The 115,343-nt window shown below is 35.5% G+C and carries 123 protein-coding genes, 1 tRNA gene, 4 pseudogenes and 2 riboswitches (1 of these 130 running past the window's edge); of the genes and pseudogenes, 93 read left to right on the top strand and 35 right to left on the bottom strand.

The genetic code is table 11. The features are described 5' to 3' along the window. The 11 genes from B5P42_RS02905 to B5P42_RS02850 all read left to right on the top strand — a co-directional run. Positions 1-125: the end of an ABC transporter permease gene (locus tag B5P42_RS02905; protein WP_113733615.1), read on the top strand. 1,117 nt of this gene lie to the left of the window's left edge; 125 of the gene's 1,242 nt are visible here — the last part of the coding sequence; its start codon lies beyond the left edge, outside the window; its stop codon occupies positions 123-125. A 1,087-nt stretch (positions 126-1,212) separates the two neighbouring features. Beyond that, positions 1,213-1,467, top strand: a complete 255-nt coding sequence (locus B5P42_RS02900) for a polyprotein (RefSeq protein WP_113733614.1) — start codon at positions 1,213-1,215, stop codon at positions 1,465-1,467. A gap of 1,863 nt (positions 1,468-3,330) precedes the next feature. Beyond that, a complete protein-coding gene (locus B5P42_RS02895) occupies positions 3,331-4,179 on the top strand; it encodes a hypothetical protein (protein WP_113733613.1) in 849 nt (282 codons plus the stop codon). A gap of 59 nt (positions 4,180-4,238) precedes the next feature. Continuing rightward, positions 4,239-4,466 (top strand): hypothetical protein, encoded by a 228-nt coding sequence (locus tag B5P42_RS02890; protein ID WP_113733612.1) that lies wholly within the window; start codon positions 4,239-4,241, stop codon positions 4,464-4,466. 47 nt (positions 4,467-4,513) lie between these two features. After that, positions 4,514-4,807 carry a BRO-N domain-containing protein gene (locus B5P42_RS02885; RefSeq protein WP_113733611.1) on the top strand — a complete coding sequence of 98 codons (294 nt, stop codon included), beginning with the start codon at positions 4,514-4,516 and terminating at the stop codon, positions 4,805-4,807. 381 nt (positions 4,808-5,188) lie between these two features. Further along, positions 5,189-5,434: a hypothetical protein gene (locus B5P42_RS02880; protein ID WP_113733610.1), complete on the top strand. Its 246-nt coding sequence runs from the start codon at positions 5,189-5,191 to the stop codon at positions 5,432-5,434. A gap of 247 nt (positions 5,435-5,681) precedes the next feature. Beyond that, positions 5,682-6,584, top strand: a complete 903-nt coding sequence (locus tag B5P42_RS02875) for a phage major capsid protein (RefSeq protein ID WP_113733609.1) — start codon at positions 5,682-5,684, stop codon at positions 6,582-6,584. Positions 6,585-6,654: 70 nt separating this feature from the next. Next, positions 6,655-7,215 (top strand): hypothetical protein, encoded by a 561-nt coding sequence (locus B5P42_RS02870; RefSeq protein ID WP_113733608.1) that lies wholly within the window; start codon positions 6,655-6,657, stop codon positions 7,213-7,215. Positions 7,216-7,229: 14 nt separating this feature from the next. Then, positions 7,230-7,427 (top strand): hypothetical protein, encoded by a 198-nt coding sequence (locus B5P42_RS02865; protein ID WP_113733607.1) that lies wholly within the window; start codon positions 7,230-7,232, stop codon positions 7,425-7,427. A gap of 1 nt (position 7,428) precedes the next feature. Further along, positions 7,429-7,860 (top strand): hypothetical protein, encoded by a 432-nt coding sequence (locus tag B5P42_RS02860; protein WP_113733606.1) that lies wholly within the window; start codon positions 7,429-7,431, stop codon positions 7,858-7,860. A gap of 306 nt (positions 7,861-8,166) precedes the next feature. Beyond that, positions 8,167-8,502 carry a hypothetical protein gene (locus B5P42_RS02850; protein ID WP_113733604.1) on the top strand — a complete coding sequence of 112 codons (336 nt, stop codon included), beginning with the start codon at positions 8,167-8,169 and terminating at the stop codon, positions 8,500-8,502. A gap of 86 nt (positions 8,503-8,588) precedes the next feature. Here B5P42_RS02850 and B5P42_RS33065 read toward each other — a convergent pair whose 3' ends face one another. The 7 genes from B5P42_RS33065 to B5P42_RS02815 form a co-directional block, all read right to left on the bottom strand. Beyond that, entirely contained in the window at positions 8,589-8,810 is a 222-nt protein-coding gene (locus B5P42_RS33065) for a hypothetical protein (RefSeq protein WP_113733603.1), read from the bottom strand. 301 nt (positions 8,811-9,111) lie between these two features. Next, a complete protein-coding gene (locus B5P42_RS02840; protein WP_232308403.1) occupies positions 9,112-9,309 on the bottom strand; it encodes a hypothetical protein in 198 nt (65 codons plus the stop codon). 86 nt (positions 9,310-9,395) lie between these two features. Further along, positions 9,396-9,890, bottom strand: coding sequence for a hypothetical protein (locus B5P42_RS02835; protein ID WP_113733602.1), 495 nt, complete (start codon positions 9,888-9,890; stop codon positions 9,396-9,398). A 263-nt stretch (positions 9,891-10,153) separates the two neighbouring features. Further along, positions 10,154-10,909 (bottom strand): helix-turn-helix domain-containing protein, encoded by a 756-nt coding sequence (locus tag B5P42_RS02830; protein ID WP_113733601.1) that lies wholly within the window; start codon positions 10,907-10,909, stop codon positions 10,154-10,156. Between the two features lie 151 nt (positions 10,910-11,060). Beyond that, on the bottom strand, positions 11,061-11,981 hold the full coding sequence (locus tag B5P42_RS02825; protein WP_113733600.1) for a tyrosine-type recombinase/integrase: 921 nt from the start codon (positions 11,979-11,981) through the stop codon (positions 11,061-11,063). Positions 11,982-12,153: 172 nt separating this feature from the next. Beyond that, positions 12,154-12,226 (bottom strand) — tRNA-Val (locus B5P42_RS02820). A gap of 188 nt (positions 12,227-12,414) precedes the next feature. Beyond that, the gene (locus B5P42_RS02815) at positions 12,415-12,639 is read right to left on the bottom strand and encodes a hypothetical protein (RefSeq protein WP_113733599.1); all 225 of its coding nucleotides are present in this window, start codon (positions 12,637-12,639) and stop codon (positions 12,415-12,417) included. A 283-nt stretch (positions 12,640-12,922) separates the two neighbouring features. Here B5P42_RS02815 and B5P42_RS02810 point away from each other — a divergent pair, with 283 nt between their 5' ends. From B5P42_RS02810 to calY, 6 genes are all read left to right on the top strand, one after another. Further along, entirely contained in the window at positions 12,923-13,150 is a 228-nt protein-coding gene (locus B5P42_RS02810) for a hypothetical protein (protein WP_113733598.1), read from the top strand. Positions 13,151-13,304: 154 nt separating this feature from the next. Then, entirely contained in the window at positions 13,305-14,591 is a 1,287-nt protein-coding gene (locus tag B5P42_RS02805) for a D-alanyl-D-alanine carboxypeptidase family protein (RefSeq protein WP_113733597.1), read from the top strand. A 197-nt stretch (positions 14,592-14,788) separates the two neighbouring features. Then, positions 14,789-15,358, top strand: coding sequence for a signal peptidase I SipW (gene sipW, locus B5P42_RS02800; RefSeq protein WP_002064334.1), 570 nt, complete (start codon positions 14,789-14,791; stop codon positions 15,356-15,358). Between the two features lie 72 nt (positions 15,359-15,430). Continuing rightward, complete coding sequence (locus B5P42_RS02795; protein ID WP_044437854.1) at positions 15,431-16,018, top strand: CalY family protein; 588 nt, start codon at positions 15,431-15,433, stop codon at positions 16,016-16,018. 161 nt (positions 16,019-16,179) lie between these two features. Continuing rightward, positions 16,180-16,869 (top strand): DUF4047 domain-containing protein, encoded by a 690-nt coding sequence (locus tag B5P42_RS02790; protein ID WP_002186374.1) that lies wholly within the window; start codon positions 16,180-16,182, stop codon positions 16,867-16,869. Positions 16,870-17,312: 443 nt separating this feature from the next. Next, positions 17,313-17,906: a biofilm matrix protein CalY gene (calY, locus tag B5P42_RS02785; RefSeq protein ID WP_002030430.1), complete on the top strand. Its 594-nt coding sequence runs from the start codon at positions 17,313-17,315 to the stop codon at positions 17,904-17,906. An 82-nt stretch (positions 17,907-17,988) separates the two neighbouring features. Here the strand turns inward: calY and B5P42_RS02780 are convergent, their stop codons facing one another. Both B5P42_RS02780 and B5P42_RS02775 read right to left on the bottom strand, forming a co-directional pair. After that, positions 17,989-18,312, bottom strand: coding sequence for a helix-turn-helix domain-containing protein (locus B5P42_RS02780; protein ID WP_002030429.1), 324 nt, complete (start codon positions 18,310-18,312; stop codon positions 17,989-17,991). Positions 18,313-18,391: 79 nt separating this feature from the next. Continuing rightward, positions 18,392-18,526, bottom strand: a complete 135-nt coding sequence (locus tag B5P42_RS02775; protein ID WP_002011474.1) for an anti-repressor SinI family protein — start codon at positions 18,524-18,526, stop codon at positions 18,392-18,394. A gap of 342 nt (positions 18,527-18,868) precedes the next feature. Between B5P42_RS02775 and inhA1 the strand changes: the two genes are divergently transcribed. The 11 genes from inhA1 (at position 18,869) to B5P42_RS02720 (ending at position 31,988) form a co-directional block, all read left to right on the top strand. After that, on the top strand, positions 18,869-21,256 hold the full coding sequence (inhA1, locus tag B5P42_RS02770) for a M6 family metalloprotease immune inhibitor InhA1 (RefSeq protein WP_098167303.1): 2,388 nt from the start codon (positions 18,869-18,871) through the stop codon (positions 21,254-21,256). A gap of 157 nt (positions 21,257-21,413) precedes the next feature. Next, positions 21,414-22,781 carry an aldehyde dehydrogenase gene (locus tag B5P42_RS02765; RefSeq protein ID WP_107886983.1) on the top strand — a complete coding sequence of 456 codons (1,368 nt, stop codon included), beginning with the start codon at positions 21,414-21,416 and terminating at the stop codon, positions 22,779-22,781. A gap of 237 nt (positions 22,782-23,018) precedes the next feature. Then, positions 23,019-24,002: a spermidine/putrescine ABC transporter ATP-binding protein PotA gene (gene potA / locus B5P42_RS02760; protein ID WP_002030425.1), complete on the top strand. Its 984-nt coding sequence runs from the start codon at positions 23,019-23,021 to the stop codon at positions 24,000-24,002. Next, positions 23,999-24,847 (top strand): spermidine/putrescine ABC transporter permease PotB, encoded by an 849-nt coding sequence (gene potB, locus B5P42_RS02755; RefSeq protein WP_113733596.1) that lies wholly within the window; start codon positions 23,999-24,001, stop codon positions 24,845-24,847. Before potA ends, potB begins: the two co-directional genes overlap by 4 nt. 6 nt (positions 24,848-24,853) lie before the next feature. Next, on the top strand, positions 24,854-25,654 hold the full coding sequence (gene potC / locus B5P42_RS02750) for a spermidine/putrescine ABC transporter permease PotC (RefSeq protein WP_002011483.1): 801 nt from the start codon (positions 24,854-24,856) through the stop codon (positions 25,652-25,654). A gap of 38 nt (positions 25,655-25,692) precedes the next feature. After that, the gene (gene potD, locus B5P42_RS02745) at positions 25,693-26,742 is read left to right on the top strand and encodes a spermidine/putrescine ABC transporter substrate-binding protein PotD (RefSeq protein ID WP_113733595.1); all 1,050 of its coding nucleotides are present in this window, start codon (positions 25,693-25,695) and stop codon (positions 26,740-26,742) included. A 59-nt stretch (positions 26,743-26,801) separates the two neighbouring features. Continuing rightward, positions 26,802-27,449 carry a phosphatase PAP2 family protein gene (locus B5P42_RS02740; protein ID WP_113733594.1) on the top strand — a complete coding sequence of 216 codons (648 nt, stop codon included), beginning with the start codon at positions 26,802-26,804 and terminating at the stop codon, positions 27,447-27,449. Between the two features lie 110 nt (positions 27,450-27,559). After that, on the top strand, positions 27,560-29,752 hold the full coding sequence (locus B5P42_RS02735) for an MMPL family transporter (protein WP_113733593.1): 2,193 nt from the start codon (positions 27,560-27,562) through the stop codon (positions 29,750-29,752). Between the two features lie 98 nt (positions 29,753-29,850). After that, complete coding sequence (locus tag B5P42_RS02730) at positions 29,851-30,267, top strand: histidinol dehydrogenase (RefSeq protein ID WP_113733592.1); 417 nt, start codon at positions 29,851-29,853, stop codon at positions 30,265-30,267. 100 nt (positions 30,268-30,367) lie between these two features. After that, a complete protein-coding gene (locus B5P42_RS02725) occupies positions 30,368-31,291 on the top strand; it encodes an RluA family pseudouridine synthase (protein WP_113733591.1) in 924 nt (307 codons plus the stop codon). Positions 31,292-31,382: 91 nt separating this feature from the next. Beyond that, entirely contained in the window at positions 31,383-31,988 is a 606-nt protein-coding gene (locus B5P42_RS02720; RefSeq protein ID WP_002126129.1) for a DUF1648 domain-containing protein, read from the top strand. Positions 31,989-32,023: 35 nt separating this feature from the next. On the opposite strand, the gene B5P42_RS02715 is transcribed toward B5P42_RS02720, so the two are convergent. The 4 genes from B5P42_RS02715 to B5P42_RS02700 form a co-directional block, all read right to left on the bottom strand. Further along, positions 32,024-32,854 (bottom strand): CAP domain-containing protein, encoded by an 831-nt coding sequence (locus tag B5P42_RS02715; protein WP_002030537.1) that lies wholly within the window; start codon positions 32,852-32,854, stop codon positions 32,024-32,026. Positions 32,855-33,319: 465 nt separating this feature from the next. Next, on the bottom strand, positions 33,320-34,648 hold the full coding sequence (locus tag B5P42_RS02710; RefSeq protein WP_002166117.1) for a (Fe-S)-binding protein: 1,329 nt from the start codon (positions 34,646-34,648) through the stop codon (positions 33,320-33,322). Next, a complete protein-coding gene (gene glcD, locus B5P42_RS02705; protein ID WP_113733590.1) occupies positions 34,645-36,057 on the bottom strand; it encodes a glycolate oxidase subunit GlcD in 1,413 nt (470 codons plus the stop codon). Before glcD ends, B5P42_RS02710 begins: the two co-directional genes overlap by 4 nt. 117 nt (positions 36,058-36,174) lie before the next feature. After that, positions 36,175-37,290 (bottom strand): CdaR family transcriptional regulator, encoded by a 1,116-nt coding sequence (locus B5P42_RS02700; protein ID WP_002140915.1) that lies wholly within the window; start codon positions 37,288-37,290, stop codon positions 36,175-36,177. A 136-nt stretch (positions 37,291-37,426) separates the two neighbouring features. On the opposite strand from B5P42_RS02700, the gene B5P42_RS02695 reads away from it, so the two are divergent. The 9 genes from B5P42_RS02695 (at position 37,427) to B5P42_RS02655 (ending at position 45,586) form a co-directional block, all read left to right on the top strand. Beyond that, positions 37,427-38,398, top strand: coding sequence for a YncE family protein (locus B5P42_RS02695; RefSeq protein ID WP_044437867.1), 972 nt, complete (start codon positions 37,427-37,429; stop codon positions 38,396-38,398). Continuing rightward, positions 38,395-39,066: a response regulator transcription factor gene (locus B5P42_RS02690; protein ID WP_002126137.1), complete on the top strand. Its 672-nt coding sequence runs from the start codon at positions 38,395-38,397 to the stop codon at positions 39,064-39,066. Before B5P42_RS02695 ends, B5P42_RS02690 begins: the two co-directional genes overlap by 4 nt. A gap of 3 nt (positions 39,067-39,069) precedes the next feature. Continuing rightward, entirely contained in the window at positions 39,070-40,470 is a 1,401-nt protein-coding gene (locus B5P42_RS02685; RefSeq protein WP_002011591.1) for a sensor histidine kinase, read from the top strand. Positions 40,471-40,699: 229 nt separating this feature from the next. Next, positions 40,700-41,389, top strand: a complete 690-nt coding sequence (locus B5P42_RS02680; RefSeq protein WP_201053587.1) for a FadR/GntR family transcriptional regulator — start codon at positions 40,700-40,702, stop codon at positions 41,387-41,389. A 168-nt stretch (positions 41,390-41,557) separates the two neighbouring features. Beyond that, positions 41,558-42,277 (top strand): (Fe-S)-binding protein, encoded by a 720-nt coding sequence (locus B5P42_RS02675; protein ID WP_002011587.1) that lies wholly within the window; start codon positions 41,558-41,560, stop codon positions 42,275-42,277. 16 nt (positions 42,278-42,293) lie between these two features. Continuing rightward, the gene (locus B5P42_RS02670) at positions 42,294-43,715 is read left to right on the top strand and encodes a LutB/LldF family L-lactate oxidation iron-sulfur protein (RefSeq protein ID WP_113733589.1); all 1,422 of its coding nucleotides are present in this window, start codon (positions 42,294-42,296) and stop codon (positions 43,713-43,715) included. After that, a complete protein-coding gene (locus B5P42_RS02665; RefSeq protein WP_002126142.1) occupies positions 43,715-44,425 on the top strand; it encodes a LutC/YkgG family protein in 711 nt (236 codons plus the stop codon). Before B5P42_RS02670 ends, B5P42_RS02665 begins: the two co-directional genes overlap by 1 nt. Before the next feature lie 112 nt (positions 44,426-44,537). After that, complete coding sequence (locus B5P42_RS02660; protein ID WP_113733588.1) at positions 44,538-45,260, top strand: prepilin peptidase; 723 nt, start codon at positions 44,538-44,540, stop codon at positions 45,258-45,260. Positions 45,261-45,274: 14 nt separating this feature from the next. Then, positions 45,275-45,586, top strand: a complete 312-nt coding sequence (locus tag B5P42_RS02655) for a cyclic-phosphate processing receiver domain-containing protein (RefSeq protein WP_002064363.1) — start codon at positions 45,275-45,277, stop codon at positions 45,584-45,586. Positions 45,587-45,613: 27 nt separating this feature from the next. On the opposite strand, the gene B5P42_RS02650 is transcribed toward B5P42_RS02655, so the two are convergent. From B5P42_RS02650 to phaQ, 7 genes are all read right to left on the bottom strand, one after another. Further along, positions 45,614-46,465: a formate/nitrite transporter family protein gene (locus B5P42_RS02650; protein ID WP_002011581.1), complete on the bottom strand. Its 852-nt coding sequence runs from the start codon at positions 46,463-46,465 to the stop codon at positions 45,614-45,616. Positions 46,466-46,674: 209 nt separating this feature from the next. Continuing rightward, positions 46,675-47,469 (bottom strand): TerC family protein, encoded by a 795-nt coding sequence (locus B5P42_RS02645; RefSeq protein WP_002011580.1) that lies wholly within the window; start codon positions 47,467-47,469, stop codon positions 46,675-46,677. 79 nt (positions 47,470-47,548) lie between these two features. Continuing rightward, positions 47,549-47,721, bottom strand: a riboswitch (yybP-ykoY riboswitch). 38 nt (positions 47,722-47,759) lie between these two features. Then, positions 47,760-49,079, bottom strand: coding sequence for a TrkH family potassium uptake protein (locus B5P42_RS02640; RefSeq protein WP_113733587.1), 1,320 nt, complete (start codon positions 49,077-49,079; stop codon positions 47,760-47,762). Between the two features lie 113 nt (positions 49,080-49,192). Further along, positions 49,193-49,378: an alpha/beta-type small acid-soluble spore protein gene (locus B5P42_RS02635; RefSeq protein ID WP_000241212.1), complete on the bottom strand. Its 186-nt coding sequence runs from the start codon at positions 49,376-49,378 to the stop codon at positions 49,193-49,195. A gap of 142 nt (positions 49,379-49,520) precedes the next feature. Further along, complete coding sequence (locus B5P42_RS02630) at positions 49,521-49,964, bottom strand: MaoC family dehydratase (protein WP_001067911.1); 444 nt, start codon at positions 49,962-49,964, stop codon at positions 49,521-49,523. 101 nt (positions 49,965-50,065) lie between these two features. Then, complete coding sequence (gene phaP / locus B5P42_RS02625; protein ID WP_113733586.1) at positions 50,066-50,590, bottom strand: polyhydroxyalkanoic acid inclusion protein PhaP; 525 nt, start codon at positions 50,588-50,590, stop codon at positions 50,066-50,068. Between the two features lie 42 nt (positions 50,591-50,632). Further along, positions 50,633-51,085 carry a poly-beta-hydroxybutyrate-responsive repressor gene (gene phaQ, locus B5P42_RS02620; RefSeq protein ID WP_000903018.1) on the bottom strand — a complete coding sequence of 151 codons (453 nt, stop codon included), beginning with the start codon at positions 51,083-51,085 and terminating at the stop codon, positions 50,633-50,635. A 198-nt stretch (positions 51,086-51,283) separates the two neighbouring features. Between phaQ and phaR the strand changes: the two genes are divergently transcribed. From phaR to B5P42_RS02595, 5 genes are all read left to right on the top strand, one after another. Continuing rightward, positions 51,284-51,766, top strand: a complete 483-nt coding sequence (gene phaR / locus B5P42_RS02615) for a polyhydroxyalkanoic acid synthase subunit PhaR (RefSeq protein ID WP_000566956.1) — start codon at positions 51,284-51,286, stop codon at positions 51,764-51,766. 152 nt (positions 51,767-51,918) lie between these two features. Further along, positions 51,919-52,662: an acetoacetyl-CoA reductase gene (locus B5P42_RS02610; RefSeq protein WP_002086832.1), complete on the top strand. Its 744-nt coding sequence runs from the start codon at positions 51,919-51,921 to the stop codon at positions 52,660-52,662. Positions 52,663-52,745: 83 nt separating this feature from the next. After that, on the top strand, positions 52,746-53,831 hold the full coding sequence (phaC, locus tag B5P42_RS02605) for a class III poly(R)-hydroxyalkanoic acid synthase subunit PhaC (RefSeq protein WP_000206840.1): 1,086 nt from the start codon (positions 52,746-52,748) through the stop codon (positions 53,829-53,831). Positions 53,832-53,925: 94 nt separating this feature from the next. After that, positions 53,926-55,119, top strand: a complete 1,194-nt coding sequence (locus B5P42_RS02600) for an NAD(P)/FAD-dependent oxidoreductase (RefSeq protein WP_113733585.1) — start codon at positions 53,926-53,928, stop codon at positions 55,117-55,119. 23 nt (positions 55,120-55,142) lie between these two features. Continuing rightward, a complete protein-coding gene (locus B5P42_RS02595; protein ID WP_060751328.1) occupies positions 55,143-56,492 on the top strand; it encodes a TrkH family potassium uptake protein in 1,350 nt (449 codons plus the stop codon). Positions 56,493-56,530: 38 nt separating this feature from the next. Here B5P42_RS02595 and B5P42_RS02590 read toward each other — a convergent pair whose 3' ends face one another. Next, positions 56,531-56,914: a DUF3905 domain-containing protein gene (locus B5P42_RS02590; protein WP_113733584.1), complete on the bottom strand. Its 384-nt coding sequence runs from the start codon at positions 56,912-56,914 to the stop codon at positions 56,531-56,533. 97 nt (positions 56,915-57,011) lie between these two features. Between B5P42_RS02590 and B5P42_RS31875 the strand changes: the two genes are divergently transcribed. The 11 genes and pseudogenes from B5P42_RS31875 (at position 57,012) to cbpA (ending at position 69,544) form a co-directional block, all read left to right on the top strand. Beyond that, entirely contained in the window at positions 57,012-57,167 is a 156-nt protein-coding gene (locus tag B5P42_RS31875; protein WP_002011566.1) for a hypothetical protein, read from the top strand. A gap of 221 nt (positions 57,168-57,388) precedes the next feature. Beyond that, positions 57,389-58,465: a putative 2-aminoethylphosphonate ABC transporter substrate-binding protein gene (locus B5P42_RS02585; RefSeq protein ID WP_002030507.1), complete on the top strand. Its 1,077-nt coding sequence runs from the start codon at positions 57,389-57,391 to the stop codon at positions 58,463-58,465. Positions 58,466-58,484: 19 nt separating this feature from the next. Next, on the top strand, positions 58,485-59,486 hold the full coding sequence (locus B5P42_RS02580; protein ID WP_002086828.1) for a putative 2-aminoethylphosphonate ABC transporter ATP-binding protein: 1,002 nt from the start codon (positions 58,485-58,487) through the stop codon (positions 59,484-59,486). After that, a pseudogene (locus tag B5P42_RS02575) lies at positions 59,487-61,244 on the top strand (putative 2-aminoethylphosphonate ABC transporter permease subunit). It abuts the gene before it with no gap. A gap of 21 nt (positions 61,245-61,265) precedes the next feature. Further along, entirely contained in the window at positions 61,266-62,060 is a 795-nt protein-coding gene (gene phnX / locus B5P42_RS02570; protein WP_113733583.1) for a phosphonoacetaldehyde hydrolase, read from the top strand. A gap of 16 nt (positions 62,061-62,076) precedes the next feature. Further along, positions 62,077-63,174, top strand: a complete 1,098-nt coding sequence (gene phnW, locus B5P42_RS02565) for a 2-aminoethylphosphonate--pyruvate transaminase (protein WP_113733582.1) — start codon at positions 62,077-62,079, stop codon at positions 63,172-63,174. Further along, a complete protein-coding gene (locus B5P42_RS02560) occupies positions 63,171-64,355 on the top strand; it encodes a saccharopine dehydrogenase family protein (protein WP_002126167.1) in 1,185 nt (394 codons plus the stop codon). The genes phnW and B5P42_RS02560 overlap by 4 nt, the downstream gene beginning before the upstream one ends. A 40-nt stretch (positions 64,356-64,395) precedes the next feature. Continuing rightward, positions 64,396-65,178 (top strand): DeoR/GlpR family DNA-binding transcription regulator, encoded by a 783-nt coding sequence (locus tag B5P42_RS02555; protein WP_002030497.1) that lies wholly within the window; start codon positions 64,396-64,398, stop codon positions 65,176-65,178. Positions 65,179-65,616: 438 nt separating this feature from the next. Beyond that, positions 65,617-67,916 (top strand): annotated as a pseudogene (locus B5P42_RS02550) (NEAT domain-containing leucine-rich repeat protein). 249 nt (positions 67,917-68,165) lie between these two features. Then, a complete protein-coding gene (locus B5P42_RS02545; protein WP_002011549.1) occupies positions 68,166-68,795 on the top strand; it encodes a class II aldolase/adducin family protein in 630 nt (209 codons plus the stop codon). A 125-nt stretch (positions 68,796-68,920) separates the two neighbouring features. Beyond that, entirely contained in the window at positions 68,921-69,544 is a 624-nt protein-coding gene (gene cbpA / locus B5P42_RS02540) for a cyclic di-AMP binding protein CbpA (protein ID WP_002086818.1), read from the top strand. Between the two features lie 67 nt (positions 69,545-69,611). Here the strand turns inward: cbpA and B5P42_RS02535 are convergent, their stop codons facing one another. After that, a complete protein-coding gene (locus tag B5P42_RS02535; protein WP_002011545.1) occupies positions 69,612-70,382 on the bottom strand; it encodes a divergent polysaccharide deacetylase family protein in 771 nt (256 codons plus the stop codon). A 488-nt stretch (positions 70,383-70,870) separates the two neighbouring features. Between B5P42_RS02535 and B5P42_RS02530 the strand changes: the two genes are divergently transcribed. Continuing rightward, positions 70,871-71,152, top strand: coding sequence for an aspartyl-phosphate phosphatase Spo0E family protein (locus B5P42_RS02530; RefSeq protein ID WP_002011543.1), 282 nt, complete (start codon positions 70,871-70,873; stop codon positions 71,150-71,152). A gap of 29 nt (positions 71,153-71,181) precedes the next feature. Here the strand turns inward: B5P42_RS02530 and B5P42_RS02525 are convergent, their stop codons facing one another. Next, the gene (locus B5P42_RS02525) at positions 71,182-72,678 is read right to left on the bottom strand and encodes a DUF3149 domain-containing protein (protein WP_061675919.1); all 1,497 of its coding nucleotides are present in this window, start codon (positions 72,676-72,678) and stop codon (positions 71,182-71,184) included. A gap of 194 nt (positions 72,679-72,872) precedes the next feature. Here B5P42_RS02525 and B5P42_RS02520 point away from each other — a divergent pair, with 194 nt between their 5' ends. The 4 genes from B5P42_RS02520 to B5P42_RS32245 all read left to right on the top strand — a co-directional run bounded on the left by B5P42_RS02520 (position 72,873) and on the right by B5P42_RS32245 (position 76,069). Then, on the top strand, positions 72,873-73,319 hold the full coding sequence (locus tag B5P42_RS02520; RefSeq protein ID WP_002011538.1) for a MarR family winged helix-turn-helix transcriptional regulator: 447 nt from the start codon (positions 72,873-72,875) through the stop codon (positions 73,317-73,319). 160 nt (positions 73,320-73,479) lie between these two features. Next, positions 73,480-75,174: a M3 family oligoendopeptidase gene (locus B5P42_RS02515; RefSeq protein WP_113733581.1), complete on the top strand. Its 1,695-nt coding sequence runs from the start codon at positions 73,480-73,482 to the stop codon at positions 75,172-75,174. Positions 75,175-75,313: 139 nt separating this feature from the next. Further along, positions 75,314-75,847 (top strand): DinB family protein, encoded by a 534-nt coding sequence (locus B5P42_RS02510; protein ID WP_002030551.1) that lies wholly within the window; start codon positions 75,314-75,316, stop codon positions 75,845-75,847. 105 nt (positions 75,848-75,952) lie between these two features. Then, positions 75,953-76,069, top strand: a complete 117-nt coding sequence (locus B5P42_RS32245) for a DUF6254 family protein (RefSeq protein ID WP_000038354.1) — start codon at positions 75,953-75,955, stop codon at positions 76,067-76,069. 9 nt (positions 76,070-76,078) lie between these two features. Here B5P42_RS32245 and B5P42_RS02505 read toward each other — a convergent pair whose 3' ends face one another. After that, on the bottom strand, positions 76,079-77,287 hold the full coding sequence (locus B5P42_RS02505; protein WP_113733580.1) for an ATP-binding protein: 1,209 nt from the start codon (positions 77,285-77,287) through the stop codon (positions 76,079-76,081). A 208-nt stretch (positions 77,288-77,495) separates the two neighbouring features. Next, a riboswitch (PreQ1 riboswitch) is annotated at positions 77,496-77,539 on the top strand. A gap of 93 nt (positions 77,540-77,632) precedes the next feature. Here B5P42_RS02505 and queC point away from each other — a divergent pair. From queC to queF, 4 genes are read left to right on the top strand one after another with little or no spacing between them, the layout of a single operon-like run. Then, positions 77,633-78,295 (top strand): 7-cyano-7-deazaguanine synthase QueC, encoded by a 663-nt coding sequence (queC, locus tag B5P42_RS02500; protein WP_002086813.1) that lies wholly within the window; start codon positions 77,633-77,635, stop codon positions 78,293-78,295. Further along, positions 78,295-78,786, top strand: a complete 492-nt coding sequence (gene queD / locus B5P42_RS02495; RefSeq protein WP_113733579.1) for a 6-carboxytetrahydropterin synthase QueD — start codon at positions 78,295-78,297, stop codon at positions 78,784-78,786. Before queC ends, queD begins: the two co-directional genes overlap by 1 nt. Then, on the top strand, positions 78,779-79,495 hold the full coding sequence (queE, locus tag B5P42_RS02490) for a 7-carboxy-7-deazaguanine synthase QueE (protein ID WP_002086811.1): 717 nt from the start codon (positions 78,779-78,781) through the stop codon (positions 79,493-79,495). Before queD ends, queE begins: the two co-directional genes overlap by 8 nt. 18 nt (positions 79,496-79,513) lie before the next feature. Next, entirely contained in the window at positions 79,514-80,011 is a 498-nt protein-coding gene (queF, locus tag B5P42_RS02485) for a preQ(1) synthase (RefSeq protein ID WP_002086808.1), read from the top strand. A gap of 50 nt (positions 80,012-80,061) precedes the next feature. Here the strand turns inward: queF and B5P42_RS02480 are convergent, their stop codons facing one another. After that, the gene (locus B5P42_RS02480) at positions 80,062-80,247 is read right to left on the bottom strand and encodes a YkvS family protein (protein WP_002064385.1); all 186 of its coding nucleotides are present in this window, start codon (positions 80,245-80,247) and stop codon (positions 80,062-80,064) included. Between the two features lie 253 nt (positions 80,248-80,500). Here B5P42_RS02480 and B5P42_RS31870 point away from each other — a divergent pair, with 253 nt between their 5' ends. Beyond that, positions 80,501-80,659 (top strand): hypothetical protein, encoded by a 159-nt coding sequence (locus tag B5P42_RS31870; RefSeq protein ID WP_002086806.1) that lies wholly within the window; start codon positions 80,501-80,503, stop codon positions 80,657-80,659. Between the two features lie 81 nt (positions 80,660-80,740). Beyond that, entirely contained in the window at positions 80,741-81,343 is a 603-nt protein-coding gene (locus B5P42_RS02475) for a histidine phosphatase family protein (protein WP_002188882.1), read from the top strand. A 60-nt stretch (positions 81,344-81,403) separates the two neighbouring features. Here B5P42_RS02475 and B5P42_RS02470 read toward each other — a convergent pair whose 3' ends face one another. Continuing rightward, positions 81,404-81,982, bottom strand: coding sequence for a GNAT family N-acetyltransferase (locus tag B5P42_RS02470; RefSeq protein ID WP_002011516.1), 579 nt, complete (start codon positions 81,980-81,982; stop codon positions 81,404-81,406). 261 nt (positions 81,983-82,243) lie between these two features. Between B5P42_RS02470 and B5P42_RS02465 the strand changes: the two genes are divergently transcribed. The 19 genes and pseudogenes from B5P42_RS02465 to B5P42_RS02370 all read left to right on the top strand — a co-directional run bounded on the left by B5P42_RS02465 (position 82,244) and on the right by B5P42_RS02370 (position 101,463). After that, positions 82,244-82,438, top strand: coding sequence for a hypothetical protein (locus tag B5P42_RS02465; RefSeq protein WP_060750619.1), 195 nt, complete (start codon positions 82,244-82,246; stop codon positions 82,436-82,438). A gap of 25 nt (positions 82,439-82,463) precedes the next feature. Continuing rightward, a complete protein-coding gene (locus B5P42_RS02460) occupies positions 82,464-82,781 on the top strand; it encodes a hypothetical protein (RefSeq protein ID WP_060750618.1) in 318 nt (105 codons plus the stop codon). 478 nt (positions 82,782-83,259) lie between these two features. Further along, positions 83,260-83,619 carry a class Ib ribonucleoside-diphosphate reductase assembly flavoprotein NrdI gene (gene nrdI, locus B5P42_RS02450; RefSeq protein ID WP_000959445.1) on the top strand — a complete coding sequence of 120 codons (360 nt, stop codon included), beginning with the start codon at positions 83,260-83,262 and terminating at the stop codon, positions 83,617-83,619. Continuing rightward, positions 83,606-84,304: pseudogene (locus B5P42_RS02445) on the top strand (ribonucleotide reductase N-terminal alpha domain-containing protein); the annotation flags it as partial. The gene nrdI and the pseudogene B5P42_RS02445, both read left to right, overlap by 14 nt. Before the next feature lie 401 nt (positions 84,305-84,705). Then, positions 84,706-86,091 (top strand): annotated as a pseudogene (locus B5P42_RS02440) (ribonucleoside-diphosphate reductase subunit alpha); the annotation flags it as partial. Positions 86,092-86,185: 94 nt separating this feature from the next. Next, positions 86,186-87,154, top strand: a complete 969-nt coding sequence (gene nrdF / locus B5P42_RS02435) for a class 1b ribonucleoside-diphosphate reductase subunit beta (RefSeq protein WP_002011508.1) — start codon at positions 86,186-86,188, stop codon at positions 87,152-87,154. A 424-nt stretch (positions 87,155-87,578) separates the two neighbouring features. Continuing rightward, positions 87,579-88,928 carry an APC family permease gene (locus B5P42_RS02430; protein ID WP_113733578.1) on the top strand — a complete coding sequence of 450 codons (1,350 nt, stop codon included), beginning with the start codon at positions 87,579-87,581 and terminating at the stop codon, positions 88,926-88,928. Positions 88,929-89,110: 182 nt separating this feature from the next. Beyond that, positions 89,111-90,391 carry a Glu/Leu/Phe/Val family dehydrogenase gene (locus B5P42_RS02425; protein ID WP_113733577.1) on the top strand — a complete coding sequence of 427 codons (1,281 nt, stop codon included), beginning with the start codon at positions 89,111-89,113 and terminating at the stop codon, positions 90,389-90,391. A gap of 18 nt (positions 90,392-90,409) precedes the next feature. Further along, a complete protein-coding gene (locus tag B5P42_RS02420) occupies positions 90,410-90,700 on the top strand; it encodes an SAV0927 family protein (RefSeq protein ID WP_113733576.1) in 291 nt (96 codons plus the stop codon). Between the two features lie 27 nt (positions 90,701-90,727). After that, complete coding sequence (locus tag B5P42_RS02415) at positions 90,728-90,976, top strand: biotin/lipoyl attachment domain-containing protein (protein ID WP_060750615.1); 249 nt, start codon at positions 90,728-90,730, stop codon at positions 90,974-90,976. A 144-nt stretch (positions 90,977-91,120) separates the two neighbouring features. Further along, complete coding sequence (locus B5P42_RS02410) at positions 91,121-93,250, top strand: sigma 54-interacting transcriptional regulator (RefSeq protein WP_113733575.1); 2,130 nt, start codon at positions 91,121-91,123, stop codon at positions 93,248-93,250. A gap of 269 nt (positions 93,251-93,519) precedes the next feature. Next, positions 93,520-95,013, top strand: coding sequence for an aldehyde dehydrogenase family protein (locus tag B5P42_RS02405; protein WP_113733574.1), 1,494 nt, complete (start codon positions 93,520-93,522; stop codon positions 95,011-95,013). Further along, positions 95,014-96,387 (top strand): putrescine aminotransferase, encoded by a 1,374-nt coding sequence (locus tag B5P42_RS02400; RefSeq protein WP_002030584.1) that lies wholly within the window; start codon positions 95,014-95,016, stop codon positions 96,385-96,387. A gap of 193 nt (positions 96,388-96,580) precedes the next feature. Continuing rightward, entirely contained in the window at positions 96,581-96,961 is a 381-nt protein-coding gene (locus B5P42_RS02395) for a GntR family transcriptional regulator (RefSeq protein WP_060750611.1), read from the top strand. Beyond that, the gene (locus tag B5P42_RS02390) at positions 96,958-97,656 is read left to right on the top strand and encodes an ABC transporter ATP-binding protein (RefSeq protein WP_113733573.1); all 699 of its coding nucleotides are present in this window, start codon (positions 96,958-96,960) and stop codon (positions 97,654-97,656) included. The genes B5P42_RS02395 and B5P42_RS02390 overlap by 4 nt, the downstream gene beginning before the upstream one ends. Beyond that, entirely contained in the window at positions 97,653-98,444 is a 792-nt protein-coding gene (locus B5P42_RS02385; protein ID WP_060750609.1) for a hypothetical protein, read from the top strand. The genes B5P42_RS02390 and B5P42_RS02385 overlap by 4 nt, the downstream gene beginning before the upstream one ends. Positions 98,445-98,458: 14 nt before the next feature. After that, entirely contained in the window at positions 98,459-99,361 is a 903-nt protein-coding gene (locus B5P42_RS02380; protein ID WP_002030591.1) for an ABC transporter ATP-binding protein, read from the top strand. After that, positions 99,361-100,137, top strand: a complete 777-nt coding sequence (locus tag B5P42_RS02375) for an ABC transporter permease (RefSeq protein ID WP_002030593.1) — start codon at positions 99,361-99,363, stop codon at positions 100,135-100,137. The genes B5P42_RS02380 and B5P42_RS02375 overlap by 1 nt, the downstream gene beginning before the upstream one ends. Positions 100,138-100,449: 312 nt before the next feature. Further along, positions 100,450-101,463 carry a CPBP family intramembrane glutamic endopeptidase gene (locus B5P42_RS02370; protein ID WP_113733572.1) on the top strand — a complete coding sequence of 338 codons (1,014 nt, stop codon included), beginning with the start codon at positions 100,450-100,452 and terminating at the stop codon, positions 101,461-101,463. 29 nt (positions 101,464-101,492) lie between these two features. On the opposite strand, the gene B5P42_RS02365 is transcribed toward B5P42_RS02370, so the two are convergent. Together B5P42_RS02365 and B5P42_RS02360 are read right to left on the bottom strand one after the other, a co-directional pair. Next, positions 101,493-101,675, bottom strand: coding sequence for a DUF3913 family protein (locus B5P42_RS02365; protein WP_000707108.1), 183 nt, complete (start codon positions 101,673-101,675; stop codon positions 101,493-101,495). Between the two features lie 100 nt (positions 101,676-101,775). After that, positions 101,776-102,228: an Lrp/AsnC family transcriptional regulator gene (locus tag B5P42_RS02360; protein ID WP_002030598.1), complete on the bottom strand. Its 453-nt coding sequence runs from the start codon at positions 102,226-102,228 to the stop codon at positions 101,776-101,778. 123 nt (positions 102,229-102,351) lie between these two features. Here B5P42_RS02360 and B5P42_RS02355 point away from each other — a divergent pair, with 123 nt between their 5' ends. The 3 genes from B5P42_RS02355 to B5P42_RS02345 all read left to right on the top strand — a co-directional run bounded on the left by B5P42_RS02355 (position 102,352) and on the right by B5P42_RS02345 (position 103,819). Next, entirely contained in the window at positions 102,352-102,765 is a 414-nt protein-coding gene (locus B5P42_RS02355) for a carboxymuconolactone decarboxylase family protein (protein ID WP_170935223.1), read from the top strand. A gap of 13 nt (positions 102,766-102,778) precedes the next feature. Further along, positions 102,779-103,333 carry a cysteine hydrolase family protein gene (locus B5P42_RS02350; protein WP_113733571.1) on the top strand — a complete coding sequence of 185 codons (555 nt, stop codon included), beginning with the start codon at positions 102,779-102,781 and terminating at the stop codon, positions 103,331-103,333. Between the two features lie 87 nt (positions 103,334-103,420). Then, complete coding sequence (locus B5P42_RS02345) at positions 103,421-103,819, top strand: SseB family protein (protein WP_002011614.1); 399 nt, start codon at positions 103,421-103,423, stop codon at positions 103,817-103,819. Positions 103,820-103,846: 27 nt separating this feature from the next. Here B5P42_RS02345 and B5P42_RS02340 read toward each other — a convergent pair whose 3' ends face one another. Beyond that, entirely contained in the window at positions 103,847-104,767 is a 921-nt protein-coding gene (locus tag B5P42_RS02340; RefSeq protein ID WP_113733570.1) for a S66 peptidase family protein, read from the bottom strand. A 73-nt stretch (positions 104,768-104,840) separates the two neighbouring features. Here B5P42_RS02340 and B5P42_RS02335 point away from each other — a divergent pair, with 73 nt between their 5' ends. Next, complete coding sequence (locus B5P42_RS02335; RefSeq protein WP_002140949.1) at positions 104,841-105,977, top strand: NAD(P)H-dependent flavin oxidoreductase; 1,137 nt, start codon at positions 104,841-104,843, stop codon at positions 105,975-105,977. Positions 105,978-105,994: 17 nt separating this feature from the next. Here the strand turns inward: B5P42_RS02335 and dltD are convergent, their stop codons facing one another. From dltD to B5P42_RS02310, 5 genes are all read right to left on the bottom strand, one after another. Then, on the bottom strand, positions 105,995-107,170 hold the full coding sequence (dltD, locus tag B5P42_RS02330; RefSeq protein ID WP_002126231.1) for a D-alanyl-lipoteichoic acid biosynthesis protein DltD: 1,176 nt from the start codon (positions 107,168-107,170) through the stop codon (positions 105,995-105,997). After that, on the bottom strand, positions 107,167-107,406 hold the full coding sequence (dltC, locus tag B5P42_RS02325; RefSeq protein ID WP_002011622.1) for a D-alanine--poly(phosphoribitol) ligase subunit DltC: 240 nt from the start codon (positions 107,404-107,406) through the stop codon (positions 107,167-107,169). Before dltC ends, dltD begins: the two co-directional genes overlap by 4 nt. Before the next feature lie 68 nt (positions 107,407-107,474). Then, complete coding sequence (gene dltB / locus B5P42_RS02320; protein ID WP_033708921.1) at positions 107,475-108,641, bottom strand: D-alanyl-lipoteichoic acid biosynthesis protein DltB; 1,167 nt, start codon at positions 108,639-108,641, stop codon at positions 107,475-107,477. Next, a complete protein-coding gene (gene dltA, locus B5P42_RS02315; RefSeq protein ID WP_002064418.1) occupies positions 108,638-110,152 on the bottom strand; it encodes a D-alanine--poly(phosphoribitol) ligase subunit DltA in 1,515 nt (504 codons plus the stop codon). The genes dltB and dltA overlap by 4 nt, the downstream gene beginning before the upstream one ends. Positions 110,153-110,164: 12 nt before the next feature. After that, on the bottom strand, positions 110,165-110,311 hold the full coding sequence (locus B5P42_RS02310) for a teichoic acid D-Ala incorporation-associated protein DltX (protein WP_002011626.1): 147 nt from the start codon (positions 110,309-110,311) through the stop codon (positions 110,165-110,167). A 336-nt stretch (positions 110,312-110,647) separates the two neighbouring features. Between B5P42_RS02310 and B5P42_RS02305 the strand changes: the two genes are divergently transcribed. The 5 genes from B5P42_RS02305 to B5P42_RS31860 all read left to right on the top strand — a co-directional run bounded on the left by B5P42_RS02305 (position 110,648) and on the right by B5P42_RS31860 (position 113,712). After that, positions 110,648-111,826 carry an amidohydrolase gene (locus B5P42_RS02305; RefSeq protein WP_113733569.1) on the top strand — a complete coding sequence of 393 codons (1,179 nt, stop codon included), beginning with the start codon at positions 110,648-110,650 and terminating at the stop codon, positions 111,824-111,826. A 224-nt stretch (positions 111,827-112,050) separates the two neighbouring features. Further along, the gene (locus B5P42_RS31865) at positions 112,051-112,215 is read left to right on the top strand and encodes a hypothetical protein (RefSeq protein WP_002011628.1); all 165 of its coding nucleotides are present in this window, start codon (positions 112,051-112,053) and stop codon (positions 112,213-112,215) included. Continuing rightward, positions 112,208-112,654, top strand: a complete 447-nt coding sequence (locus tag B5P42_RS02300; protein WP_002086759.1) for a flavodoxin — start codon at positions 112,208-112,210, stop codon at positions 112,652-112,654. The genes B5P42_RS31865 and B5P42_RS02300 overlap by 8 nt, the downstream gene beginning before the upstream one ends. Positions 112,655-112,678: 24 nt before the next feature. Continuing rightward, the gene (locus tag B5P42_RS02295; RefSeq protein ID WP_113733568.1) at positions 112,679-113,452 is read left to right on the top strand and encodes a hypothetical protein; all 774 of its coding nucleotides are present in this window, start codon (positions 112,679-112,681) and stop codon (positions 113,450-113,452) included. 98 nt (positions 113,453-113,550) lie between these two features. Further along, positions 113,551-113,712: a hypothetical protein gene (locus tag B5P42_RS31860; RefSeq protein ID WP_002126244.1), complete on the top strand. Its 162-nt coding sequence runs from the start codon at positions 113,551-113,553 to the stop codon at positions 113,710-113,712. Here B5P42_RS31860 and B5P42_RS02290 read toward each other — a convergent pair. After that, complete coding sequence (locus B5P42_RS02290; protein ID WP_113733567.1) at positions 113,709-114,617, bottom strand: aminoglycoside phosphotransferase family protein; 909 nt, start codon at positions 114,615-114,617, stop codon at positions 113,709-113,711. The genes B5P42_RS31860 and B5P42_RS02290 overlap by 4 nt on opposite strands. A 99-nt stretch (positions 114,618-114,716) precedes the next feature. Between B5P42_RS02290 and B5P42_RS02285 the strand changes: the two genes are divergently transcribed. After that, a complete protein-coding gene (locus B5P42_RS02285) occupies positions 114,717-115,226 on the top strand; it encodes a biotin transporter BioY (protein ID WP_113733566.1) in 510 nt (169 codons plus the stop codon). Positions 115,227-115,343: the final 117 nt, after the last annotated feature.

The raw sequence follows: 115,343 nt of genomic DNA, 5'->3' as shown, positions 1-115,343 counted from the left end.
TTCTATTAGCAACAATATGTATGATGATTGGTTTAACGAGTCGTGTTTACCGCGGTGGCGTATTATTATATGGTAAAGGTGCATTCAGTAATATAAAAAAGGCAATCAAGTTAGGGAAAAAATAAGATTGGCCTATTCATATTTAAAAAGACTACATAGTTAATCTATGTAGTTCTTTGGTGTTACAAAATATATATAAATAAATATAAAAATTATTGTATTAGGCTATTTTTCAAAGAAAACTTTAAAAAGCTCCCAAGAAGAGAGTGAAGAATTGAGTTCTGGCGAACAACGCAGAGTGATGATTGATATAATTTATGTCTTTCTCAAGAATTGAGGAAAATAAGTAGGGGAAAATGGTAGAAATATAATATTAGCGATTGATGAACCGGAAGTCTCACAGAATCTTACGCAATGTTTCAATCGAGATGAATATAAGTTGAAAGAAAAGGATATATTTACTGGTTTTTTAAGATATGTATAATATTACAAGTTTAGAATCGCACTTTGCTATATCACGGTGAACGATATTACAAATAGCAGTAAATCAAATAAAATAAAGCTAGCTTAGATTGAATTTTTTTGTCTAAAATATTGACTCAAATCTAATAAGAGATTTAAAATCATAAGTTTATTTTCATATGAAAAATTAATCGTTAACCAAAAGAGAGCTATTGATCAAATCTTGAACAGTATATAAAAAATTTATTCTTAAAAAAGTATATTGATTTGCTACATAAAGAAAGCCCCTTGACTATCAAGGGGTTTCTCATATGATCCCGACTGGCCTCGAACCAGCGACCTCCACCCTGTCAAGGGAACTTCCCAGTGAACTGTAGAGGTTTGGGATCAGTAAAACTTATATGTATCAAGGCTCTCGAGTTATTATTCTCATTGAGAACCACTTCAGTTAGAGTTTCTTATTGAAAATACTAAAGTAGTTTCAATATTTAGTCAACCCTCTTTTGCTACGACCTCCACAGTTTTAGCTTTTGAGTTAACGTTCTCAAGGGAGATATTGTAAATGATTATTAACTAATAGATTCACTGAGACAGCAAACTAACAAGGTGTACTATTCAGATAAAACTTGTGAGCTAGTATTCGACAAAAGTAGGAGACTAAAATAGGTGCCGTCTCAGGTGGTATTGATAGGGAAAAATTTGGGAATAAATAGAATAACTATTTATGAAAACTAAGAGGAGGAATATAAAATGTTTAAGTGGTTTAAGAAGTGGGTTAACTGGCACGATAATCTAGATCAGGCACAGGCAGCTATTGAGTTTTATATCGGTGACGATAGAGTCGTTCTCATAGGTGCTGATGCAATGAACTTTGTAGCTAACTTTAATAAGAAATACAAAACTCTATATGTTGAAAATAAATTAACTGGAATGAATATACGGTTCAAGGTGTACCACGTGGGTACCTACAAGAGAACAACTTATAAAGTAGCAACTGGGAGGTAGGAAACTAATGGATATTATGAAGGTAGCCTCCAAGTGTTAAAGACACGAGAGCGATACTAACGCATCCAGCTATAATACTTCACACTAAATAGTTTCACGCACCCCTCTCTGTGGTCGTTTCTCCCAAGTTACAATATCGAACAGTTATGAAAGTAACCCACCTAGTACCCCTCCAGAGTATGCCACCTCACCACTACCCACAGAGTACGCCTACAGAGGTGAAGTCACAGTGAACTGCATAACCCACAGAGACAGCAACCTTACAGCCATGCTACTTGGCGCTGCCTCTCAGTGAATACGACTGAGTAGATATACACACAGAGATACACCTACAGAGTTGCTACCTCATACAGTGATTTATTCAAGGACTTATGTGAGATGGGACTAACGTAGACGTACCAAGGGAGCAGATACCCTAGAGGTAGCCTACTGAGAATCATTATTTGTTTACATAATAAATGTTATTACCACTATAGTATCACTTAGTAGTGGCTGCGAGTATGGCTAATAGTTGACTGTACGGGAGACTCTATAAGCGTCTCTACTGAGGAAGTAACCCATTTGTACCTACTCGACAGGTAAAGACTCACACGGAGTAATCTCGTAAGCCTCAGCGGTGTTCTAGGAGGTGGCTATCTCGTTGGTGACTGATAAGATCGTCTTCCTCGTTAAATCACAAAGGGTAGGGGGTGCTCAACTGACGATACTTAACATACAGAGGAGAAATCATATAGGAAAATCGGCCCACTGGAGTTGGCACCTCGTGTACTACCCATGAGCATACCTATATAGATCGTCTTCCTCAGGTAATTCTCATTTAGACCTTTTAATAATTTTATAAAATCCTAAAGTGGCAACATCGAGGCTGTACTCATTTGAGGGTGAGCCCCTGTTAGCCACCACCTTTGAGAGATCGGCTATCTCGTATCATCTAACTTGGCATTTCATTTCACTCCTAGTTAACTTGTGAGATTGAGACAAACCCGTCTAGTGTAGAAAATAACTCCTAAGTTACAAGTTAGGCGGCCTCTAGTGTTGATGCTGAGGAGTGAAATACATGAGATTCACCTAAAATAGTCACGCTTTTGCTACTAACTACATAGTTGTTACTTTTGAGATACATCTGATAGTTAACCAATTAGATTCCCAGCTCGTAAAAAAGAAATAAAAATAACTTACGAGGAAGTTACTCTAGAGATATAACTACCTGGTAGTACTAGTCGAGAATCGACAGAGAAAGCTGGGTAGTAAAGCTCTAGAGATGCCAGCTCATATAGATATTAAGGTATTTAAAGATTTAAGAAATAAAGAACTATAGGAGATGGCAACTACAGAGATTATCTTCAAGGATCTACTTTCTCGTAAACGAGTAGGACAAGCCTTGAAATATTCTTCTGTAGATTCTCCGTCTCAGGTTTTTGTATTTATGTATTGAGAAAGTAGAATCTAATTAGGGATATCCCAGGAGGCAGCCAATCAGGTTACCTCCTTTTTGTTGTGCCTAACGAGGACGGACAAAGGAGTTTGACTCAGGAGAAGTCCTTGCTGAGATAGCCTAGTTGGTACACAGATACAGAGAAACGAACAACCAAAATAGGCTCAATCCCTTGTGGGAGTAAGGCTGATGGTAAATTAATAGAGCCAGTCTCATACACCAAAAAGGGCTAATAGAGCCAGTCTCATACACCAAAATGAGGACAACCGCTACAGTGCATAACACTATATGTGTAAAAAAAGAAAGAATTTATACATATATCTTGTGTCTTATTTTGAAACGTAATACAATATAAATAGAAAAAGGAAACTAATAATCATATCATATAGTTAACTGTCTCGTCAAATAAAAATAATGGAGGTAGACAAATGAGCAATCAACTAACGATCAATGAACTAAGAGGAATGACAGTTGAGGAGGCAATGAGTAATGGGGCTGATGTTACTAGTCCAGCTCAGAAAGAAGCAAGAAAAGGAAAACCTAAGGAGAGTTACAAAGAAGGTAATACCCAGTTTACTATGGTGAAAGATGAAATAAGAGAGGTAAATGATTACCTATCATTAGAGAACTCAGGAGTAATGATGTTCCTGCTAGGGTTTGCCAAGTTAGGTAAAAATGGAGTCTTGTATTACCGTGAGGAAGGAAAAGAATCAGAGTTACTTTCCACTAGCAAACTAGCAGATCTACTCGGAAAGAAGCCAACTCAAGTAAAGAATATCTTAGCCGAGCTGGAGAAGTTAAGCCTTATCGTTAGAACTAAACAGGGACGAAACACAGTTATCTCTCTAGGAGAGCAGTTCTTCAATGTAGGCAACTACGATGGTAAAGACTTGTTCACAAAGGTATACAAAGGGAAATTACTCGAGGTAGCCAAAAAGATTTCCTTCTCAGAGTTAGGACTATTCTTTAAACTACTTGGTCACTTCCATTATGGGTTGCATTTATTGGTGGACAACCCCCACGAGGTGAATGTATCAGAGTTAGAAATATGGAGTAGAAAACACATTGCTCCCTCGGTTGGTTGCTCGGCTGATTTCACAAAGAGAGCTATTCCTAAGTTAATACGAGCAGGATTACTAATGGAGATTAGCTCTGTTAAGAAGGTAATCATCTTGAATCCACAACTAGTTAGTAAAAAGCTCAGAACTCCAAATATAAGAGAGCTGGCTGATGCTATCGAGCTGGCTTCCTTCTCTAAAGATAACTTCAAAAAGTAATCCCCTACCAATGATCCACAAGGTACACCCCACCCCATTACCCCTAAGGAGGAAACCAAATGAGCATATATACGAATGAGTTAATCCTAGAGACACTTGCAGAGATGAAGTACTACGGTAAACAAATTAACGAGGGAGCATTCTCCAGAGAACGTCCTCAGTTGTTAGCAGCTATCAAAGATAACTTCGGTACACTGGAGAGCGCACTCTCACAGGTTACACCAATAAAAATACAACCAAGGAAAATGACTAAAAAGGATAATATTTATACTTGGCTGGCTCACTGAGAGCTGGCTTTTTTTTATCTTAACGAGATAACCAAGGGGGAATACTAATGAGTAACTTAACAGTAATTCACCAACAAGAAGTTTTAGGGCAAGGCTTTAAAGTTTATGGAACTGTGGAGGAGCCGTTGTTTCTAGCTAAAGATGTAGCTGAGTGGATTGAATACCCAAACGGAAACATTACTAATATGCTGAGAACGGTTGATAAAGATGAAAAGCTGAAATTAAAATTTTTAATCTCAGGTCAAAATAGGGATACAATGTTTCTTACTGAGGATGGTATTTATGAAGTTATTATGCAATCTCGCAAGCCAATCGCCAAACAGTGGAAAAAGGAAGCGTGATCTACTGAGTTACCTGAGGAGGATAGCTCTTTTGGTCGTCCTAGAGGGGTATATCGATACTTAATTAGTATAAGGAGTAAAACAATAGCACAGTCCAGCTACTACGTATATGAAGGCAACAAAAGAGTTGTCACACCCTTTTAGCTTTGTGTAGTACTACCGAGTCTCCTCTAGAGAGAAAAATCACTTCCTCGGTAGTACTACGGAGAATTAATCTCCATGTCCTAGATTAAATCAGCCATTTATAACAACCTCCTGTGGTTTGGTGATGGGGATCACCTCTATGGCTAACTCCACTAGTACGAGCTGGTGGAGTCTTCTTTTAAATTACAGATGAATAGACATATAGATGAATAGAAAACTAGATAGGAGAGATGAAATATGCCATTAAAGTTAACTGAAGAGGAATTAGATATCAAGATTGCAATGAATGAAGCCACACGAGAGCGCTACCTAAAGTATAAAGAAATCACAGGCTGCTCTAACTCGGTTTTTGCTGTGAAGGTGGGCTTTGGTAGATGTACGATTCAGAATTGGCTTGCTGGAAAGTTCGATTTTTCTCAGCAGAGTCTAGAACATATGCAGTTCATTATTGGTAGCACTCAAGAGCAACTGAGAAGCATTTAACTCCTAGATAGCTCCAAAGTAAAACGAAAGTAGCATACATGAGTTGGGATGAACGCTGAACCTATCAGACTAATAGGGGAGTTCTTCTGGCTCGTGGCTATTCTAGAGGACATAAGCAAAGTTTTACCTCCTGAGGGTTTTCTTTGCTTGTTTCTTCTAGAATAGTTTAGTTACTGAGTAGCACTTACTACACTATTACCATAACTAATAGATTCTGTCTCATAGAGACGGAACGAGGAGGAAACACATGAGTGATATTATTTTAGGACAACACCCCAATTTAAAGAAACAATTTGTAGATCGTCGTATTAAGGACTTAGCAGAAAGAAAAATGATCGCTGACTTACTTATGACTAAAACCTCAGTTGATGCTCTATCAGTTAAATTCTTCAAAGATGCAGATGCAGATGCTAACGGTCGTTATGCTTACGAAGAAGTACCTGAGGTAGGTGAAGGCTCAGGATTCAAACGTATTGGTATCAGCGAGAAGGCGCAACTTGCTTTAATCCGTAAGTATGGCTTAGAGGCTGCTATCTCATATGAGCAACAACGTTTTGGTGCTAGCAGTTACTTTGAGCGAGTGTTCAATAAGCTTGCTAACTCGGTTAGTAACATGGTTAACGCAATGACTTACGATCGAATCCTTAATGATGCAAATATTAACAAGCGTACGAAAACAGGTACTGGTACGGATTTATACTGGAGTGATTTAACTGCTAGTCAATCAGCTAAAGGACAGACGACAAAGGGTGCTATTGCTATTCGTAGTGATTTAACGACCGCACAAGTTGAAGCTGCAAAGTTTGGCTATGTGTTAGACACGATGGTTGTCTCTCCAGCTACTTTTGGAATCATCTCTAACAATAGTGATGCTTCTCCAGAGTACATCAATCAGGACTTAAAACAATTAGCTGGTTACCGCGGTAACTTCTTAGGCTTAGACCTATTCGTAGATGAAACGTTCGCTGATAAGGATGTATTACTTGTACAACGTGGAGCTATCGGTGACATCGCTGATGCAGTTCCATTATCTACGAGCCAGTATAACCAAGATGAGGACATGACTACAGTTGTTCGTGCTCTACGATTCACTGAGAGTTATGTAACTGATCCAAAAGGGATTTACCTGTTAAAGAATATCATTGCTTAGTACAACCTACAGAGGGAGTAGCCGAAAAGGGTTGCTCCCTATTTTTATTTAAATTAAAGAGGTGAAATATATGCAACTTATGAAGTTTAACAATACGGGTCATTTAACGGAGTCGTTTTCCGAGGAAGGACAAGACCTATTGAAGGACGCAGAGTTATTCTCCACAGGTAAACACAGAGGACGAAACTACACGAGTAAGGACTTGCATGCTTTGGTTAGCTCGTTTAACAAAGAGGAAAATGTACCTATCCAGTTAGACCACAGTGAGAGTGCAAAAGATACTGTAGGATTCCTTGAGAGCGTGAAGGTAGTAGGTGAAAAGCTGATGGGAACCGTTCGTATTATCGAGGACTCCATTAAACAGCGTGTTCAAAAGGGATTAGCCAAAAAGGTTTCCATCTCTTTTTATACAGACTCTAAAGGCAACCCTACACGGATTCGAGAAGTAAGCCTCGTAGCATTCCCACAACTAAAAGGTGCTCAACTGTTCTCCGAGCAGGAACAACCCCTAAAGTACAGCCCTCAAGAAGTATACAAGGCTTTCTCGTTAGCCATGGATGCAAAGTCTCAAGAGGAGAAATCCTTTGAGGAAGAATACAAACAGTATGTTGCTAGTCTAGGAATCAAATAGGAGGTAGATGACTAATGAACAACGTAAAGATTGTAACCCCAACAGGTGGCGCTCTAGAAGTAACTATAGATGATGGTAAGCTAGCTGAATTCATGAGCTGGATCGAACGAGAGGAGTCTGACTTGTTTCCTATCTCAGTTGATACTAACAAGGCAGTATACCTGACTGGTACATCTGTACTACTATTCTCAGTAACTAAGGAGGGGAATTAATATGGCTAGACCACATAATCCGACTGGAGGGCCACGCACCCCTGAGGGGAAAGCGAAAGCGTTAAAGAATCTAACTCCAGGTAACTACATTCATGGGTTGTATCTGAAGGACTTCAAAGCAGATCTAACAGAGGAGGAGAACCAATGGTATAAAGAAACGTTCGAACACTACCAAGAAAAATACGAGTTGGACAAGCTGGATTTAGAAACACTTGACCTAGCTCTGATTAACCTCATTAAGGCTAGACGTAAGAATGTAACTATGGAGTATGCAGTCAATGAGAAGGTAAGTATGGCAGACTTTGAGAGTCGCTATATTAGATTAATAGATGAGTTAGGGTTATCTCGAAAGTATCGTTTGTCTAAGGGTAACGTGGAGAACAAAACAGAGGCTAACTGGAATATTCTTTTCGATGGTGGTACTGAGCAGTAATAACACTAGAGGGGGAATGCTATATGTGTAAGTATAGATGTTATGTTAGATGGACTAGTGGAGGTAAAGAATACCTAAGTAACTTTACCACTGAGACAAACAATGGGGTTAGCTGGCTCTATAGTGATATCACTAAGAGTTATAACAACCAATTGAGATACACCATAGATGGAAAACTAATAAATGTGGAAGTAGAGGAGATAGATAGTTGAAACACCGGGTATTACCACAGTAAACCAACTTTACAAAAGGTATTTCCTTTGCAAGTTGACAACTCTATAATCATTTATGAGAGGTGGTGATAAGATGATACCTATGCTGGAATACAAAGATATTTTAAATCAAACTCTAGAAGTAGAGCTTATCTTAGGTTCAATGTATTTTACAATTAAGGATGAATACAGACGTTATGTCCATTGTGTATTCTCAAGAAACAGAGCTCGTGAGTTTATGAGAATCTTAAGTAATAGAGAGATGGCTGAGTTGTTAGATCAAGGAGGAGATTTATTGAGAATTCGCCCTCTGAACGATGGTTATTTCGGTATTGAAATTGAATCGAAGGGGATGGATAAGGGGTTTGCGATAGATAAACAGCAAGCTCAAGAGTTATCTAATTGGTTTCAACGAGTGCACAAACTATAATTTCAATTACCACATTGGTAACCCTGAGGAGGAAAGCAAAAGAACCGACTCATGTAGAGTCAGCTCGTGGGGTATTACTTCTTGAGTTAAATATTCTCCTCGGTTACTTCATTTAAATTAAAACTAAGAGTTTTAGAGATTTTGCCAGCTCGTAAGATAACCACATACGTAAGGCCTAGTTGGAATGTATCTACTTTGCAAACTTTATTAGTGATACGAGATAGTGAGTCCTGGAAGTTGGATACTAGAGTGTCGATCTCCTCCATAATGATATCTAAATTAGTTGGTTGAATAGTAATTGTTGTCATAAAAAATCTCTCCCTTTAGTTTTATTTGTTTACACGAGATAGGTAATACTACAGGTGTACAATCATGAGTGAAACAATGTAACCAGCTGCGTAAAGAAAGCTTATACTACCGCCAGCTACCAAGGTTGATTTAACCCAATTTTTAAGCTTCAACTTATTCGCCTCCTGTGAGGTCGAACCTTTACAGCTATTCCTGCTCGTGATACCATAGGGAGGAAAGAGCCTTATAGGTTCGACTGAATTGCTTAGCCTTATCCAGTGAACTCGCCAAAGTTTACTACTGGGTAGGGCTATTTGTGTTTCACTTATCTACTATAGATTTTCCTTCGTTGATACGCTCAAAAGCGATCTCCACTAGTTCTTTTCGCTTACTCTGTGGTAATAACTTGAGAGCGCTAAACAGCTTGTAAAACCTTTGCGCTTCCTCAATGGAATCTAGCGAGTAGGCATCCATAATACGTGTGAAGTACCTAAGTTGTTTCTCTTGCAAGTTTGTCACCTCCCTTGCCGATGAGTTAATCTTAACATAGCATAAACGGGTTGCGCAACCCTTTAGTTAAACTTTTTAGGTTTATTCTCTAAGGTTCATTTTGACCCTATAGAGACAGCCGAACGAATGTAAACTTGTCTCTCGGTAGCTGTGTGCTCCTCGATGTTTAACAACTGAGTGCGTACTTCCTTGGCTACTTCCGAGTCACGTAGTAGCATTCCTACTCGGAGGATCGCTCTCTTAGGAAATAAACCTACTTCGTTATATGGTATTTTTATTTCATTATTTATTAAAATGTGACCTCTTTTATTTTCTATTTTAGCACTCTTCATTTTGAGTATGGCTAAATCTTTTCCGTTAACTTGTTCGTATCCATCTAGTAGTAATTCATCTCTGTTTCTTAGTAATATGTTGTTTACGCTTTTAATCGGCACACCATAAAAATCAGCAACCTGTTTAGAAGTAGCGTATTCTAAATTAGGAAGTAACAGTAGGCTTTTCACTCTCTCCAGAACTTCTACTCGTTCTACCAAGTTGTCACGCTCTGCCTTGTTGTCGATTACCTCAATAATTACTTTTACGTTACTCATTAGTATTCCCCCTTAGTTATCTTGCCGTTGAGGAGGCATGCTATCGAGCAACTACGTTGTCATTATCATTCCATATGCCTGATTAGTTGCCAGCTCTAGGGGTATGTATAATGTACAGACCCTTGTACCTACAGAGAACGGACAACAACCCGATAGAATGCCAACAGGTGTAACCCATCGAGCATAGCTGGACAGATGCTACCTCTGGGGTTAACCGAGATAGGACAGCAACCAGATAGCAGGGATTATTACCTTACTGGTAATCAATCAAGGAAGTTAAACAGACGACACTTGAGAGACCGCTGAGCAGTCGATAACTTTTGAGACAGCACTCCATAGAAATATCCTGTGAAGTCATTCACTCGTTTAACCTTAGATGCAAGCACACTAGCACGTACAGCTGAGACGGCGATCTCTACAGTTTCAACTACATCTGGTGCATGCTTACGAGTAGCCAATTGTACACGACTCCATAGCTTGTACACTTGTTGTACATCTAGATAAGGCAATACTGAGACAGAGAACTCAGTAGGAACACCAATAGCATCTAAATGAGTTAATCCTAACTCGTGTGCTACGTATGTATTATCTTTAGAGCTTTTAGTTTTATAAGTAATTGTATCTGTATGAGAAGGAAGCTCCTCAATTCGCTCAGGAGTAGGCTCTACAGCTTTCTCACAAGGTGACTTAGCAAGGTGACTCTCATAGGGATTAATAACTGTTATTGAAGCGCTATAGCCACCTTTAACAGGCTTAAATTGGTTAATACGAGTAATGATTCCTAACTCAGATAACCCCTTGAGAGCACGCTGTATAGTGCGTTTAGAGTAACCTGTGAGATCAGCTAAAGAGTCTACTTTGAGATAGCTGACTCCTATGAATTTGCATGAGTAACAAGCAAGCTTCCATAGCACTGTGTATTCTGACTCTTTGAGTTTATACACTGACAGGTATTCACTAATAGAATTGTCCATCTCGGGTACAGAATTAAATGATTGATATTTTCGTAGTTCCTTCATATTCTTTTCCTCCTATATGAGAAGGAACACCCCTTGAGCTAGTACCAATAAGCATGATACAATAGCAAACAAGGAAGCTCCTTCGAGTTTCTGTAGCTGTAAGAGAGCCCTTTCCTGTCGCCAAACTAGAAGGGCTCTCTTTTTATTTGTTTTAAATCTCAAGTGAATTAAGTGGATTAAACTTATCGTTTTGTTCTTTCAAGGCTGTTCCCCAAAGAGCGAGATACCTCTCAGTCATTCTCAAATTGCTGTGCCTTAGCATTCTTTGGAGGGTAAAAACGTCCATACCAGCCATTAAGCAACGATGCGCAAAAGTATGACGGAAAGTATGAGCTGATAAGCGAACATCTTTAAAGTTCATTACTTGTTTGAGTCGCTTGAATATGAGTTTGATGCTATTAGGACTCATTTGTTTCCCTTCTCGTGTGGTAAATACGTACTCTGGGAGTTTTCCAATCTCACGTTCAATGAACACTTTGTACTCACAAAGCTCTTTTATAAGCTTGTCTGTGAGAGGGACAGTCTGTTGCTTACGAGCTTTACCGAATAGGGTTACTGTTTGGTTTACCAAGTCCAATTCACTCCAGCGTATATTGATAAGCTCTCCTAACCTTGAGCCAGTTCCTAAAAGGAAAACAATAATAGTGTGATCTCGATAAGCGTAGAGGCTTTTATCTCTTGTTTTAAGTCTCCTATAGTAACTCAGCATTTGCTTGATATGGTAATCTTGAAAGACCTCAATTTTTATATCCTCTTTAGCCAGTTTCATTTTACGAATAGGGTTTTCTTTCTCAGTGATAATGTCCTCGTGTTGTAAGTAGTTAAAGAAAATCTTTAGGTGATGGAGCTTTGTGTTTCTTGTTACTACATTGTTTTTTCTTGTTCGTTGGCAATACATGAGGTAGCTCTTAACAGTTGCTTCTCTAATATCTCGTGTATCTATCAGTTCTCTCTCAGAGCAGAACGTTTGGAACTCATGCATGGTAGCCATATAAGATTGAATTGTACGAGGAGACAGATTAGCGAACTCTTTTTCCTCTTTGAAATCCTTCATAGCAAACTTAAGTAGCATTTTCTTTTCAGTCCTTTCTCAGTTTTATGGAAACAAAAAAAGAGGACTACCTCTGAGCCAGCTGGTTTGCTGACTAGAAGTAGTCCTCTGTTAACTTGTGGTGTCTGATGGAGACCTCCACAGTTTTAGCTTTTGAGAATATCCTCTCAAGCCTTGATACTCTTTAGTTTTATGATCCCGACTGGCCTCGAACCAGCGACCTCCACCCTGTCAAGGTGGCGCTCTCCCTGCTGAGCTACGGGATCTTCAAAAATGCGTATGTAACAGCATCTTTAATCTTTATGCTAAAGTAATTATATATAATTAACTGAAATTTTACAATATTTTATATTAATGTTTTGATGGGAAAATAGTTGGAATCACGCTAGTAGTGTATTAAGGAATATATAAGTAGAGAATTTAATGAAAAGTGAGTTCGAATAAAGCGGTTCTATTATTTTTTCCGATACCAATCCAAAGGACCTTCATCGCTTAAGTCAACAAGAAAAGGGAATAAGAAGTGTAAAGGTAAGCTTATAAGTTCTGGCATAGCGTTCAATGTTTTCTTTGATAGATATTGTCTTCCGAAGCAATATGGACAATCTTTTTCAAATGTCACGAGTATCGACCATACATCTTTTATTTTCCACTTCGTTTTACAATATGTACAACGCGCCATGGAGTTCCTCCTCATTTTAAGGTGTTTTCTAATATATTCTATTTGATCGTACTAAAGTCAAGTGTAGTTGGTGTGATAGAATATAAGTTGGTTTGTTTTTTTATATGGATGTATTCCGTAATTTATGACTAAATGAATGTAGTGTGAGGGTTATATAATAAGAGATTTTCATTTTTAATATGCAAATTGGCCAATATATCCTTTTTACAATTTTCAAGAAATCATGTATAAAAGAAGTACAAGATATTTATAAATATTCAGAAGTAGAGGGAGAATTATTGTAATGGTAAGAAAAACGTTCAAGATGCGCGTATCTAGAAATAGAACGATTTCGATTAATGGCTCAATTCTTGATGTGGATGTTACACATGATGAGTTTTTACAAGAGTTCGTTGAGTGGGTCGATTCTAAAGGTTGGTCGTTTATGGGGATGACAGATGAGATTACGCCCGAAGAAGCTGGGCAAAAGTTAATAGATTCGTTGATTGATGAGAAGGATAAGAAAGAGTAATTCCTTCTTATTTTTTGTTGTATATTTATGTTCCTAATCGTAAAAGTGTGATATAGTAAAAAAAGTGAATATTCTTCCAAATTAATACAAATTACATATAGGTTGGTAGAGGTATTTTATAGAATGTGAAAGTAAAGGGAAAAGGGAGAGTCATATGGTAAATTTTAAGAAAATTTCGGTTTTTGTTATGGTTATTTGTTTATTTTTTTTGACACCTATGACGTTATATGCTGAGACGAATATTGGAGTAAATCCGGAGCAAGTGGCACCTCCACCTGCGGAAGGGCCGAATGTTTTTAGTCAGTTTGCGACTACGATTGATGCGAAAACAGGAGATATGTTGTACGACAAAAATGCACATCATCGTGCGTTCCCTGCTAGTATGACGAAAGTGTTAACGGCGATTTTACTGATGGAGCATACGAAGCCAGAGGATCAATTTACGTTTTCACAATTAGCATTAGATCAAGAGAAGAGTAATTATCAAATTGAGTTTCACCCTGGTGAGACTATTAATAGAAATACTGCACTTATGATTTTAATGGTGCTGAGTGCGAATGATGTGTCGTATGCGATTGCGGAGCGTATTGGAGGAAGTGTTGAAAACTTCGCCAATATGATGAATGAAAGGGCGAAGCAATTAGGGGCTAAAGATAGTCATTTTGTAACGCCAAATGGATTGCATGATCCAAATCATTATACGACGCCATATGATATGGCAATGATTACGAGAGGTGTGCAAAAGTATCCTGAAATTTTACAAGCGATGAATACGAAAAGAACGACGGTTACGACATCTACGCAAACAGTTTCTATTTTTAATAAGTCTACTTATTTTGAAAATCCATATAGCATGGGTGGTAAGACAGGATTTACGAATGAAGCACGCAATACGCTCGTTTTATTAAATGAGAAGGATGGTAATCGTATTATAAATGTAGTAATGGCTTCTCAAAGACCTGAAATTTATGAAGATTTGAAGCAGATGGCGGAATATTCTTTTGGGCAATTTACGAAGCAAACTGTACTAGATAAACATAGTTGGCACCAAAAGGCAAAGTATTTAAATAAAGATGTTGATTCTGAGCTGGAAAAAAGTGCAGAGCTTATGCTAAAGAAAGATGAAGGGAAAAATATAAAAACGGCTTTTCGGGTTACTTCAGTGGATAAAGAATCTTTGTATCAAAAAGGAATTCATCGCGGTGAAGTAGTTGGTGCGGTAGATATTATAAAGAATAATCAAACGATTGCGACTATAAATGTTCTTTCAAAAGAAGATGTTACTTTTGCGATGCCTAAAAAAGATACAGTTGCACCTGAAGTAAAGGAATCGAATGTGAAAGTGATAAGTGTTGGAATAGGTGCGATTTTATTATTTGGAGCGATTTTATATGTAGTGCTGCGCCGAAATAACCAAGGGATGAAATCAGAAGAAAAATAAATTGCTAGTAGACCGTGATGAGATTTTGTCACGGTCTTTTTTGTATGCATTTCAAAAATGATTTAACTAATAATTGTAAATTTTCTTATTGCATTTCCAAATCGTTCGTTATATTATTTACTTGTGTTCTTGTTAGAGAACTAAAGTGGATATTGTATACTTCAAATAACATAAAACAACGGAGAGGGAGAGAGACGATGAAATTAATTTGGAAGGTGATTAGCAACGTTATCTCATTTGTTTTATTTGCGGTAATGGTTTGTTTAGCTTTTGTAGTTATTTCTTCAAAAGCGAGTGGCGGGGATCCAACAGTGATGGGATATCAATTTAAGAGCGTTCTTTCAGGATCGATGGAACCAACATTTTTAACAGGATCAATCATTGCGATAGAGCCAACGAAAGATGGTTCTAAATATAAAAAAGGTGATGTTATTACGTTTAAAGAGAAAGATGACAAAATTATCACTCACCGTATTATCGGTGTGAAAGATACAAATGGAAAAGTAATGTATGAAACAAAAGGGGATAACAACAACGGACCAGATTTAGCACCAGTACTTGCAGAGAATGTAATTGGAAAGTATGCAGATATTACAGTTCCATACGTTGGTTATGGACTGAATTATGCGAGTTCAAAAGCGGGAGCAGCATTACTTCTCATTATTCCTGGAGTCTTTTTACTTGGCTATTCCGCAATTTCTATTTTTGGCGCTATTCGTAGCATTGACGGAGAAAAGAAAGATAAAAAAGTAGAACAATCCGTCTAGTTCGTTTGGTTATACTTTCCGTTTAGGAAGTTAACAAATATATATATATATATATATTAAGGGGATATGGACATGACTTTAAAGAAAAAATTAGGAATGGGTATCGCATCAGCAGTATTAGGAGCAGCATTAGTTGGTGGAGGAACATTTGCATTCTTTAGCGATAAAGAAGTGTCAAATAATACATTTGCGGCTGGTACGCTTGATTTATCATTAAGTCCATCAACAGTTGTTAATGTATCGAATTTAAAACCTGGTGATACAATTGAAAAAGAATTTAAACTAGAAAATAAAGGCTCTTTAGATATTAAAAAGGTTCTATTAAAAACAGACTATAATGTAGAAGATACGAAGAAAGATAATAAAGATGATTTTGGTAAACATATTAAAGTAACATTCTTAAAAAATGTAGATAAGCATGAGACGATTGTGAAAGAAACTACATTAGATAAATTGAAGGGTGATACACTTACAGCAGTAAATAATGATTTAGCTGCTTGGTTCTGGGATGAAAAAGGTATTTCTGCAGGTAAATCTGATAAATTCAAAGTGAAATTTGAATTCGTTGATAATAAAAAAGACCAAAATGAATTCCAAGGCGATAAGTTACAATTAACTTGGACGTTTGATGCACAGCAAGGCGATGGTGAAACGAAATAATAATGACAACAAAAAGAGACTATCAAAAGTGGTAGTCTCTTTTTGTGTTAAAAGAGAAATGTAAAAAGAAACATAATTTTTATATCATTTTGTAATTCACTTTATTATAATAAAGGTATAGTTCTTGATAAAGAACAAGTTGTTCGATAGGAGAGATTAAAATGCTGAAGGCACCTCGCAAATTCAAAAAGATGCTTATATTGCCATGTTTGTGCTCTATTACTTTTTATTTAGGTTCTCAAATGATGACTTATACAGAGGCAGCTTTCATTCATGAGACGAAAGTGCAGGCTACTATTTCTACAGCAAGTATTTTTCCAAAAACAGTTGATCAGTTGACAGAACAAGCTAAGCAACATAAGGAAGTAATTTTGCATGAGTATGAAGAGATGAAATCGAAAGTAACTTTCACTTCCACTCAAGAATTAGAACAGGCGCTTGTTACGTGGAAGCAAGGACGTGAGAAAATTGTTACTGAGAGGGAACTGTTACAAAAGGTATATGCATCAATAGAAAATCCTTATAACAAAGTGAAAGAAGAGTTAAAGGGAAATAAAAGTGAATCTAATAAGCAAGTATTCTCGTATGTGAATGCTGGTTTTCATATAGTTAAAGAGCACTGTGAGTATGTTGATAAAGAGGTTAATTTACAGGTGATTGATAAACAAATTCAAGCTTTTGAAAAATTATTAGTAGATGAAACAGCAAAGCAAGTGAGTGAGGCTGAGAAGCAAAAGAAATTAGAAGAGAGTAAGAAGCAAGAAGAAGCGAAAAAGCTAGAAGAGAGCAAGAAACAAGAAGAGGCGAAAAAACTAGAAGAGAGTAAGAAGCAAGAAGAAAAGAAGGAATAGTAAGTAAAATACAGCAGCATTTCGGAAGGAATAAATACAATGATAAGACAAATAGGTGAGAGAGCCCTACGACTCACCTATTTGCTTTGTTTTTCTTATTTCACTATTCGTGGGTATAAGGTCTTCACCTAAAAATTTAACGAATGCGAGGAAGTTAGTTGGCAGCCCACCGCTAGGTGAAGGTTAATGATCAGTGGGGATGGACAGAAAAACTCTGATTAAAGTTTCACTTTATTTCTCAATACTTTTCTGAAAAAAAGGAAAAAATGTTGAGAAATAAAAATAATCAAAATATATATTGTATTTATATAGTCTTGTTCGTTATAATGAACTTAAGGTTTTAAAAAAAGAACAAATATTAGCTAAGCTAATATAGTTTTAGTTACACCTCTTATTTTGAAATAAGAGATAAAAATACAAAAAACAGCTAGGGGGAATTGATTGTGAGTCTGAAAAAGAAATTAGGTATGGGAGTTGCATCAGCAGCATTGGGGTTATCTTTAATTGGTGGAGGAACATTCGCTTACTTTAGCGATAAAGAAGTATCAAACAATACATTTGCAGCTGGGACGTTAGATCTTACATTAAACCCTAAAACGCTTGTAGATATTAAAGATTTAAAACCAGGGGATTCTGTTAAGAAAGAGTTCTTATTAAAGAACGACGGTACTTTAGCAATTAAAGATGTTAAATTAGCGACAAAGTATACTGTGAAAGATGCAAAAGGTGATAATGCTGGTGAAGACTTCGGTAAGCATATTAAAGTGAAATTCCTTTGGAACTGGGATAAACAAAGCGAGCCTGTATATGAAACAACTTTAGCTGATTTACAAAATGCTGATCCAGATCTTTTAGCTAAAGACATCTTTGCTCCTGAGTGGGGAGAAAAAGGTGGCTTAGAAGCTGGTACAGAGGACTATCTATGGGTACAATTTGTATTCGAAGAGAATGGTCAAGATCAAAACAAATTCCAAGGCGATTCATTGAACTTAGAATGGACATTCAATGCTAACCAAACAGATGGAGAAGAAAAATAATAAATAAAAAAAGCGGGGGATTCCCCGCTTTTTTTTATAAAGAAAAAAAGAAGTGCCCGTTTTAAGCACTCTTTTATATGTATTATTGTTGATTTTTCTTCCATTGTGTAAATTCGAGAAATTCACGAAACTGTTCTTTTGAGACACCAGAGCTCATCGCATCTTTAACGAGCTGTGTCCATTCGGAGTCTAGGTGACCCTCCGTTGTTGTTTCATCGTGAAGTAAAGTATCAACTGGAATTTGTAGAACAGCTGCAATTTTTTCAAGAAACTGAATAGAAGGGTTTTTTTGTAAATTCCGTTCTATAGAACTAATGTAAGATTTAGCGACACCAGCTTTTTCGGCGAGTTCTGTTAATGAAATGCCTTTTTGTAAACGAAGGCGTTTTATACGTTCTCCTATCATATTTGCGCACCTTTCTATCAATATGTAGTCGTCTTATGATGTGATTATTATAACATAAACTTCGTTAAAAAGAACGAGGCTATTGAGCCTGGCTCGTATGCTTCATACGTTGAAAAAAGTGTTCAATATCTTGCAGGGCAATGCCAGCATCTAGAGCTTCAAGTATTAAATCAATCCATTCTTGATCTAGTGAGTCAGCCTTATCTTTGTACAAATGTAATTCCTCCCTAATTAGTGGTCATAATTGCTGCTACAGAATATATGATAACGCAATCGGATTTTGTATTTTATATAGTGAATTATCAAATATTTTGTAGATGAAACAAAGATAAAATCCCCATTAAATTCCCTCTATGGCGATTATAAAGTTTCTGACAAATATTTTCAATATTTTCTGAAAACATTGTTGAATTGTGATATATTCGTATACTAACTATGAAATTTTTACAAATATATTAAAAAAATTACATAATATAACTAAATATTGAAAATATATTGAATTTTTAATAATATAAAGTATGTAATACATATTTTATATTAGGGGAGGCAATAAGGGATGAAAAAGAAACCATTTAAAGTGTTATCATCAATTGCTTTGACAGCTGTTCTAGGCTTGTCGTTTGGTGCTGGAAGCCAGTCTGTATATGCTGAAACGCCGGAGAACAAGACAGCTACAAGCCCAGTTGATGATCACTTAATCCCAGAAGAGAGATTAGCAAATGCGCTAAAAAAACGTGGGGTAATTGATTCATCTGCTTCAGGGACAGAAACAAAGAAAGCTGTCGAAAAGTATGTAGAGAAAAAGAAGGGTGAAAATCCTGGGAAAGAAGCGGCAAGTGGGGACCAACTTACGAAAGATGCATCTGACTTTTTAAAGAAAGTGAAAGATGCAAAGGCAGATACGAAAGAAAAATCAGAGCAGCCAGCAAACGGGACTACAGCAGGAACAGGTCCAGTTAGAGGAGGCTTAAATGGGAAAGTACCAACTTCACCTGCTAAGCAAAAAGAGTATAACGGTGAAGTTCGTAAAGATAAAGTACTTGTTTTACTTGTAGAGTACGCTGATTTCAAGCATAACAATATTGATAAAGAGCCTGGCTACATGTATTCTAACGATTTTAACAAAGAACATTATGAAAAAATGTTATTCGGTAATGAGCCATTCGCGTTAGAGGATGGAAGCAAAATCGAAACGTTTAAACAATATTACGAAGAGCAATCAGGTGGTAGTTACACAGTGGACGGAACAGTCACAAAATGGTTAACAGTTCCAGGTAAAGCTGCTGATTACGGTGCAGATGCTGGTACAGGTCATGATAATAAAGGACCAAAAGGACCACGTGATCTAGTAAAAGATGCATTAAAAGCGGCTGTAGATAGCGGACTTGATTTATCACAGTTTGATCAGTTCGATCAATATGATGTAAATGGTGATGGGAATCAAAATCAACCGGACGGTTTAATCGATCACTTAATGATTATTCATGCGGGTGTTGGACAAGAAGCTGGCGGTGGTAAATTAGGTGATGATGCAATTTGGTCACATCGCTGGACAGTTGGACCAAAACCATTCGCAATTGAAGGTACACAAGCGAAAGTTCCATATTGGGGCGGAAATATGGCAGCTTTCGACTACACAATTGAACCAGAAGATGGCGCGGTTGGTGTATTCGCACATGAATATGGCCATGATTTAGGTCTTCCAGATGAGTATGATACACAGTATAGCGGTGATGGTGAACCGGTTGAAGCTTGGTCTATTATGAGTGGCGGAAGCTGGGCTGGTAAAATCGCAGGAACAACGCCAACGAGTTTATCACCACAAAATAAAGAGTTTTTCCAAAAAACAATCGGTGGTAACTGGGCGAATATCGTAGAAGTAGATTACGAGAAATTAAATAAAGGTATCGGTCTTGCAACATACTTAGACCAAAGTGTTACGAAGTCAGATCGTCCAGGTCTGATTCGTGTTAACTTACCAGATAAAGATGTAAAAGGAATTCAGCCTGCATTTGGTAAACAGTATTACTACAGCACAAAAGGTGATGACCTTCATACAACGATGGAAACGCCACTATTCGATTTAACGAAAGCAACGACTGCAAAATTCGATTATAAGTCATTGTATGAAATCGAAGCAGAGTACGATTTCCTTGAAGTACACGCTGTAACAGAAGATGGACAAAAAACGTTGATTGAAAGAATTGGTGAGAAAGCAAATAGTGGAAATGCAGCTACGACAAATGGAAAATGGATTGATAAATCATATGATTTAAGTCAGTTCAAAGGTAAGAAAGTGAAATTAACATTTGAGTACATTACGGATGGTGGTTTAGCGTTAAACGGATTTGCTCTTGATAATGCGTCATTAACAGTAGATGGTAAAGTTGCATTCTCTGATGATGCAGAAGGTACACCACAATTCAAATTGGACGGTTTCGTTGCATCTAACGGAATGGATAAGAAAAAGCATAACTACTATGTAGAGTGGAGAAACTATGCGGGTTCAGATAACGCATTGAAATTTGCTCGCGGTCCAGTATATAACACTGGTATGGTTGTATGGTATGCGGATTCAGCTTACACAGATAACTGGGTTGGCATACATCCAGGACATGGTTTCCTTGGTGTAGTTGACTCTCATCCAGAAGCAATTGCAGGAACTTTAAATGGCAAACCAACATTTACAAGCAGTACGCGATTCCAAATTGCTGATGCGGCGTTCTCATTCGACAAAACGCCAGCTTGGAAAGTTGTATCTCCAACGCGTGGAACATTCGTATACGATGGATTACCAGGGGTACCGAAGTTCGATGACTCTAAAAAGTATATTAATGAGCAGATTCCAGATGCAGGACGTATTTTACCGAAGCTTGGTCTGAAGTTTGAAGTAGTAGGACAAGCTGATGATAATTCTGCAGGTGCTGTTCGTTTATACCGTTAATACAGTAAAACTACCGGGAGATTTTCTTTCGGTAGTTTTTTGTGAGCAATGAATTTTATATAAAAGAAAAAATTATATATAATGTAATTTTACGAGTAAAAAAGTTCTATATAAATAATGAAAGAATTGGATAAAAATAGTGGGAGAAGGTGAATAGATGAGCATTTCTTCTATTGTAAATAAACAAAAGCAATATTTTTATAATGGATATACGAGAAGTATAGAAACAAGAAAAAATAATTTAAAAAAGCTTTATGATGGAATTCAGCGTTTTGAAGGTGAGATTTTTCAAGCGTTGAAATTAGATTTGAATAAATCAGTTCACGAATCATTTACAACAGAAATTGGATATGTACTAAAAGAGATTTCTTTTCAAATGAAGCATATTTCATCTTGGAGTAAACCAAAGCGTGTTCGCACAGCTCTTACTCATTTTGGATCGAAGGGGAAAGTGGTGCCAGAACCATATGGTGTGACGCTTATTATCGCACCGTGGAACTATCCGTTTCAATTAGCAATTGCACCACTCGTAGGAGCATTGGCAGCTGGCAATACAGTCGTTTTAAAGCCGTCAGAGTTAACGCCAAACGTTTCAAAAGTGCTTACGAGAATGTTAGGTGAATTATTCCCAGAAGAGCTTGTATCGGTAGTAGAAGGCGGTGCTCAGGAAAGCACTGCACTTTTAAAGGAATCGTTTGACTATATTTTCTTTACAGGTAGTGTTGGTGTCGGAAAAGTTGTTATGGAAGCAGCGGCGAAAAAATTAACGCCTCTTACGTTAGAGCTTGGCGGGAAAAGCCCATGTATTGTACATAAAGATGCAAAGCTAGATGTAACCGCAAGACGTATCGTTTGGGGCAAGTTTTTGAATGCTGGGCAGACGTGTGTAGCGCCTGATTATATGTACGTTCATTCTTCAGTGAAAGAGCAGTTAATCGAGGCATTAAGACATGAAATCGCAGAGCAATATGGAAAAGATGCTTTGCAAAATGACAATTATGTACGAATTGTGAGTGAGCGTCATTTTGAACGCTTATGTACATTTTTGCAAGATGGTAAACCTGTGATTGGCGGGAATTATACGAAAGAAACATTACACATCGAGCCGACAGTGTTAACGAATGTTACATGGCAAAGTGCTGTTATGGAAGATGAAATTTTTGGGCCGATTTTACCAATTATAGAATATGACAAAATAGAAGAGGTAATTGAAACAATTCAGCACCATCCAAAGCCGTTAGCACTATATGTATTTTCTGAAGATAGAAAAGTGCAAGAGAAAGTGACGAGTAATATTTCATATGGCGGAGGATGTATAAATGATGTCGTATATCATCTTGCAACGCCATATTTACCTTTTGGGGGCGTTGGAAGTAGTGGATTAGGCAGCTATCATGGTGAACAAAGTTTTCGGACTTTTTCCCATTATAAAAGCATTTTGTCCCAATCTACAGCATTCGACATGAAAATTCGTTACTCTTCTACAAAAAGTGCTTTAAAATTCATACGAAAGTTGTTAAAATGATGATGGTGTTTATCAGTAGGCGTAGCCGTATGATAAAAACCCCTTCGCAACTGAAGGGGTTTTTCTGTTCGACATATGTATCATGCGAAAATGAATCAAACATACTACATAAAGAATAGAAGAGAACGCTGCTAAACAACCATTTTTGTTTGGATCGAAACAAAAAAATAGTCTATAGAACATAAATATTTATTCATGAATATAAAAATTAAAATTTAAGGTAGATAGGACGGGAAAATGAAAAAGATTATTAAAGTTGAAGCAGTAGAAAAACATTTTGGAAATCAAGTGATTATCCCCCCTCTTTCTTTAGATATTAAAGAAGGAGAATTTTTAACAATTTTAGGACCGAGTGGTTGCGGGAAAACGACTTTACTTCGTATGATCGCAGGATTTGAAACCCCAACTAAAGGGAATCTTTTATTAGATGATGAAAAGATTAACGATTTGCCGCCATACAAGCGTCATATGAATTTAGTGTTCCAACATTACGCACTATTCCCACATATGAATGTTGAAAAAAATATTTGTTTCGGTATGAAAATGCAAAAAGTATCAGCAGCAGAACAGAAAGAACGTGCGGAAGAGGCAATGCGTTTAACGCAGTTACTTGAGTTCCGTAATCGTAAACCTTCGAAGCTTTCTGGTGGACAGCAGCAGCGTGTAGCAATTGCAAGAGCAATTGTAAACAACCCACGTGTATTACTATTAGATGAGCCACTTGGAGCGCTTGACTTTAAGTTAAGAAAAGATTTGCAACGTGAATTGAAAAACTTACAACGTAATTTAGGAATTACGTTCATATATGTAACGCACGATCAAGAAGAAGCGATGAGTATGAGTGATCGTATTGTCGTTATGAATAAAGGGCATATCGAACAAGTCGGCACGCCTAAGGAAATTTACAATAAGCCGAAAACATTGTTTGTTGCGACGTTCATCGGTGAAAATAATATCGTGAAAAATGGGGAAAACTACGTAGCAGTTCGCCCTGAAAATGTAAAAGTTCGCTCGGTTGAAGAGCCAATTTTAAAAGAATACCATCTTGGACATATTGAAGATATTGAATTTGTTGGAAATATGGAAAAGCTATATGTACGTGAGGAGAAAACAGCGGAATTACTAATGGCATACCAAACTGCTGAAGAAGCAACGCAGTGGAGCATTGGAGATAATGTATATGTAGGCTGGGAGCAAGAGGACGAGGTGACCTTAAATTGAAGAAAGGGAAATTACTCGCATTACCTACAGTCGTATGGCTGTTACTCTTCTTCCTAATTCCACTTCTGTTCGTATTAGCATTTGCCTTCATGCAGCGCGGAGCATACGGGACAGTGGAAATGAAATTTACATTAGATAACATAGTACGTGTGTTTGATCCATTATATATGGGGACGTTATGGGAAACAGTGAAGATAGCTGTTATTACGACAGTACTATGTTTATTAATCGGTTATCCATTCGCCTATACAATTACAATTGTTGATCGTAAATATCGTTCTATCCTTCTATTATTGGCAACGATTCCGTTCTGGATTAACTTTCTTGTTCGTTCATACGCATGGATTGTTATTTTACGTTCACAAGGTCTTGTAAACACATTGCTATTGAAACTAGGTATTATTAGTGAACCTTTAAATCTGCTATATAATACGCCTTCTGTAATACTCGGAATGGTATATTCTTTATTACCATTTATGATTTTACCAGTGTATGCAGCAATTGAGCAGCTTGATAAGCGTAAGCTAGAGGCGGCTTATGATTTAGGAGCAACACCAGTAAAGGCATTTTGGAATGTAACAGTACCGATGACGATGTCAGGGATTACAACTGGTTCTATTTTAGTATTCGTTTCTTCTATCGGAATGTTTGTTGTATCAGACGTTATGGGTGGATCGAAAGTAGCATTAATCGGAAACGTAATTCAAAACCAATTCTTAGGTTCACGTGACTGGCCATTTGGTTCCGCGTTATCTATGATTGTTGTTCTATTCTCTGTTCTGTTAATTTACTTATATTATCGTGCAACGAAAGTATATAAATATGATGGAAACGGAGGGGAATAGGCAAAAATGAAGAAGTTTTTAGTTTCTTATTCTTGGTTAATCTTATTGTTTTTGTATTTTCCAATGATGGTTTTAATGGTATATTCCTTCAACGATTCTCGCATTAATGCGGAATGGGAGGGCTTTACACTCCATTGGTATACAGATTTATTTCAAAAACAAGATGTTATTGATGCGTTTGTAAATAGTATGACGATTGCTGTTATAACGACAATTGTGACGACAGTTCTTGGTGTGATTTTTGCTATTGCATTACACCGTTACAAATATCGTTTTGAAGGGGCCATTAACGGTCTTGTATATTTACCAATTTTAATTCCTGATATTTTAATGGGATTATCTTTACTTATCCTATTTAGTCAATTAGGTATGGAACTTGGAAAAACAACAATTATTATTGCACACATTACATTCAGTATTTCATTTGTTGTTGTTATTTTAGCGGCACGTCTTTCTGGTATGGGACGTGATTTAGAAGAGGCTGCAAACGATTTAGGAGCAACGCCGTGGCAAACGTTTCGTTATGTAACGTTTCCAGCAATTGCACCAGGAGTTATTTCAGCCGCATTATTAACATTCACATTATCGATTGATGATTTTGTAATTAGTTTCTTCGTATCAGGACCAGGATCAACAACATTGCCATTATACATTTATAGTATGGTTAAGCGTGGAGTATCGCCTGAAATTAATGCTCTTTCTACAATATTAATTGTTGTAATTGTAGGATTAATGGTGCTATCGGAAATCTTCCGTAATAAAGGTGCAGACGGTGAAGAGAACTCTGGAGGACACCTTCCTTTATAATACGAATGATATAGAAAGAACGAGGAGGTAATAAACCGATGAAATTAGTGAAGAGATTAGCTGGTATAGCAATTAGCTTCAGTCTTGCTGCAGGTGTACTTGCTGGTTGTGGTGAGAAAAAAGAAGAATTAAACATTTATAGCTGGGCTGACAATTTTGATGAGCAAGTTTTAAAAGATTTTGAAAAGAAATATAACGTGAAAATTAACTACGATAAATATGCAAGTAATGAAGAAATGCTTGCGAAATTACAAGCTGGTGGCGCGACATATGATTTAATTCAGCCATCTGATTACATGGTGAAAACGATGGCGAAGATGGACTTATTAGCGCCTTTAGATAAGAAGAATATCCCGAACATCGAGAACCTTGTTTCTAACTTTAAAACACCTGCGTTTGATCCAGAGAATAAGTATTCTCTAGTATATACTTGGGGTGTAACAGGAATTGCATACAATAAAAAGTATGTGAAAGAAGCACCTACAAGCTGGAATGATTTATGGAACGAGAAATATAAAGGACATGTTACTTTATTAAACGATTCTCGTGAAGTATTAGGAATGGGACTTAAGAAAAATGGTTTCTCTAATAGCACGAAAGAGGATGCACAGTTAAAGACAGCGTCTGCTGATTTGCAGAAGCTACTTCCAAACTTATTAGCATTCGATACAGATAACATTAAACAAAAATTCATTACAGAAGATGCTTGGATCGGGACTGTATGGTCTGGAGACGCAGCATTCATCGCGAAAGACAATAAAGATGTAGGATACGTTGTACCAAAAGAAGGCGGCACAATTTGGGCTGACACGTTAGCAATTCCAAAAGGTGCAAAAAACAAAGAGCTTGCAGAGAAGTTTATGAACTACTTATTAGATGAAAAAGTAAGTGTGAAAAATTACGAGTCAATTGGTTACAGTAATCCAAATGAAAAAGCTCATCCTCTTCATAGTAAAGAATATCGTGATAATCACATGATCTTCTTAACAAAAGAAGAATTAGATCGTACAGAATGGCTTGTTGATGTAGACGATAAGTTAAAAGACTACGATCGCTACTGGACAGAGCTGAAAACAAAAGGTAAATAAGTAAGAAAATGCGGTTTCTAAAGTAGAAATCGCATTTTTTCATAGTAGGAGGAAATCGATTGAAGAAAAAGTTACATCAGTATGAGTTAATGTGTATCATTTTATTGTTTGTTCTATTTAGCATCATCGCTTGGAGGGTACATGTAGGTGGTGTTACAATGATGGATACATACGTACGTGATATGGTAAAAGGATTACAAACGGAAAGCTCACTTACATTCTTCTCCTACTTTACAAAGCTAGGATCTGCAATTGGAGTTATAACGACACTAATTATAAGTTTGCTCGTTTTTTGGAAAAAGCGTTATTATGCTGCTATGATTGTGTACCCAATGGCTATATTAATGACACACCTTGTTAATAAGGGAATAAAAGAAATTGCAAAAAGAGACCGCCCATCATTAAATGAGGCACTTGACGCACTTGGGTATAGCTTCCCAAGTGGACATGCAATGCTATCTATTATAACATTTGGTTTTCTTGCCTATATCATTGCTGCGAATTTGAAGAGTGTAGCTGGAAAATGTGGTATTACGATTTCAATGGGCATATTAATTATATTGATTGGATTAAGTAGAGTCATTTTAAATGTTCATTATCCAACCGATATTTTAGCAGGTTACTGTGTAGGTGGCATTTTGTTAATCATCGCAATTTATTGTCATCGTTTACTTACCGAGAGATTGGGACTTAATAACGAGAGATAGAAAAACGTCTAGAAAAACTAGTATTATAGTTTTTCTAGACGTTTTTTGTTTACGGGGAGATGTGATACAGTATAAATGACAAGTGAATTATATAAAGTAGGTGAAAATGTGTGAAGACAAATGTACATAAAATTGATAAGTGGGGGAAGTTAGGAACTTTTTTGTATCAATTTCGTTATACAGTAATTGTAGCATTACTACTACTTGCGATAGTGCTCGGTATTTTTGCTCCAAAACTTCCAGGAGTATTGGGCGGTGATGGTTTCCAAACAGAAGGGGATTATCAAAAGACGAAAGAAATTTTAGATAGGGATTTTAAGCAGTCTCAAGATACACTTTTACTCGTTTTTGAGAAGGAAAAGGATACTTCGCATGAGGAGTTCCAAAAGCGTATAGAGGGGATAATAAATCAAATTGAAGAGAAAGAAAAATACGAATCTTTCCATCATCCAATGCAAAATAAAGAGATGTTACAAGATGATATCGGTTATGCGACGATTTTATTTTCCGGGAAAACAAATAAAGAACGAATGGAAAAGACATTACAATTTGCCGGAAAAATCGAGAAGGAAAGTAATAGCGTATTAAAAGTAACACCGACAGGATATCCGAAAATTAATCAAGAGATTAATGAAAGAACGCAAAATGATTTAAAAGTAGCAGAGATGATTGGATTACCTATTGCTTTTCTCGTACTATTATTCTCATTTGGTAGTCTGATTGCGTCTATTTTACCGATTGTAAATGGCGCGCTTAGTGTCATTAGTACGATGGGGATTTTATATTTTATAGGTAGTGATAAAGAGCTATCTATTTTCGTGTTAAATGTTGCGCCGATGATTGGGCTAGCATTATCAATTGATTTCGCACTGTTATTTGTAAATCGTTTCCGAGAGGAAGTTGCGAAGAGAACAGTGAAAGAAGCGATAGCGATTACGTATCAAACGGCAGGGCGTGCTATCGTATTTTCAGGGTTATGTGTATTCGTCGGTTTATCAGGCTTATTTTTCTTTAAGATAGATTATATTCAGTCTGTTGCTATTAGCGGGATGATTGTCGTTATTATGAGCATTTTGTTTTCGCTAACACTTCTTCCGGCGCTATTATCTTTAATTGGTAAAAGGATATTAAAAAAGAATCAGGCGGCGCCTACGCCATCAAATGTATGGCGTAAATTTGCACATTTTGTAATGAAACATCCAATCGTCATGATTATTGTTGTTACAACATTTATTGTTATTTGTTTATTACCGCTACGTACAGCTAACTTGCAGTTTCCTGGTGTTGAAGCGTTACCTGAAAAGAGTGATACGAGAGTTGCATTTGAGAAGTATGAAGAAGCCTTTAATAAAACTGTCCAAACACACGCTGATGTTACATTAGTAGTAGAGACGAAGAAAAATATAACAGAAAAAGAAAGTTTACAAAAGATAGAAGCTGTTGTTCAAAAGTTAAAAGACGATAAGCAAGTATATAAGGTGAAAAGTGTATATGACGGGCTAAATGGAATGAAAGCAGATCAAGTTGCTGGAATGTTACAGTCGCCAGAAGCTGCGAAAATAGCTCCTGTATTTGAAGCGTATACGAAAGGGAATAAAACAACAATGGAAGTCTTTTTGGATACGAAGCCAAGTACAGAAACCGCAAAACAATGGGTTCGTGATTTCAAAAAGAATTATAAAGAAAATGATGTTACTTATTATTTGGGCGGTATGACGACGTTCCAGCAAGAGTTAGAAGATGAAATTAAAGATAAAGTTGCAATTGGTATGTCTGTTATATTTGGATCAACCTTTGTCATTTTATTATTCGCATTCCGCTCTATACTCATTCCAATTAAAGCTATTATTATGAACGTACTTAGTTTAAGTGCAACAATTGGAATTGTAATTTGGTTATTTGAAGGTGGTCATTTCGGATTAGAAGAGAGTTCAGTTTTATTTGTATTACCAATCTTTATTTTCGGCCTCGTATTTGGGCTTAGCATGGATTATGAAGTATTTCTTATTTCACGTATTCATGAGCTTTATGAAGAAACAGGAGATAACGATCAAGCAACGTTAGAAGGACTTGTTTCGACAAGTAGAATTATTACGTCCGCCGCTTTAATTATGATTGTTGTTACCGGTGCGTTCGCCTTTACTGATATTTTACCAGTAAAGCAGATGGGGCTTGGGGTTGCATTAGCAATATTTCTTGATGCAACAATTATCCGTCTTATGCTCGTACCAAGTTTAATGAAATTGTTTGGGGATTGGAACTGGTGGCTACCATTTCGAAAGAAAAGAGAAAAATCATCGTAAAAAAACTCATCTATAAGATGAGTTTTTTTATGAATAGCAGGGCCTATATTTTGCGCATAGTATGTGATAAGAAGATTACATACAAGTAGGTGAAGGCAATGTTTCGTTATTTTAAGTTTAAGCTAAATGATACAGTACAGTTTACTGAAAACGATGGGCATATGTATCGCATTGTCGGTTATCGGTTAGAAAAAGGGTTTTACCCAAAAGATGAATGGACTCATATTATTTATGAACTACTTAGAGAATTTGACGGGTATACGATGGATGCGGAAGAAGAGGAAATTGTAAAAGTTATTCAAGTAGAGGATGAGTATTACAAAATACAAGAAGTATCGGGGTATCGTTATCCAGTAAAAATGAAGCAAAAGCAGCAAGTTATGAAAGGAGAGAAAATAGACGACTTATTAGATACGTACAACGACTATAAACGATTGGCGGATTTCTTTAAAGATTTGTTGTATGAACAAAAAGCTGAAGAAGTGTTGCAGGAAATGAAAAGGCTTAGAGCGTGAGGGGACAGTCGATTATAAGACTGTCCTCTATTTTTGACGGTGCATCAAAGTATGTTTTCCGTTACAATGAGAGAATCAATAGAAATAAGGTGATTATAGTATGGAAACAAAGAAAAAGGGCGAATGGTGCGAAATTACGGTTCCAGCGACGTGGAATGGTATAAGTATTGAGTCGTTGTTAAAAATGGAATGGGAAGTACCAAAAAAGTTATTACATCAGCTTCGTATGGAAAAAGGTGTTACGGTTAACGGAGAACAAAGGAGATGGAATGAATTTTTAAAAGAAGGGGATAAGTTACAAGTTCATATGTTTATGGAGGAGGAGTACGGCGTAGAGCCGGAATATGGTGAATTAAATGTAGTGTTTGAAGACGATCACGTACTCATTGTAAATAAGCAGGGGCAAATGGATACACATCCTTCTGAAAAAAATGTGACGGGAACACTTGCCAATCTTGTTGCTTTTCATTTTCAAATGCAAGGTTTAGAGACGAAGGTTCGGCATATCCATAGATTAGATAAAGATACGACAGGTGGTGTTGTATTCGCAAAACATAGAATTGCGGGTGCAATTATGGATCGTTTATTAATGGAACGGAAAATTAAAAGAACGTATGCGGCACTTGTTGAAGGAAAAGTAAAAAAGAAGCAAGGGACAATTGACGCGGCCATCGGAAGAGATCGACATCATGCTACAAGGCGCCGTGTTTCTCCAAAGGGAGACAAAGCTATAACGTACTATAAAGTAGAGAAATATTTTAAAAAACAAAATGCGACGCTCGTAACGTTACAGTTAGAAACCGGTAGAACACATCAAATTCGCGTTCATATGAGCTATAATGGAAATCCATTAGTTGGGGATGTATTATATGGTGGGCAAACAACATATATGTCCGGGCAAGCGTTACATGCGATGAAGATTAATTTTTTGCATCCGATTACGAAAGAAGAGATCGTTGTTGACGTACCTTTCCCTACAAATTTAAACGATACAATGAAAAAACTTGAAAGAGAAAATAGGTAAAGTGTAAGTTTAAAGTTGAAAAAGGTAGATTTTTGCAGGGATTTCTCTGAAAGAGGCGAAGCCGTTAAGAGAAAAGAGAGGTGAGAATTACTTGATCAAATATAAATATATGCTAGGGATATTTTTCGCTTGTCTCTTACTTACTCTATGTATTTATCCATATTTACCAACTCGTATGGCAGTGCATTGGAACGAGAATGGTGGAGCGAACGAGTTTATGAGTAAACAAGTTGTCGTATTATTTATCCCTGTCCTTATTATTATTTTACATGGATTAGTATATGTTATTTTACATAATATATATAAGTTTAATGAAGGGGAGTATTTCATTATAAATGGATTTATAAAGAGTATTACTTTATTTATGATGTTTGTCCATATACTAATTCTCTTTATTAATTTGGGAAGTATTATATCCTTTCAGACAGGACTAACGATTGGAATTAGTATGTTTCTTTTTATGTTTAGTAAAGTGTTTAAAAAGGTGAAGGATAGAGAGAAAGAACCGATCAAATTACAAAAAATCCGTTTAGTTAGTAGGCGAATCTTTCAAGTGATGGCATGTAGCATATTATTTTCGTTGCTTTTGAGCCTGAAGTGGGGATTTTACTTGTTAATTAGTGTAATAAGCTGCGGGTCTATTTTGTTTATGTTCTACATTTTATACGCATACATATTAGAAAGCTATGAAACATAAAAAAAGAGTCTTCTTCTAGAAGACTCTTTTTTTATTTATTTCGTAATAAATTGTTGTGTCCAGTAGTTGCCGCTTTCTACATAGCCAACACCGATATGAGTGAAGCCACTATTTAAGATGTTTGCACGGTGTCCAGCACTGTTCATCCAAGCTTGTACAACTTCTTCTGGAGTACGTTGTCCTTGGGCGATGTTTTCACCTGCAGATTTATAAGAAATACCAAATTTCTTCATCATGTCAAACGGAGACCCGTATGTAGGGCTGTTATGATCAAAGTAGTTGTTTTTTTGCATATCTTCAGACTTAATGCGTGCTACTTTGCTTAATTCAGTATCGATTTGTAATGCTGATAAGCCTTGTTTTGTACGCTCTGCGTTTGTTAATTCAACAACGCGTTGTTCGAATTCGCTTAAAGATTTTGCTTCTTCAGCAGGCTTTTGCTCAGCTGGTTTTTGTGTTTCGTTTTGAGTATTGTTGTTTTCAGCTGGTTTTTGAGCTTCTGGTTTAGCAACTTCTTCAGCAGGCTTTTGTTCAGCTGGTTTTTGAGTTTCCTCAGCAGGCTTTTGAGCTTCTGGCTTAGCTGTTGGTTGTTCAGTAACAACATTTTCAGTAGGCTGTTGACCAGGAATGAAGCAATCTTGTTGGAATTGTCCTTGGTTCCATTGTGCTAATGATTCAACTCCCATAGATTGTAAGAATGCTTGTAATTCTTGTTGGCTCATTTGCTTCATCATCATTTTTGAATGCTGAATATTTTGAACCTTTATGTTAGATGGTTGTACTGTTGCAGCTTGTGCATCTAAAGAAGATACTCCTAAAGTAAGAGCTGTTGCAGCAGCTACAGATAATAAAACACGCTTTTTCATGATGTGTGTCCCCCTATATAAAGTTTTAATTTGTTTTCACACGATTTGTTTTTGACAGCCTGTCTGACTGACCAATTCATCGTAGCATACAATTTGCGAGAAAAAAGATGGAAAAAAATTCATAGACTTAAAATTTTCCTAATTTATCCTAAGAGGAGGAAAGGGATGAAATAAGAGAAACATAGAGTATAAAAGGAATTTTTAGCATTTTTATACTTGGTTTTAAGAGGGGGTTTTTGGATAAATGTACCTATATTAAAAATGAAGAATCCTATTGTATCAATGATTTTAGCATTTTTTTGAGGAATATAATGGATGTATTTTTACAAAACTGTAATGTTCCTGTTGTTCTTTTTTATAATAAAGTAACATATTTTTAATGTTGTAGCGGACAAAAAAGCGGCTATCTCTTTACATAGACGAAGGAGATAGCCGTTTTCCTATTATTACGTATGTTACGAGTTATTACGAGTTGGTTTCAATTGCTTCTAATAATAAGTCTACAATATGAATTCCACGCATTTTATGAGAGATTTTTTCACGTTCAATACCTAGTTTCATTTGTAATAGACACCCAGGATTTGCAGTAACAATTGTCGCTGCAGCTGTTTCATGCACACGATCCATTTTGTAATTTAGAAATTCCATTGATAACTCCGAATGGACAATATTATAAATACCAGCAGAACCACAGCAACGGTCCGCATCTTTCATTTCGCGGTATGTTGCGCCTTGAATGGCCTCTAGTAACATACGAGGTTCCGAAGATGTTCGCATAACATTGCGTAAATGACAAGAGTCTTGATACGTAATGATTTGCGGCGTGAGTCGTAAGTCATTACGTTTATGGAAATCTAGTTCTACTAGTATAGCAGTAATATCTTTAATTTTAGAAACAAATTGCTTTGCGCGTTCAGCCCATTTGGGATCATCTTTTAACAGATAATCATAGTCTACGAGGTAAGCTCCGCAACCACCTGCATTCGTAATAATATAGTCGATGTTTAAATCTTCGAATGCTTCTATATTTCGTTTTGCTAATTCTTTTGCTCCACTCTTTTCACCAGCATGCCCATGTAATGCCCCGCAGCAACTTTGTGTTTTCGGAATAACGATATCACAACCAGCTAACTGAAGAAGTTTCATCGTTGCGTTATTTGTTTCTAAAAACATCGTATCCATTAAACAGCCTGTGAAGAATGCAACTTGTTTCTTCTTTGCCACCTCAGCAGGTAAAAATTCAGGACGATCTTTCATTGCTTTCATTTTAGGGACTTTTGGCAAAACGAGGTCCATCGTTGCAAGTGTTTCAGGGAATAACTTCATAATACCTGTTTTATGTGTTAGCGTTTGTAAACCAGAACGCTGGTAAAATCCGATTAGTCCTGTTAATGTTCGCATTCGGTTTTGATGCGGGAATAGTCCTTCAAAAACAACTTTACGAACAGCTCTCACGGGCATGGAGAACTTTTTATTTTGATTAATAATATCACGAGCTTCTTCTAATAAATGTCCATAATTCACACCAGATGGACAAACAGGTTCACAAGCGCGGCAGCCAAGGCAAACATTTAATGTATCTTCAACATCTTCATCCGGCTCAATTAAACCATCAACGACGGCTTTCATTAAGGCGATACGTCCGCGTGGGGAATGTGATTCTTTATACCCAGATTGAATGTAAGTAGGGCAAGTTGGTAAACAAAAGCCGCATCGCATACAGTTTAGTAGTTCATCTTCACTTAATCGTTCTTTAAATTCCTTTTGAATGTTTTCTTTATTTAATGTGGTCATCGCTCAACCACCACTCTTTTACGAGAGTCTTTCGCGAACATCTTTCCAGGATTCATAATGTTGTTTGGGTCGAAGGCTTGTTTAATCCCTTGCATAGCAGCGATACCTTCTTTACCTAATTTCATTTCTAAATACGGAGCTTTCATCGCGCCAACACCATGTTCGCCGGTAATCGTACCACCAAGCTCAATCGCTTTCGCAAATATTTCAGCAAAAGCCTGTTCAGCACGGTGCATTTCGTCTTCATTACGGGCATCTGTCATACAAGTCGGATGCAAATTACCATCACCAGCATGCCCAAAAGTACAAATAGGAATATTATATTTCTTTGCAATTGCATTAATTGCTTCAACCATTGGAGCGATTTGTGAACGTGGTACAGTTGCATCTTCTAATATTGTTGTCGGTTTTAGTCTTGCAAGTGCTGATAGTGCACTCCGGCGTGCTGTACGAAGCGCATCTGCTTCGGCTTCATCTTTTGCAACGCGAACATCGACCGCATTCATAGCACGGCAAACGTTAGCCATTTTTTCGATATCTCGATTGACAACCTCGGGCGGGCCATCTTGTTCAATTAATAAAATTGCTTTAACGTCAGTTGGTAAACCGATTTGTGCAAACTCTTCTACAACTTCAATTGTTGGTTGGTCTAAAAACTCAAGTGTCGCCGGAATAATTTTATTTGCAATAATAGCAGAAACAGCTCGAGCAGCTTCGTTAATATCTTCATATAGCGCAAGCATCGTTTTCTTCGTTTCAGGCATAGGGACAAGTTTTAATATAGCTTCCGTAACAACACCAAGTGTTCCTTCAGAACCAATAAATAAACGAGTTAAATCATAACCAGCTACATCTTTTGCTAATTTACCACCAGTGCGAATGATATCGCCGTTCGGTAAGACAAGTTCAAGCCCCATTACATAATCACGTGTTACGCCATATTTTAAACCACGTAATCCGCCGGAGTTTTCATTAATGTTACCGCCGATTGTAGAAATTTTCATAGAGCTTGGATCTGGTGGATAAAATAAACCTTTTTCTTCTACTGCTTTAATAATATCAAGTGTAATAACACCAGCTTGTACAGTAATTGTTAAATTCTCTTCGTTAATTTCTAAAATATTGTTCATATGGCGGAAAATAAGGACGATACCACCTTCAAGTGGACACGTTCCAGCGCAAAGATTTGTTCCAGACCCGCGAACGTATACTGGGATTTTATGAGTGTTACACACTTTTAACACGTCTGCTATTTCATTTGTATTACGAGGAGCGATGACTGCATCAGGCATCGCTTGGAAGTTTGGAGTGGCATCATAACTATAAGTTAAACGCCCCATATTGGATGTATCTACATTATCTTCGCCAACAATAGATACGAATGAATCAATAATTTGCTTTTTTAACATTGGAAATCCCCCTCAAACTGTTAACGTATTTCGTCATAATAAAAAACGTTGTAACAGTGCTTTCATTATAATGATAAAAAAGTTGGAGGATTCTTTCTATGTACAATCATCTAAAGATTAATCAATTTTATCGTTATTTTTTGTATGATTATCTAATAAGAGGAGTGCGAAGTATAAAACATTTAAATCTTTGAATTGTTTCGGGTCAAGTCCTGTATGTTCTTCAATCTTTTTTAGCCTGTAATGCAATGTGTTAATGTGTATATGTAATTGCTCAGCTGTCTGCTTATAAGATTGGTTATAATCGATAAATAAACGTAAAGTGTGCATAAGCTCAGGAGATGATACTAAGTTTTCAATGGTACGCTCTAGAAACTGTTCTCGAGTTTCAGTAGAAATATCTTGTAAGCACATTTCTAAACGTAAATCTTCATTAAATACAATTTTTTTCGTTTCAAGTGATACTGAAAGGGCGCGTAATGCTTGTTCGTACGATAAGTTCATATTGCTTGGCGTAACTGTTTGTCCAATCCCGATATATAAAGTAATAGAAAATAAAGTTTCACAGTCTTGTTTTAACCGTTTTAAAAATTGAAAGGTTTGCTCTTTGGATTGGATTGTTGTAAACAAAATAAACCGATCATTTCCCCAGCGAACAAATAAATTTTCTTTTGCTAAAATGTTGCGCATATGTTGCCAAATTTTACGCTGGAGCATCGTATTATCTTGGGCGATTGATAATAAAATAAGTTGTTTCTTCTTATATAAATCAATGCCAAGCGTTTTTGCACGATCGAGAAAACTTGGAGACCAGTCTGTATTTTGAAGCCAATCAAAGACAAATGCTTCATAAGAACGGTGCTCAAGTTCTAGTTGTTCTAAAAAGTAGTTTTCATGAATTAATAATTCGGTCATCTTACGTAATATTTCTCCGTATTGTGAAATATTTTCAGGTTCTCCTGTAATTCCAATCACGCCGATTACTTCGTCATGGAATAGTAAAGGAAGGTTCATCCCAGCTTTTACACCTTGCAGTCGTCGTTCATCGTCTTTTGTAATAATGACAGTTTTCTTTTGTTTCGCACAGCGGAGTGCACCTTCATGAAATTGACCGATTCTTTCCGCATCTGTACTTGCGATAATAACGCCTTGTATATTAATAATAATAATGTTTTCAGTAATTAATCTGCGTACTTCACGTACAATTTTATTCGCTAAATCAGGAAAAAGCATAATTTACACACCTCAAATTCTATTTGTTGTACATTATATATGTAAGTTTATTAATAAAGGAAGATTTCACATTTTCCACACATTTATTTGTTATTTTACAATTATAACGAAATCATCCGAAGATGGAGGGAATCTTTTGAGAAAGTATGTTTTTCTTCTCTGTTTTTTATTTCTATTAGTAGGGTGTCAAGGAAGTTCGTATACACCGATTGCTAAAGATAAAAGTGTTATTATAACAACGAATATAAAGGAAGGTAGTATTAGTTTTATTGATAAAAAAACAAAGAAGCTATTAACAACATGGGAATTAAATGAGCCGATTGCGGGGGTTACGCTACTTCCAAATGGCGAGGAAATACTTGTTTATGGTAAGCAATTAGAATATATGTATGTATATTCACTAGCAGAAGGAAGACAAGTGGACAAATATAAGATTGGAAAAGGAATTGCTAATGTTATCGCATCAGATGATGGAACACAATTATTTGCTGCCGATCAAAATGAACAAAAGGTAAGGTTCTTTACGATAAAAGGAAAAGAGACAGGGAGTGTTTCAGCAGGAAAAGGGCCGATAACGATGGTAGAGCATCATAACCAGTTATCTGTACTCAACTTTTATGATACGAAATTAACGACCATTGATACAAAGAAAAAAGAAGTGATACAGTCCTTTATGATTCCACCAGCATCAACAGGAGCAACGGTTAGCGCTGATGGGAAAGAAATATGGATTGGTGGACATGGTGATGGAAGTCAAGTGAATGAGAAAGTATTAGTGTATTCTTTACAGAGCGGAGAGATGATGCGTTCTTTACATGCTCCGTTTATGCCTGTGAATATAACAAAGGATGATAAGTATGTATATGCGCTAAGTCACGGTTCAAATACGCTTAGAAAGTTTGATGCAAGTACGTATCAAGAGGTAGGATTTGCAGAAGTAGGATCTAATCCATTTGCATTTTTGAAAAGCGGTGCAGAAGGATATGTAGCTAGTTATGATAGCGATGAAGTATGCGTAATGGATATGAAGAATATGAAAATAAAACAAACAATTAAAGTCGGAAAAGGACCGTTTCAACTCATAGAGAGAGAAGGGGAAGGACAATGAGTAAATATAACGTGCTAGTCGTAGATGACGAAAGTGATATGAGGCAACTTGTCGGAATGTACTTAGATAACTTCGGATACGAGTGGGGAGAAGCTGAAAATGGAAAAGAGGCACTTCGAAAATTAGAGACGGATCATTATGATTTCGTTGTACTAGATATTATGATGCCTGAGATGGATGGGCTTTCAGTTTGTAAAGAGATTCGAAAAACGTCGGATGTACCTATTATATTTTTAACAGCAAAAGGTGAAGAGTGGAATAGGGTGAACGGCTTACGTATGGGAGCAGATGATTATATTGTAAAGCCATTTAGTCCTGGGGAACTAATTGCTCGTATGGAAGCTGTTTTAAGACGATATACAAAGCAAGAACAGCAAGAAGAGATTCAATTTGGACCGATTCTTATTAATGAAAAAAGTAGGAGGGTCGAGACGAATGGTGAGACGATTCCTCTTACGGTAAAAGAGTTCGATTTACTATATTTTCTTTGCCAACATAATGGACAAGTATTTAGCCGGGAACAATTGCTTGAAAAGGTGTGGGGATATGATTATGCAGGAAGTACAAGAACGGTAGATACGCATGTGAAAACGATGCGTCTAAAGCTAGGAGAAAGTGGAAACTACATTCAAACCGTTTGGGGTGTAGGTTATAAATTTGAGGTGTAACGTATGTTTACGATGGTACAAAAGCTTTGGCTTACAGTAGTATGTGCAGTATGTGTAACAGTTTCCTTTCTTTATTTTGTATCTTTATACTCATATGAAAAGTTATACGTTGATAATTTAAAAGATTCATTAGTAATGGAAGGGAAACGTCTTGCCACGCAATATGATAAACGTGAAGGAGTATCCACTTTTGAAGAGAAAGTAAGGGCATATGATCAAATATCTAGTTCAGATGTCCTTTTCGTATACAATCCGCGTGATTTAAGTGCATGTTTGCCTTTTGATGTTCACCATCATTCTCTTATAAGTGAAGGGGATAGACAGGCGCTATTAGATGGGAAAACTGTGACAAAGATAGGGTATGAAGAACATTTTGATCGTAATATTATGGGTGTTGTCATCCCTGTTTTAGATAATAAAAAATTAGTTGGTATTGTATACTCTTATATTCCTTTAAAAAGTATAAAAGACTTAATATTTGATATGGGTCTTATTTTAGCGCCGTTAGCACTTGCAATGATTTTAATTACAATATGGATTGGTAGAAAAATTATTATCGCCATCACGAGACCGCTTTCGCAAATGGAACGAGTTGCAAATCATTTGGCTACTGGAGATTTCTCAGAGCGGATTACAATTTCTTCAGAAGATGAAATTGGACGATTGGGAAAAGCCTTTAATAAAATGGCAAACTCCTTAGAAACAGAAGATGTAAAGCGTAAGGAATTTTTAGCTAATGTTTCGCATGAACTTAGAACACCGCTTAGTTATATTAAAGGATATAGTGAAGCTATTTTAGACGGTGTAGCGAAGGGGCCGCAGCAGGAAAAAGTAACGCAACTTATTCATAAAGAAGCAGGTCGCATGCAGCGCCTCGTTCATGATTTATTAGATCTAGCGCAGCTAGAAGGTGAACACTTTCCCTTAAAGAAACAACCTATCGTTTTTTCACAGCTTATTGAAGATGTACTAAATACGTACGAGTTACAGTTTGTAGAAAAAAACCTTCGTATTTCAACGAATTTAAATCCTGAAATTATCGTAATGATTGATGAGGATCGTATGCAACAAGTACTTCATAATGTATTAGATAATGCGATACGTTATACAAATCAAAACGGGGATATCATAATAACATTAAAGCAAATCGATGATTATTGTGAATTGCACATAAAAGATACAGGAATAGGTATTGATAGAGAGCATTTAGAAAATCTGGGGGAACGCTTTTACCGAGTAGATAAAGCGAGAAGTCGTCAACATGGTGGAACAGGTTTAGGTCTTGCAATTGTAAGGCAAATTGTTCATATACATGACGGTGAGTGGAGAATAGAAAGTGAAAAAGGTAAGGGCACGACAGTTAGTATTAAATTAAAAGCACAAGATGAGGAGAGCATATTCTAACTTTTGGAATATGCTCTTCATATTGAAGGTAAATAGTTACGCGTAAATGTATTAATTAATATCAAACAAATATCAAAAATTTGACTATTTTATGAACAAAACATTTGTACTTCTTACTAATTCATTCTAAAATAGTTATGGATGCTAAGTTCTTATAAAACGTTACAATTGTTGTTTGGAAGATACTGAGGTGATTTAACTGGAGTACAAATCTATTAAACCGAAAAAAATTTACGAAGAAGTATCTGAAGCTATTTTAACAATGATTAAAAATGGTACGTTAAAACCTGGTGACAAACTACTTCCTGTTCATCAATTAGCTGAGCAGTTTCAAGTTGGCAGATCTGCTGTTCGTGAAGCGCTAAGTGCGCTAAGAGCAATGGGCTTAATTGAAATGAAACAAGGAGAAGGTACATATGTAAGGAATTTCGATCCTTCTTCATTAACAAAATCACTAAATAACAAGTTATTAATGAAGAAAGAGGATATTTTGAATTTATTAGAAGTACGGAAGGTGCTCGAAGTGGGGGCAGTTCGAGCGGCAGCGGCAAAACGTACGGAAGCTAATTTGCAAAATATGAAGCAGTGGTTAGATGAAATGGCAAAGAGCATTGGAGATGAGAAGGCTGGCGAAAAAGCAGACTTTCATTTTCATATGGGAATTGCAGAATCTTCGCATAATAACATCTTGCTTGAGCTCATGAATCATGTTTCAGAGATGATTGCTGAAACGATTGGTGAATCAAGACGCATTATTTTATATGGTGAACAAACAACATCAGAACGACTTTTAGAAGAGCATCAATCTATATATGATGCGGTGTTAAAGCAAGATGTGGAATTAGCGCAGCAAGCGATGCTAGATCATTTAACAAATGTAGAACATATTGTCACAGGTAAAAGCGATATAAATTCGTAATTTAATCTTTTAAAAATCTAATTTTCTGATAAAATAGAGAGAGATTAAGTAAGCGTTTTCTTTAGAAGAGGGAGAGGATAGGCCATGGTTGAGCCTACTTCTTCTAATCTTAGTCATCTGATGACCATATGATTTTTGGCGGAGTTGTAATGAGGGGGAATTATAGTTATGAAAGTTACTTTATTTGTTACTTGTTTAGTCGATATGTTTGAAACAAACGTCGGTAAAGCAACAGTTGAAGTATTGGAGCGTTTAGGTTGTGAAATTGAATTTCCAGAAGCACAAGTTTGTTGTGGTCAGCCTGCTTATAATAGCGGCCATGTAGAAGCAGCAAAAGAAGCGATGAAACATATGATTGAAACTTTCGAAGATGCAGAATATATCGTTACGCCATCTGGATCTTGTGCGACAATGTTTCATGAGTATCCGCATGTTTTTAAAGATGATCCGAAGTGGGCTAAACGTGCACAAAAGGTTGCTGATAAAACATATGAATTTACACAATTTATTGTAGATGTTTTAAAAGTTACAGATGTTGGTGCAAGTTTACCAGGGATAGCTACTATTCATAAATCTTGTCATATGACACGCCTGCTTGGAGTAAAAGAGGCACCAGGAATTTTATTATCAAGCGTAAAAGGATTAATTGTGAGAGAACTGCCGAACGTGCAAAATTGTTGTGGGTTTGGGGGAACGTTTTCAGTTAAGATGACTCCAATTTCTGAGCAAATGGTAGATGAAAAAGTAGATAGTGTAATGGAAACAGGTGCAGATTATTTAATCGGTGCAGATTGTGGGTGTTTGTTAAACATTGGCGGACGTATTGAGCGTTTAGGAAAAGAAGTAAAAGTAATGCATATTGCTGAGGTCTTGAATAGTCGCTCATGAAGGGGGAACATAAGCTATGTCTATGAAAATCAGTGAGAAAAAATTTAATGATCGCGTTGGCGATGGAATTCAAGATTCGTTTATGCGCGGAGCGGTATCTTCTGCACAAACGCGTTTATATACAAATCGATTAAAAGCAGCTGACGAGTTGGGAAACTGGGAAGAGTGGCGTGAACTAGGTGAACAAATTCGTCAACATACGTTAGAAAATCTTGATTATTATTTAATGCAGTTAAGTGAAAATGTATCAAAAAGAGGCGGTCACGTTTACTTTGCGAAAACGAAAGAGGATGCAGCAAAGTATATTCAAGACGTTGCAAAAAAGAAACAAGCGAAGAAAGTTGTAAAATCAAAATCAATGGTAACTGAAGAAATTAGTATGAATCATGCCCTTGAAGAGATTGGTTGTGAAGTGTTAGAGAGTGACTTAGGAGAGTATATCTTGCAAGTAGATAACGATCCACCATCACATATTATTGCGCCTGCACTTCATAAAAACAGAACGCAAATTCGTGATGTATTTAAAGAAAAACTTGGATATGAAAATTCTGATGATCCATACGAAATGACAAAGTTTGTTCGTAAACAACTTCGTGAGAAATTTATGGATGCAGAAATTGGTGTGACAGGTTGTAACTTCGCTGTTGCAAATACTGGCTCTCTTTGTTTAGTGACGAATGAAGGTAATGCCGATCTTGTCATGTCGATTCCGAAAACACAAATTGCAGTAATGGGTATGGAACGTATGGTTCCGACAATGGAAGAATTAGATGTTTTAGTTGGTTTACTATGTCGTAGTGCGGTCGGTCAAAAATTAACAAGTTATGTAACAGTAGCAGGACCAATTCACGAGGAAGAGGTAGATGGACCAGAAGAGTTTCATTTAGTCGTTGTTGATAATGGCCGCTCTCAAATTCTTGGATCGGAATTCCGTTCAATATTGCAATGTATTCGTTGTGCCGCTTGTGTTAACGTATGTCCCGTATATCGTCACGTTGGTGGACATTCGTATGGATCTATTTATTCAGGACCAATCGGTGCGGTATTAACACCACTTTTAGGTGGGTATGACGATTACAAAGAGCTTCCTTATGCATCTAGTTTATGCGGAGCATGTACAGAAGCTTGTCCAGTAAAAATTCCATTACATGATTTATTATTAAAACATCGTCAAGTCATCGTTGAGCAAGAAGGTCGTGCCCCACTTGCAGAAAAATTAGCAATGAAAATGTTTAGTATGGGTGCTTCTTCAGCAGCTTTATATAAAATGGGATCGAAAATGGCACCGGCAGCAATGAGTCCATTTACATCTGGTAACCGTGTATCAAAAGGTGTTGGACCACTTAAAAACTGGACGGATATTCGTGAATTCCCAGCTCCAAGTAAAGAACGATTCCGTGATTGGTATAAAGATCATAAGAAAGGCGGGGACAAATAATGACAGGATTAATTCAAAACCGTGAGTCCTTTCTAGATAATATCGCAAAAGAACTTGGGCGCGCGCGTAAAACAGAAGGCGTAGAACGTCCAGCATGGAAAAGTAATGTGAATGTAGAAACGTTAAAAGATTATTCACAAGAAGAATTGTTAGAAGTATTTAAAAAGCAATGTACAAACATTCATACAACTGTTGTGGAAACGACAAACGACCGCTTACGTGAAGATATTCAAAAAGTAATTGTTGAAAACGGCGGAGGACCTATTATATTATCAGCAGATGAACGTTTTGATTCCTATGGATTGACTTCTTTATTTAAAGAAGAGCTTCCAAAGCAAAATGTTGAGGTAAATGTATGGGATCCTGAGAAAAAAGAAGAGAATATGCGTATAGCGGAAAAAGCGAATATCGGTATTGCATTTAGTGATTATACTTTAGCTGAATCTGGTACGATTGTTGTACAAAGTCATAAAGGACAAGGGCGTTCTTTACACTTTTTACCGACTGTATACTTTGCTATTATTCCACGTGAAACACTTGTACCGCGTATTACACAAGCAGTTCAACATATGAACTCTCGTGTGGAAAAAGGTGAAGCAGTCGCATCTTGTATTAACTTTATTACAGGACCAAGTAACTCTGCGGATATTGAAATGAATCTTGTTGTCGGAGTACACGGGCCGTTAAAAGCAGTATATTTCATCGTATAAAATAGGGGAAAGCAGGCCGGAAAACGGCCTGCTTTTTTAATAGAATAAAGATAATATGAAGTAGAAGTTCTCTCCTTTTTTTGTTATGTTCTTTTGGAAAGGAGAGGAAGGGATGTTCACTTATTTATATGCATTGTTAATAGGTATGGTGTTTGGTTTTTTTTTTATGGTGATTGCGATGAGAGTTCCAGTAGGGGAATCTATTATTACACCGCGTTCGTACTGTCATTACTGCGAGTATACGTTACAGCCGAAAGAACTTATTCCAATCATTTCATTTTGTATACAAAAAGGGCGTTGTACGAATTGTAAGAGCAAAATCTCAAGTTTGTACATAGTATTTGAATTTGTTACAGGCAGTTTATTTTTTCTTACTGTATATGTAATTGGAATGGAAAGAGAGCTCATCATCATTTTATCGCTTTTTTCGTTACTTCTAATTATTTCAGTTACAGATTTAGTATATATGCTAATACCTAATCGTATTTTAATTTGGTTTGCGCTTTTGCTTATTTTAGAATGTATTTTTGTACCGTTAGTTACTTGGATAGATAGTTTAGCTGGTAGTGGAACTATATTCATTTTGTTATATTGCATGCAAAAGATTTATCCAGATGGTCTTGGCGGAGGTGATGTAAAATTACTTTCGTTACTCGGATGTATAGTCGGAGTGAAAGGGGTTTTTATAACTTTATTTTTAGCATCTTGCTTTAGTCTTTGTTTTTTCGGGATAGGTATAGCGCTAAAACGTATAAACATAAGAACTCCAATTCCGTTCGGACCTTTTATTAGCCTTGGAGCAATATGTTATGTGTTGGTCACATATGCAAAATAGAGAGGAGATAGAAAATGAATGTATATATGGATGATCAAAGAAGTTGCCCATACGGATATGTTTTGGCAACTACAGTAGAATCTGCCTTGCAAATTGTTAGGGATAATGAGGTGAATATTATTTCCCTCGATTATAATATGGGATGGCGACAAAAAAGTGGGTTAGATTTCGTAGAAGCTTTCTGCAACGAAGGTTTATATGTTAATGAAATTCACCTTCATACAAATGATGTCATCGGTATGCATCAGATGAAAAAGAGCATAGAGAGAGGGAAGGAAAACGGGGAAATTAATCCTTATATTGCCTTGAAATATGTAGGGAGCTAAAAACTCCAAAGTAAAACTTTGGAGTTTTTAATGTTTCATATGTGCTTGTAAAGGAATAATTTCCTCCGTTTGAGCTCCAACTAATTGAGTTTTCTCTTGTTCAACAACAGGTGCTTTCTTTGTTAAGTAATGATATACCATACCGACAAATACGGATCCGCCAATAATGTTACCGATTGTAACTGGAATTAAGTTATGAATAGCGCCCGCAAAAGAAATTGTCTCAGGATGTGGTGATACTAAAGATAAAGCAAACAGTGATAAGTTTGCAATGCTATGCTCATAACCAGATAAAAAGAAAGTGAAAACGAGCATCATCATCATTAATATTTTTGCTGTGTCACCTTTCACTTGAGAAGGTAAGAAGCAGGCAAGACATACGAGCCAGTTACATAAAATCGCTTTAAAGAATAATTGCATTGTAGGTGTATTCATCTTTCCTTCAACAACTTTATTCATTAAATGACTGTGATCAATTGCTTCGAAAATTCCAGTTGCGTAAAATAGTAAGGCAAAGAATAAAGCGCCAGCTAAGTTACCTGCATAACAAGCAACCCAGTTGCGAAGTGTATCAGAAATCGTTGTTTCTTTTCTTAAAGTTGCCACTGTGAAGTACATTGTATTGCCAGTAAATAATTCAGCGCCGCCATATATAATAAGTACGAGAGCAATTCCGAAAAACATGGAGGAAGCTAAATATGTTGCTGGTGAATCTGCAATATGAAAAAAGTTACCTAATTTAAAACATAGTACAATAATAAAACCGATATAAATGCCCGCAAGTGCAGCACGAATGAAATATTGCATTGGATTTATATCTAGCATTTGTTTTTTGCTCTTAGCCAGTTTTACAACGTAATCTAATCCTTGTTCTAGCATGAGTAATACGCTCCTTTAATACATCGTCTATAAATACTCCTTATATGAATAAGGTACATGGATTTGTTCATAGTTTCAATAAGTTTGTGCAATATTTCACAAAAAGGACATACATCTAGAAAGGAAGCGTTTACAAAAAGTAGTATAATGGAATTTTTTCTGAAAATAGAGAGGGGAATTGAAACGAGAAAAAAGAAAAAGCGCTGTAATTACAGCGCTTTTTCGTCTAAATTCTTTTCTACTTTTACTTCTACTTCTTTCGAGAAGAACCAACCGCAAACTGCGATTCCAACTAATACAATCCAGAATGTAAGCTTCCACGGAGTGGATTCTGGGAATGAATGCGGAAGGACATTTAAAGCAGGGTGTGCTAGCGTATAAACTGTTAATTTCACACCAACCCAACCTACAATTAAAAATGCTGCAGTTTCAAGTCCTGGTTTACGTTTTAATATTTGTACGAAAGCAGTTGCTGCAAATCGCATTATAACTAATCCGATAAGTCCACCTGTAAAGATAACGATAAATTGACCTGTATCAAGACTACCAATCGTACCTAATCCTGTTTTCGGTAAAGTCACTGCTAATGCAACAGCAGCTAAAATTGAATCAACTGCGAAGGCGATATCAGCAACTTCGACTTTAAATACAGTCCACCAAAAGTTCTCTTGTTTTTTCTTTGCTTCTTTTTCTTCTGTTTCTTCATGTGTATTCTTTTTAACATACGTTTTAAATAAGTGATTCCCCGCGATAAACATAAGATAAATCGCACCAATTGCTTGCACTTGCCATACATCTACTAGGAACGAAATCATAAATAGTGATCCGAAGCGGAAAACGAACGCTCCTGCTAATCCATAAAATAGTGCTTTCTTTCGTTTTTCTTCTGGTAAATGTTTTACCATAATTGCGAGAACGAGAGCGTTATCAGCCGCTAAAATCCCCTCTAGTGCAATTAGGATGAGTAATACCCAACCATACTCCAATAATAATGATACATCCATGTACATTCTCCTCTCATTTCTATAAAGACTAAACAAGTGAAGAAGTTCCCCACTGTTTAGTTTCCCCATACTCCTGCGTATCAACGGTGGAAGGAATTTGAAAACAAAAAAGACCTCTGCCGTTGATAGGCAAAGGTCTTGCTAGACATATGTAATGAAAATGCCAACAAAGCCGGAAGAACTAAGTTCTACGTAATGACGACTTTGTTTCCAAGAAATAGTTCTTGGACGCTACTCCCCTTTGGAGATATGCTATTGTACTCTCATTATATGGATAATTTATACGGTTGTCAACCTGTTAAAATATCTTCGTTGGGATATTTTATTTTTCTTTGTTTTTTACGTGCAAATGAAAAGGCTAATGTTAAAGGCCCCATCTTTCCAAAAAACATCATAAAGATAATAATTGTTTTGCCGATGATTGTTAAGTGTGGCGTCAAATTCATGCTAAAGCCGACAGTTCCAAATGCTGAAAATACTTCAAAAGCACTCATTAATAAAGGAACCTTCTCAGTGATGCTTAAAATTAAAATGGAAAGAAAAATAAACGAAATTGAAATAATAGTAATCGTTAATGATTTGACAATGAGCGTATCTTTAATGGATTTTTTAAACACGACAATATCATCTTGTTCTTGCAAAAATTTAAATACGCCGAAAAACATAATCAAAAAAGTCGTTAACTTAATCCCACCACCAGTTGAAGCACTGCCAGCACCAATAAACATAAGAAGCATCATTAATAAAAGTGAAGGTTTTGATAATGCAGAGATATCAACAGTATTAAACCCGGCAGTACGTGTTGAAACCGCTTGAAAATAAGCAGCCATACCTTCTTCAAATGGTGTAAAACCTCTCATGGAAATTGAATTATGGAACTCAAATATAAAGATAAAAGCTGTAGCAATAATATTGACGATTAGAGTAGAAGAGAGCATAAGCTTTGAGTGCAAAGTAAGGTTTTTAAAGTTTTTCTTTCTTTTTATATCTACGATAACCGTAAAACCAATCCCACCTAAAATAATGAGGGAAGAAATAACGAGATTGACGAGAATGCTATGGGAGTGCGACATTAAATTATCGCTCCACACAGAAAACCCAGCATTGTTAAAGGCTGAGATAGAATGAAAAAAGCTATAATATATACCTTTGGCAACCCCGTATTTTGGTACCCATTCAAAAGAGAGAAGTAAAGTAGCGATACATTCTACAGTAAAAGAAAATAAAAATAATGCTTTTGCAAGACGAATGATTCCGCCGACATTTGTTTGGTTTAATGCTTGTTGTAATAAAATCCGGTTTTGAAGGCCGATTTTTCTGCCGAGCATAATTGCGATTAAAACAGCAAAGCTCATAATGCCAAGCCCGCCAACTTGTATAAGTGTTAAAATGACACATTGGCCAAATAAGGTAAATACTTTACCAGTGTCCACAACACCAAGCCCTGTAACCGTACAAGCAGAAACCGTTGTAAATAAAGCATCGAGCCATGAAATAGACGTTGTTGTAGCAATTGGCAATTTCAATAGGCATGTACCGATAATTGATAGCATAATAAAAGATACAGTAAGAACACGGGGAGGACTCATGCTAATGTTAATCCGTTTCATTTCACATATCGTTCCTTTCGATTTGCTCTTACTAGTATGTGAAGAAGCACTATTATGTATGTTAAAAAAGAAAGAGGCAGAGAATATCTGCCTCTAAGCCATAGGTTATATAGTTATCCGCGTAATTGTTGTTGAGCTAAAGCAACAAGACGTTTCGTTACTTCACCGCCAACTGATCCGTTAGAACGAGATGCTGTATTAGATCCTAAGCTTACACCGAATTCTTGTGCGATTTCATATTTGAATTGTTCAAGTGCTTGCTCTGCACCCGGAACTAGTAATTTGTTTGTTTTCACCATGTTGATACACATCCTTAAAGAGTAATCCAGTTTAGCTAAGTGCTATCTGGTAATGTTATTTTATGTGTAAACGACGTACTCATACACGGAAGTAAACGGTGTGATTAGAAGTTCTTGGATAGAAAAAAGAGTAGCAAATTTGCTACTCTTTTTTCAGTATTGTCGCTGTACCTTCTACGACAATATCATCAGATTGATTATATATGTTTGTTTGCAATGTGATAATTTTTTTATCGTCCCGTTTTTTAATAACTTCTGCCACAACGCGAAGTGTATCACCGATTTTGACAGGAGCACGGAATGAAACGTTTTGTGATAAATAAATCGTATTTTTGCCAGGAAGTTTCGTTCCAAGAATGGTAGAAATAAAACTTGAAACGAGCATGCCATGGGCAATACGTTCTTTGAACATTGTCGTTTTTGCAAAAGAGTCTAGAATGTGAATAGGATTTACATCTCCAGTCAATTTTGCAAAATTGATAACGTCCTCATCCGTAATTTTTTTTGTCAGTGATGCTTGATCACCGACTTGAATCTCATCGTAACGAAGCTCCGGAACAGTTTGTGCTTCTTGAAATGGATTCATTTTGTCCTCCTTCTTTTCCATATCGAAAAATGTAAGCCATCTTGATGTAGTAGGAGGAAGAAAGAGTTTTGTTTGTGCTGCAGTTAGTTGCCACATTTTTCTTACTTGATGGAAGTAAATAGATTTTTTGAGTTTTCCTCGAACTGCTTTGCGAGTTCTAGTTGTTTGGACTGGAACTCTCCCAAAAAAACTTCTAACTGTTTTTGAACCTCTTCACGTTGCGACTGTTGTTGTTCGATAAAGTGTTTTGTTGTTTCTTCAAATTGGCCGCTAGTTTGAGTAAGAATAGACAAAGATGTTTTCGTAGGCGAAACAGTAAGTTGGTGCATTTGATTAGAAAGCTCATTCCACTTTTCTTGCCACTCGTTAATTTGATCATTTAAGGAGTTTCCAGTTAATTGCTTCACATAGTCTGTATATTGGTTATTGAACTGAGCAGTGAATTGGTGTAGTTCTTTTTCTAGTTCATCTACTCCTGATGTTAATTTATGCAAAGCGTCTTGTTGTTGTTTTAACGTTTCTAAAGTAAGTTGCTCTAATTGTTTCCCAGCTGAAGAGAAGAGGGAAAGAGATTGAGACCAGTTTTTCCAAAATGCATCGACTAATTCGTATGGCTTAGTTTCCATTGTTTGACCTCCAAATGTTTTTTTGCGTATTGTGAACGCAGATTACTCTGCTGTACCACCAGGTGAAGATGAAGAATCCTTTTCATCCTTTTCTGGAGAAGTAGAAAATGGAAAGAATGCATTGGTGTATAACGTGAAAAACGTCCGCAACATATTTTGATAATGTTCAAAAGAAGTCGCACATGTTGTTAAATATTGCTCTCCATATTCTGTTAAAGAATAAATTCGTTTCGCTGGCCCGCCTTCGCTTGTATCCCAAGTAGAAGAAATAAGATTTTCTTTTTCTAATTTGCGTAGTGTCCTATACACATTACCTTGGTCAACAGAAGAAAAGCCGATGTCCATTAGCATTTGAATAAGTTTGTAACCATGAAGACTCCAGTCTTTTAGACAGAGAAGTAAGAAAGGAACTAAGAAGTTTTTTGGCATGGAGTTTGGTTGTTTCGCTTGGTTTTTTTCCAAACTTTCTGGGTGTTCTGGTTCATTATGTAGCATGATTGTGCATCACCTCATGAATCAGTTAGATGGAATTTTTTGCTTATAAGTGCAATTTACACCTATCTGTTTTTAATGTCAATACATTTGTTAGAAAATAAAGAAAAATAAAATATATACTTGAAGTTTTATTCGGAATATTAGAAAATAGTGAATAGGTTGAATTGTTTCAAAAACGAAAAAGGGAGTGTAGTCGAAGTGATTGATCAAAAATTCGATCCATTGCAAGCATGGAAAAATGCTTATGAACAAACCGAAACATTTTGGGGAAAAGCGCTCAATGAAACAATTAAAACAGAAGAATATTCTGCTTGGATGGGCAGCGTTCTAGATTTGAATTTGTTTTATCAAAAAGCATTAAATGATACGACAAAAAATTATTTAGAACAGGTGAATGTGCCGACGAGAGAGGATATCGCTAGAGTAGCTACGCTTGTTATTAACTTAGAAAATAAAGTTGATAACATCGAGGAAATTCTAGAAGAGAAAGTGGATTCATTAGGACAAGCTCCTACATTAAAGCGTGATGTTACGAAAGTAAAACAAGATATGCGCACGTTAGAAACGAAAGTTGATCAAATTTTAGAATTGCTAGAAAAGCAAAATGCAGTACTAGCTAAACTACAAGTACCTGTAAAAGAAGAAGTAAAGCCTGTAAATAAGCCAGAAAATAAAAAATGATAATGGCGTTTGTTTATAACGTGTAAAAGAGAGAGGGAGAATCTCTTTTCATGTATAAACAACGAAACATAATTAATATATGGACTCAATTAGTATGAGTACCAAAATGATTCATAACAATCGTTCACAAATTCATTTAAGGGGGAAAAGAAATGGTTCAATTAAATGGCAAAGTAGCAATCGTAACAGGTGGGGCAAAAGGAATTGGAAAAGCAATTACAGTAGCATTAGCAGAAGAGGGAGCAAAAGTAGTTATTAACTATAACAGCAGTAAAGAAGCAGCTGAAAACTTAGTAAATGAATTAGGAAAAGAAGGACATGACGTTTATGCAGTTCAAGCGGATGTTTCTAAAGTAGAAGATGCAAACAGACTTGTAGAAGAAGCTGTGAATCATTTTGGTCAAGTTGATATTCTTGTTAATAATGCTGGTATTACAAGAGATCGTACATTCAAGAAGTTAAATCGTGAAGATTGGGAGCGCGTAATTGACGTGAACTTAAGCAGTGTATTTAATACGACAAGCGCGGTACTTCCATACATATCGGAAGCAGAAGAAGGAAGAATCATTAGTATTTCTTCTATTATTGGCCAAGCTGGTGGATTTGGACAAACAAACTACTCAGCAGCAAAAGCAGGTATGCTAGGATTTACAAAATCATTAGCGTTAGAACTTGCAAGAACAAATGTAACTGTAAACGCAATTTGCCCAGGATTTATTGATACTGAAATGGTAGCAGAAGTACCAGAAGAAGTGCGTCAAAAAATCGTTGCGAAAATCCCGAAAAAACGTTTTGGTCAAGCTGATGAAATTGCAAAAGGTGTAGTATATCTATGCCGTGACGGTGCGTATATCACAGGTCAGCAATTAAACATTAACGGCGGATTATACATGTAATGAAGTAAGAAAAAAGTGCATATCCATAGCAGGAATGCACTTCTTTTTTTAGAAAGAAATTGACCAAAAAGGAGATAGGAAAAATGACTACATTCGTAACGGAATGGGAAAAGCAATTGGAGTTGTACCCAGAAGAATATCGTAAAGCATATCGCCGTGTGAAAAGAGCGAGCGAAGTTTTATTACGCGAACCAGAACCACAAGTTGGTTTAACACCGAAAGAGGTTATTTGGACGAAGAATAAAACGAAGCTGTATCGTTACATTCCAAAACAAGAAAAAACACAGAGAGTTCCAATCTTATTAATATACGCTCTTATTAATAAACCGTATATTATGGATTTAACTCCAGGAAATAGTTTAGTGGAATATTTAGTAGATCGTGGTTTTGATGTGTATATGCTTGATTGGGGCACATTCGGTTTAGAAGATAGTCATTTGAAGTTTGATGATTTCGTGTTCGATTATATTGCAAAAGCAGTGAAAAAAGTAATGAGAACTGCAAAGTCGGACGAGATTTCTTTACTTGGTTATTGCATGGGTGGAACGTTAACATCTATTTATGCAGCGCTTCATCCGGACATGCCAATTCGTAACTTGATTTTTATGACAAGTCCTTTTGATTTCTCTGAAACAGGATTATACGGTCCTTTATTAGATGAGAAATATTTCAATTTAGATAAAGCGGTTGATACATTCGGAAATATTCCGCCAGAAATGATTGATTTCGGAAATAAGATGTTAAAACCAATTACAAACTTTGTCGGTCCATATGTTGCTTTAGTCGATCGTTCAGAAAATGAGCGCTTCGTCGAAAGTTGGAAATTAGTTCAAAAGTGGGTAGGCGATGGTATTCCGTTCCCAGGTGAATCGTATAGACAATGGATTCGTGATTTTTATCAAAATAATAAATTAGTGAAGGGTGAACTCGTTATTCGCGGACAAAAGGTAGACCTTGCAAATATTAAGGCGAATGTCTTAAATATTTCTGCGAAACGTGATCACATTGCTCTGCCATGTCAAGTAGAAGCTTTACTTGATCATATTTCTAGCACAGATAAACAGTATGTATGTTTACCGACAGGACATATGTCTATTGTGTATGGTGGAACGGCTGTAAAGCAAACATATCCGACGGTTGGAAATTGGCTTGAAGAGCGTTCTAATTAAAGAGAAGAAATCCAACTAGCTTATGTTAGTTGGATTTTTTTATGGAAAATGACGAAACATAGGAAGGAGAAAATACATTGTAGGAGTATAATATATGAAGCTTATGACTGGTAAGTTGTTTTGGAGTGCTGGAGTTTCTGTACCTTGTTATCCAACGTTAGAAAATGATATGATATGTGATGTACTAGTAATTGGAAGTGGAGAAGCAGGTGCTCATATAGCGTATTCGTTAGCTAAAATTGGAATGCGTGTTATGCTCATTGAAAAAAGAGCAATTGCATGTGGTAGCACAGCTGCAAATACAGGATTATTACAATTTGTTCATGATAAATCGTTGACCTCTCTTATTCATACATTTGGTGAAGAGAAAGGGGTACGAGCATATAGACTTTGTTATGAAGCGCTGCAAACAATGGAAAAGGTTGTGCCAACTCTCGATATTGATCCCCATTTTATTCCGCGAAATAGTTTGTATTATGCAAGTAGAGATGAGGATATTTCATTTTTACAAGAAGAATATAATACGTTACGCCATTATGGATTTCCGGTTGAATATTTTACAGAGTCTGATATTAAGAAACGTTATTCATTTACAAAACAAGCAGCGTTATATACAAGCGGTGATGCAGAAGTGAATCCGTATTTATTAGCGCATAGTCTTTTGCATAAAGCGAAACAAATGGGCGCTACTATATACGAACATACAGAGGCATTACATATTAAACAAATCCAAAATGATTTAATTTGTTACACGAATACAGGAAATAAAATAGTAGCAAAGAATATTATTATGGCGACAGGTTATGAAGCAATTTTTGGAAAGAAAGAAAAAAATACAACAGTAGAAACGTCTTATGCCGTTGTGACAAATAAGATAGATTATTTTGAAGGCTGGCATGAGCAATCGTTAATTTGGGAAACAGCACGTCCGTATTTGTATAGTCGAACGTATCAAAACCGCATTGTTATAGGCGGATTAGATGAGGCGCTGAAAATTCAAAAAATCGGCGATACGAAATTATTGCATAAGCGTGATCTTCTTATTAACATTGTAAAAGAAATGTTCCCGCAGTATAAAAATATACGGGCAGAATACTATTGGGCAGCAGCATTTGGTGGCAGTCATGACGGTCTTCCTATTTTAAAAGAAGATAAAAAAATACATAATTTATATTACGCACTGCCGTATGGGGGAAATGGAACTGTATACGGAATGGTATTTGCGAAACTATTTCAGCAGTTATTTACAAATGAAGAAAGTGATGATTTTTCTTTATTTAATCGATAGAAAAAAGGTAGCGAAGTGATGGAATGAGAAATATAAAAAAGTTTTTACAAAAGTTACGTCCCGTACAACTTATCGTTGTATTTTATTTACTAGCAGTAGTCGTATCGGTAATTTTGCTTAGTTTACCATTTGTTACGAAGCCTGAAGTGAAATGGACATTTATCGATGCACTATTTACATCTGTTAGTGCGGTAAGTGTTACGGGACTGTCTGTTGTTACGATTTCAGATACGTTTACAACGGCAGGAATTATTGTTTTAGCTCTTATTTTACAATTAGGCGGATTAGGAATTATGGCGCTTGGTACATTCGTCTGGATTATAACGGGGAAAAAGATTGGTTTGCAAAGAAGAAGATTAATTATGGCAGACCATAACCAAGGGAATTTATCGGGCCTTGTAGAATTGATGCGTTCTATTTTAATTGTAATTATTTCGATAGAACTCATTGGAGCAATACTGTTAGGTACAAGGTTCTTACTATATTTCCCGACTTGGCAAGAAGCTTATTTTCACGGTTTCTTTGCCGCTGTGAGCGCAACAACGAACGGAGGATTTGATTTAACAGGACAATCACTTATTCCGTACAAAAAAGATTATATTGTTCAAATGATTCATATGTTGCTTATTATTTTAGGAGCTATCGGTTTCCCAGTGTTAATGGAAGTAAAACAATTCCTTAGTAAAAGGCGACAACAACTATTTCGCTTTTCGTTATTTACAAAATTGACGACAACGACATTTTTTGTACTCGTTATTGTTGGAACAATTATGATTTTTCTATTAGAACGAAATCATTTTTTAGTAGGAAAGTCATGGCATGAAACTGTATTTTATACATTATTCCAATCTGTGACGACGCGAAGTGGAGGACTCGCTACAATGGACATACGTGAATTATCACAACCAACGCTTTTATTTATGAGTATATTAATGTTCATTGGGGCATCTCCAAGTTCAGTTGGGGGCGGAATACGTACAACAACATTTGCAGTTAGTATATTATCGTTATATACATTTGCAAGAGGCGGGAGAACAGTCCGAGTTTTCAAACGTCAGCTACATGAAGAGGACGTGTTGAAAGCATCTGTCGTTATGACGATGGGGATTTTATTATGTGCCTCAGCGCTATTCATTTTATCTATTACGGAAAATGTACCGCTTATGAGCTTAATCGTTGAAGTTTGTTCTGCTTTCGGAACGACGGGACTATCAACAGGTGTTACTCCTGATTTAACAACTGTTGGTAAACTTGTACTCATTGTACTTATGTTTATCGGACGCGTCGGTATTTTGACATTTATTTTAGCTAGTGGTGGAAGAGAGCAACCAGCTCGCTATAAGTACCCGAAAGAGCGAATTATTATTGGATAGTATGAAACCATTCTACCTACGTTAGGTAGAATGGTTTTTTAGTCGTTAATTCCAAATTGGGGATGCATAAAAGCATCATTTGTATTATCAACTTCGTTTTTAAGTAATTCTTGATTTTCTTCTGCAATCCATCCGATATCATTTGTAGGATGGATCCATTCTTCCCCAGCCATAATGGCAGGATCTACCTCATCACTCCAATTATTAAGAGGACTGTTAGTGGAATCGTATTTACTGTCTCCAATTACAACATCATATTGATTTATAAAAGGTTGTTGCATCTTTTTGCCTGTGCCTTTAAAAGAAGGAAAGTTCATTTGATGAGGGAGCGTCTCGTCTAAAATTGGCGATTGTATCGTTTCTTTTTCTTTCAAAGTAATCGCTCCTTTTTGTAATGGCTTGTTCGTATGTAGTATTTCCATCTATAAGCTCTTATGTACTTGTTAACACTTCCCAGTAATAATTACTGTAAGTTGTTTCAAACTAGAATAGAAAGTTATTTCGTGAGAGCAGGTGAATATGTTGGTAAAAAGAAAAGTAAAACAAAATGCAGCAATTAATAATAATAAAACTCCGAAAGAAAGCTTACCAGATGCAGAATTTGCATTAGAGTATGAAGGAGAAAATAGTGCGAAGTATGCAAATCGTAATTCAAAAAAAGGTAAACAAAAATGAGGCGTTTTTTACAAACGCCTCATTTTTTTGTGGGATTATAAAGGTTTTTTTAATTATTTGTAAATTTCACGTTTGATATTAGCAGAAAAATGCGAAAAAACATAGAAGTAGCAACGTATTACACAAAAACAAACAAAAGATTAATGTTGGTTTAATACTGCTTTTACACTAGTTGTTTATATTAGAGTTGTACATAAGATTTGTAAAAGGAGAGAGAGACAGTGAAAAAAACAATCTTTAAAGCTGTAGCAACTGGAATGGTATTTTCGTTATTAATGGGGTGTGGTGCAAAGAAAGAAGAAAGTGCTGGAGCAAAAGTAAAAGATGATAAATTATCTGGATCATTAACTGTTTACACAGCGATTGAAGAAGAGCTTGTACCGATTTATCTTGATTCTTTTAAACAGAAGTACCCAGACGTGAAGTTGAACATTGTTCGTGATTCAACAGGAGTTATTACAGCGAAATTGCTAGCTGAAGGAAAAAATACACAAGCAGATGTTGTATGGGGAACTGCAGCGTCTAGTCTATTAGCTTTAGAGAAAAAAGATATGTTAAAAGGATACTCTCCAAAAGGAGCAGATCGTGTCCTTTCGCAATTTAAAGACGATAAGAAACCAGAAAAATGGGTAGGAAATACTGCATTTATGACGGGGATTGCTGTAAATAAAGAAGAATTGAAGAAGAAAAATTTACCGATGCCAGAATCATATGAAGATTTAACGAAACCAGAATATAAAGGAACGCTAGTTATGCCGCATCCGGCTTCTTCTGGAACAGGATTTTTAACAGTTTCTGCATGGCTACAAATTATGGGAGAAGATAAGGGCTGGGATTACATGAAGAAACTTCATGATAATATGGCAACTTATACTCATTCAGGTTCAAAACCAGCGAAATTAGCAGGCGCAGGTGAATATCCAGTTGGTGTATCAATGGTTTATAGTGCTTTGAAAGAGAAACAAAAAGGTGCACCAGTTGAAGTTGTACTGCCGAAAGAAGGATTAGGCTGGGAAGTAGAAGCGAACGCACTTATTAAAAAAGATAATGCTAAAAATGATAAATTAGCGCAAGCATTTTTAGATTGGGCAATTACAGATGATGTAATGAAGTTATACTTCGAGAAAAATGGATTTGCGACAATTAAAAATGATTATAAACTTCCAGATGGATTCCCTAAAGATGTGACTGAAAAGTTATATAAAAAGAATGACTTTAAATGGGCAGCAGAAAATCGTGACAAAATTTTAGAAAAATGGGAAAAAGAGTTTGGCCAAAAAGCAGAACCGAAAAAGTAAGTGAGTGGGAGAGAGAAAAATGAGCGAATATTTATCAATTCAACACATCCAAAAACAGTTTGATGCATTTACAGCGTTAAAGGATATTTCTTTTACTGTGAAAAAAAATGAGTTTGTTTGTTTATTAGGCCCAAGTGGTTGTGGGAAAACGACATTGCTCCGAATTTTAGCGGGGCTAGAAGAGGCAACAACAGGTAGTATTGCTGTGAATGGAAAAGATATTACAGCATTACCACCTGGAAAGAGGAACTTCGGAATGGTTTTTCAATCGTATGCATTATTTCCGAATTTAACTGCACTTGAAAACATTGAATACGGCTTAAAAACAAAAAAATATGGAAAAGCAGAAGTAAAAGAAAAAGCGCTATCGGCGTTAGAACTTGTTGATTTGCTGAATGTAAAAGATAAATATCCTGCTCAAATGTCTGGTGGACAACAGCAGCGAGTAGCACTTGCACGTGCGCTCGCTCTGTCTCCCGATATTTTGTTACTTGATGAGCCGTTATCTGCTTTAGATGCAAAAGTGCGTGAAAAGTTGCGCAGAGAAATGCGTGATTTGCAAGAAAAAGTGGGAGTAACAACTATTATGGTAACGCATGATCAAGAAGAGGCATTAACGATGGCTGATAAAATTGTTGTAATGAATCATGCGGAAATTATGCAGATTGGAACACCAGAGGAGATTTATCAAAGACCAGCCAATCCGTTTGTGGCAGATTTTATTGGTTCTATTAATTTCTTTTCGAAAAATAACGAAGAACATGCGATTCGTCCTGAACATGTAACAGTTGTACAAAATAATGGTATTAAAACAGTTGTAGAAAGCATGGAATTTCGCGGTTCTGTATACCGGACGGAAGTGCGGGTCATAGAAGAGAAAACACACCTTTATAATGAGAAAATTGTAGTGGATATATTGGCATCAGAAGTAGAGGAAACTGCTATTAGAAAAGGAAAGCCAATTCAAATCTCTTTCTCAGAAAATCATATGTTGTCATATGGAAAGAAGGTCATTGTATAGATGGAGATGTTAGAAAACTTTAAGGCAGAAAGTACAAAAAAAAAGATTAAGAGACGTATCGGTAAAGAAGAGTGGATACAAAGACTATTAATTATTGGTATGCTTCTTTCATTTTTTATCATGCTTGTATTGCCTTTATTACAACTGTTTACACAAGCCTTTTATGATAAAGATGGAGCTTTTGTTGGTGTTGCGAATTTCAGTAAATATTTCACAACACCAACGCTAGTTCAATCACTACAAAATACGATATGGATTTCGGGCGCTACAACAATTATTTCAGTTACACTCGCTTTCGCTTACGCATATGCGATCGCTCGTACAAATGTTTTTGGAAAGCGCGTATTTCAATACATAGCATTATTACCATTATTCGCACCAACGATGATGCACGGTATTGCGCTTACATATTTATTTGGTAATCAAGGGTTAATAACAAAAGGGATGTTTGGTTTATTTGAAGGAATACAAATACCGTTATACGGACCAGTAGGAATTGTAATGGCTGAAGTTATGTATACATTTCCGCAAGCATTCCTTATTTTATTAATTGCTCTCCAAGGTTCTGATTATCGTTTATATGAAGCTTCTAATATGTTGGGTGCAAGTAAAGTGAAACAGTTTTTTACGGTTACTTTACCTAGTGTGAAATACGGATTAATTAGTGCGATGTTCGTTGTATTTACACTTAGTTTCACTGATTTTGGGGCACCTAAAATTGTTGGAGGACAATATAACGTACTTGCTACTGACGTATATAAGCAAGTAATTGGACAGCAAAATATGTCCATGGGCGCAACTGTCGGAATGATTTTATTGATCCCAGCTATTTTCGCATTTGCAGTTGATCGTATTACGCAAAGAAAACAGGCAAATCTCTTATCTTCAAAAGCAGTACCTTACAGAATAATAAATAATAAGAAAAGAGATGTTATTTCATTCGTATATTGTAGCGTAGTCACGTTTATGATCATTCTTTTATTTGTGGCAGTTGGTATTGCTGCAAGTGTGAAAGTATGGCCATATAATATGAGTTTTACACTTGAGCATTTTAATTTTTCAAGTTTGACAGGAGACGGAATTGAAGCATTTAAAAATAGTGTAATTGTCTCAGCTATTACGGCAGTTATCGGGGCGATTTTAACATTTGTGTTCGCTTATGCGATTGAAAAAATAGAACAGCTACAGTTTTTCAGAAAAGTAGGCTACTTTTTCTCTATTGTACCGTTAGCGATTCCTGGATTAGTACTTGGATTAGGATATGTCTTTTTCTTTAGCCAACCAACAATTTAAATTCTAGGACTTTCAGTAACAAATCCGTTTCATTCCTTATATGGCACAATTGCTGTTTTAGTATTAGTAAATATCATTCATTTTTACTCTGTAACGTTTGTTACCGCAACGACTGCTTTAAAGAAACTAGACCGAGAGTTTGAACTTGTTTCACAGTCGATGAGCGTACCGTTTTATAAAACTTTCTTTCGAGTAACAGTACCGATGTGTTTACCAGCTATTTTAGAAATGGTTATGTACTATTTCGTAAATTCAATGGTGACTGTATCGGCAGTAGTGTTCTTATATGCGGCTGATTTTAAACTAGCTGCTGTATCAATTGTAAATATGGACGATGCAGGAAATGTAGCACCAGCAGCTGCAATGAGTGTACTTATTGTTGTTACAAATATTGTAGTGAGGGTTGTATATGAATGGGGAACGAAAGCACTTCGTAACCGAACGTCACAATGGCAAAAAAGATAAGTAAGAAGGGTGATGGATAGAATGAAAATTGAAGCAGTTATTTTTGATTGGGCAGGTACGACAGTTGATTACGGATGTTTTGCACCATTAGAAGTATTCATGAAGATTTTTCATAAACGCGGTGTTGAAATTACAGCAGAAGAAGCTCGCAAACCAATGGGGTTATTGAAGATTGATCATGTTAGGGTATTAACGGAAATGCCCCGTATTTCGAATGAGTGGAAGCGTGTCTTCGGACAATTACCAACAGAAGAAGATATTCATGAGATGTATGAAGAGTTTGAAGAAATTCTCTTTGCTATTTTACCGTACTATGCCACGCCAATTGATGGGGTAAAAGAAGTGGTTTCTTCACTACGTGAAAGAGGTATTAAAATTGGATCAACAACTGGTTATACGAGAGAAATGATGGACATTGTTGCAAAAGAAGCAGAAATACAAGGGTATAAACCTGATTTTCTTGTGACGCCAAATGATGTTCCAGCAGGTCGTCCATATCCGTGGATGTGTTATAAAAATGCGATGGAACTTGGTGTATATCCAATGAATCATATGATAAAAGTTGGAGACACCGTGTCAGATATGAAAGAGGGCAGAAATGCTGGAATGTGGACAGTAGGTGTAATTCTCGGTAGTAGCGAGCTCGGTTTAACGGAAGAGGAAGTGGAGAATATGGATCCGATAGAGCTTCGTGAAAAAATAGAAATAGTTCGTAATCGTTTCATTGAAAATGGGGCTCATTTTACAATTGAAACGATGCAGGAGCTCGAAAACGTAATTGAACATATCGAGAAACAAGAACTTATTATTTCATAAAGGGGGGCACACGATCATGAATGAAAATCACTATTTATTATTAACACCAGGACCATTAACGACAACAAAAACTGTAAAAGAAGTTATGTTATACGATTGGTGTACGTGGGATGTTGAATATAACACAATGGTGCAAGATGTAAGAAATAGGCTTGTATCGTTAGCGACAAAGGAAGAAGAAAAGTACACAACAGTTTTAATGCAAGGAAGCGGTACGTTTTCGGTTGAAGCAGTAATTGGTTCTGTTATTCCTAGAAACGGAAAGCTGCTAGTTTGTACAAATGGTGCGTATGGTAAGCGGATTGTACAAATGGCAGAGATGTTACATATAGATGTGGTGGTCAGTCAAACAGAAGAGTGGGAGCCTACTAATATTGCAGAAGTAGAACAGTTATTACAACAAGATAAAGAGATTACGCATATTGTAGTTGTTCATTGTGAAACAACTACAGGTATTATTAATCCAATTGTAGACGTGTGTAAGTTGGGAAAACAATATGGAAAAGTTACACTGGTTGACGCAATGAGTAGTTTCGGTGGTATTGAAATAGATATCGCTGAGTTGCAAATTGACTTTCTAATTAGTAGTGCGAATAAATGTATTCAAGGTGTTCCCGGATTCGGTTTTGTCATCGCAAATCGTGATGAACTATTGAAATGTAAAGGACAAGCTCGTTCTTTATCATTAGATTTATATGATCAGTGGGAAACGATGGAAGAGCAAAATGGGAAATGGCGCTTTACTTCACCTACACATGTTGTACATGCTTTTTATCAGGCATTGCTTGAATTAGAAGAAGAAGGCGGGGTAAGAGCCCGTTACAATCGATATTATAGCAATCAAAAACTACTAGTGCACAAAATGAAAGAAATAGGCTTTAAGCCATTAGTAGATGAAAAATATCAATCTCCTATTATTACATCTTTCATTTATCCAGAAGCAGGATTTGAATTTTTGCAGCTATATAATGAATTAAAGCGATATGGATTTGTTATTTATCCAGGTAAAATTTCGAAAGTAGATACGTTCCGCATTGGAAATATCGGTGATGTACATGAAGACGATATTAATCGCTTAGTTGATAGTATTGCTAAAGGGGTTGTTATAGGGTGAAAGTATTTTGCTTAGGTGGAGCAGGTAAAATTTGTCGTGAAGCAATTTTAGATTTAGTTCAATTTTCATCTTTTGAGACGATTACGGTAGCCGATTTTAATGAAGAGGAAGGCCGAAAAGTAGTAGAGTGGTTAAATGATCCTCGTGTTGATTTTGTGAAAGTCGATGTGACAAATCATGAGGATACGGTCGCAAAAATGAAGGGCTATAACATTGTAATGGATGGTACGACGATAAAGTTAAATGGATTGTCTACTCGCTGTATCGCAGATGCCGGTTGTCACGGTGTGAACTTAAATGGATTTGGTGAAGAAAATGAATCCCACTCTAAATTTGTTCAACATGGAACAACATGTTTACCTGGGTTTGGTATGACACCAGGTGTAACGCAAATGATGGCCATGTATGCAGCAAATCAGTTAGATACTGTAGAGTCAGTTCGAGTAAGTCATGGCTCGTATCGTCCAATTGCTTTTTCTGCATCAATTACAGAGACAACGACATATGAATATGATCCACATTTGCCGACGCGTACAGTGTATGAGGAAGGTGAATTTAAGCAAGTACCTCCGTTTGCGCGCCCGAGAGAAATTGAATTACCAGCACCTTACGGAAAAACAATGCAGTATATAATCCCGCATTCAGAAACGATTACGTTAGCGAAGGCACTGGAAGATAAAGGTGTACAGCTTATTGAAACAAGAGGAACTTGGCCAGAGCAAAATATGCAGCTCGTTCGTGCTTTATATGATTATGGTATATTGCGTAATGATCAAATTGAAATAAACGGTAAAGAAATTGGTATTATGGATTGTATTTCGAAGTATCTATTAAAATCGAAAGAAGGACAAGCAACAGAGCTTTATGGTTATGCACTTCATGTAGAAGTAGTAGGTATGAAAAATAATCAAGAACAAAGGCATGTGTTATACCATACGCATCCGCTATCTGACGGTTCTGTAGTAGGGTGGGAGAAATTAAGGGCCTATACAAGAAATGTTGGTATCCCATTTGGAATCGCTACAGAGTTAATTGCAAAAGGAGTAGTTAATAAAGTCGGTGTTATTACTCCTGAAGAAGCTTTCGAAAATCCACAAATTATTTTTGACGAACTAGAAAAGCGCGGTATTTATATTCATGAAGAGATTTTCACTGAAAAAGAAAATTATAACTTTGTATAAGTAAGACAGTTTATGAGGTAGATATAAATGGGGTGAGGCTATGTCTGTAGTAGGTGAAGAGAGAAAGAGGACAATTCTTGAGAAGGTAGAGTTTAAAGGAAAAGTAAAAGTTTCAGAATTAGCGAGAGAGTTCGCAGTATCAACAGAGACGATTCGTCGGTATTTAGAAGAATTAGATCGTGAAAAAAAATTGAAGAAAGTGTACGGTGGAGCCGTTCAACTTCCGGGAGCTGGGATAGAGGCACCGATGTTAGAACGAGAGATGCTGCATATAGAAGAGAAGAAAAGAATTGGGTATAAAGCAGCAACGTTTGTGGAAGATGGAGATGTTATTGCGATTGATGATGGAAGTACACCACTTCAAATGGTGCCATATCTTGTTCATCGTAAAAATTTAACGATTGTAACAAGTTCATTTCCAGTAGCAACACAATTAATTTCTTCTATTAATAAAAAGATGTTTCACGGTGAAGTTTTATTTATAGGCGGGAAAGTATCTCCAAAGCATTCACGTGTGTCGGGGTCTATTTCACAGCAAGTAATTCATCAATTTCATTTTCATAAAGCATTCGTTTCGATTGATGGGTTGTTGCAAGGTTTTGGGGTTTCTAGCTTTGAATTAGAAAAGGCGAAACTGTCAGAAGCGATGATGAAATTAGCTGAGAAAACGTATATTTTATGCGATCATACAAAGGTAGGCGTCAAAGGGAACTACCGAATAGCAGGATTTTCTCGTATTCAACATATTATTTGTGATAAGAAAATGCCCTATAGTTTTGAAGAAGAAGTCAAAAAGCATAATATTCAATGGACAGTTTGCTAAATGAATTGAATACGTTTAAACTCCCACCTAATTTTTAGGTGGGAGTTTTACTATCAGCAAGTAAAAAAATAAAAGCTTTGTATTTATGCAAAAAGTGGACACATTTTCTCATCTCGTTCATATAATTTACCAATACAAAAAAAGTTGGTCGAAGGAAAGAAGGGAAAGTATGTCGGAACGGATATATAATAAACTTGTATTGTATGCAAACATTTTGCAAAAAATTGGTGTTATTAATGAAAAAGAAAAAAGTGAAATCCTTCATACGATAGGCAAAAAAGCCCTTTGAGTAAAGGGTTTTTTATTTTTTATCTATGGAAATATAAACTTAATGTAATATTCTTATTGACAATGATAATGAGATTCATTATCATTTATTATGTTAGCAATTGATAGTAATTATCAATTGAAATATATATAAGATAAGGGGATATTATTTTGAAAAAAAGTTATATTAAAGCTCTAGTAGTAGCAACAACATTAGCTATTCCATTTGCTGCGTATTCTACTCCAGCGTTAGCAGCAATAAAAATTGAAGCAAACCAGTCGGTAGCAGCAGCCAGTGATCGCACGTATGATACTGAGATTAAAATATATAAGGATCAAAAAGATGAGCCATCTATGGTTTCTCAGTACATAAAAAATCCTAAAGTAGCAATTGAAGGTGGGAAAAAATCGTTACTGTAACAATACAAGATAGCGATTATTTTCAATATCTTAGAATAGAAGATAGAAATCAACCTGGTGTATTTCATGATGTGAAAGTTCTGTCAGAAGATAAAAGAAAAAATGGAACGAAAGTAGTCCAATTTGAAATTGGCGAATTTGAGCAGAAGCACAATATGCAAATGCATATATTTATTCCGGCTATTGGATATGATCACAAATATCAAGTTCAATTTGAAATTAAAGATCCAACTGTAGGTGAAAAAGAAACAGAGAAACCAGATGATAACTCTAATTCAGGCAATACGGAAACAGATAATCGAGTTGATAATCAAAATATGATAACAGATAACAAATTAAGAGAACTTGTTAATAAAAAAGTATTTAATAGAAAAGATTTAAATACACCAATTACGAAAGAAGAGTTATTACAAGTAAAGGACTTGTTTTTAAACACGAATGAGATTCTGGATTATGGTGCATTAAAATATATGCCAAATTTAAAATCTTTAACAGTTGCGAATGCGAAGATAACAGATCCGTCGTTCTTTGCGAATTTAAAGCAATTAAATCATTTAGCTTTGCGAGGTAATGAATTTTCAGATGTAACACCACTTGTTAAGATGGAAAATTTAGAATCTCTTGATTTGAGTAATAATAAAATTACAAAAGTTGCACCACTAATTGAAATGAAAAATGTAAAAAGTTTATATCTATCAGGCAACCAAATAGAAGATGTAACAGCATTAGCGAAAATGGAACAACTAGATTACTTGAATTTAGCAAATAATAAAATTACGGATGTTGCTCCATTAAGCGCATTGAAAAATGTAACATACTTAACTTTAGCAGGTAATCAAATTGAAGATATTAAACCGTTATATTCATTACCTTTAAAGGACTTAGTATTAACGCGTAATAAGGTTAAAGATTTATCGGGTATTGATCAAATAAATCAATTAAATAAATTATTTATCGGTAAAAATCAAATTGAAGATGTGACACCACTTGCTAAAATGACTCAGCTTACAGAATTAGATTTACCTAATAATGAGTTAAAGGATATTACTCCATTATCAAATCTAGTAAACTTACAAAAACTTGATTTAGAAGCAAATTATATTTCAGACTTATCGCCAGTTAGTAAGTTGAATAAGTTAGTATATTTAAGTTTTGTTGCAAATGAAATCCGCGATGTTAGACCAGTAATAGAACTAAGTAAGAAAGCTTATATTAATGTCCAAAACCAAAAAGTCTTTTTAGAGGATACAGAAGTAAATAAAGAAGTAAAAGTACCTATATACGAAAAAGACGGCGAGGTATCTACAAAAATCCGTCTGAAGAGTGATGGTGGTACGTATAGTAATGGTGTAGTGAAATGGAGTACACCAGGTGAGAAAGTATATGAATTTGGAGTGAAAGATCCATTTGCGGATACAGGAATCTTCTTTACAGGATCTGTAATTCAAAATGTAGTAGAAAGTAAAGGGGACAACAATTCTAAAGAAGACAATACTTCTAAAGAAGATGAGAAAGTAGAGGTAGTAGAATTTAAAGATGTACCAAAAGGACATTGGTCAGAAGAAGCAATTCATTATTTAGCGAAAGAAAATATTTTCAAGGGATATGGAAATGGACAATTTGGATTTGGGGATAATATTACTCGTGGACAAGTTGCATCTTTAGTACAAAGGTACTTGAAATTAGAAAGTAAAGTAGAGCAGAAAGAGATATTTACTGATACGAAAGGGCATATGTTTGAGCAAGATATTGCTACAGTTGCACAAGCTGGAATTATGCAAGGAGATGGTACAGGTAAGTTTCGTCCAGAAGGAGTATTAACTAGGTACGAGATGTCAGTAGTATTACAAAAAGTATTTCAGTTAAATGAAACTGAAAATAATTTGGAGAACTTTACAGACGTACCAACAGGTCATTGGGCAGAAGGATATGTGAAAGCATTAGTGGATAATAATATATCAAAAGGTGACGGGAATGGGAACTTTTTAGGGGATGATTTCGTAACACGTGAGCAATATGCGCAATTTCTGTATAAGGCAATAAAAAAATAATAAATGAGAAAAATACGTTATTCTTTAATAAGAAGAATAACGTATTTTTTATATGTACAAAATCAAGTGCTAAATAGACAGGAGTGTTTACATGTGATAGGCCTATTTTTCCGATAGGTGCTGAAACCATATTGACAAAAAGGCATTCTCGTGTGATAATTCAATTAAATTTTTAGAATAATCAAAAAACATTCCTTTTATATAGAAAGGATTTGAATATTATATTAATATTACGCCGGGGGTGACGAAATGTTATTTTTTCTGAAAAAATGGAACGAATTAAAAGATGTGAAAGCAGAATTGGCACTTCGCGATTGGTTTTATGGTACGAAAATTAGTTTATCGATGTGTACGTCAAAAGAGCCATTAACATTTTTAGTGAATGTAGAGGGAAGAGATAAAGGGGTATTTTCTGAAGAAGATTTTATTGTCGTAAATTGCATGTGTGAGCCAGTATTTGAAAACGAAGAAAAACCAGCTATAGAGTCATTTATGCATGCGGATATTTATAAAAAAAGTAGTGCAGAATGCATTTTACAAGTCCAGACTGTAGATAGTCATTTAATGTCAGAGCTATATGGGAAAGAAGGAGAAGTAACATTCGAAAAACGTAGTGTGGAACGTGTTTTTGGAAAAGACGGTATTACAGAAATGACAATTCCAATTGTAGAAGATGAAAAGAAATTCGCTAATTTATTAGAAAATAATGTTCCGAATTTTATTGAAGGTGGAGGAGTAGTCCTTGTTCATAATTACGGAATGATCGTGTGGGGGAAAACTCCAGAAGAAGCGAAAAAATGGTTGGAAGGTATAGAGTATTTAATGAACTATCACGTAAAGCTTTTAATGATAAAAGGGGCAAAAAGTTCTGTTATATAAAGATGTATTCACAGAGATTACCATTCCTTAAAAATGAAAGCGTTTTAAAAAGAGATTTTACTCATAAAATATAGGTCTCCTTATTATATATAGATTACATGTTGACATGTAAGGAGGAACATATTTTGCGAGTTAAATATCATTTTCTGCCAAAACAGCAGGTGACATTTTGCAAAACGAATGATTCTGGTGAAAAGGCGTTACAAATTATGAATGAAACGGGATTTCGCGCAATTCCTGTATTAGCAGAAAATGAGAAGGAATTCACGGGGATTATTTATAAAGTAGATCTTTTAGAAAAGAAGTGTAATAGCAGATTAGAGGATGTAAGTACAGAAGATGTACTGGAAAGTCCAAATTCGTTTATTTTTGAAAAGGATTCTTTTTTTAGAGCTTTTTACGTTATTCGTCGTCTCCCGTTTTTAGCGGTTTTAAATGAGTATAATGAATTTGTCGGCATTTTAACACATTCTAATGTATTTGATGTCATTGAGGATTCGTTCGGTATGCGGACGGGTGGTTATATATTAACAATTGCAACACAAGATTGTAAGGGAACAATTAAAGAGCTTGGGACATTATTAAAAGCATATAATATCGGTGGACTGTTTACGCTTGATAACGGTGATCAATATATTCGCCGTGTTATCGTAAATATATCGGATGAGTTAAATGAAAAAAAATTAAAACAATTAATTGAAAAGATAGAGAAAAAGGGATTCAGGGTGAGTCATGTAGATTATATTTAAGTTGAAAAGGAAAGGTACCTATCTGCTATGTGTAGATAGGTATCTTTTTTAGTGCGAGAAATGAATTTTATTTTGAAACAGAAGGTGGAGATAATGCTAAATCAGATAAAAAAATAAAGTCTGCATGCTCACGAATTTTAGGAATAGAAGTTTCGATAATACGTGATGTAATTTCACCTGGAGCCCCAACGTGTCCGATAGCTACCATAATGGGTTTGTCTTGGATTTTTTTTATGAGTAATTGTGCTTGTTTTGAAATGTGACTTACCGTATATACATCATCAAAAAATAATTGGTTTTCAATAATAGGAACGCCTAATTCTTTACCGATTTTTGGGACAACACTATTAGGGTTTGTTTTACTATCTAAATAAAATAAACCGTGCTTTTTACAGGCAGAAAGTATAAGACGTACAATCCTTTCATCAGCGGTTACTTTTGATCCCATATGATTGTTCATTCCTATTGCATGAGGTATTTCTTGAATTGCTTGTTCGAGTCGGTTGTTTATTTCTTCATCGCTTAAATCTGTTGTAATCGCTTTTGGTCCAAGCCACTCTTTTTTTCCTCTAATTGGTTCCATCGGCATATGTATAATAACTTCATGCCCTTTTTTATGGGCAGCTATTGCATCTTGTTTAGTAGAAGGAAGAAATGGCATAACAGCAACAGTGAGTGGAATAGGAAGTGATAACATCTTATCTGTGCCTTTCATATTATTGCCGAAATCATCGATGACAATAGCAACTTTATTCGTATGAGCGTTTGCTTGAATAGGAAAGAGGAAGAATGGTATGAACAGGGTGAAGATGAGAACTGTAATAGTATATTTGCGCATATAAATATTTCCTTTCTATTTTATCCCGCTATTTGCGGACAGTAAGACTCCCAACTCAAAATTTGGCTGGAGTAAAGAAGTTAGGTGGAAAATCCACTGCCCGTAAACGCCCGATTGGTGAAGGCTAATAATTAGTGGGGATGGACAAAACCCCCACTGATTAAAGTTCACTTTATCAATCATCATTATGTTTTGCGTTTTTACATAAATTAAACAAAAAATGTCGAAGAAAAGTACATTGAAAATAGAGAAGCCACTGTTTACTGAGTATTTACAAAAAAGAAGATGAAAAAAATGTCTATTATTGCGAATGTATTTACAAAGATAGAATAATTTGTAATAATTCTCAAAGTGAGGGTAAAGATTTGTAAATTACAGGGGAAAAATGTTAAATTTTCTGATTCTTCAATTTTAAATAAAATTAAGTGTTTAAAGGGCTAAAGTAGAAGAGGCATTGAGAGTATGGAAGAAAAATAAGGGGGATATGGATGTTTACTGTAAAAAGGAAGTACACATTAGAAAAGCTTTCGCATGATATTCATATGAAACGTGAAGAAATGATTCATTTAGGATTAACAAGTGGGTTAAATAGTATGGAGACAATTCAAGTTAGTCAAGAATTGGACAAGCTTATCGTACAGTATCAGCGTTACAAAGAAAAACAAACACCGAAATGGTTTTCAATTATAAAGGTTCCTATTTTTCAAATTGGGTATGAAGGGAAATCAAACAATTTTTGGAGAATGTTTGTAGCTGGTTTTATGAAATAAGTATAATTACCCTTTTAGGATAAGGATAATTATACTATGTGTAATGGAATCTCTATATGAACTGTCGTTCCTTTGTTTTCTTTACTATCAATAAATATATGCCCATTGTACATCTCTACAATTCGTTTACATATAACAAGCCCAAGACCTGTTCCAGTATCTTTATTAGTAAAGAACGGATGAAAGAGGTGTTTTTGAATATGTTTAGGAATCCCTTTTCCAGTATCAATAATTTGCAAGTGTGCGTGTTTTTCGTTGTTTGTTACTACAATGGTTAATGTATCACCAGAAGCCATGGCTTCAATTGCATTTTTTGTAATGTTTAAAACCACTTGTTTCATATGGTCTTTTGAGCAACGTATATGAACAGGGTGGTCTGGCAAATGTAAATGAAATACAATGTTATGTAGATTCGCTTCAGATTGGATAATTAATGCTACCTCATTAAGAATCGTTCTTACATCATATGTTTGTTCAATGATGGCAGTTGGTTTTCCAAGAATAAGAAATTCGCTTACAATTTCATTAATCCGCTCTATTTCTTGTTCGATTACAGAAAAGTAGAACTGATCCTGTTCATCTTTATATTTCTCTTTTAACAGAGCAACGAGTCCTTTAATTCCAGTAAGAGGGTTACGGATTTCATGAGCTGTACTAGCTGCAAAAGTTCCAACCAATTCAATTTTTTGTAGTTCATTTTGTTGTCTTTCTAGTTTTGTTTGACGTTTTAATAACATATATTGAGCAAGTAAAAATAAAATAGACATTAAAAATAAAGTAGCTATACACTCTATTGAAACTAACTGGTATAAAGTTTGTTGATGAATAGGTAACGGAGAAACAGAGACTTTCCAATTTAATCTTTGGAGTGGGGTAGTAAGCATGTTAGAATGCCCATCGCTTGTTTCGTTATTATCATCGGTTAGAAAAACTACATCATGTTTATCAGTCACTTCGAAATGATATTGTGGTTTAATAGCATTTAAAGAGGCTGAAATGTAGTCAAAGCGTAAACTTGCTAATAATAAGCCTGAGAGTTCCTTTTGTCTATTAAATATTGGAGACGCAATCATAATAGCTTGATGTCCAAGAACGCGATCTGTAATAACTGATGATACAGTTGTTTTCTTAGATTGCAATGCATCTTGGATGTATTGGCGGTCAGAAACGTCAATAGGCGGCGAATCGCCTTGGGATGCGAGTGTAATCATCCCATCTGTCGTAGCGTAATATAGACCGGAAAAACGTTCATCATTTCCATCGGTATCATGTACAATCTGTTTAATCCCATTGATGTTTCCAGTTTCGGTCCCTACGACTTTTGCGAGCATTTCTAAGGCAGATATAGCTTCACCAAGGTGATGGTCTAAATAGTCTCTATATAAAAAGAGAACAGTGTGAGCAGATAGTTTGTTTGCCTGTTTCATTTGATAAGTGTGATATGAAAAAAATGTGGCACCAATCCCTATCGTTGGCAGTATAACAAGCAGTATGTAAAAAACTATGCTTTGTAATTTGACTTTCAAATTTGGTACTCCTTCTTTTTTTATTATCATTATATATAAACTATGTTAAAATTGTCATGTTTTTATTCAAGAATCATTTGCATTACATCAGAGAAAGGAAAAGGAATGAGTGAATATTCATTCGGAAGTTGTAATGAGGTGCTACGTTGCTTTTCTTTTTGTTGCGGAGAATTTAAGTGAAGGGTTGAAATGGTATGACATCAAATAATGAGCGAGAAGACATTTCTCAATCTTTAAAAGTATTTATTGCATTATCCCGTGTACATCGTTCTGTTATGGATACTACAAATAAATCCATACAAAGTAACGGATTAAATCCAACTGAGTTTGCTGTATTAGAATTACTATATCATAAAGGAGGCCAACCACTTCAGCAAATCGGTGAGCGTATTTTAATAGCTAGTGGCAGCATTACATACGTTGTAGATAAGCTAGAGAAAAAAGGGCTTGTAAAACGAATTCCATGTCCAAATGACAGGCGTGTTATTTATGCACAATTAACGGAGTCTGGAGAGAGCTTTATTGCTTCTATTTTTCCAGGTCATGAGCAAGTTATATATCAGTCTTTTGAAATGTTAACGAAGGATGAGAAGGATGAATTACTCGAGCTATTGAAAAAAATTGGAAAGTATGAAAAATGATGATATGTTCCAAAGGAGCTTTGGATAAAGAAATCCAAGGCTTTTTTGTGTGCATGTAGTTATGACATCATCTACCGCATTTTGCTGAAGAATAAGAGGAGATTTGTAAGTAAGAATTGAATTATAATAATGATGCATATAATGGAGAGGGGGCTCGTTCATGTCATTTAAAGACTATGAATATAAACGGCCAAATATTGAAGAATTAAAAGGGAAATTTACTGTTGCTTTAGAGAAGTTTGATAACGCAAAAACTATAGAAGAACAAAAACAAGTTATCAATTCAATTAACGAAATTCGTAATGACTTTGGTACAATGGGGAACCTTTGTTACATTCGTCATTCTGTTGATACGACAGATGCCTTTTATAAGGATGAGCAGGATTTCTTTGATGAATTCTCTCCAGTTGTACAAGGGTATGGTACAAAGTATTATAATGCGTTAATTCATTCTCCATTCCGCGAAGAATTAGAAGCGTATTATGGAAAGCAATTATTTTCTCTAGCTGAATGTGATTTAAAAACATATTCAGATGAAGTAGTGAAAGATTTACAATTAGAGAATAAATTGTCTTCACAATATACACAGTTATTAGCATCTGCAAAGATTGACTTTGCAGGAGAAGAAAGAACGTTATCGCAACTTATTCCGTTTATGCAAGGAAAAGAAAGAAGTGAACGTAAAGCAGCAAGTGAAGCATACTACGGATTTTTAGCTGAGAACGAGGAAGAGTTAGATCGTATTTATGATGATCTTGTTAAAGTGAGAACGAAAATCGCAAAAACACTTGGTTTTAAAAACTTTGTTGAATTAGGATATGCAAGAATGTATCGTACAGATTATAATGCTGAAATGGTAGCGAACTATCGTCAGCAAGTATTAGATTATATCGTTCCAGTTGCAACCGAGTTAAGAAATAGACAAAAAGCACGCATTGGTGTAGAAAAGCTCGCTTATTATGATGAAAACTTTGAGTTTGCTACAGGTAATCCAACTCCAAAAGGCGATGCAGATTGGATTATTAATCATGGGAAAACGATGTATAAAGAATTATCAGCTGAAACAGATGAGTTTTTTAATTTCATGCTCGATAATGATTTATTAGATTTAGTTGCGAAAAAAGGAAAAGCTGGTGGTGGATATTGTACATATATCGAGAATTATAAAGCGCCATTCATCTTCTCAAACTTTAATGGAACGTCTGGGGACATTGATGTATTAACACATGAAGCTGGTCATGCTTTCCAAGTATATGAAAGTCGTAAGTATGAAATTCCAGAATATAATTGGCCAACATATGAAGCATGTGAAATCCATTCAATGAGTATGGAATTCTTTACATGGCCATGGATGAAGTTATTCTTTGAAGAAGATGCGGATAAATATTATTTCTCACACTTAAGTTCAGCACTTCTATTTTTACCGTACGGTGTATCTGTAGATGAATATCAACATTATGTATATGAAAATCCAGAAGCATCGCCAGCAGAACGTAAGTCAGCATGGCGTAACATAGAGAAGAAGTATTTACCACATCGTGATTATGAAGATAATGATTATTTAGAGCGTGGTGGTTTCTGGCAACGTCAAGGTCATATTTATAGCTCACCTTTCTATTATATTGACTACACGTTAGCTCAAATTTGTGCACTGCAATTTTGGAAACGTGCAAGAGATAATAGACAAGAGGCTTGGGAAGATTATGTGAATCTTTGTCAACAAGGTGGAAGTAAATCATTCTTAGAATTAGTAGAAGTTGCAAATTTAACATCACCATTCGCTGAAGGGTGTGTAAAAAGTGTAATTACAGAAATTGAAGCGTGGTTACGTGCTGTTGACGACACAAAATTGTAAAAAAACATGCGCTTTTTTCCTATGTTTAACATCGACATAATAGAAAAATGATGAGATAATAAAAGAAAATTCAGAATTATTTCAGGGGTGTTTCTAATGGGGAGCGCCCCTTTTCACCAACAAAAGGGGGGAAAGCACTATGCTTCAATCTAATATGGATGTTAGTTTAGAAACTTTAGTCCACTCATTACAGTCTACACGAAGCACGCTGTTATCAGAAATTGAAATGTTAAATGATACGGAGGTGAATGTAAAGCCACGCCGTGATAAATGGAGTATTATTCAAATTTTGCATCATTTGCATTTAGTTGAACAGTCTGTCACATCTGCCCTTGTATATGCTTTGCAAAAAAAAGAAAGAAAACTTGCTCCATTTAAAGACCTCCAACTTACGCTTGATCGCACACATAAAAGGGAAGCTCCTCAACAAATGAAACCAACAGAAACATTAATGAAAAAACTGCAAGGAATTCAATTACTAGAACATTCACGACAAGAATTATTACATGCCCTTCATAGTGTAATAGATGAAAAAGAATTATTTGAAAATGGATTAAAACATCCTATTTTTAATGATTTGAATTTATATCAATGGGTTCAATTTCTAGATTTACACGAACAAAGACATCTTACACAGCTAAAAGAAGCGAAACATGCAATTTTACAGCGTTAAAATGAAAGAAGTGGGGAACCGCTTCTTTTCTTTTTTACTCATGCATAGTTTTCTTTCTCATTTTGGAATACTACATGGAGAAAAGAAAAGAAGGAGTTGAAAAACATGTCAAAGAAAAAGAGAGAAGAAGAGCGCGCCTGGAAAGCTCGGAAAGAAAATCAAAAGCCGCATGGGAAAGTGAAAGCTTTTGCAGAATTAGTTGAAGGAACAGAAAAAACGTGATGAAGTTCATCACGTTTTTTGTATGAGTGGGAAAGTTAATAAGAAAGTTGTACCTGTCCCTTTTTCGCTTATAATATCAATCTTTCCATCCATTGCTTGAATGACGCTGAAGACGACCATCATTCCGAGTCCGGTACCTTTTTCTTTCGTTGAGTAGAAAGGTGATCCAAGGCGTTTTATTTGTTCTTGATCCATACCAACTCCTGTATCTTTTATATATAATTGTATATGTTTATGGTCTGGAACTAATGTAAGAATAAGGTCGCCACCTGTAGGCATAGCCTCAATACAATTTTTAAAAATATTTAATAAACATTGGTTCAGTTTTTGCTTTTCGCCAGCGACAAAGAAAGATGTACTTTGTTTTATATAATTTATACGAACATTTGCTAAATTGGCGAGAGGTGTGATCAAAGACAACGCATGAAGTAATTCTTCCTCTACTTGTAATTGTTGTTCTTTTTCAATACTCGGTTTTGCAAAAGTTAAGTAGTCTGTAAGAACGTGATTTGCTTGTTCGATACCATTAATGGCTATGTCGATATATAATTTTCGTTCTTTCTCAGAACATGTATCTGACTGTAAAAGTTGTAAAAAACCTTTCGTTGCAGTTAAAGGATTACGAATTTCATGAGAGATAGAAGCTGCCATTTCGCCGATTAAATGAAATTTCTCAGCGTTCATAAGTTCATTTTGGAGACGAACTTGCATTTGTAATATGTGTAGTAAATATAAAATAAGGATCGTGCCAATCATCGTACATAGTTCGTACACAATGATATGTGGTATATAATCTGCCTCATTTGTAACACTTGCAAGGAAAAATGGTATCCAACTAAATCCATAAGTAAGACTGTAAAAAATAGCAAGTGTTATTTTTATATGATTAGAACTTCGATTAAAAAATTTGTATGTTAATAGTAGAACAATAAATAGGAGAATAGAAGCGATAAAGGATGGAAACGCACCTATTCCTCCCAATAAAAATCGATAAATGTTTAATACAGCTAAAATAGAACCACCAGCAATAGGCCCTCCCGTTAACGTGCCGACAATTAATACGATATGTCGCATGTCGAACTGAAAACCATTATTTGTTTTTGCTGCGAAAGTGATACATAGTATGGTAGCGAGGCAACACAATACAATAAATATGGCTGAATTTAATTTAGGAGATCGTTTCCCTTTCTGATTCCAAAATAAATGATATACGAGCATTGTAACGAGAATAGATAATATATTTAAAAAGAGGTAAATAATAAAGAGTTCCAGTGGGATGCCTCCTCTCTTCTAACATTAAATTAATCATACTATAAAATGAAATAAATGAAATGCGAAATAGCGGAAAAAATCAGAAATTTTTTCTGGTAGTATACAATATGTTACAATAATCTTTGTCAATGAAAGAAGAAATTCCGTGCACTGCATGGGAGAGGTTCGCGAACTCCCTCTATAAAAAACTATGGAAACAACAATATCATTAGGTATTGTTTTGTTTTTTTATTGTGACAGTTCAAGAACGTTCTTTCTTCTTATTCGTAGTAGAGAAGGAGAATGAGTGAAATGAAAAAAGAAAAAGCAGTTGTTGTTTTTAGTGGTGGACAAGATAGTACAACATGTTTATTTTGGGCGATACAGCAGTTTGAAGAAGTGGAAGCTGTAACATTTAACTACAATCAACGTCATAAATTGGAAATTGATTGTGCAGCGGAAATTGCGAAAGAGCTAGGAATTAAACATACGATACTAGATATGAGCCTATTAAATCAACTTGCTCCAAATGCGTTAACGAGAACGGATATGGAGATTACACATGAAGAAGGTGAATTGCCATCAACATTTGTAGATGGACGAAATTTACTATTTTTATCATTTGCGGCTGTATTAGCAAAACAAGTTGGAGCACGTCATATTGTAACGGGTGTATGTGAAACTGATTTCAGTGGTTATCCAGATTGTCGTGACGTGTTTGTGAAATCATTAAACGTTACATTAAATTTATCTATGGATTATCCGTTTGTTATTCATACACCACTTATGTGGATTGATAAAGCAGAGACATGGAAATTATCTGATGAACTTGGAGCATTTGAGTTTGTTAGAGAAAAAACATTAACATGTTATAACGGAATCATTGGTGATGGTTGCGGTGAATGTCCAGCATGTCAACTTCGTAAAGCGGGATTAGATACGTATCTACAAGAACGCGAAGGAGCGAGCAACTAATGGATAACTTTTTTGGATTTCGCATCGTAGAAAATTTGCAAAAAATGGACAAGGATATTCAGCGTGAACAACTCAAATATCATAATAAAAGAGTAATGGTCAGCAAGGAATTTACATTTGACGCAGCGCACCATTTACACTGCTATGAAGGGAAATGTAAAAATTTACATGGACACACATATAAAGTCGTATTTGGAATTAGCGGATATGTAAATGAAATAGGCCTTGCAATTGACTTTGGAGATATAAAAGAGATTTGGAAAAATGAAATAGAAATTTATTTAGATCATCGTTATTTAAACGAAACATTGCCAGAAATGAATACGACTGCTGAAAATATGGTCGTTTGGATTTATGAAAAGATGGCAGAAGCATTAACGAAAGATAATCGTGCGAACGAATATAAGGGAGCTCGTGTTGAATTTGTTCGTCTTTTTGAGACGCCGACTAGTTATGCGGAAATAAGACGGGAGTGGATGCTCGATGAGTAAAATCCCCGTTTTAGAAATATTTGGTCCAACCATTCAAGGAGAAGGGATGGTTGTAGGACAAAAGACAATGTTTATCCGTACAGCGGGCTGTGATTATAGCTGTGCTTGGTGTGATTCTGCTTTTACATGGGATGGATCGGCCAAAGATCAAATTAAACAAATGACACCGGAAGACATTTGGAATGAGCTTGTAGAAATTGGTGGAGAAAATTTTTCTCATGTTACGATTTCGGGTGGAAATCCTGTTTTGCTGAAAAATATGCAATTTCTTCTTTCTATATTAAAGGAGAATGGAATGCGAACAGCGGTAGAAACGCAAGGGAGTAAATGGCAAGATTGGTTGCTTCAAATTGATGAGGTAACGATTTCTCCAAAACCACCAAGTTCAACTATGAAAACAGATTTTCAGATGTTAGATTCTGTTATTCATAAACTAGCAGGGAAAGATTTTAGTTTAAAAGTAGTAGTATTCGATGATCAAGATTTTGAATATGCAGTTAAGATGCACGAGCGTTATCCGAATGTACCATTTTTCTTACAAGTAGGGAATGATGATACGAAAACAGTGGATGATGCGGTGCTTATAAAAAAACTATTAGAAAAATATGAGTGGCTTATTGAAAAAGCTGTGAATTGTAAAGAAATGAATGATGCGAAAGTACTGCCTCAGCTTCATGCGTTAGTATGGGGAAATAAACGAGGGGTATAATGAGAAGGGATGTTTAAAATGGCAGGAAGATTAGATGAAGATTTAAAAGATGTAACATTATTAGGAAATCAAAATACAAAATATTTATTTGAATATAGCCCGGAAATTTTAGAGGTATTTGATAATAACCATCCAAACCGTGATTACTTTGTAAAATTCAATTGTCCTGAATTTACAAGTTTATGTCCGAAAACAGGACAACCAGATTTTGCAACAATTTATATTAGCTACATTCCAGAACAAAGAATGGTAGAGAGTAAATCTTTAAAGCTATATTTATTTAGCTTCCGAAATCATGGTGACTTCCACGAAGATTGCATGAACGTTATTATGAATGATTTAATTAAATTAATGGATCCACGCTATATTGAGGTATGGGGGAAATTTACACCACGTGGTGGTATTTCAATCGATCCTTACTGTAACTACGGCCGCCCAGGAACTAAGTATGAGAAAATGGCAGACTACCGCATGATGAATCACGATTTATATCCAGAAAAGATCGATAATCGTTAATATAGAAAGAAAGGATCTGTATGATATACAGATCCTTTCTTTCTATTATATTATGCATGTTGATTAATGACAGTATAGTTTTTATGGCTTACAACTGTAAGAGGTTCCATATCTAGTTCTCTAAAATTCTCCATAATTGTTATATCAACAATAACGGAGTTTTGATTTACCTTTTGAACACGGCCTTGCATTCCACCTTTAAATTCAATGATATCTCCAGTTTCTGCGATCTGCATAAGCAACTCTCCTTGTTCCAGTTTTCCTAAAAAAAGAATAATTTGGGCTTTTTTATTTCTTCCTATTTTGAACTATATTTACTACTTTGTAAATGTTTCCAAAGTAAAAATTCGAAAAATATTCACTTTTTGTAAGAAAATATGTAAAAAATATTGTTTAGGAGAAGAATGATGAAAATGCATACATCTTTATACGGGAGTATAATAAAAGATACAATGACCTACTAAAGTGGGAGAAATTAGGGGCTGGAAAATGATGTTTGAAATTGTAGGGAGCTTTATAGCGATTTTATTATTTTTATTTTCATATATACAGTTGAAGAAAGTGCGTCATCATGAAACAACTACATATTTTGATGGACTGGATGGTGTGCACACTTCGATAACACATGATAGTGGTGGGGATATATAACTTTCTTTTTATGCATGGTATGATGGCAAGAAGAAATAGTACGTAATATAGTTCGTAAGTGATGAATGGGGAGTGGAAAGAATGCGAATTTCTTTTATTCGTCATGGTCGTTTGGACAGTACTATAGAGCCAATGACAATTATTTCATTTCGTGAATGGATGAAGCAATATGATTTAGGGACTACAGTAAAAGAAACTCCTATACCAATTGAAACAATTGAGGCGATTGAATCAGCGAAACTGGTTGTAACGAGTGATCAAAGGCGCGCTGTACAGTCAGCGGCTGAGTTATTGGATTCCCTATCTTTTGTGCAAAATCCTCTTTTTAGGGAAGCTGAAGTTCCAACGAGTTTTTATGCTCCAAAATGGTTGAAATGTAAACCGAATGTATGGATGTTTATTGGACGTACACGATGGATAGTTGGTTATAGTAAAGAGGTTGAGTCTTATAAGGAAGTACGAGAAAGAGCAAGGCAAGCCGCTAATATGTTGCACCGCTATGCGCTCGTACATGGACATATTGCCCTTGTAGGTCATAGTTATTTTAATGCAATGATTGGGACTGAACTGAGGGCAATGGGGTGGTCTGGTTCGCCTATTTTTCATAGGAAGCCATGGGGATGTACAACGTATACATTTCATGAGGCGATGGATGGAAATGTATTAAATACAAAATTAATTTAAAAGAGGCTGTCCCTTTGGCAGCCTCTTTCTCTACATAACAAGTAAAAAAGAATTGTCCTTTTAAGATATAGAAACCAATGACCGTAATGGTTTTATTAGATGGGCATACGGTTCACCGACGAGCATAACGGTTTTATCTTCTTTGTAACCAAGTTTTTCATATAGTGAAAAAGCGCGTTTGTTTTCTAAATTAACAAGTAAGGCGATTTTTTCATGCCCTTTTTCAGTTGCATGAAGTTCAGCTGCATCGATTAATTTAGAGCCAATACCACGTCCACTGTACATACTTGAAACTGACAACGTGTCAATATAATACTCATCAAGTTCAGCTTCTTTTTCTAACGTAATGGATTCGTCTTCATGTAGTTCTCTTAAGTAGTGTATGATTGGTGCATCAAGTTGTTCAGCGTCACTACCGTGATAAACGACAATAACCCCAACTACCTTTCCACCTTGTTCAGCCACTAAACAGTTTTCATAGCTCAATCGATTATTTTCTTTTACGAACCATGTTTCAAGTCCTAGTATTACTTTTGCTTCAACTGTGCTACCTGTGATTTTTTCAGCAATTTCGTGCAGAGCGTTATACAATAAAGGTGCTACTTCTACCGCATCTGTCTTTTTTGCTTTCCGAATCATAGTATCCCTCCTAGTTCTAAATGTATATTGTAGCATAAAATAAAATATCAAACAGTGATTTGGAACTTTGTTATACAGGGCATCAAAAAGTTTGATATAGAGAAGTAGCTATGTTAGTATATGATATTTAGTGCGAATATAATAAAGTGATATAGATATAAAAATAATGAAAGTGAATTACATAATAGTAACGGGATAATTTTACCGTTGTGGACCTATAGAAGATGCGATAGAATAAAATATTGCAGAGAGGTGAAATACATGGATAAACAATTAGCAAATACAATTTTGGATCAGCTGAAAAATGGTGAAATAAAGGAGTATGTTGCAACAAAAGATGTATTTTATACGTTCAGAGAAGTTGTTGTGAATCGAGAAGATTTTAAACATATTATCGGGAACGCAAAGCGCGGTGGACAGGTAATTTATACATATTCAGAAACACCACGTTCATAAATAGAAGATAAAGGAGAGGAGAATTATGGGAGATTTTAAACAAGGCATATTGCCACATTGGGATTACATGTGGAAAGATAGAGCTGGGAATAGGTTTATGGGAATGGTTATGTATCCAGAGAAACGAAAATGTTCAGCAAAAATGCTTCAGAAAATAAAAAGAGCATATGAGCAAGCAATAGAAATTAAAGTAACTGTACAAGTTCAACATACATATCAGTACGTAGAAGGAATGATCGTATACTTTGATGAAGAAGCTCCTGTATGTACAATGCTCGATAAAGATGAGAATCCACATCATATATTTGTAAAAGATATTTTGCGTATTGAGCAGCCTGAATGATTTTTTTCATAAATAAATTGAAGTTCCATAATAATAATCTTTTTCTATAATAGTTATCTTTTAGTATGTAACGAGGAACGAAAGAGTATATATAAATATTTAATAAAGTAAAATTGATAAATGTAATCGTTTTTTGGAACAGATTATCGTTTAAGGTCTGTTCTTTTTTGCGTGATGCTGGAGAAATATATTACTCCAGCATTTACTGTTTTATGACAAAAAATATTGTTAACTTTTTTTAAAATAAGGTTAAATTCGTTGACAACTTTTTTGAAAAGCACTTTATTGACATGAGTTTTAGAATGTTGTTTCATAGTCTTTGTATTGAAAAAAATCGACGGTCATGTCGAAAAGTGAAATTTAAAAAAAGAAAGAATTTATACATATATCTTGTGTCTTATTTTGAAACGTAATACAATATATAGAGAAATCAAGAAACGACATACAGAGAATATAGATTGGAGAGGGAGGGTCGGAAATGTTAGTTGCATATGATTCTATGACAGGAAACGTGAAGCGTTTCATTCACAAATTAAATATGCCGGCCGTTCAAATTGATGAAGCTCTAGTATTAGATGAAGACTTTATTCTTATTACGTATACAACAGGTTTTGGAAATGTACCGGAACGTGTTTTAGACTTTTTAGAACGCAATAATGAAAAATTAAAAGGCGTATCTGCAAGTGGCAATCGTAATTGGGGAGACATGTTTGGTGCAAGTGCTGACAAAATCTCTACTAAATATGAAGTGCCTATTGTATCAAAATTTGAGTTATCTGGAACAAATAATGATGTAGAATATTTTAAAGAAAGGGTGCGGGAGATTGCGACACATTGAACTGAATAATGAAATCACGCAAATGCAGGACGGTTTTTATCAGCTTCATAAAGATAAAGAGGCATTAGAAGTCTTTATGGAAGAAGCTAGAGAGAATACCGTTCATTTTAATAGCGTGGCAGAGCGAATGGAGTATATGAAAGAACATGATTACTATTACAACGTTCTGGACGAGTATAGCTTGGAGGAAGTAGAAGGAGTTTATAACATCGCTTATGGTGAAAACTTCGAGTTCCAATCTTATATGGCAGCATCTAAGTTCTATAAAGATTATGCGTTAAAAACGAATGATCAAAAACAATACTTAGAAAGCTATGAAGATCGTGTAGCAATTGTGTCATTATACTTAGGACGCGGTGATGTTGCGAAGGCAAAACACTTCGCAAGCATGATTGTAAAACAAAACTACCAACCAGCGACACCAACCTTTTTAAATGCGGGACGAAGCAGAAGAGGAGAAATGGTGTCTTGTTTCTTGTTAGAGATGGATGATAGCTTAAATTCAATCGGCTTTAACATTAATACTGCAATGCAATTATCGAAAATCGGTGGTGGAGTAGCTTTAAACTTATCTAAGCTACGTGCACGTGGTGAGCAAATTAAAGGTATTGATAACGCCGCAAGTGGTGTAGTACCTGTTATGAAATTACTTGAAGATTCGTTTTCGTATGCGAATCAGTTGGGTTAACTTTATGGCTCAACTATAAAACCAGGTCAATTGCTGGAACGCCTGAGTATATCAAGGTAGGATACTACGAAGAAATTACGTAGCGAACCCTGAAAATCCAAGATTGCAGGAAATCAGCAGCCGAGCTCCTAAATTTATTAGATAAGGAGAAGGTTCAACGACCAAGTGGCTATGTAGGTGACTAAGTAGCTCGAACCTGGCTTCTCAAAACAACCAAATTCAAAGGGTGTATACAGTTATTATAGTTTATGCCATATTCATGTGCATCAAACATATGATAAATGGTTAAATGAAGAATTTGGCGAGAAGAAGATATGGTCTGAACTCTATAGCGATATAGAGAGGATAGCAGAAATGACTATCCCCCATACGTTTTGACGATATGGAGTAACAATATGCAACGAAAAGGTGCAGGTGCAGTATACTTAAACATTTTCCATTGGGATATTATTGAATTCCTTGATACCAAAAAAATAAATGCCGATGAGAAGAGCCGTATTCAGTCTCTATCAATCGGAATTATCGTTCCAAGTAAGTTCTTTGAACTTGCTGAGAAAAACGAACCTTTCCATGTTTTCGCGCCTTATACAGTATTTAAAGAGTACGGAAAACATTTAGATGATATAGATATCGACGAAATGTACGATGAATTAATGGGCAATCCGAAAGTGAAGAAGAAGCCATTAGATATTAGTGCGCGTGATATGCTGATTAAAATTGCTATGATTCAGCTTGAGTCTGGTTACCCATACTTAATGTTTAAATCAAATGCAAATAACCAGCATCCACTGAAGGATATTGGAACTGTGAAGATGTCGAACTTATGTACAGAAATCTTCCAGCTACAAGAAACTTCTGAAATAAATGATTACGGTACAGAAGACATTATCCGTCGTGATATTAACTGTAACTTAGGATCGTTAAATATCGTAAACGTAATGGAAAATAAAGAAATTCGTGAAGCAGTTCATGCGGGAATGGAAGCTTTAACAGCTGTTTCTGATATGACGATCATTCCGAATGCCCCAACTGTGAAAAAAGCAAATGATGAGCTTCATTCAGTTGGACTTGGAGCAATGAACTTACACGGATATTTAGCAAAAAATAAAATCGCTTATGAAAGTGCAGAAGCGAAAGAATTCGCTCGTACATTCTTTATGATGTTAAATTACTACTCGATTGAGAAAAGTATGGAAATCGCTAAAGAAAAAGGCGAGACATTTAAAGACTTCGATAAGTCTGATTATGCAAACGGCACATACTTTGCAAAGTATGAAACGACAGATTACAGCCCAGTAACTGAAAAAGTTCAGCAATTATTTGAAGGAATTCATATTCCAACAAAAGAAGATTGGACAAGTTTAAAAGAGCAAGTACAGAAGAATGGTTTATACAACTCATATCGTCTTGCAATCGCTCCGACACAATCGATCAGTTACGTTCAAAATGCAACTTCAAGCGTAATGCCGATCGTAAATCAAATTGAATCAAGAACATATGCGAATGCGACAACATATTATCCAATGCCGTATTTATCAAAAGATACGTTCTGGTACTATAAATCTTCTTATGATATGAATCAGTTTAAATTAATTGATTTAATCGCAGAAGTTCAAGAACATATTGACCAAGGAATTAGTACAATTCTTTATGTTAATAGTGATATTTCAACACGTGAGTTAGCACGTTACTACATTTATGCACATAAAAAAGGCTTGAAGAGTCTTTATTATACGAGAACACGTAAATTAAGCGTGGAAGAGTGCGTGGCTTGTACCGTTTAATATAAAAAATGAGACATTATGAGCAGGGTTTTTCTGAACCCTGCTCATGCTTAGTTATCAATTTTTTATGTTTATTTAGAGAAGGGGCGATTTAATGCGTGCGGTAAACTGGAACAAAAAAGAAGATGATTTTAGTTTAATGTTTTGGAAGCAAAACATCGCTCAGTTTTGGACAGAAGAAGAAATCGCAGTGTCTTCTGACAAAAATACTTGGGCACAATTATCAAAAGAAGAGCAAATTGCTTATAAGCGTGTATTAGGTGGTTTAACACTTTTAGATACGAAACAAGGTGGCGAAGGGATGCCACTTGTACTTGTTCATCTTGAAAATTTACAAGCGAAAAGTGTATTAGCTTTCATGGGCGCTATGGAAGAAGTACATGCGAAGAGTTACAGCCATATTTTCACAACGTTAGCTACTGAAGAAGAAATTGATGATATTTTTGAATGGGTAGATAACCATCCATTACTTGAGAAAAAAGCTGGTATTGTTACTAGTTACTATCGTCGCTTATTAAAGCCTGAAGTAACGAAAAAAGAGTTATACATGGCAATGGTAGCAAGTGTGTTCTTAGAAAGTTACTTATTCTATAGTGGATTCTTCTATCCACTTTACTTAGCGGGTCAAGGTAAATTGACGGCAAGTGGTGAGATTATTAACCTAATAATTCGTGACGAGTCAATTCACGGCGTATTCGTTGGTATTTTAGCACAACAAATCTTCACAGAACTTTCTGCAGAAGAGCAACAAGAAGTACAAACGGAAACGCAAGAGTTATTAATGGAACTGTATGAAATTGAATTGGCATATACAGAAGAAATTTACACTTCTATCGGTCTTGTAGAGGATGTAAATCGTTTCGTTCGTTACAATGCGAATAAAGGACTTATGAACTTAGGACTTGAGCCGAAGTTTGAGGAAGAAGAAATTAACCCAATCGTTTTAAATGGTTTACGTACAGATACGAAAAACCATGACTTCTTCTCTGTAAAAGGAAATGGTTACGTAAAAGCAACGAATGTTGAAAAGTTAGCAGACGATGACTTCGTATTCAATTTTTAATATAGTGTTATAGAAAAAGCTGTCTTTATAGAAAAGACAGCTTTTTTGCTATGAATAGTTTACATAATGTTATTATTTCATGGAAATATTTTAATCTTGTAAAAGCCCAATTTTTGAGGAAGTGGGAATCAAGAAAAAACACGGATTAAGGTTTTATTTTCATATTTAGTCGTATGAGAGATTGAATAACTTATGTCAAAATGAATAAAAAATGAGAAGAAATGAGGTCTAATTCCACCTATACGTTCTTTTTAATATTGAATTTTTAAACTCTAGAAATTTTGGCTTGAAAATTGCATGAATATTTAAAAAGTAACAAAAAGGGAGGTAATACTCGGTGTGATATATGGTTATTTGAAAACGCTTCCTTTTGATTGTCAATTTTTAAATGGAAATTAGATAGAGAAAGTAGGAGGAATGATAGGTGGGGAAAGTAGTTGGTTTAAAACGTTCATTAGGGCTTTGGTCAATTGTTATGCTAGGGGTCGGGTATATGACACCGATGGTTGGGTTTGACACATTTGGAATCGTTTCTGAAAAAACGGGTGGTCATGTTCCAGGAGCTTATCTTATTGCATTAGCGGGGATGTTGTTTACCGCTGCAAGCTACGGAAAAATGGTAAAGGCTTTTCCTACCGCAGGATCTGCTTATACGTATACACAGAAGACAATTAGTGCAAGGCTTGGGTTTCTTGTTGGATGGTCCGCGTTATTGGATTATTTGTTTCTACCAATGGTGAACGCACTATTAACGAGAATTTATATGTCAGCATTTTTCCCAAGTGTTCCTAGTTGGGTATGGGTCATTGGCTTTGTTCTCCTGGTTACATTAATAAATATGATTAGCGTAAATGTTACTGCTAATTTCAATACGTTCTTAGTAATATTTCAAGTGTTAGTAATGGCCGTATTTGTTTTTCTAGTTATAAAAGGCTTATTAGCGGGAGAGGGAACAGGAGAAGTTTTTTCCATTCAGCCGTTTTTTCAATCAGATATACAAATATCACCGTTAGTTGCAGGTGCAACAATTCTTTGTTTCTCATTTTTAGGTTTTGATGCAGTAACTACATTTTCAGAAGAGACACCAAACGCCAAAAAAACAATTCCTCTAGCTATTTTTCTTACTGCTTTAATCGGCGGAGTTTTATTCATTACTACAACGTATTTTACACAATCTATTTTTCCAGATACATCTGTATTTAAAAATCAAGAATCAGCATCCCCAGAAATTGCGCTATATGTTGGCGGGAAATTATTTCAAGCTTTCTTTTTAGTAGGAACCCTTATGGGGACACTTGCGTCTGGTTTAGCTTCTCACACAAGTGTATCTCGATTATTATACGTAATGGGGCGAGATAATGTAATTCCGAAGAAAATATTCGGATACATTCATCCTCGCTGGAGAACCCCAGTATATAATATTATTTTTGTAGGAATTATTTCGCTCTTCGCTATATTCATTGATTTAGAAACAGCAGCATCTCTTATTAACTTTGGAGCGCTTATTGCATTTACATTTGTTAATTTGTCTGTAATTTCTTACTATATAATCAAGAAAAAAAGATATAAGACGATAAAAGATTTCTTAAATTACTTAGTTATGCCTATTTTGGGTGCTGCTACTGTAGCCGTACTATGGTTTAATCTCAATATCCATTCACTTATTTTGGGACTTTGCTGGGCTGCTATTGGAATTGGGTACCTTCTATATGTTACAAATATGTTCCGTTCAGCTCCTCCGCAAATGCATTTTGAAGAAGCACAGGAAATATAAAAAGAAAAAGGCATCGGATAAGTTCCGATGTCTTTTTTTATATTTGATAATCATGCAGCATTGCATAAGTCACTCAAAGATTCATAAGTAAAGGGGATGACACGATATGATTAACGTAGTATTTTCACTTGGCACGATTATTGCTTTGTACAATTAGTAAAAGTATAAAGAGGGGTGTTATCGTGCCGATTCAATCAGAAAAACATACAAATACAGTTGAAGTTGAAAATCCTTTAGAGGAATTTCAAGCTATATTAAAAGAGGCGCTTCATTTTTTAAGTTATCCAGACGAAGTATTCGAATTTCTGAAAAAACCAATGCGTTTTTTAGAAGTAAGCATTCCTGTTCGAATGGATGATGGAACAACAAAGGTATTTCAAGGGTATCGCGCTCAGCATAACGACGCAGCAGGGCCAACAAAAGGTGGTATTAGATTTCATCCAGATGTTACGGCAGAAGAAGTAAAAGCACTTGCTGGCTGGATGAGCTTGAAATGTGGAGTGACAGGACTGCCATATGGAGGCGCAAAGGGCGGGATTATTTGTAATCCACAGGAGTTGAGTTTTAGAGAACTAGAGTTACTGAGTCGTGGGTATGTAAGAGCAGTAAGTCAAATTGTAGGGCCGACGAAAGATATTCCAGCACCTGATATGTATACAAATGCGCAAATTATGGCTTGGATGCTAGATGAATATGACCATATCAGGGAGTTTGACTCTCCAGGTTTTATAACCGGGAAGCCATTAATGCTAGGAGGATCACAAGGGCGGGAAACAGCAACGTCTAAAGGTGTATTGTATACACTTCAGTTAGTAAGTGAGTTAAAACAAATTCCGCTACAAAATATGCGAGTTATTATTCAAGGGTTTGGGAATGTTGGAGGTTATTTGGCAAAATATTTATATGATATTGGTGTGAAAGTAGTCGGGGTATCAGATGCTATAGGAGGAATTTATAATCCAGACGGTCTAGATGTTCCTTATTTACTAGAAAACAGAGATTCTTTCGGTGTAGTATCGAATCTCTTTAGTAAAACAATTTCTAATCAGGAGTTGTTAGAAAAAGAATGTGATGTACTCATTCCGGCGGCAATTGGAGGAGTCATTACAAAACATAATGCAGGAAAGCTTGGATGTAAGATTATCATTGAGGCTGCAAATGGACCAACAACAAAAGAGGCGATAACCATGTTAGAAGAACAGGGAATTTTGGTTGTTCCAGATATTTTAGCAAACTCTGGTGGCGTGATTGTTTCATATTTTGAATGGTGTCAAAATAACCAAGGATATTACTGGACGGAGCAATATGTTGATCAATGTTTAAAGGAGAAAATTACATCTAGTTTTTCTAACGTACTTGATACTTCTAAACGCTTTGGAGTAAATATGAAAATTGCTGCCTATATGGAAGGGGTTCGCAAGATTGTAGAAGTATCGCGCCTAAGAGGTTGGTTGCATTTTTAACCTAAAGGGAGGGCTAAAATGAAACTGGATATTTTATTAGAAGAAGTGGAGAGACAACAAATCGGTTATTACTGTATTGTGTCGAATAGTCATCGTTACGATATAGCTGTTACGTATTCGCAACAGTTTCTTGGAAAAGCAATGGTTACCTCAATTCAAAATGGGAGAATGGTTTTATTAAGCCAAGAAGATATTGGAGAGGAAAAATATTGGGCAACAAGGCTAGGCATTGAGGTAGAGGACATAGAAGAGTTTCAAAGCTTTTTCTATATGATTCTTCAGTCACAAAGGTTAGAAGAACAATATTAATAGAATAAAAGAAAGGGATGATTGATTATGTATTATGATATTATTACGAGTCCGTGTTATGGAATAATTGAAAAAGTGTCTATTAATAAGGATTCTCGAATTTATGAATGGGAGCCATTATTCGCTATTAAAGATATGAATGGTAAACTGGAAGTAATTAAGATGGGATGTAGTGGAGAAGTTCAATCTTTAGAAGTAGAAGCGGGAGATAAAGTAATTCCAGGTATGGTATTAGCTTATATTCAAGAAGATCTTTTCGTTAGTGGTAGTGATTAATGATAGAACTATGAGGAAGATGGAGGCACTCATCTTCCTTTTTTTATTAAATAAAGAAAGAAATGTTTTATTTTCAGATTAATTAAAAAAATCTGTATTTAATGATACAATACAAATTAAATAGTTCAAAGGAGGAATAGCAGCATGTTTTCCATCGCTCATACAAAAATTAGACCCATAGTTTCTCTACCTATCGATCAATCTGAAAAGGAATGGAATATAGATGTTAAAAATATAAAAGAATCGTTTCTATTTTTAAAAAGAGGAGAGGAATTATTTGCATACATTCATGTGAAGGATCTGCTATCAAATAGTAAGGAATTAACTTCTAAGCTATTACTTTCAAATGCTGTTTCACTAGATACAATATGTCATCTTAGTAAAGATATTTCTTTAACAGCTCTTTTTCAAATTATTGGAGCGCCGATTGCCATAGTAAAAAATGAAGTGGATGAGCTAACAGGATATATAAGAAGAGAGGATGTTTTTGCAGAGCTATTTAAACAAGAAAATCAGAGTGTTGATATATTGAAAATTATTTTAACGTCTATTCCAATGGGGATTTTTGTAGTAGATCGAGAAAAGAAAATTGTAAATTGTAATGAATCTGGTTTGAAGATGATTAAATCGACTCCTGAAAAAGTTATGAATGTACCAGCAGAACTGATTTTTAATGGAGAACACATTAATAACGTATTTACAAAGGGAAAAACGATCTTGAATCAATTACAAATCACAAATGAGATGGGTGTATTAGTTGACTATAGTCCGATTCCAAACTTTGATCAAAGTATTGAAGGAATGGTTATTATTGTGCAAGATTTGCCGATGGTCGAGGACATGGCGATGGAAATTGAATATATAAAGGATTTAAATAAAGATTTACATGCAATTTTGTCTAGCATTTATGATGAAATATTAGTTGTTAATCATAAAGGGGAATTAATTCGTTATAGTGAAACTGTTATCAATGATTTTTGGGGGAGTAATTTGAAGGACTTGTTAGGAAAAAATCTTTTAGACCTAGAAAAGAAAGGATTATTTAGTCCATCGGTTACGCGATTAGTGTTGGAAAAACAAAAAAAGGTATCAGTTGTACAAGAAACAAAAAGCGGAAGAAAAATATTAGCAGTTGGAAACCCTGTATTTAATGAAAACGGAGAGCTTCATCGTATTATTATTGCCTCCAGGGATATTACCGAAGCAACGAGATTGAAGACGGAATTACATGAAATAAAGAAGATATCAGAGCAATATAAGAAGGAGTTAGATGACTTTAAAAATAAAGATCGTTTTCTTAAGAAGCTTATTTACTGTAGTCCGAAAATGGAGCAAATTATTAACCAAGCTAAAAAAATAGCAGATTTTTCTTCCAATGTTCTTATTTCTGGAGAATCTGGCGTCGGAAAAGAAGTAATTGCTCAGGCAATTCATCAACTTGGAAACCGATCTTCAAAGCCATTTTTAAAATTAAATTGTGGTGCAATTCCAGAAACTTTGCTAGAAAGTGAACTATTTGGTTATACGAAAGGTGCTTTTACAGGAGCCGATAAAAATGGAAAAGAAGGATATTTTAAGCGAGCTGATCAAGGTATTTTATTTTTAGATGAAATTGGAGAAATGCCTTTACATTTGCAAGTGAAATTGCTTAGAGTCCTGCAGGAACAAGAAGTAATTCCTATTGGAAGTACAACACCTATGAAAATAAATGTACAAATTATTGCTGCTACAAATAAGAGCCTTGAAAAGATGGTCGAATCTGGAACATTCCGTGAAGATTTATTTTATCGCCTCAATGTAATTCCACTGCGAGTTCCTTCTTTACGAGAGCGAATGGAAGATGTTCCGGTACTTGCCTTTCATTTCTTACAACAGTTAAATGAAAAATATAATAAAAATTATCATTTAACTCCAGATGCACTTAATTTACTAGAGTTCTATTCATGGCCAGGAAATGTCCGTGAATTACAAAATATGATTGAACGTTTAGTAGTATCAGCAGACGATCCAGTAATTGAAGCGGAGTTTGTTAGTAAGTTTTTAACACCCGGTTATGACTTTAATAAATCAAAACCAGTTATTACAAGAGTATTACCATTACAAGAAGCACTACATTCTGTAGAAGAACAATTGATTTTGCTTGCAATGAAGCAGTATAAAACAACGACTAAGGCTGCAAAAGCTCTTGGAATCAGCCAATCTTCAGTGAGTCGTAAATATCAAAAGATTGTTAGTGAAAAAGAGATAGCGGCTGATATCATCTCATATTCCTAAAAAAGGAGAAGGTCACATAGACTTCTCCTTTTTGTGTGCGCTCAGCATGTGCATATTCTCTAGGCGTCAAGTCCCGAGTGGTGAAGGCGGTAGCGGAAATGATTAACATTCCGTTTTATGCAAAATGGAATAGTGTATGCGAGAGTGCATAAATTGTTTATTGTTTTTAAGAAAATAGTCAGTTTATGTATGATTCTTTTGAATTTTAAATATTGGCATGGAAATTGCTTATAAATATATAAACGATCGATAAAGGGGGATTCAATATAGTGCTAGATTTAAAAATGTATGTAAACGGTGAATGGAGAGACTCTAGTGATCAAGAAAAAAGAACGATTATTAACCCTGCGAATGGCAAGGGTATAGCATATGCACCTGAGGGAACGGTTGAGGATGCAAAATACGCGATAGAAGTGGCAAGAACGGCTTTCGATAGCGGAATTTGGTCAGCAACATCTACTGCTGAAAGGGCATCATATTTATTTGAAATAGCAGATGAAATTGATAAAAATATGGAAGAATTAGTATACCTTGAAACAATGGATAATGGAAAAACATACCGTGAGGCAGAAGGAGATATTGGAGATGCAGCGGCTTGTTTTCGCTATTATGCCGGATTGATTACAAAGCCAGATGGTCAAACATATCATGTAGCCGATCCGATGCAAGCGATGGTTGTAAGAGAGCCAGTTGGTGTTTGTGGATTAATTGTTCCATGGAATTATCCGCTATTGATGAGTGTATGGAAAATTGCACCTGCTTTAGCAGCTGGAAATACAATTGTGTTTAAACCTTCTGAAGTGACACCAATCACTGCAACAAAGCTATTCGAAATCCTTGAAAAAGTAGGGCTACCAAAAGGTGTTGCCAATATGGTAATGGGGGCCGGTCCAATAGTAGGAAATGAAATTGCAGCGAGTAATAAAGTGGACATGATTTCCTTTACAGGTGGAACAAAAACAGGTAAGCACATTATGAGAACAGCGGCAGATAATATGAAAAAGATTTCGTTAGAACTTGGAGGGAAATCTCCAAATATTATTTTTGCAGATGCAGATTTTGAGACCGCTATTGATTATGCTCTATTCGGTATTTATGCAGGTAGCGGACAAGTATGTTCAGCAGGATCAAGAATCCTTGTAGAAGAAAAGATTTATGATAAATTTGTTAATAGTTTTGTAGAGCGAGCACAGCAAATTAACGTTGGACCTGGTGATAATCCAGAATCAGAAATGGGGCCACTTGTAAGTCAAGAACATATGGAAAAAGTATTACGCTATATTGAAATTGGGAAAGACGAAGGTGCAAACGTTGCTTGCGGAGGTAGACGAATAATGGAGGATGGAAAAGGTGATGGTTTCTTTATTGAACCAACAGTCTTTGTCAATGTAAAACCTGATATGCGCATTGTCCAGGAAGAAATCTTCGGTCCTGTTGTAGTAATTCAAAAGTTTAAAGACGAACAGGAAGCAATTGAGTTGGCAAATGGTACAGACTATGGTTTGGCTGGAGGAGTATTTACAGTCGATGGTGCAAAAGCAATGCGTGTGATTCGCAAACTTCGCGCAGGAATTACGTGGATTAATAGCTATCATCCAACATACAATGAGGCGCCTTGGGGCGGATATAAGCAAAGTGGTATAGGTCGTAGTCTAGGAACGTTTGGTTTAGAAGAATTTCAAGAGATTAAGCAGATTAATATAAATCTAGAAGTAGAACCTATTGGTTGGTTTGCAAATAAAAAAAATGTAGAGGTGAATTAGATGGAAACGAACGTGAAAAATAAATTGAATGAGAAAGAATCAAATGTAAATGAGTATATTACGAAAGTACTACAGTTAATTGAAAAAGAAAAGGTTACTGAAGAAGAGGCAAACTGGATTCAAAAAGAAACAGTAGATGGATTTAGAGAGCATGTAAACCCTGGTTTTCTTGCTTATAGAAAAACAGTAACAAAAGATGGACAATTTGCAGCAGTAGAATGGTCAGATGAAGGATCTTGCTTCATGGATATTAATGGTAAAAAGTATATTGACTGTTTAGGTGGATTTGGAATTTATAATGTTGGTCACCGTAATCCGAAAGTGGTAAAAGCTGTAACGGATCAATTAAAGCGTCAAGCATTGCACAGTCAGGACTTACTAGATCCACTTCGAGCAATGCTTGCAAAGATTTTAGCGGATATTACACCTGGTGATTTGAAATATGCCTTCTTCACAAATAGTGGAACAGAAAGCGTAGAGGCAGCATTAAAACTAGCAAAAATGTATAGTGAACGAACAACTTTCATTGCTACAACGCGTGCTTTCCATGGTAAGAGCCTTGGTGCTTTATCTGGGACGGCAAAAGGAATGTTCCGTAAGCCATTTTTACCATTAATTCCGGGTTTCCGTCATGTTCCGTTTGGCGATATTGATATGATGAGAAAAACATTTGAGACATGTGCATTAGTGGGAGAAGATGTTGCAGCAGTTATTTTAGAACCAATTCAAGGAGAGGGCGGTATTATTTTACCTCCAGAAAATTATTTGAAACAAGTACGAGAGCTTTGTGATGAGTTTGGATCACTCCTTATCTTTGATGAAGTACAAACTGGAATGGGACGTACAGGAAAAATGTTTGCTGCAGAATTATATGATGTCGTGCCGGATATTATTTGTCTTGCGAAGGCGTTTGGTGGAGGTGTAATGCCAGCGGGAGCTATTGTTGCGAAAGAAACAGTATTCAAAAGTTGGTTTGAAAATCCATTTATGCACACAACAACATTTGGAGGAAATCCACTTGCATGTGCTGCTGCAATTGCAACAATCCATGTTTTATTGGAAGAGAAATTACCGGAACGAGCGATGGAAGTTGGAGAGTATTTCTTAAATGGATTGAAACAAGCAGCAGAAGGACACGAAGATAAAATCTTTGAAATTCGTGGTCAAGGTTTAATGATTGGGATTGAATTCCATAAAGACGAGATTGGTTATGAAGTGTCAAAGGCGATGTTTGATCAAGGCATTCTTGTTGCGGGAACATTAATTAATTCAAAAACTATTCGTATTGAACCATCCCTTACAATTAGTTATGAAGAAGTAGATACAGTTATTAATACGTTTAAATCTGTGCTAACTCAAGTAAAAGTAAAATAAATTTTGTATAAGGTTATATGTGAATTCAAACGATTGAAACTATAATTAGAATAGATTTACCTGTATGTTATTACAGGAAGGCAGTGTAACGAAAAGTTACACTGCCTTTTTATTACATTTTTTGTTGTAAGTATTTACATGTAATTTGTCTTGGTGTACTATTTAACTAACACACTAAGACAGGAGGGGAGAAATGAAAATTGAGTTTTCTCCAAATACACCAATTTACATTCAGGTAATGGAATACATAAAGAAAGAAATTGTAACGGGTCATTTATTGCCTGGCGATAAAATTCCCTCCGTACGTGAATTAGCGAGTGATTTACAAGTAAATCCAAATACGATTCAACGTACATTTCAAGAGTTAGAGCGGGATGGAGTTGTTGTAACACGTAGAGGAATGGGGCGATATGTAACGAATGAAGGGGAGAAAATTATGGAGCTGCGAAAAGATATGGCGAAAGAATTACTTCATTCTTTTATAGATGGAATGGACAATTTAGGTTTTTCAGAAGAAGAAATTCTTACAATCCTTCGTTCTTCATTACATGAGAAAAGGGAGGAGAGCGAATGACAGAGTTATTAAAAATAGAAAATCTATGGAAGCGGTACGGATTAAAAGCAGTGATCCGTGAGTTAAACATAGAGATTACAGAAGGAAAAATCGTTGGGCTTGTTGGAGATAACGGGAGCGGGAAAACGACGTTATTGAAAATGATTGCAGGCCTGCAGCATCCTTCTGAAGGTAGTATTACAATAGATGGTAAAAAGGTAGGATTAGAGACGAAAAAAATCGTTTCATTTATGTCCGATAAGCCAGTCTTTGATGATTGGATGACTGTAAAAGATGCTTTATTTTTCTATAGAGATTTTTATAAAGACTTCGATATTCAAAAAGCAGTAGATACGATTGTGGAATTCAAAATACCGTTAGAAGAAAAAATTAAAGCATTGTCAAAAGGGATGATTGAGAAGCTGCAAATCATTTTAACATTTTCTCGAAAAGCGAAGTTATTCGTACTGGATGAACCGCTTGGCGGGATTGATCTCGTTTCTAGGGAGCATGTACTTGAGCTAATCCTTAAATTTTATCGTGAAGATTGTACGCTGCTTATATCAACTCATTTAATAAGAGAAATCGAAAATATATTTGATGAAGTAATCTTTTTGAAAGATGGAGAAATAATATTGCATGAAAATGTGGAAGAACTTCGATTTCAAAAGGGGAAGGCAGTACATGAGCTGTTTAAGGAGGCCTATGAGAAATGAGTCAGCTTTTTCTTTATCTGTATAATTGTAATAAGAGAAAAATAGCCATTATTTACTTCGGATTTATTACAGTTTCATTAATTCTTTTATTTAATATGAAAGGAGTTTCAGGAGCTAGAATTTCAGGTAGGCAAGATATAATCATTATTATATTTTTTATCGTACTAGGTATAAATGGATTCGCAATTCTTCTAACAGGTATATCGTCTTTTCGAAAAATGCTAAAAAACTCTATGCTACGTTGTACTTCTATTTCAGCACAAAAATATATATCTGCAAATGTTTTATTTTGTGTACTACTCTTTATGATTTTGCTAGGAATAGGAATCATTTTTCTATACTATTTTTCTTTAAATATTTATAATGGAAAAACAGATTTAGGTGTTCAGCAAGCAATCCACAGTTTATATGATTATGGAATATTACATCATATGTTATCTATTTTCTTATGGGGACTAGATTTTGTTAATATGCTAGTTTCTATTTATTTAATTATAGTAATTACGAAGCTATTCAATGTGAAATCATCGATGAGTAAGATTGTTTGCGTAATCTTATTCGTTGTTTTTATCGCATTTAATGGGGGAATAACATATATCTTTCAGCAAATAGAAAAGTATGTGTTTGCCATAAATAATATTGGATTTATAGATCAAAACGGCTTTTTAAATACATCATTTTATTCTGGTACAGATATTACAGTTTTAAATCTATGTTTTAACTGTTTATTAACAATTACATTATTAGTAGTTACAGGGCGCATCATCGACAAAAAACTAGAAGTTTAAAGGAGGAATCATCATTGGGAAATGTAGTAGTGAAATTAGAAAATGTCCGAAAAAAAATTGGTAGAACAGAAATTATTCGGGGCTTATCATTTGAGGTTCGTGAAGGAGAGGTATACGGATTCCTTGGACCGAACGGTAGCGGTAAGACGACGACAATTCGTATGATGACAGGTCTTATTTCTATGACAGAAGGCGATATTACAATTTGTGGTCATAGTATTCGCACAGAGCGTGAAAAGGCGCTAGAGCAAATTGGAGCGATTGTAGAAAATCCCGAGCTATATGATTATATGACTGGAATGCAAAATTTAAAGCATTTTGCGAACATGGCGATTACCCCAATTAGTAAAGAGCGCATCGCTGAAATTGTAAAGCTTGTTGAATTAGAGCATGCGATTCATAAAAAGGTGAAAACATACTCACTTGGTATGAAACAGCGTTTAGGAATTGCGCAGGCGTTACTTCATCAGCCGAAAATCTTAATTTTAGATGAACCGACAAATGGATTAGATCCAGCTGGTATTCGCCAAATTCGTGATTATTTACAACGATTAGCGAAAGAAGAAAATATTGCAGTCATTGTATCAAGTCATTTATTAAGTGAAATTGAATTAATGTGTGATCGCGTAGTTATTATAAAGCAAGGTGAGTTTGTACAAGAGTATAACTTACATGAACAAGCGAAGCATGATGAAACAGTTGTAGTTGCATTTGAAGTAGATCAAGTTCAAAAAGCGAACGAAATTATTAAAGGTAAAGTACAAGGAAATGTAGCTGTGGCATCTGTAATGAAAGAAGAGATTCCGCAAATTGTAAAACAGTTAGTGAATGCTGATGTACTCGTATACGGTGTTACTGTTCAAAATAAAACGTTAGAGGATGAGTTCTTAGCGATTACAGGGGGAGTGAAAGCGTAATGTTTAAATTAATTCAAAATGAATTTTTAAAGTTACATGCGAAAAAAGGTATGTACATTTTAATAGGTGTAATTGCAGCATTGGAGATTTTGGGAGTTTTAGCGATGCTGAAATGGGGAGGAGGAAATGAGTTTAAAGGATCATATTTAGATTTTGTAAGTTCAGAGATTGGTTTAATTACCTTATTTGCAACAATTTTTGGAATTACGATTGCGTCTCGTACAATTACTGATGAGTTCCAAAAAGGTACAATTAAGCAGTTATTAATCCGTCCGAGAAAACGAATTACAGTTTTGTTCTCTAAATATATTACAGTGTTACTTACTATATTATTTATCATATTTGCTAGCACGTTAATCGCAATGATTATTGGCGGGATTGTAATGGACGGTAGTAAAACAGGAGTAACGTTAGGAATCGTAATGAAGTCCATTTTATATCAAGTACTTTCACCGTTCTTCTTTGCAACTCTTTCATTTTGCTTAGCTAATGTATTTAGAAATTCTGTATTACCATTAATTATTTCGTTGTTCTTATTCTTCTTACAAAGTGCAATTACAATGGTGCTTATGATGTTTGCTAAAGGTGTTGCAAAGTTTGTTGTATTCTCGCATTTAAATTTAAGTGTGTACGACAGCAATAAATTAGTAAGTGGCGGAGTAGAACCACCATTTACAGAATTTACGTTTACAACTTCATTATTACTTGTAGTTGCATACTTTGCTGTATTACTTGTAGCATCAAGTGTATTATTCCAAAAACGTGACGTATTATAGTAGAAAAATCCCCGTGTTAACGGGGATTTTTATTAACCAGCTTTTTTGATTTATGTAGCTTTTAAGCGTGGCAGATACATATTTACTTAGGAACATAATTGTAACTAAGTTGAAGAACATTGATATGGTATATCAAATAGGATTGTTATTATGTAATTTAATACGTATATTATTCGGAATAAAGTGAGAAAAGTAGGAAGATTTTCAACTATATTCATATTATAATTTAGTTATCCGGCCATTTGTGGAGAAGGGCTACCCATAAAATACTGATTAAAGTTTCACTTTATATCATCTCTGGAGGTGTTCAATATGCAACATGCATTTTCACGTATAAGGCTACGTAGTTTTTTTGGATGGATGATTATAGGGATGTTCCTGACGATGATTCCATTAAGTTTATCAGGTGCTTCTGACAATACGATAGAGTTGCTGTCACAAATATCAATATTTTTTGCATTTCCACTATTGTGGCTATATTTAAAAACAAGTAAAAATAATGTTGTTTTTAAAAGTTTTTTTGATAAGCCCGGACGTTTACATTGGGGGTTAATTGTATTAGCAACGATCATGGGAATGATTTTTGCAGTCGGTATATCCCAAATTCAATTTTATATTTTAGCACATACTTTACCCAATTTCTTAGTTACCATGTTAGAAGATGGAAATGTAATTAATACGAGTAACATATACATGACGATATTTACTTTCATTTCAGCATGTGTATTAGCCCCAATAATGGAAGAGGTTATTTTTAGAGGTTTTTTCTTGCAGCGAATGGCTTACAAATGGGGGATTAAACGAGCGGTTATTATATCCTCTCTTATTTTTGGACTAGGACATTTTGATGTTATCGGTGCTTTCATGTTCGGTGTTATTATGTGCCTTCTATACATAAAGACAAAAAATATATGGACGAATATTGCTGTGCATGCTCTAAATAATTTGATTGCAACGAGTATGCAATTTGTAGGTGGAGATGGAAGTGACGCGATCTCGATTACTGAATTACAAGCACAAAGTAATTTATGGATCGGCATTGGTCTTGTGATTATCGGTTTATTATGGTTCATTCCTTTTACTTGGAACCAATGGCGTACAGTAAAAGAAGTTGGTGTGCCACCGATTCGTTTCATAAATGAAGAAAAAGTAGTGAATACATCAGAAGAAAATGAAATATATAGCCAAGTGATAGTAACAGATAGATTGATGGCTGTAGAATTACCTGATGAAGCTGTAAATAAGCTTCGGTTAGAAGAAAATGATTATGTAACAGTTTTTGTAGAAGAAGATAAAATTGTTATAAAGAAAGCGCATAATAGATAATTAAAAAGTAGCTCCTAAAGAGCTACTTTTTAATTTGTAATAATCTCTACACGAAAATTATTACCGTTTTTTACATATTTAATATCTGTAACGATCCGAACGGTTTTTAGAAGTTCAACTTTTTCACCAATTCGAGGGATGGTCGGAACATTGTCCCAAATACCAAGCAAGTCATCTAATTGTGCCGTTTTTTCATAAAACCAGATTTTCAATGTAAAGCCCCTTTCTCGAACTTTATGTATTTTAATACATGATATATCATTTTTATTCTTAATGTAAGGGGTTTTTACTCTTTTTGTGAATAAAGATGAATTAAACTTCTGGGAATATATGTTCAATGTCCGGAGTAAGAGCTACTTCTGATAATACGATATGAGAAACTGTCGTTGCATATGAAGAAACATCATTGATAAATTCTTCAAGTTCAACGAGTGAAGGAACAGAGATTTTTACAATGTAGCATAAGCTTCCTGTTACTCGGTAACAAAAACTTGCAGATGGATAAGACTGAATAAACTGTTGCATACGTGTTGTATCACCATTTTTTAAAGTGATTTCTAAAATACAATCTAAAACAAGTCCTGCTTTTTTATAATTGATATCGATTGTGTATTTTTGAATAATCCCCTCACTTTCAAGTTTACGTACACGTTCTGTAGTAGACGGAGCCGATAAGTTTACTCGTTTTGCTAATTCACGCATCGAAAGGCGGCTATCATTATATAATTCATTTAAAATTTTTCGATCAACACGGTCTAATTGCATTTGTAAATATACCTCCAGTAAAATGATAATTTTTGTAAAGAAAAATTTAAAATTAAGATTCATATGAAATGTAAAGTGAACTTTATTTATTTTACAATAAAAAAGAAGGAAATAGGAGGGGAAATGATGGAGAGAATTACATTATCAAATGTAGGAGATACAAAGTTTCAAAAATTATTAGGTCATAATCCAGATATATTAAATTCGTGGAGTACGTTAGAGAATACACTGTATAGTACAGGGGCCCTTTCCGTAGAGTTAAAGGAGCAAGTAAGAAGAACATTAGCGTTTGGGAATGAATGTCCGTACTGTATGGCAAAGGGAAAGCCGGATGATATACAAAAAATAGAAGAAATTAGCGTAGCCGTTACTTTTGCGCATGCATTTGTTCATGACCAAAAGGCGATAGATGATAATATGTTTCATATATTAAAACAATATTGGACTGAAAAAGAAATTGTAGAGCTTTGTGCCTATATTTGTTTTATTACTGCTTCGCAGCAACTTGGTTTTCTGTTTCAATTACAGCCCAATTAATTAGGAGGATATTATGCTTAATCAAGCAGCACTTATAATCATTGATGTACAGGAAGCATTCAACTTACCATACTGGGGCGTGAGGAATAACCTTTTGGCGGAAGAAAATATGAAAAGTTTGTTAGAAGAATGGAGAAAAAGAAAACTACCAGTTTTTCATATTCAACATGTAAATAAAGAAAATGTTCAATCGATGTTTTATCAACATGCGGAAACGGTAAACTTTAAAGAAGAAGTGCAACCAATGCCAGATGAAATAATTATCCAGAAATCCGTTAATAGCGCGTTCATTGGGACAAATTTGGAAGAACAATTAAGAGAACAAAATTGTAATACGGTAGTGATTGTAGGATTAACAACAAATCATTGTGTGGAGACTACAACACGGATGGCAGGTAATTTAGGGCTTACAACGTATTTAGTGAGCGATGCGACGGCTACATTCAATCGTAAAGGTCTGGACGGGACAGAGTATAGTGCAGAGGACATTCACCATATGACACTTGTAAACTTACATGATGAATTTGCCAAAATCGTTACGACTGAAGGTGTTTTAAAATTATTTTAAGAAAATAATTGTGGAATTATGTAGAAAAAAATAAGAATATTTCGTATAATCTAAGTATAATCATTTTGAAAATAGGGGTGGCATCATATGGAGCAAATTCCAGTAAAGAAAATAGAAGAAGTACTCGTTTTAGCAGGAGATGATAAACAAAAGCAAAAGGAATTTTATGAATTGCTCTTAACAACGGAGTTTTATGTTGCTGGTTCACTTGAAGCAGAAGACGGGGCAACGGAAGGAACACTTCGTTTGCGTCATTTCCAAGGAGAGGGTAGATGGATCGTTCCGTTCTTTACACAATTGAAATTTGTAAAAGATGTGTTGCCAGAAGGTACACCCCTTATTACGATACGTGGAAAAGAATTATTGGGTAGCATCGAGAAAGATGCGACAGCTGTATTAAATGTTGGAACAGATATGAGTAAAACATTTATTCCAGAAGAAATTGCAGAGATAGCATCAGGACGAATCTTTAATTATTATAAGTAAAAGGAAAAGCTTAGCAGCTTTTCCTTTTTAATTTGAACATGGAGTGGCTATACCAGAAGAAATAGAAACAGTTTTGTTAGTTGTATTTATTGTTGCTGTAGCTCCGAGGGGAATACCGATATTTGGACTTATATGTCCAATCGGTAAACCGAATAACACAGGTATATTATATGGCGTGAAATATTCATATAATATTGTTTGCAATGATTGAGATGGCTTAGAAGGGTTGCAGTCGTGACAACTTGTAAAAATAACGCCGCTGCATTTATTAAACAGTCCAGATAAAAGTAGTTGATTTAACATCCGGTCAATGCGGTACGGTTCTTCACCAATATCTTCAAGCAATAAAAGTTTATTTGACGTATTTATCTCATAGGGCGAGCCAATTATACTTGTTAACACAGTTAAATTCCCTCCAACTAATGTGCCTGTAACTGTACATGGAGAGGTAGGTACGATACATTCTGATGCATATAAGATAGATGAATACGGATGGAATAGTTGATTGAAAGAAGATAAAGAGAGAGAATCTATACCTTTTCCTAATTCTTCAATCATTGGACCATGAAAAGTAACCAGCTCCGCATAACGTGAAAAGGCAGTATGTAAAGCCGTAATATCGCTATATCCCCAAAAAATCTTTGGATTCCGTTGAATGATTTCATATTGAATGTAAGGGAGGAGACGAGCGCTACCGTAACCACCTCGTGCACAAAAGACTGCTTTGACCTCAGTATTTGTAAATGCTTCATGTATATCATCAAGACGAACTTGATCACTTCCAGCTAAATATCCATATTTTTCATAAACACTCTTTCCAATTATTACGGATAATCCCATCTCTTGTAATACGTTCACACCTTTTAATATATTCTCAAGTGTTGGTGGGCCAGACGGTGCAATAACCATTACTGTATTACCTTTTTGCAACGCATTTGGATAAATCATTGTTCTCAGCCTCCTTCTCTTTCAATATATTCGCTTGAGCGAAAGTTCAATCCTTGTAAAAGAAGGGGAAAGCATGTCATATAAAGAAGGTATAGGGAAAGTAGGAGGGAAAATGATGTTTACAAGTCGAGTAATAGATATATTACAAATTAAGTATCCGATCATTCAAGCAGGTATGGCAGGAGCGATTACAACGTCAGAACTTGTTGCAGCTGTGAGTAATAGCGGAGGATTAGGTACGCTTGGAGCAGGGTATATGAGCCCAGAACAAATCCGTGAAGCGATTTATAAAATAAGGGAACTAACAAATAAGCCTTTCGGTGTTAATTTACTTTTAACGAAAGAGATACAGATAGAAGAAGAGAAGGTAAACGAGGCGAAAGTATTACTTAGTGGAGTGAATAGAGAATTAGGTATAGAGGAAGAAAAGACTTTAAAACTTCCAAAAAGCTATAAAGAACAATTACAAGTATTATTAGAGGAAAAGGTACCAGTCGTTAGTTTTGCATTTCAAACGTTAGAAAAAGAAGAAATAGATGATTTGAAAAAGGAAGGGATAAAAGTTATCGGAACAGCTACCCATGTAGCGGAAGCGAAAGCACTTGCTAAGTTAGGGGTAGATATTATTGTCGGGCAAGGTAGCGAGGCAGGAGGGCATAGAGGAACGTTTATTGGGAAAGAACAAGATGCGATGATTGGTACATTTGCATTAATCCCGCAATTAGTAGCGGAAGTACCTCATATCCCGATTGTTGCAGCAGGTGGTGTAATGAATGGGCAAGGGCTTGTTGCGGCATTTGCGTTAGGGGCAGAGGCTGTTCAAATGGGATCAGCCTTTTTAACGAGTGAAGAAAGTATTACGCATGACGTGTATAAAGAGGCGATTTTACATAGTACAGATACGAGTACAACGGTAACCCGTGCGTTTTCCGGGAAATATGCACGGGGTATTCGTAATGAATTTATAGAGAAACATGAAGGAAGAGAAGAGAATTTACCGATGTATCCAGTGCAAAACGTACTAACTTCAAAAATACGTCAAGAAGCAGCGAAGCAAAATAAGGAAGAGTATATGTCGCTTTGGGCGGGACAAGCATCATCATTAGCACGAACGGAATCAGCTCAGCACGTAGTGAAACGTGTCATGAAAGAAGCAGAGAACGTAATTGAACAATTACAAGATGTATATAAAAAAAGACCACTTGAATAATTCAAGCGGTCTTTTCGTTAGTTTGCTTTATAAAATTGTTGGATAGCTTCGTCGATGTAAACCCAGCCTTTCCAACCTAAGTGCATATGATCTTTTAAGAAGTACTTATCATATTCATGATTTGAGAAATCAGCAATTGGATAGCCAGCTTGCTTAATTTGCTCATGAACTTTATTGTAGTATAATTCGCGTTTTTCTTTCGGGAAGCCAGCGTAATCATACCAAGGACCTTTTACAGGAACAGAAATGAAGAGCGGTTTTGCGCCAGATTGTTTTAATAAATCAAGTACAATTTGTAAATCTTCATATTCTGGTGATTGGTCATAAGCATCATTTTTTAAGTAACCTTCACGTTGTTTTAATTTCTTCTTAATTTTGCTATTGAAGTAATCATCTTCGATACCATATTCGTTAGAGCTTGATTCTACTGCACCTGTTTGATCAGCATGCTTACGAGCTTCTTCCCAGTTCATTTGTTTCAATGATGGATCAAGCTGTTCTTTATGCGGCTTAATATTAAACATAACTGTAAATAAATCTTTACGATCTAGAATGTTACGATAAATATAAGCGAAAGGTTTAGCAGCAAGTGCTTTTACTTTATACTTTGTATCATCGTAGGCGATACCTTCAAGCGAAATTTTTAATAAAGTTTCTTTTTTAACAATCTCAAAGTTTAATAAGCGTTTTGCAATTTGTTTTTTCATTTCAGGTTTTAAATCATCGTTGAAAATGAAGTGGTAACCTTGTTGTTTTGAAAAGTTAGGTGCAAAGTGTGTCTCATCAATACCTTGTGGTACAAACCATTGCGGAGAAAGAACGAATATCATTTTCTTATCTTTCAATTGATCCATTGTAGATGTGAAGTTTAATACATGTACAAGGTCTTGTGTTCCACCGCGCCCAAGTAGGAATGGTGTGAATCCTTCAGGCTTTACTTTGAAATAATTCGATGGATGGAAAGCATCCATACGTGCGAATTCCGATGAACCGTACATCGGAAGATATTTCGGGTCTGCTAACATCTTTTGCTGTAAAATCATACTTTGAATCTTTTCTTCTTTTAAAGAAGTCGCAGCTTGTTCTACTTTCTCATCACTTAAAAGTGGGAGTAGGAAGCGCGTAGGAATAAGTAAGAATACAGCAAAAAGGGCCAATGCTAAAAGCATCGGACCAAATTTCACTTTGTTCATCGGATTTCTTCTAACTTTTTAATAACCATATTTGGTGTAGCCCACTCATCGCGGTCAAAATCAGAAATAGAAACTTCAATCTCTAAACGCTCTTGGAATTCTACTAATAAAGATACTACAGCGAAAGAATCAAGAATACCTTCTTCAAATAATTGAACATCTAAGTTTTCTTTCACAATATCGTTTTCACATACTTCTTCTAAAATATCTAATACTTGCTCTTTGAATTCTGCCATTTTTAAAATCTCCTTTATATCCGAAATATATTATATGTGCAACTTCTTAATAGTATAAGAAGGGTGCATTAAAAGTATCTGTTAAGGTGTCCAGAGAAGATCAGGAAACCGAAACATACAACGTGGAACGTAATTACAATCGCAAGGACGTGTGTAAATTTATTGTTTGGCCAAAACTTATGCTTCTTGTTTTTTCGTTCGAAAATATCGAATAAGATAAACAAGGCAGCGTGATAAAGACCATAAATAATGTATTGATACACATGCTCACCAGTAATATGCCATATTCCCATGATGAAAAAGTTTAAAAATGCACCGATATACGAAATTGTGTAACGGTTTTTAATTAACTTTTTCTTCGTTGCGAAAAAGACGAAACGCATGTAAATAAAGTCACGGAACCAGAATGATAAACTCATATGCCAGCGGTTCCAGAAGTCTTTAATGTTACGACTAATGAATGGTTTATTAAAGTTTTCTGGAGTTTTAATTCCCATCATATAACTTACACCAATTACAAATGAGCTATAACCAGCAAAGTCAAAGAATAAATATAAGCTATAGCTATACATGTAAATCATATTTGATAGGATTGTATCTTGCTGAGCGAATGCCGGATCCATAAAATATTGCTTTATTAAGTAAGCAATAATAAATTTATACAAGAAACCTTGGAAAATACGGTTTAGCCCTGTATATAGTAAATTTTGATATTCTTCTGCACTAGGTGGCTTTTGAATATCTTTTTGGAATCTGCGGTAACGATCGATAGGTCCCGTTGAGATAGCTGGGAAGAATAAAACGAATTCCCAGAAATTAAAGAAGGAAAGTTCTTTAATTAAGTTATCACGAACTTCAAATACCATTTGTACTGCTCTAAATGTTACATAGGACATTCCTAAAAATACAACAAACTTTAGCTCAGGTACAAACGGTGCAATTTTTGCTAAAACAAGCGGTAAAATCGACAAAATAACAGCCATATAAAACCTAAATGTACTATTATTTTGTTTTCTTAAAATTAAATAGCCTTTAATAAGGGCATATTGCCAAATAATAAATGCGGCTAACATGATTGCTTGCTTCGGTTTATCAGAGAAGATAATAACGAGCATTACTAATGTTAAAACGGCATTATATTTACGCAACATTTTACCTTTTAATCCAGCTATGATAGTAGGTATTAATAAAATGCCTACTATAGCGAAAAAATAAAATGATCCATATGCGGTCATGCTGTAACCTCACTCAATAATTTTTTGCGATCTACCTTTCCATTTGGTGTCATTGGAATAGAAGAGTGATACATGAATTTACGTGGAATCATGTAATTTGGTAATCGCTCATTGAGTTCTTTTTTGATTGCAGATGTTAATTTGAATTCTTTTTCAAACGAATGCTCTCCAGGAACAACAACCGCTAATAAGTAATCATATTTTTCACCTTTTTTAATTGGAACAACAACTGCACCTTCTACGTAAGAACACGCGCGAAGATGATGTTCGATTTCTTCTAATTCCATTCGATAACCATGAAGCTTAATTTGGAAATCAAGACGACCATTATAGAATAGAAGACCATTTTCTACATAGCCAGCATCACCTGTTTTATAGGCGCGCTCACCATCAATCATGGTAAATACTTTTTCTGTTAATTCAGGGCTTCCTAAATAGCCAACGCTTACGCTTGGACCGACAATTACGATTTCACCTTTTTCACCGTCAGGTGCAATTGTACCATCTTCTTTCATAATAAGAAGGCGACAGTCTGATTTACAGTAGCCAACTGGAAGTGATTTGTATTGATCAAGCACTTCTTCTGTAACGTGAATGCCTGTTACAGCAACAGTAGCTTCTGTTGGACCGTACGTATTCATAATTGCTGCTTTCGGGAAACGCTCAATTAATTTTCTAGCTACTTCATTTGGTAACACTTCACCGCAGAATAAGAATGTTTTCATGTTTGGTAGCATACTTTCAGAGAAAGAGGCTTCCATTAAACACATTTCTGCGAAAGATGGTGTCGAAGTCCATACTTGTATATCCGATTGCTCTAAAGAAGCAAACAAGTCTTTTGGACGTGCAATCATATCTTTATCGATTGCCCAAAGTGTACCACCTGTTACTAATGATGGGTAAATATCCATTACAGATAAATCGAATGAGAAAGGTGCTTGGTTTAAGAATACTTGCCCTGTTTGTAAGTTGAAATCTTCTACAGCCCATTTTGTAAAGCTAACAAGACAGTTATAAGTAATCTGAACCCCTTTCGGATTACCTGTACTTCCTGATGTGTAAATAATGTAGAAGTTCTCATCACCTTTTACCGCATGTTCAGGATTTGGAGTATTCCCTTTATGAGTAAAGAAAATATCTTTTAAGTTATCTTCACTTGTAATGCGAACTGGTAAGTCCGTTACCGTTACTTCTGCCCCTGATAACAGTAATTTCGCACCAGAACTTTCAGCAATACGTTGTACACGATCAGCTGGAATAGATAAATCTACAGGAATGTAAGCATGTCCAGCTTTTACACAACCTAAAAAGTTAATAATCATTTCAGGTTGCATATGGCCATAAACCATAATTGGTGAACGATCATCTGGATACTCAGAAGAAATCCAATGTGCTAACGCATCAGAATCTTCCTTTAATTGTTTGTACGTAATTTTCGCATCTCGCCAAACAAAAGCGGTTTGATCAGGCGTTTCTACAGCCCACTTTTCAATTTGTTCTAATAACTTCATAACGTTCCCACCCTAGAATTCATTGTAAATAAATGTACTTGTGTTTGTATCATGGAATCCATACAACCAAAGTAATGCAAATAAAATTGCAAGGTAATAAACCGTCTTTGCAACCCATTGTGTGAGTGGTTGAGACCATATCTCTTTTAATCTTTCCATGTCTTTCCCTCGCTTAATGAAATAATAGCTCTTTGTAGGTATCATGTCCTACATTATTGTGAAAAAAACAAAATCCCACATTTTAGGTAAAAATAAGTCAAAAGGCTCTTTTCTGATATTAGCACTAAATACTAAAAAAGAAAATCCCTAACTTAGCAATTATATTACATTCAGCATGAATTTGTAATGGGTTTGACATGTAAATAGGAAGTGGATTGTGTGAAGGCGTGAAAATATAATATTTGTTTTGTTATTCCTGAATTGGAGTGGGTTAATAATCACTGGGTACTTAGTACATTTTCAAGGTATAGAGCCTTTTAAAAGGAGGTAATTATTATGAAAAGAGAGTGGAGGAGTTTTATTTCAGAAGAAAATATCATTAAATGGAGACGGTATCTCCATAAATATCCTGAATTATCATTTCATGAAAAAGAAACTTCGCAATTTATATATGATACATTATGTTCATTTTCTTATTTTGAAGTAACAAGACCGACTAAGTACAGTGTACTAGCAATTAAAAGGAGCGTGAAAAAAGGAAAAGTAGTTGCTGTTCGAGCGGATATAGACGCATTACCAATTCAAGAAGAGACACTAAAGCCATATGGATCGGTTAATAAAGGTGTAATGCACGCATGCGGGCATGATGCTCACGCAGCTATTTTATTAAGTACAGCAGAGACGATAGCAAATATGAAGGAAGATTTTGCAGGCGAAATCCGTCTGTTCTTTCAGCACGCAGAGGAAGTGTATCCCGGTGGTGGACAAGAAATGGTGGAGGCCGGTGTTATGGACGGCGTCGATTATGTAGTAGGTTTGCACGTTATGTCTGGATTAGAAAGTGGAAAGATAGGAATTGTATATGGCCCTATGATGGCAGCACCAGACGTATTTACAATTGAAATTTTAGGAAAGGGTGGTCACGCGGCACGACCAGAAGAAACGATAGATCCTATTGCTATCGGAGCACAAATTATTACAAATTTACAACATATCGTATCAAGAAATACAAGTGCTTTTATGCATAGAGTAGTGTCAGTTACACAATTTCATGGGGGGATGGCCGATAATATCATTCCTAGTGCAGCAGCTTTAATGGGAACTGTTCGATCTTTTAATCAAACATTAAGAGAGGAAGCAAAAGAGAAAATTGAGCAAATTGTAAAAGGAATTACGGAAGCACATGGGGGAGATTATACATATACGTATCGTTACGGATATGATCCAGTTGTTAATAATGAGTACATTACGAAAATAGTAGAAAAAAGTGCGATGAAATTGTTCGGAAATCAGCGTATTGTGCATCTTGAACCTTCTATGGGAGGAGAAGATTTTTCAGCGTATTTAAGAAAAGCACCTGGTTGTTTCATTAAATTAGGAACAGGGAATAAAAATATTGATACTTGTTATCCACATCATCATCCGAAATTTGATGTGGATGAATCGGCTTTAATTAATGGAGTGGAACTATTTTTAGAGACAACTATAAGACTACTAGAAACTGATAAAGCATAAAAAAAAGGCAACTGCACTCTATTGCAGTTGCTTTTATTTCTTCCGTCAGAGAGGGCTGAGAAAGAACTATGCTCATTTATAGTATATGAATAGCTAACGGACAAGCTTGTACATTTTAACTATTTTTTTAAAAATAGTTATTGACTTTGATAATCAATTTCAATTAATCTAATGGTATAATTGAAATTGATAATTAATATCAATGAAACAGATGAGGAACCTTAATGAGAAAAACATTTCACCTTTTACGAAGGGGATTAAAAAATAAAGATGTTGATAAGCATATTGAATGGCAACGAAATGTAATTCGTTCTGAATATGTAGATGAGAAGAGTACACTTCAAACAGAAAAAGAGATACAAGGTAAAAGGAGAGGTTCAGTTGAGTAAGTTAGTAATGATTTTTGCAAGTATGAGTGGAAATACAGAGGAAATGGCTGACCATATTGCGGGTGCGATTCGTGAAACAGAAAATGAGATTGAAGTAATTGATATTATGGATACACCAGAAGCTTCTATATTAGAGCAATATGACGGGATTATTTTAGGTGCTTATACTTGGGGAGATGGTGATCTTCCTGATGATTTTTTAGATTTTTATGATGCAATGGATTCTATTAACTTAACTGGTAAAAAAGCAGCTGCATTCGGTTCTTGTGATTCGGCTTATCCGAAATACGGGGTAGCGGTTGATATTTTAATAGAAAAGCTGCAGGAGCGCGGGGCAGCAGTTGTGTTAGAAGGATTGAAAGTAGAATTAACGCCAGAAGATGAAGATGTAGAAAAATGTTTACAGTTTGGAGCTGAATTCGTAAAACACCTTTCTTAATGGCAGAAGGGAGATGAAGAGCAATTGCATGAGAAAATCTCAATCAAAATGATGACAGATTACCATTTGTATGATTTTATGCGTTGTCCGCATAAATTTTATTTCCGTCATATAAAAAGAAGAGAACCTTCTTCATTTGAATGGCAACAAATAGCGCAAATGATTGTGAATCAAATTATTAATGAATATTACACGCTACCTGCGGGCCAACAAACGAAAATTGTACTTTTAATATTAATAGAAAAGTATTGGAAAAAAGTAAGGATTAATATGTTTGCTTCAAAGGCGGAGTACTATATTGTTTTAGCGAAGCTAACTGATCACTTATTACAGTTTGTTGAAAGGGATGATAGTCAGGCACCGCCGTTATTTTTATATGAGAAGTTTCAAACATATATGGAAGAGTTAGGTGTCCACATGTCATTGACATTTGAAGTTGGTGAGTGGAGTGCTGAATCGTTTGTAATTAAAAAGTATGTTGTCGATGCGGATGAGGAAATGCTTGCTCTTTGTCAGAAGCTAATGACAGTATTCAGTTATAAAGCTTTCGGTATTCTTCCAGGGAAAATTGAAGTTATTAATTTAATAGAAGGAACTAAGTATGAGTACATTCCAAAGCAGGAAGATATTATAACTGGAATGGATGATTTATTTAGAATGAAAGAAATGTTACAGCAACCTGAGCACTATACAGAGCGTCATTTTCGTTCTGAGTGTATGAGTTGTGCGTTTCGTAGTGAATGCCAAAGGGAAGAAGTAAAGAAAGAAGCGAAGCAGAAGAAAAATATAGTACATTAAAGGGTGCAAATTTGCATCCTTTTTTGTTATTGACATGAAAAGCTTTTCATCATTTACCGTATATTTGTAGCAGATTTTAATAAGAGGAGGAATAATCAATGAAAGATGAAACGGCAGTATTTCAATGGTTAAAAGAACAGAATGCTCCTTTTGGAATTCAACTGCAAATTTTACAGGCATTTCAATTGTATAAAGTTATTGTTGAAATGGATAAAAAGTTAATGATGTATGAGGAGAGAGAGTATAGGGAGAGAATTTAATCTCGTCCCTGTAGTATTGCTTTAAGCTGTTCTTCATTCTTCTTTAATGTTATTTCGTTGTTTGTTTCAATGTTATAAATAAGGTTATGTAGTAAAGGGCTGTATTGATAAAAGGTAGTGATGCGGTGAATGAGTAATGGATCGCGGTGAGAAATAACTGCACTGTATTGTTCATATACAGATGTAGTAAACTCATGACCGAAATCATAATATAGCCCAGCAAAATCAAAAGCGGGATCGCCAATTTGAGCATCTCCAAAATCGATAACACCTGAAATGGTTTTGTTCTGCGTATTAAATAAAATGTGATGATGTGTAAAGTCAGCATGAATGATTGTATTTTGAGAGGTAGATTTAGCTATATTGGCAAAGAAATTTTCGAATAAACGATTTAAGGCTGATTTCTGTAATGAAGTAAGATTGTTAGTAAGGTATTGATTTAATTTTGTTTGTAGCTCTTTCCAGTAGATAAGTGTTTTTTCGATAGGGAATCCTAGCGTTTCAACACGTTTTAAAGGAATACTATGTAAAGTCGCAAGGAAAGTGGCTAATTGTGTAATAATTACTTCAAGTTCTTTTTTCTCTAGCTTTGCAACTAGTTCAGTTGTTAACGGTTCACCATGAATGAGAGGATAATAGCTGCAAAATGGAACAGTATTACAATCATTCTTATACAATAAATGATACTTAGGAATCTCGATTTCTTGTAATGAATGAGAAAGAATTGTGCACAGTTCTTTTTCTAACGGAATTCGGTTTGCATATTCAAGTTTTCGTGGGAAACGAAATAGTAGTTCATCATTTATAATAACAGTTATATTATCCCACCCTTCTTCATTTTGTATATATGAATGTATAGAAAGATCTGGTAGAGCTTCTTTTATATATTGTTTGTAAGAGTCCATAATTGTTCCTCGTTTCTAAGTTAAAGGTAGATTATTCCACTTTATGATATCAGAATTTTCTTTCTATATGTTAAAATATAACTATCATTATGGAGGAGGGTGGGGTGCATTACGAAGAAAAGAATATTAATCATTTCTCTATGTATCGCTTTTGGATTGTTTTGGCCATATAAAGAGGAGGTTTTTGCTACCTTTAAACCGATAGATCGCTACGAGTTAAATAAGGAATTAAAGAACAAAAGTATAGAAGCTTTAACTGATAAAGAAATGAAAATGATGGGAGAACACTTTGTGACAGTGCAACTATCAGTGTTTGAGTTTAATAATAAAGAAGATGTGAAACGAAAAGGTGAAGAAATATTTGTAAATAGAGGGTATGAACAGTTAATAGAAAATTATTACCCAAACCGTTTTCGGGATTTAGAGTATAAATTTACAAACGAAGAGATACGTGAAGAGACAGATGAGAGTTTTCGCTATCATGCTGTAGCGTACGTTGCTGGTATTGAAAATGGTAAGAGAAGTGAAATGAAATTAAATTATGACATGAAAATTGTAAAGGTTAATAATTTATTCATGGTGTTAGAACAAAAACAATATGTACAATAAAAAACCCTCTAGAATGAACTGTACCCTATAAAATGGACAGTTTAATAAAAAAGCCCTGAAAAATCAAGCACTTAAAAGGTGGTTCCGATATTCGATCGGAGCCATCTTTTTTAATGT

Source organism: Bacillus sp. SRB_331, assembly GCF_003264175.1.
GTDB classification, from domain to species: Bacteria; Bacillota; Bacilli; order Bacillales; family Bacillaceae_G; genus Bacillus_A; species Bacillus_A mycoides.
The sequence above is the reverse complement of the archived record's forward strand: the minus strand, read 5'-3'. Positions and strand labels throughout refer to the sequence as shown.

What these genes read in the sequence shown, in the direction of transcription:
- B5P42_RS02675 (WP_002011587.1), top strand. Translation starts at nt 41,558, where the DNA reads ATGAAAGTTACTTTATTTGTTACTTGTTTAGTCGATATGTTTGAAACA.
- B5P42_RS02765 (WP_107886983.1), top strand. Translation starts at nt 21,414, where the DNA reads ATGAGCATTTCTTCTATTGTAAATAAACAAAAGCAATATTTTTATAAT.
- B5P42_RS02650 (WP_002011581.1), bottom strand. Translation starts at nt 46,465, where the DNA reads ATGCTAGAACAAGGATTAGATTACGTTGTAAAACTGGCTAAGAGCAAA.
- B5P42_RS02815 (WP_113733599.1), bottom strand. Translation starts at nt 12,639, where the DNA reads ATGGCGCGTTGTACATATTGTAAAACGAAGTGGAAAATAAAAGATGTA.
- B5P42_RS02890 (WP_113733612.1), top strand. Translation starts at nt 4,239, where the DNA reads ATGAGCATATATACGAATGAGTTAATCCTAGAGACACTTGCAGAGATG.
- queF (WP_002086808.1), top strand. Translation starts at nt 79,514, where the DNA reads ATGGCAGGAAGATTAGATGAAGATTTAAAAGATGTAACATTATTAGGA.
- B5P42_RS02360 (WP_002030598.1), bottom strand. Translation starts at nt 102,228, where the DNA reads ATGCAATTAGACCGTGTTGATCGAAAAATTTTAAATGAATTATATAAT.
- B5P42_RS02700 (WP_002140915.1), bottom strand. Translation starts at nt 37,290, where the DNA reads ATGCTTTTTCCTGATTTAGCGAATAAAATTGTACGTGAAGTACGCAGA.
- B5P42_RS02590 (WP_113733584.1), bottom strand. Translation starts at nt 56,914, where the DNA reads ATGGAAATACTACATACGAACAAGCCATTACAAAAAGGAGCGATTACT.
- B5P42_RS02520 (WP_002011538.1), top strand. Translation starts at nt 72,873, where the DNA reads ATGACATCAAATAATGAGCGAGAAGACATTTCTCAATCTTTAAAAGTA.
- B5P42_RS02795 (WP_044437854.1), top strand. Translation starts at nt 15,431, where the DNA reads ATGACTTTAAAGAAAAAATTAGGAATGGGTATCGCATCAGCAGTATTA.
- B5P42_RS02860 (WP_113733606.1), top strand. Translation starts at nt 7,429, where the DNA reads ATGGCTAGACCACATAATCCGACTGGAGGGCCACGCACCCCTGAGGGG.
- B5P42_RS02515 (WP_113733581.1), top strand. Translation starts at nt 73,480, where the DNA reads ATGTCATTTAAAGACTATGAATATAAACGGCCAAATATTGAAGAATTA.
- B5P42_RS02810 (WP_113733598.1), top strand. Translation starts at nt 12,923, where the DNA reads ATGGTAAGAAAAACGTTCAAGATGCGCGTATCTAGAAATAGAACGATT.
- B5P42_RS02355 (WP_170935223.1), top strand. Translation starts at nt 102,352, where the DNA reads ATGATGGAGAGAATTACATTATCAAATGTAGGAGATACAAAGTTTCAA.
- B5P42_RS02375 (WP_002030593.1), top strand. Translation starts at nt 99,361, where the DNA reads ATGTTTAAATTAATTCAAAATGAATTTTTAAAGTTACATGCGAAAAAA.
- B5P42_RS02385 (WP_060750609.1), top strand. Translation starts at nt 97,653, where the DNA reads ATGAGTCAGCTTTTTCTTTATCTGTATAATTGTAATAAGAGAAAAATA.
- B5P42_RS32245 (WP_000038354.1), top strand. Translation starts at nt 75,953, where the DNA reads ATGTCAAAGAAAAAGAGAGAAGAAGAGCGCGCCTGGAAAGCTCGGAAA.
- B5P42_RS02390 (WP_113733573.1), top strand. Translation starts at nt 96,958, where the DNA reads ATGACAGAGTTATTAAAAATAGAAAATCTATGGAAGCGGTACGGATTA.
- potD (WP_113733595.1), top strand. Translation starts at nt 25,693, where the DNA reads ATGAAATTAGTGAAGAGATTAGCTGGTATAGCAATTAGCTTCAGTCTT.
- B5P42_RS02630 (WP_001067911.1), bottom strand. Translation starts at nt 49,964, where the DNA reads ATGAATCCATTTCAAGAAGCACAAACTGTTCCGGAGCTTCGTTACGAT.
- nrdF (WP_002011508.1), top strand. Translation starts at nt 86,186, where the DNA reads ATGCGTGCGGTAAACTGGAACAAAAAAGAAGATGATTTTAGTTTAATG.
- B5P42_RS02780 (WP_002030429.1), bottom strand. Translation starts at nt 18,312, where the DNA reads ATGATAGGAGAACGTATAAAACGCCTTCGTTTACAAAAAGGCATTTCA.
- B5P42_RS02830 (WP_113733601.1), bottom strand. Translation starts at nt 10,909, where the DNA reads ATGAAGGAACTACGAAAATATCAATCATTTAATTCTGTACCCGAGATG.
- dltB (WP_033708921.1), bottom strand. Translation starts at nt 108,641, where the DNA reads ATGACCGCATATGGATCATTTTATTTTTTCGCTATAGTAGGCATTTTA.
- B5P42_RS02470 (WP_002011516.1), bottom strand. Translation starts at nt 81,982, where the DNA reads ATGATTCGGAAAGCAAAAAAGACAGATGCGGTAGAAGTAGCACCTTTA.
- nrdI (WP_000959445.1), top strand. Translation starts at nt 83,260, where the DNA reads ATGTTAGTTGCATATGATTCTATGACAGGAAACGTGAAGCGTTTCATT.
- B5P42_RS02555 (WP_002030497.1), top strand. Translation starts at nt 64,396, where the DNA reads ATGTCTGTAGTAGGTGAAGAGAGAAAGAGGACAATTCTTGAGAAGGTA.
- B5P42_RS02645 (WP_002011580.1), bottom strand. Translation starts at nt 47,469, where the DNA reads ATGGATGTATCATTATTATTGGAGTATGGTTGGGTATTACTCATCCTA.
- B5P42_RS02350 (WP_113733571.1), top strand. Translation starts at nt 102,779, where the DNA reads ATGCTTAATCAAGCAGCACTTATAATCATTGATGTACAGGAAGCATTC.
- B5P42_RS02345 (WP_002011614.1), top strand. Translation starts at nt 103,421, where the DNA reads ATGGAGCAAATTCCAGTAAAGAAAATAGAAGAAGTACTCGTTTTAGCA.
- B5P42_RS33065 (WP_113733603.1), bottom strand. Translation starts at nt 8,810, where the DNA reads ATGACAACAATTACTATTCAACCAACTAATTTAGATATCATTATGGAG.
- B5P42_RS02510 (WP_002030551.1), top strand. Translation starts at nt 75,314, where the DNA reads ATGCTTCAATCTAATATGGATGTTAGTTTAGAAACTTTAGTCCACTCA.
- B5P42_RS02805 (WP_113733597.1), top strand. Translation starts at nt 13,305, where the DNA reads ATGGTAAATTTTAAGAAAATTTCGGTTTTTGTTATGGTTATTTGTTTA.
- queD (WP_113733579.1), top strand. Translation starts at nt 78,295, where the DNA reads ATGGATAACTTTTTTGGATTTCGCATCGTAGAAAATTTGCAAAAAATG.
- B5P42_RS02545 (WP_002011549.1), top strand. Translation starts at nt 68,166, where the DNA reads ATGTTATTTTTTCTGAAAAAATGGAACGAATTAAAAGATGTGAAAGCA.
- B5P42_RS02475 (WP_002188882.1), top strand. Translation starts at nt 80,741, where the DNA reads ATGCGAATTTCTTTTATTCGTCATGGTCGTTTGGACAGTACTATAGAG.
- B5P42_RS02600 (WP_113733585.1), top strand. Translation starts at nt 53,926, where the DNA reads ATGAAGCTTATGACTGGTAAGTTGTTTTGGAGTGCTGGAGTTTCTGTA.
- dltC (WP_002011622.1), bottom strand. Translation starts at nt 107,406, where the DNA reads ATGGCAGAATTCAAAGAGCAAGTATTAGATATTTTAGAAGAAGTATGT.
- B5P42_RS31875 (WP_002011566.1), top strand. Translation starts at nt 57,012, where the DNA reads ATGTTGGTAAAAAGAAAAGTAAAACAAAATGCAGCAATTAATAATAAT.
- phaP (WP_113733586.1), bottom strand. Translation starts at nt 50,590, where the DNA reads ATGGAAACTAAGCCATACGAATTAGTCGATGCATTTTGGAAAAACTGG.
- B5P42_RS02635 (WP_000241212.1), bottom strand. Translation starts at nt 49,378, where the DNA reads ATGGTGAAAACAAACAAATTACTAGTTCCGGGTGCAGAGCAAGCACTT.
- inhA1 (WP_098167303.1), top strand. Translation starts at nt 18,869, where the DNA reads ATGAAAAAGAAACCATTTAAAGTGTTATCATCAATTGCTTTGACAGCT.
- queC (WP_002086813.1), top strand. Translation starts at nt 77,633, where the DNA reads ATGAAAAAAGAAAAAGCAGTTGTTGTTTTTAGTGGTGGACAAGATAGT.
- B5P42_RS02580 (WP_002086828.1), top strand. Translation starts at nt 58,485, where the DNA reads ATGAGCGAATATTTATCAATTCAACACATCCAAAAACAGTTTGATGCA.
- B5P42_RS02690 (WP_002126137.1), top strand. Translation starts at nt 38,395, where the DNA reads ATGAGTAAATATAACGTGCTAGTCGTAGATGACGAAAGTGATATGAGG.
- B5P42_RS02790 (WP_002186374.1), top strand. Translation starts at nt 16,180, where the DNA reads ATGCTGAAGGCACCTCGCAAATTCAAAAAGATGCTTATATTGCCATGT.
- B5P42_RS02895 (WP_113733613.1), top strand. Translation starts at nt 3,331, where the DNA reads ATGAGCAATCAACTAACGATCAATGAACTAAGAGGAATGACAGTTGAG.
- B5P42_RS31860 (WP_002126244.1), top strand. Translation starts at nt 113,551, where the DNA reads ATGAAAGATGAAACGGCAGTATTTCAATGGTTAAAAGAACAGAATGCT.
- B5P42_RS02460 (WP_060750618.1), top strand. Translation starts at nt 82,464, where the DNA reads ATGGGAGATTTTAAACAAGGCATATTGCCACATTGGGATTACATGTGG.
- phnX (WP_113733583.1), top strand. Translation starts at nt 61,266, where the DNA reads ATGAAAATTGAAGCAGTTATTTTTGATTGGGCAGGTACGACAGTTGAT.
- B5P42_RS02290 (WP_113733567.1), bottom strand. Translation starts at nt 114,617, where the DNA reads ATGGACTCTTACAAACAATATATAAAAGAAGCTCTACCAGATCTTTCT.
- B5P42_RS02725 (WP_113733591.1), top strand. Translation starts at nt 30,368, where the DNA reads ATGGAAACAAAGAAAAAGGGCGAATGGTGCGAAATTACGGTTCCAGCG.
- B5P42_RS02670 (WP_113733589.1), top strand. Translation starts at nt 42,294, where the DNA reads ATGTCTATGAAAATCAGTGAGAAAAAATTTAATGATCGCGTTGGCGAT.
- sipW (WP_002064334.1), top strand. Translation starts at nt 14,789, where the DNA reads ATGAAATTAATTTGGAAGGTGATTAGCAACGTTATCTCATTTGTTTTA.
- B5P42_RS02415 (WP_060750615.1), top strand. Translation starts at nt 90,728, where the DNA reads ATGTATTATGATATTATTACGAGTCCGTGTTATGGAATAATTGAAAAA.
- queE (WP_002086811.1), top strand. Translation starts at nt 78,779, where the DNA reads ATGAGTAAAATCCCCGTTTTAGAAATATTTGGTCCAACCATTCAAGGA.
- B5P42_RS02610 (WP_002086832.1), top strand. Translation starts at nt 51,919, where the DNA reads ATGGTTCAATTAAATGGCAAAGTAGCAATCGTAACAGGTGGGGCAAAA.
- phnW (WP_113733582.1), top strand. Translation starts at nt 62,077, where the DNA reads ATGAATGAAAATCACTATTTATTATTAACACCAGGACCATTAACGACA.
- B5P42_RS02865 (WP_113733607.1), top strand. Translation starts at nt 7,230, where the DNA reads ATGAACAACGTAAAGATTGTAACCCCAACAGGTGGCGCTCTAGAAGTA.
- B5P42_RS02530 (WP_002011543.1), top strand. Translation starts at nt 70,871, where the DNA reads ATGTTTACTGTAAAAAGGAAGTACACATTAGAAAAGCTTTCGCATGAT.
- B5P42_RS02335 (WP_002140949.1), top strand. Translation starts at nt 104,841, where the DNA reads ATGTCATATAAAGAAGGTATAGGGAAAGTAGGAGGGAAAATGATGTTT.
- B5P42_RS02850 (WP_113733604.1), top strand. Translation starts at nt 8,167, where the DNA reads ATGATACCTATGCTGGAATACAAAGATATTTTAAATCAAACTCTAGAA.
- phaC (WP_000206840.1), top strand. Translation starts at nt 52,746, where the DNA reads ATGACTACATTCGTAACGGAATGGGAAAAGCAATTGGAGTTGTACCCA.
- B5P42_RS02640 (WP_113733587.1), bottom strand. Translation starts at nt 49,079, where the DNA reads ATGAAACGGATTAACATTAGCATGAGTCCTCCCCGTGTTCTTACTGTA.
- B5P42_RS02410 (WP_113733575.1), top strand. Translation starts at nt 91,121, where the DNA reads ATGTTTTCCATCGCTCATACAAAAATTAGACCCATAGTTTCTCTACCT.
- B5P42_RS02885 (WP_113733611.1), top strand. Translation starts at nt 4,514, where the DNA reads ATGAGTAACTTAACAGTAATTCACCAACAAGAAGTTTTAGGGCAAGGC.
- B5P42_RS02835 (WP_113733602.1), bottom strand. Translation starts at nt 9,890, where the DNA reads ATGAGTAACGTAAAAGTAATTATTGAGGTAATCGACAACAAGGCAGAG.
- dltD (WP_002126231.1), bottom strand. Translation starts at nt 107,170, where the DNA reads ATGAACAAAGTGAAATTTGGTCCGATGCTTTTAGCATTGGCCCTTTTT.
- B5P42_RS02465 (WP_060750619.1), top strand. Translation starts at nt 82,244, where the DNA reads ATGGATAAACAATTAGCAAATACAATTTTGGATCAGCTGAAAAATGGT.
- B5P42_RS02595 (WP_060751328.1), top strand. Translation starts at nt 55,143, where the DNA reads ATGAGAAATATAAAAAAGTTTTTACAAAAGTTACGTCCCGTACAACTT.
- B5P42_RS02880 (WP_113733610.1), top strand. Translation starts at nt 5,189, where the DNA reads ATGCCATTAAAGTTAACTGAAGAGGAATTAGATATCAAGATTGCAATG.
- B5P42_RS31870 (WP_002086806.1), top strand. Translation starts at nt 80,501, where the DNA reads ATGATGTTTGAAATTGTAGGGAGCTTTATAGCGATTTTATTATTTTTA.
- phaQ (WP_000903018.1), bottom strand. Translation starts at nt 51,085, where the DNA reads ATGCTACATAATGAACCAGAACACCCAGAAAGTTTGGAAAAAAACCAA.
- B5P42_RS02395 (WP_060750611.1), top strand. Translation starts at nt 96,581, where the DNA reads ATGAAAATTGAGTTTTCTCCAAATACACCAATTTACATTCAGGTAATG.
- B5P42_RS02400 (WP_002030584.1), top strand. Translation starts at nt 95,014, where the DNA reads ATGGAAACGAACGTGAAAAATAAATTGAATGAGAAAGAATCAAATGTA.
- B5P42_RS31865 (WP_002011628.1), top strand. Translation starts at nt 112,051, where the DNA reads ATGAGAAAAACATTTCACCTTTTACGAAGGGGATTAAAAAATAAAGAT.
- B5P42_RS02420 (WP_113733576.1), top strand. Translation starts at nt 90,410, where the DNA reads ATGAAACTGGATATTTTATTAGAAGAAGTGGAGAGACAACAAATCGGT.
- B5P42_RS02660 (WP_113733588.1), top strand. Translation starts at nt 44,538, where the DNA reads ATGTTCACTTATTTATATGCATTGTTAATAGGTATGGTGTTTGGTTTT.
- B5P42_RS02310 (WP_002011626.1), bottom strand. Translation starts at nt 110,311, where the DNA reads ATGGAAAGATTAAAAGAGATATGGTCTCAACCACTCACACAATGGGTT.
- B5P42_RS02685 (WP_002011591.1), top strand. Translation starts at nt 39,070, where the DNA reads ATGTTTACGATGGTACAAAAGCTTTGGCTTACAGTAGTATGTGCAGTA.
- B5P42_RS02870 (WP_113733608.1), top strand. Translation starts at nt 6,655, where the DNA reads ATGCAACTTATGAAGTTTAACAATACGGGTCATTTAACGGAGTCGTTT.
- B5P42_RS02305 (WP_113733569.1), top strand. Translation starts at nt 110,648, where the DNA reads ATGAAAAGAGAGTGGAGGAGTTTTATTTCAGAAGAAAATATCATTAAA.
- B5P42_RS02655 (WP_002064363.1), top strand. Translation starts at nt 45,275, where the DNA reads ATGAATGTATATATGGATGATCAAAGAAGTTGCCCATACGGATATGTT.
- potA (WP_002030425.1), top strand. Translation starts at nt 23,019, where the DNA reads ATGAAAAAGATTATTAAAGTTGAAGCAGTAGAAAAACATTTTGGAAAT.
- B5P42_RS02715 (WP_002030537.1), bottom strand. Translation starts at nt 32,854, where the DNA reads ATGAAAAAGCGTGTTTTATTATCTGTAGCTGCTGCAACAGCTCTTACT.
- B5P42_RS02900 (WP_113733614.1), top strand. Translation starts at nt 1,213, where the DNA reads ATGTTTAAGTGGTTTAAGAAGTGGGTTAACTGGCACGATAATCTAGAT.
- potC (WP_002011483.1), top strand. Translation starts at nt 24,854, where the DNA reads ATGAAGAAGTTTTTAGTTTCTTATTCTTGGTTAATCTTATTGTTTTTG.
- glcD (WP_113733590.1), bottom strand. Translation starts at nt 36,057, where the DNA reads ATGTTAAAAAAGCAAATTATTGATTCATTCGTATCTATTGTTGGCGAA.
- B5P42_RS02505 (WP_113733580.1), bottom strand. Translation starts at nt 77,287, where the DNA reads ATGCTCGTATATCATTTATTTTGGAATCAGAAAGGGAAACGATCTCCT.
- B5P42_RS02665 (WP_002126142.1), top strand. Translation starts at nt 43,715, where the DNA reads ATGACAGGATTAATTCAAAACCGTGAGTCCTTTCTAGATAATATCGCA.
- B5P42_RS02340 (WP_113733570.1), bottom strand. Translation starts at nt 104,767, where the DNA reads ATGATTTATCCAAATGCGTTGCAAAAAGGTAATACAGTAATGGTTATT.
- B5P42_RS02480 (WP_002064385.1), bottom strand. Translation starts at nt 80,247, where the DNA reads ATGCAGATCGCAGAAACTGGAGATATCATTGAATTTAAAGGTGGAATG.
- B5P42_RS02710 (WP_002166117.1), bottom strand. Translation starts at nt 34,648, where the DNA reads ATGACCACATTAAATAAAGAAAACATTCAAAAGGAATTTAAAGAACGA.
- B5P42_RS02370 (WP_113733572.1), top strand. Translation starts at nt 100,450, where the DNA reads ATGCAACATGCATTTTCACGTATAAGGCTACGTAGTTTTTTTGGATGG.
- dltA (WP_002064418.1), bottom strand. Translation starts at nt 110,152, where the DNA reads ATGAAGTTATTAGAACAAATTGAAAAGTGGGCTGTAGAAACGCCTGAT.
- B5P42_RS02825 (WP_113733600.1), bottom strand. Translation starts at nt 11,981, where the DNA reads ATGCTACTTAAGTTTGCTATGAAGGATTTCAAAGAGGAAAAAGAGTTC.
- B5P42_RS02730 (WP_113733592.1), top strand. Translation starts at nt 29,851, where the DNA reads ATGTTTCGTTATTTTAAGTTTAAGCTAAATGATACAGTACAGTTTACT.
- B5P42_RS02875 (WP_113733609.1), top strand. Translation starts at nt 5,682, where the DNA reads ATGAGTGATATTATTTTAGGACAACACCCCAATTTAAAGAAACAATTT.
- B5P42_RS02535 (WP_002011545.1), bottom strand. Translation starts at nt 70,382, where the DNA reads ATGCGCAAATATACTATTACAGTTCTCATCTTCACCCTGTTCATACCA.